Origin of the sequence: Streptomyces sp. NBC_00223 (assembly GCF_036199905.1) — a bacterium.
GTDB lineage: Bacteria > Actinomycetota > Actinomycetes > Streptomycetales > Streptomycetaceae > Actinacidiphila.
The window spans coordinates 2,698,184-2,813,055 of record NZ_CP108109.1 but is presented as its reverse complement, the minus strand read 5'-3'; the positions used below and the strand labels follow the sequence as shown (position 1 = coordinate 2,813,055).

The following is a 114,872-nucleotide window of genomic DNA, read 5'->3' as shown; positions in this document are numbered from 1 at the left end:
TGAGAACAGCCCGACGGGAGGACTACCCGGCCAGGGCCTCGACGCAGAGGCGCTGACGGCGTTTCTCCAGCGTTACTACCTGCACAGCGCACCCGAGGACCTGGTCGACCGCGACCCGGACGACGTCTTCGGCGCGGCGCTCTCCCACTACCGGCTCGCGGAGGTACGCCCCCAGGGCACCGCGAACGTCCGGGTCCACACCCCGACGGTCGAGGAGAACGGGTGGCAGTGCAGCCACACCGTCGTCGAGATCGTCACCGACGACATGCCCTTCCTCGTCGACTCGGTGACCAACGCCCTCACCCAGGCCGACCGGGCGATGCATGTCGTCGTCCACCCGCAGTTCCGGGTCCGCCGTGATGTCACGGGCAAGCTCCTGGAAGTGCTCACCTCCGCCAACGGCTCGGACGACGAGCCGCGCCCGCACGATGTTCTCGTCGAGTCCTGGATCCACGTCGAGATCGACCGCGAGACCAACCGGGCCGACCTCAAGGAGATCACCGCCGATCTCCGCCGGGTGCTCTCCGACGTACGCGAGTCCGTCGAGGACTGGACGAAGATGCGGCAGGCCGCGCTCTCCATCGCCGACGAGCTGGCCGCCACCCCGCCGCCGCTGCCCGAGCAGGAGTCCGGCGAGGCCGTGGAGCTGATGCGCTGGCTCTGCGACGACCACTTCACCTTCCTCGGCTACCGCGAGTACGAGCTGATCAGCGAGACCGGCGCCGACGGCACGCCCGAGGACGTGCTGTCCGCGGTGCCCGGCACGGGTCTGGGCATCCTGCGCTCCGACCCGGTGCACCGGGACGCCGACGGCACCCACCCCGGGCACCCCGGCTCCCTGTCGTTCAGCCGGCTGTCGGCCGACGCCCGGGCCAAGGCCCGCGAGCACAAGCTGCTGATCCTCACCAAGGCCAACAGCCGCTCCACCGTGCACCGCCCCTCGTACCTGGACTACGTCGGCGTCAAGAAGTTCGACGCCGACGGCAATGTGACCGGCGAGCGCCGCTTCCTCGGCCTGTTCTCGTCCGCGGCCTACACCGAGTCCATCCGCCGGGTCCCGGTCATCCGCCGCAAGGTGGACGAGGTGCTGGACGGCGCCGGGTTCACCCCGCTCAGCCACGACGGCCGTGATCTGCTGCAGATCCTGGAGACCTACCCCCGCGACGAGCTGTTCCAGACGCCCGTCGACGAGCTGCGGTCGATCGCCACGAGCGTGCTCTACCTCCAGGAGCGCCGCAAGCTGCGGCTGTTCCTGCGCCAGGACGAGTACGGCCGCTACTTCTCCGCCCTGGTCTACCTGCCGCGCGACCGCTACACCACCGAGGTGCGGATGCGGCTGACCCACATCCTCCAGGAGGAGCTGGGCGGCCGTAACGCGGACTTCACCGCCTGGAACACCGAATCGGTGCTCTCCCGGCTGCACTTCGTGATCCGGGTCGACCCCGGCACCCCGTTGCCCGAGCTGACCGACGCCGATGTCGAGCGGATCGAGAACCGCCTGTCGGACGCCACCCGCTCCTGGGCCGACGGATTCACCGAGGCACTCACCGCCGAGTGCGGCGAGGAGCGCGCGGCCGAACTCGGCCGCCGCTACGCGCAGGCATTCCCCGACGGCTACCGCGCGGACTTCACCCCCCGGGTCGCCGTCGCCGACCTCCAGCACATCGTCGGCCTCGGTGACGACGACTTCACCCTGAGCCTGTACGAGCCGGTCGGCGCCTCCCCCGAGGAGCGCCGCTTCAAGATCTACCGCACCGGCGCGCCCGTCTCGCTGTCCGCGGTGCTGCCGGTGCTCCAGCAGCTGGGCGTCGAGGTCGTCGACGAGCGGCCCTACGCGCTGCGCCGCTCCGACAACTCCCGCGCCTGGGTCTACGACTTCGGGCTGCGTCTCGACCCGGCGCTCGGCGACCTCGGCGACGACGCCCGTGAGCGCTTCCAGGAGGCGTTCTCCGCCACCTGGACCGACCGGGCGGAGAACGACGGCTTCAACTCCCTGGTGCTGCGCGCCGGGCTGGACTGGCGGCAGGCGATGGTGCTGCGGGCCTACGCCAAGTACCTGCGGCAGGCCGGGTCCACCTTCAGCCAGGACTACATGGAGGACACCCTCAGCACCAACGTCCACACCACCCGGCTGCTGGTCAATCTCTTCCAGGCCCGGCTCTCGCCCGACCACCAGCGGGCCGGCAGCGAGCTGACCGACGGCATCCTGGAGGAACTGGACGGCGCCCTCGACCAGGTCGCGAGCCTGGACGAGGACCGTATCCTGCGGGCCTTCCTCACCCTCATCAAGGCCACGCTGCGCACCAACTACTTCCAGCGTGACGCCGAGGGCCGGCCGCACCCCTACCTGTCGATGAAGTTCGACCCGCAGGCGATCCCCGATCTGCCCGCGCCCCGCCCGGCGTTCGAGATCTGGGTGTACTCGCCGCGGGTCGAGGGCGTCCATCTGCGGTTCGGCAAGGTCGCCCGCGGCGGGCTGCGCTGGTCCGACCGCCGGGAGGACTTCCGTACCGAGGTGCTCGGCCTGGTCAAGGCCCAGATGGTGAAGAACACCGTCATCGTGCCGGTCGGCGCCAAGGGCGGCTTCGTCGGCAAGCGGCTGCCCGACCCGGCCGTCGACCGCGACGCCTGGCTCGCCGAGGGCATCTCGTCGTACAAGACGTTCATCTCCGGTCTGCTCGACATCACCGACAACCTGGTCGGCGGCGAGGTCGTGCCCCCGCGTGACGTGGTCAGGCACGACGAGGACGACACCTATCTGGTGGTCGCCGCGGACAAGGGCACCGCGGCCTTCTCCGACATCGCCAACGAGGTCGCCGTCTCCTACGGCTTCTGGCTCGGCGACGCCTTCGCCTCCGGCGGCTCGGTCGGCTACGACCACAAGAAGATGGCCATCACCTCCAGCGGCGCCTGGGAGTCGGTGAAGCGGCACTTCCGCGAGACCGGCCACAACACCCAGGAAGAGGACTTCACGGTCGTCGGCATCGGCGACATGTCCGGCGACGTCTTCGGCAACGGCATGCTGCTGTCCGAGCACATCCGCCTGGTCGCCGCCTTCGACCACCGGCACATCTTCCTCGACCCCAAGCCGGACGCCGCCACCTCCTACGCCGAGCGGCGCCGGCTCTTCGAGCTGCCGCGCTCCTCGTGGGCCGACTACGACACCTCGCTGATCTCCCACGGCGGCGGGGTCTACCCCCGTACGGCCAAGGCGGTCCCGGTCAACGCGCAGGTCCGCGCCGCGCTCGGGATCGAGAGCAGTACCCCCAAGCTCACCCCCGCCGAGCTGATGAAGGCGATCCTGCGGGCCCCGGTCGACCTGCTGTGGAACGGCGGCATCGGCACCTACGTCAAGGCGTCCACCGAGTCGAACGCGGACGTCGGCGACAAGGCCAACGACGCGATCCGCATCGACGGCGCCGACCTGCGGGTCAAGGTGGTCGGCGAGGGCGGCAACCTGGGCTTCACCCAGCTCGGCCGGATCGAGTTCGCCCGCTCCGGCGGCCCCGAGGGAACCGGCGGCCGGATCAACACCGACGCCATCGACAACAGCGCCGGTGTCGACGCCTCGGACCACGAGGTCAACATCAAGGTGCTGCTCAACAGCGTGGTCGCCGAGGGCGACCTCACGGTCAAGCAGCGCAACACCCTGCTCGCCGAGATGACCCACGAGGTGGGCAACCTCGTCCTGCGCAACAACTACGCGCAGAACGTCGCACTCGCCAACAGCATGGCGCAGACGCGGAGTTTGCTCCATGCACACCAACGCTTCATCCGCCGTCTGGTGCGCGACGGCCGTCTCGACCGCGCACTGGAGTTCCTGCCCACCGACCGGCAGATCAGGGAGCGGCTGGTCGCCGGGCAGGGTCTGACCCAGCCGGAGATGGCGGTGGTCCTCGCCTACGCCAAGATCACCGTCGCCGACGAGCTGATCCAGACCGAGCTGCCGGACGACCCCTACCTGCGCTCCCTGCTGCACGCGTACTTCCCGGTGCCGCTGCGCGAGCGGTTCGAGCAGCAGATCGACAACCACGCGCTGCACCGCGAGATCGTCACCACCGTTCTCGTCAACGACACCGTCAACTCCGGCGGCACCACCTTCCTGCACCGGTTCCGCGAGGAGATCGGCGCGACCACCGAGGAGATCGTCAGGGCGCACATCTCGGCCCGCGCGATCTTCGGCCTCGCGCAGATCTGGGACGAGGCCGAGTCGCTGGACAACACCGTCCCGGCCGAAGTGCTCACCCGTATCCGGCTGCACTCGCGGCGGCTGGTCGAGCGCGGCACCCGCTGGCTGCTCAACAACCGCCTCCAGCCGCTCCGGATCGCCGAGACCATCGACTTCTTCAGCCAGGGCGTGACCACGGTCTGGCCGCAGCTGCCGAAGCTGCTGCGCGGCGCCGACCTGGAGTGGTACCAGTCGGTGCACGACGAGATGACCGGCGCCGGGGTGCCGGAGGACCTGGCCACCCGGGTCGCGGGCCTGTCCTCGGCCTTCCCGATCCTGGACATCGTCGACGTGGCCCACCGCGCCGACAAGGAGCCCCTGGACGTCGCCGAGGTCTACTTCGACCTCGCCGACCGGCTGCAGATCACCCAGCTGCTCGACCGGATCGGCCAGTTGCCGCGTGACGACCGCTGGCAGTCCATGGCCCGCGCGGCGATCCGCGAGGACCTTTTCGCGGCGCACGCGGCGCTCACCGCGGATGTGCTGTCCGCAGGGAACGCGGGGGCCTCGCCCGAGCACCGCTTCCAGGCGTGGGAGGAGCAGAACTCCGGGCTGATCAACCGGGCCCGCACCACCCTGGAGGAGATCCAGAGCGCGGAGGAGTTCGACCTGGCCAGCCTGTCGGTGGCGATGCGGACGTTCCGCACGCTGCTGCGCACCCACCACTAGGCGGTCACCGGTGGGACCGTACGCCGCGATCCGGGCGTACGGTCCCACCGCGGCCGCGGGCCGGGACCCCCTGACCGGGCCCCGGCCCGCCGGCCTCGGTCCCGGGGCCAGGGCCGGGGACCCGGCTCTCAGCCGGAGCCTGGCGACTGCGACGTCGAGTCCGGCAGCCTCCAGACCGTCAGCAGCGTGGTGTAGCTCGGCATCGGCGAGGTCAGTCCGCTGTCGTCGGACGGTGTCTCGCCGGTGATCCGCAGCATCGCCAGATTGCCGTCGGAGGTCACCGTGCAGAGCACCGTGCCCTTGGTGAAGTACTTGTCGTCGTCCAGGTCCTTCTTGAAGATCTCGCCCGGCAGCGCGTCCGCGCCGACCCCTGTCCGGCACGCTTCGTACGTGGTCCCTTCCGCCTTGCCGAAGGTGGTGAGGAAACGCATGCTGTCGTCCACCCAGTCCTGGTACTCGATCTCGAAGGCCTTGGTGTCGCCGATCGTGCCGTTCGGGTCGACGGTGGCCCGGTCGAGCTCGACATGCGTACCGCTGTTGAAGGCGGGGGAGCGGATCACGAACTTGCGGTCGCGGATGAGCACCTGCGGCTCTCCGCCGGCCGGCGGTGTGTCCGTCACGGGGGCGTCCGTCGCCGGGGTCGTGGCGGGTTCGTCGTCCGGCGCCGTCGTCGTCGGCCGCGGGGAGTCCGTCGTGGTGGCGACGGGGGCGCCGGTCGGGCCGGCCGTCGAGACGCCGGCATCGTGGTCCGGCCGCGTGAGCACATAGGTCAGCGTCACCGCGAGGACCAGGGCGACCACCCCGCCGCCCACCGCCGTCAGCTTCCGCGCCCGCCCGGACGAGGGCGTTCCGGTGGGCGGGAAGGACGGCGGCCCCTGCGGCGGTACGAGCGGCCCCTGCGCGGGCGGCGCCCCCGTCGCAGACCCGGCCGGAACTCCGGTCCCGGGCCCCGGCGGATACGAGGTCCGCAGCCCGGACGGGTAGCCGCTCGGCGCCCCGGAGGGATAGCCGCTCTGCGCGGCCGCCTGATAGGCCGTCGGGCCCGGCGGATACGGCGGCGCGGGCAGTTCGGGCCCGGGCGGCAACTGCGCCGCGGCCTGCCGCCGTACGATCTGGGTCGCGACCGGCTCCGGCAGCCAGTCGGTGAAGTCGCGCAGCGACCGGCCGGCGGCCTGCTCGCACAGCGCGGCCAGTTCGGCGGGGCTGGGCCGGGCGGCCGGGTCGGCGGACAGACATCGTTCCAGCAGTGGCCGCAGCGCCTCGGGGTAACGGGACAGGTCGGGCGGCTGTATCGCGGTGTTGGCGATCTTCGTGGCGAGGGTGATCGCGCCCGCGTCCCCGTACGGATGACGGCCGGTGGAGGAGAGCGCCGCGATCAGGCCGAGCGAGAAGACATCGGTGGCCGGGCTGAGCGGCTGCCCGTTGGCGTGCTCGGGCGACATGAACTGCGGGGTGCCGATCAGCTTCCCGCTACGGGTGAGCTGGGTGGAGTCGGCGGCGCGGGCGATCCCGAAGTCGATCACCCAGGGGCCGTTGGCGGCGAGCAGGACATTGCTGGGCTTGAGGTCGCGGTGGATCACACCGGCCGCGTGCACCGCGCGCAGCGCCTCGGCCGCGCATCCCGTCAGTTGCAGCACGGCGGCCAGCGGCAGCGCGCCGTACCGGGTCAGCGCCTCGTCGAGCGGCAGCCCGGGTACGTAGTCGGTGGCCAGCCAGGGCAGGTCGCCGGTGGTGTCGTGGTCGACGACGGGCACCACGTGGTAGCCCTGGACCCGCCGGGCGGCCTGCACCTCCTGCTGGAAGCGGCGGCGGAACTCCTCGTCCTGGGCGTATTCACGCCGGATGACCTTCAGCGCGACGGGCTGGCCGCCGCGGGTGTGGCTGAGATAGACGGTGCCCATCCCGCCCTCTCCGATCCGGGCACGCAGCCGGTAACCGGCTTGCTCACGCGGGTCCTGCGGGCCGAGCGGCTGGAGCGGACTGCTGTGGTCGTGACTGGCGATGTCAGGCACCCCCCGGTAGGCGAACGGTCCCCGATGCTACCCGGACGGCCCGTCAGCCGGGCCGTCCGGATCAGCCAACTGGGCGGTCCGGAAAGGCGGTTCGCCCGGGGCCCCGGACCGGGCCGCGCGAAGGCCCAGGTCCGGCCTGCGAAGGCCCAGACCGGGCCCCGCGCGACGGCCGGAGCCCTGCCCGCGAAGCCCCGGAGCCCCGCCCGCGACGGTCGACGCCCTGGGCCGCGCGAAGGCCCGGGCCCCGGCCCGCGAAGGCCCAGGCTCGGCTCACGCGGGGCCCGGAGCACCGCCCGCGACGGTCGACGCGGTGGCCGGACCCGACCACGAAGGGTGGTTCCCGGCCCGCAGCGGCGGCTCACCCGCCCCCCGCGCGCCGGACCGAGCGGACCCGCGCGGACCGCGCGGACGGCCCGGACCCGCGCTCGCGAAGCCCTGCCGCCGAAGCCCTGCCGCCGAAGCCCCGCCGCCGAAGGCCCGCTCCCGGCCCGCGGCGGCGGGGGTCCGGCCACCCCGCCGCAGCCCTCGCCGCCGGGCCCCGAGGGCTACTTCACCGCCCCCGCCATCACCCCGGAGACGAACTGCCGCTGGAAGGCGAAGAAGACCGCCAGCGGGATCACCATCGACACGAAGGCGCCCGGCGCCAGAATGTCGATGTTGTTGCCAAACTGCCGCACCTGCTGCTGGAGTGCCACCGTGATCGGCTGCGAACCGCTGTCCGCGAAGATCAGCGCGACCAGCATGTCGTTCCACACCCACAGGAACTGGAAGATGCCCAGCGACGCGATGGCCGGCCCGCCCAGCGGCATCACCACCCGCAGGAACAGCCGCAGTTCGCCCGCGCCGTCCAGCCGGCCCGCCTCCAGCAGTTCGCGCGGGATCTCCGCGAAGAAGTTCCGCAGCAGGAAGATCGCGAACGGCAGCCCGAAGGCGGTGTGGAAGAGCACCACCCCGGAGATGTCGCCGAAGATGCCGATCTCGCCGAAGAGCCGGGCCACCGGCACCAGCGCCACCTGCACCGGCACGACGAGCATCGCCACCACCGCGAGGAACCACCAGTCCCGGCCGCGGAAGTCCATCCACGCGAAGGCGTACCCGGCCAGCGACCCGATCACCACGACCAGCACGGTGGTCGGGACGGTGATCAGCGCCGTGTTCACCAGCGAGTCGGTGATGGCGTGGTTGCCCAGCAGGGTGCGGTAGTTGCTGACCGTCAGCTGCAAGGGCGAGGTGAAGACCTTCCACCAGCCGCTCGCCGAGATGTCCGCCGGGGTGCGCAGCGAGGACAGCAGCAGGCCGAGCGTCGGCAGCAGCCAGAAGAGCGCCACCAGCAGCAGCGCGATCCGCAGCACACCGCCGCTCGCCCGGGCCGCCAGCCGGGCCGCGATCCCCGGCCGCGGCCGTCCCGCCGCCTTCGTCCTGGGCGCCGCGGGCACCTCCGCGCCCACACCCGGGTTCACCGCGGGCTCCGCGCTCATCGCCGTGCCTCCCTGCGCAGCCGCCGGATGTTGAAGATCATGACGGGCAGCACGAGCAGCAGCAGGATCACACCGATCGCGCTGCCGACGCCCTGGTCGTCGCCGCCGCCGAAGGACGACAGATACAGCTGGAGGGCCAGTACGTTCGCGTCGGACTGGGTGTTGCCCGGCGCGATGATGTAGACGAGGTCGAAGATCTTGAGCACGTTGATCATCAGCGTGACCATCACCACGACGAGCACCGGGGCCAGCAGCGGCACGGTGATCCGGCGGAAGACCTGCCACTCGCCGGCGCCGTCCACCCGGGCCTGTTCCAGCAGTTCGCGCGGCACCCCGGCCAGGCCCGCCGCGATCAGCACCATGGCGAAGCCGGCCCACATCCACACGTACGAGCCGATGATCGAGGGGGTGACCAGGTCCGGGCCCAGCCAGTTGATGCCGTTGTACTTGCCGGTGAAGTTCGACGCGGGGAGCCGCAGTTGGGCGCCGGCCGCCGAGCCCGGCAGCGTATAGGTGCCGTCCTTGCCGGACTTGGCCGACGCCACCACCCTGCCGTCCTTGACGGCCTCCACCTTCACCCCGGACAGCGCCTTCTCGCCCGGGTCGATCACCCCGGGCTTACCGGTGCCGCCCGGCCGGAAGTCCAGCCAGACCGTGCCGGTCACCGCACCGGCCTTCGCCGGCGCCGGTCTGGCGTCCTGGGCCCCGGCGGGCACCTTGTTCTGCGGGATGCCGATCAGCGGGAGGTCGGCCGCGGCGCCCACGCTCGCCGTCGACTTGGAGGTGAAGGAGCCGCCCGCGGTCGGTACGAGGTCGCTGTTCGGCCGCGGCCGGGCCCCCGGATAGGCCGAGTTGTCGGTGAAGGTGTCGTGCACGGCCACCACCACGGCGTTGGCCACCCCGCGCGAGGGGTCCTGCTCGTACACCAGCCGGAAGATGATCCCGGCAGCCAGCATGGAGATCGCCATCGGCATGAAGACGACCAGCTTGAACGCCGTGCCCCAGCTGACCCGTTCGGTGAGCACCGCGAAGACCAGGCCGAGCGCGGTCGCCACGGTCGGCGCGACGACCACCCAGATCGCGTTGTTGCGGACCGCGGTGAGAATGCCGTGGTCGCTGAAGACCGTGCCGAAGTTCCTCAGCCCGACGAAACCGCTGCCGTCCGCGTCGAACAGGCTGCGGTAGACGGTGAATCCGATCGGATACGCCACGAGCGCGCCCAGCAGCACCAGCGCGGGCAGCAGGAAGAGCGCGGCCACCCACGGCCGGGTGCCCATGATGCTGCGGCGGGCGCCGGGCCCCTTGACGGGACCCGGCGCGAGCGGGGCGGGGCCGGCGACGCCGCCCGCCCCTGCGGAGGCGTCAGCCACGGGGGCCATCGTGCCTCAGCCCCCGTACGCCTTGGCGGCGTCCGCTTCGAGCTTGGCCTGCGCTCCCGCGACGTCGGCGGGCTTGGCGAGGAAGTCCTGGAGGTCCTTCCACTCGCCCTGGCCCTTCGTGCCGCCGAACGCGGCCGGCGCCTGGTCCGACATGTCGAACCGGAAGTCGTCGCCCGAGGCGATCAGCGCCTTGGCGATGTTGCGCTGCACGTCGTCGGGGTACGACGACAGGTCGAGCGACTTGTTCGGCGAGAGGTAACCGCCGCCCTGCGCCCAGATCTTGGCCGCGTCCGTCGAGGCGATGAAGGTCAGCAGCGCCTGCGCGCCGGGGCTGTCCTTGAGCGCGACCCCGACGTCACCGCCGCTGACCACCGGGGCCTTGCCGCTGCCCACCGCCGGGAACGGGAACACCTTCGCGTCCGTACCCACCTTCGCCTTGGTGTTCGCGGAGATGAACGCCGAGACGAAGTCGCCCTCGTAGACCATCGCGGCGGCCGGCGGATTGCCGGTGAAGACCTGCGTCACCGACTTCGGGAAGTCGGCGGCCAGCGCGCCGCTGCTCCCGCCCGCGATCAGGTCCTTGTTGCCGAAGAGCTGGCCCAGTGTGGTCAGCGCGGTCTTGACGGAAGGATCGGTCCACTTGATGGTGTGCGCGGCCAGTTGGTCGTACTTCTGCGGACCGGCCTGCGAGAGGTAGATGTTCTCGAACCAGTCGGTGAGCGTCCAGCCGTCGCCGCCGCCGATCGACACCGGCGGGGTGCCCGACTCGAAGACGGTCTCCGCGGTCTTCAGGAAGTCCGCCCAGGTAGTGGGCTCGTTCGCGCCCGCGTTGGCGAACGCGGCGGTGTTGTACCAGATCAGCGACTTGTTGGACACCTTGGCGTAGACGCCGTACTGCTTGCCCTTCCACGCGCCGAGCTGCTGCCAGCCCGGCGAGAAGTTCTTGGTCAGCTGCGCCTGTGCGTCGGTGCCGAGCGGTTTGAGCCAGCCCTTGTCGGCGAACTGGTGCAGTACGCCGTTCTGCGCGAGGAAGGCGACATCCGGCGGCGCGCCGCCCTCGATCTTGGTGCCGAGGAACGTCGACTGGCTGTCCCCGGTCGGTACGAAGGTGGTCTTGGCCCCCGTGCGCTTGTCGAACTCGTCGAGCACCTTCTGGAAGTTCTTCTGCTCGGGGCCGGTCCAGACCGCGGCCACTTCGAGCTTCTGCCCGTGCAGATCGGGCAGTTGGAGGCCGTCGGCCGCGACGGACGGGGAGGCGGTCTTCCCGCCGTCGTCCTTCTTCCCGTCGTCGCCGCCCCCGCCGCAGGCGGCGGTGGCGAACGCGAGCGCGGACGCCGCGACAACGGCGAGCGCTATGCGCGTAGTTCGGTCGATGTGGCTGGTACGTGTGCGCTTCAAGGTACGCATCTGGCCATCCCCTCAGTCCCGTGGCGACTGTCCTACGCCCCCGGCGGCGGCGCTCGCAAGGGCGCGCACGGGGCTGGAGTGATGATCGTGACCATGCCGTGATCTTGCCGCCAACCCCGATTCCCCTTAATCGGAGGGGCCGTTGGCGTTCTGCGACGGTTCGTCAGATCAGCGGGGTGGCCGTGGTCCGCGGCGCCGTACCCTCGGCCGCGGCGTCGTCCGCCGGAGTCTCCGCGGCCCGCTGGAGGGCGCTGGCCAGCAGCGCCAAGTCGGTTGGTCCGTTGCCCAGTTCGCGCACCTGACGGCGGGCGGGCGGGTCGCCCATCCGCTCCCACTCCAGCGGTACGACGGTGGGCCGCAGCGTCGCCGTACGCGGAATCCGGCCACTGACCCGGGCGGCCTGGAAGACCGTCACCGCCCCGCCCGGCCGCCGCAGATAACCGCGGCCCGGCACCGAGTCGTCCAGTCCCGCCGGGTCCTCGACATGGACCACCAGCGTGGCCGATTCCGGGTCGGGCATCCGCAGCGCGATCCGCAGCCTGGCCCGCTCGTCCGCCTCCGTGCCCGCCGTGCGCTCCGGGCGGCCGGTCGAGGCCACCAGATGGACGCCGAGCCTGGCGCCGTCGCGCGCCACCGCCTCCAGCGCCCGTACGACGCTGCCCGCCGCGGGCCGGCCCGTGCTGCCCAGGGCCGGCGCGACCAGCGCGTCGAAGTCGTCGACCACCACGACCAGCCGGGGCAGCGCGGGCCGCGACTCCGGATCGGCCGTCCGGCGGCCGGGGCCGCCCTGGTGCGGAACGGTCGCCGTGACCACCCGCTCGGCGTGCCAGGCGCCGAACTCCTGCCCGCCCAGCACCTCCGCGCGCCGCTTGAGCTCCGCCGTCAGCGCCTGCGCGAACTCCCGCATCCGCACCGGGTCGGAGGCCACCAGGTGGGTGGAGACCTGGGGGAGGTCCGCGCACGTCCGCAGCCCCTCGCCGCGCTCCTGCCCGGCGCCGTCGACCAGCACCAAGGCCAGTCGGCCGGGCCGCTCGGCCGAGGCCAGCGCCGCCACGAGCGTACGCAGCAGCTCCGTCTTGCCCGCGCCCGCCGCCCCGCCGACCAGCGCGTGCGGGCCCTCGGTCACCAGGTCGACGGCCAACCGCCCGCCGCCGCCGACGCCGACCACGGCGGTCGCCGCCGCCACCGCCACCGGCGCGTCCGCCCACCGGGCGGCGATCTTCGCGGGCGTGGCGAGGGCCAGGTCCAGTTCGTCCAGCAGCCGCACGGTGTGCGGAAGGGCGTGCCGGGAGCGGGCGCCGGGCGCGTCGCCCTCCGCCTCCCGCAGCGGGGCCAGCGCCCGGGCGAAGTGCTCCGCCCAGGCGGCGGAGACCGCGTCCAGCACGATCTCGTCCACGACGTCCCGGTCGTCGGCGAGGTCCGCGCCGCCCGGGGCCTCCGCGGGCCCGTCGCCCGCGGGCTCGATCCGCAGCGTCGTCGCCACATCGCCCGACACCCGGGCCACGACCCCGCTGTCCACGGCCGGCCGCTCGCCGCTCTCGGCCAGACACAGCACATGCACACCCGCCGAGGGCCCGGCCACCGCGATCCGCGCCACCGCCTCGCGCAGCCCGGCGGAACCGGGGTCGCCGTCGACCACCAGCAGCGTGTACGGCCCCTCGTACGCCGAAGCCGCCGCGGTCACCGCCGCCGGCGGCGCCGACGCCCACCCGGCGCCCAGCGGCCCTTCCTCCAGCCGCCGTACGACCTCCGCGGCGCGCGCCTCGGCCTGGTCCCGGTCGAAGGCCAGCAGCAGCCGGCAGTCCTGGCCGTGCGCGGGGCGCAGATGCGGCAGCCAGTTCAGCCAGGACCACTCCTCGGCCCGCTGGTCGGCGCCCCGGGTGCGGTCGGCGCTGAGCAGCACGACCTCCAGGGCGGCGGGGGAGTGCAGCGCGCACAGCTGCGCCAGCACGGCCCTGGCCAGCCCGGACAGCCGGGGGCGCGGTCCGGTCAGCGTCAGGGCGGCGGTCCGCGGCGCCCGCAGGTCCACGGTGAAGGGCACGTCGGGCAGCCGCCGGGTGCCGTCCTCGGACGGCAGGTCGGCCGTCCCCAGCCGTACGGTCAGCGCGTCCGGGTGTGTCACCCCGCGCTCCCACAGCCGCCGGCCCGGGCCGAGCGCGGTCAGCAGCACGGCCGCCGGGTCCGGCCAGCGCTCGCGCAGCGCCTCGGCCTCGCCGCCGTCGTCCTCCGGGCCGCCGTGCCCGGCCCCGGCCACGAACCGCCGCCGCGCCCAGGCGCCTATGGCGCCGACGACGCCGCCGCGGGCCGGGTCCTGGGCCTGCGGCGTCCTGGCGCGCTCGCCGGTGTGCCGCCGCCCGCTCGCGTCGAGGTCCGCGTCGAACCCGCGCCCGTAGGTCTCGGCGTCGGAGGGCGTGTGGGCGGCCGGCTCGGGAGCGTCGGCCGGCGGCTGGGCGTACGGGGTGTGAGCGGGGTACGGGCCCGGGTCGCGCGCTTCGCCCGGCGGACTCACGGGCGCGGAGGCCCCCGGCGCCTCGCGCGGCGAGACCCGCAGATGGCCGTCCGTGTCGGAGGCGGCGGCCAGCGGCGGCGGGGTGGGCGTGTGCGCGGGGTCCAGCCGCAGCGTGGACTCGCCGATCCTGAGCAGCGCGCCCGGCGCGAAGGTCTGCGGCCGGGGGCCGACCGGGTGGCCGGAGAGCGTCGTCCCGTTGGTGGACCCGAGGTCGACCACCGTGATCTGCCCGTCCGCGCCGACGGCGACCTCGCAGTGCAGCCGGGACACATCGGGGTCGTCCAGCGGTACGTCCGCGTCCGCGGAGCGCCCGATCCTGGCCTGCCCGCCTTGGAGCAGATGGACCCCGCCCGCGTCCGGGCCGCCCACCACGTGCAGCGTGGCCAGGTCCTCCGGCGGCCGGCCGTACTGCCCGAAGCGGCCGTACTGTCCGTGGTCGCCGTGCGGCTCCGCGGGGGCGTGCAGCGAGATCAGGGCGCCGTCCACCAGCGGCGGCACACCGAGGACCGTGCCGGGGGTGAGCCGGTCGGCGCCCGCGTAGAGCACCACGGAGGCGCCGGAGGACCGGCCGCCGGGCTTGCCGGAACCGGCGGCGGAGGCCAGCGCCCCGGCCACCGCGCCCAGTGTGGTGCCCGCGGGCGCGGTGATGAGCACGTCGCACCCGCGTACTGTCCGGCCGCTGCGCGGCCCGAGGACGGTCAGCCGGATCTGCATCTCGTCCGCGGTCCCTTCTCCCCGGGCCCGGGAGCGCGGTCGAGAGTCCCTCCCCGGCCGCGCACGGGCGCGTCGACGTACAAGCAAGCACTGCGAGCACAACAAGCACGTAACTCAAGCACGGCCGGTGCCACCCCCGTTGCACCTCACCGCACCGTACGGATGCATCCTCCCACTCGCCGGCGACAGCCCGTCGCCGGTACCGCCTTCAGTGATCTTGGCCGACCGGAGGACGATCGGCTTGTAGCGGAATCGGACCGGTGAACGCGGGACAATTCGGCCGGAAACCGATCACCGGCCGCCGGAAATCGCCGTCCGCGCGGAGTCGGGCGCGGAGTCGGGCGCGGGGTTCGGCGGACCGGGCGCCGGTGCCGGTGGGCCACCGGTGGGCCGTGGCGTGGCAACCACCGGCCCGGGTTCCGCGTCCTACCGGGGAATCCGGCGGACGTACGCCGTGGACGCGGCCGTACGGCACTACGCTTGGCCGGAATCAGGCGCGCCCGCCGGGCGGGCCCGCGACGGACGCCGCCACCCGGGTGCGTCCTCGTCGTCATGGTGTCCTTGGCGTCCTCGGTGTCCAGGGCCGCCGTGGCGTTTACAGGCGACAGTCCGTTGATCCACAGATCCCACACCACCCACGAGCCACTACGGAGCAGGGAGCACACGACGTGCGGCCGGTAGGCAGCAAGTACCTTCTGGAGGAGCCGCTCGGGCGCGGCGCCACGGGCACCGTCTGGCGTGGCCAGGTGCGCGGCGAGGAGGGCAGCGCCGTCGCCGTCAAGGTGCTCAAGGAAGAGCTGGCGAGCGACCCGGACGTCGTGATGCGCTTCCTGAGGGAGCGGTCCGCGCTGGTCCGGCTGCGCCATCCGCACATCGTCCAGGTCCGCGACCTGGTGGTCGAGGGCGATCTGCTCGCCCTCGTCATGGACCTGATCGACGGCCCCGATCTGCACCGCTATCTGCGCGAGAACGGCCCCTTCTCCCCGGTCGGCGCCGCCCTGCTGACCGCCGCCGTCGCCGACGCGCTGGCCTGCAGCCACGCCGACGGCGTCGTCCACCGCGACCTCAAGCCCGCCAATGTGCTGATCGCCACCGTCACCGGCGAGGACGGCACCGAGCACATGCACCCGATGCTCACCGACTTCGGCATCGCCCGGCTCGCCGACTCACCCGGCGTCACCCGCACCCACGAGTTCGTCGGCACGCCCGCCTATGTCGCGCCCGAGTCCGCGCAGGGCCGCCCGCAGACCTCGGCGGTCGATGTCTACGGCGCCGGAATCCTGCTGTACGAGCTGGTCACCGGCCGTCCGCCGTTCCGCGGCGACAGCGCGATCGAGGTGCTGCACGCGCACCTCAACGAGCAGCCGCGCCGCCCCACCACCGTCCCCGACCCCCTGTGGACGGTCATCGAGCGCTGCCTGCGCAAGGAGCCCGCCCAGCGGCCCAGCGCGGAGAGCCTCGCCCGCGCGCTGCGGGTGGTCGCCGCGGGCATCGGTGTCCACGCGAGCCCGGCCGCCGCTGAGGCCGCGCTGGGCGTGGCCGCGCTGCTGGCGCCGGATGAGACACCGACCTTGGTCCCGGGCACGGCCCAGGGCGGCGGCGACGCCGACCCGACGCAGGTGCTGCCGTCCGGGAGCAGCGCGTACGACCCCTCCGCGGTGACCAGCGTGCTGCCCTCGGGGCCCGCCGCGCCCGACGGCACCCGGGTGCTGCCGCCCGTGCCCGACGCCGATCCGCAGGGCCCGCCGCAGGCGCAGGGCCCGCACCCCTGGGAGTCGCAGCTGAACGCGGCGCGGCAGCGCGCCGACCAGACCGAGGTACGGCCGCTCGCCCCCGAGATGGACCCCCTCTTCCGGCGCCCGCAGCGCCGCCCCCAGCCGCCCCCGCAGTCGTACGGCCAGCAGCAGCCGTACGGTGGCCCGCCGCAGCCGCAGTACCCGCAGCAGGGCCAGGGGCAGGGCCAGGGCCAGGGATACGGCTACCCGCAGCAGCAGCCTCCGCAGCACCAGCAGCAGCCCGCCCAGCCGCGCTACCAGCAGCCGCCGCAGCCCCCGCAGCAGCAGAGCTACGAGCCGCAGCGCCCCCAGCGGTACGAGCCCCAGCGCCCGCCCGCCCCCACGTCCCCGGAACCGCCCCGAGGGCGCGAGCCGCGCGAGCCGCGCGGCGGCGCGAACCCGATGAAGATCCCCGGCCTCGGCTGCCTCAAGGGCTGTCTGATGGTGATCCTCGTGGTGATCGTCATCTTCGTGATCGTCTGGTACACGACCCCGCTGCCCGACTGGGTCAACAGCACGCGCAACCTCTGGGACGCGGCGTCGGGCTGGGTCCACTCCGCCTGGGACAAGATCTCCGCGATCACCGGGGACTCGGGCGGCGGTTCGGGGAACTGAGCGTGGGCGGCCGAGCCGACGGACGGTTGGGCCGGGACGGCCGAGCCGACGGACGGTTGGGCCGACGGACGGCTGAGCCGGGACGGTTGGGCGCGGCCGCTGAGGGGTGGGACGCGCGCCGGTCGTACCCGCCGGCCGCCGGTCGGGCCGCCTCGCGCCGGCCGCCCGGACGGCCCGCCGACGACCGTTCCACCCGCCGAAAAGGCCCGGCGCGGTGGCCAACTTGGGGATTTGTCGACTTCCCGAGGGTGATTTCTCCGGCAGAACGTCTCCTCACCCCCCACCCGTGCCCCGAACGGCCCCTGATCCGCGTAGCTTTGTCGCCAACGCGACGGACCTTCGGAGGAGTCGGAGCAGTCTTGGCCAGGAAGATCGGCAGCCGGTACACCGCTCACCAGGTACTCGGACGGGGGTCCGCGGGCACCGTCTGGCTCGGCGAGGGCCCCGAGGGCCCGGTCGCCATCAAGCTGCTCCGCGAGGACCTCGCCTCCGACCAGGATCTCGTCGGCCGCTTCGTCCAGGAGCGGACCGCCCTGCTCTCCCTGGACGACCCGCACATCGTCGGCATCCGCGACCTCGTCGTGGACGGCAGCGACCTGGCCCTCGTGATGGACCTGGTCCGCGGCACCGATCTGCGCTCCCGGCTGGAGCGCGAACGCCGCCTCACCCCCGAGGCGGCCGTCGCCGTCGCCGCCGACGTGGCCGACGGCCTCGCGGCCGCGCACGCCGCCGGGGTCGTGCACCGCGACGTCAAGCCCGAGAACGTACTGCTCGACTCCGCCGCCCCGGCCGGCCCCGGCGGCGCCCCGCCCGCGCTGCTCACCGACTTCGGCATCGCCCGCCTCGTCGACTCGCCGCGCCGCACCCGCGCCACCCGGATCATCGGCACACCCGACTACCTCGCCCCCGAGATCATCGAGGGCCTGCCGCCGCGCGCCTCCGTCGACATCTACGCCCTCGCCACGGTCCTGTACGAGCTGCTGGCCGGGTTCACGCCCTTCGGCGGCGGCCACCCCGGCGCCGTACTGCGCCGCCATGTCACCGAGACCGTGCAGCCGCTGCCCGGCCTGTCCGACGAGCTGTGGCAGATCCTCGCCCAGTGCCTGGCCAAGGCGCCCGCCTCCCGGCTCACCGCCGGGGAGCTGGGCGCGCGGCTGCGCGAGCTGCTGCCGGGCCTGGCCGGGGATCCGGTGCTCGACGTGGCAGCGCCCGGCACCGAGGGAGCCGCGGCCGAGGTGCCGTACGGCGAGGGCCCCGACGAGCCGCCGGTCGCGCCCAGCTCCTCGCCGGACCGCAGGCGCGGCGCCGTACCGCTGGTGCGCGGCGCGGCCCCCGACTCCAGCCGGGACACGCACACCAGCATCAAACTGCCCACCGCCGAGGAACTGGCGGGCTACGGCGCCGCCTCCCGGGCCGGGCGCAACGCCGCCAAGGCCCGCGCCTCCGCCCCCGACCGCCCGGCCAGCCCCCGGCACCGGGCGGTGTCCGCCGCGATCAGGCAGCGCCGGATCAAGGTCGCCGCGGCGGCCGCGGCCGCGCTCGCGGTGGCCGGGCTCGGCGGCTGGGGCATCGCCTCGGCCGGGTCCTCGGGCTCCGCCGGGTCGTCCGGCCCGTCGGACTCCTCCGGCGACCACGCGCCGAGCCCGGAGTCCAGCGCGGACACCCCGAACGCGCCCACGGCGGGCGCCCCCTCCCCGCAGGGCCGTACCGGCGCCCCCGTCACGCTTCCGCACTGGTCCGGCTTCGAGGACGTGCCGCCTGCGGGCGTACGGTTCACCGGCGGTCCGCACGCCCTGGTCGTCAGGGGCGCCACGTTCGTCTTCGCGCGCGGCGAGGACAAGAACATCTGGTACGTGGTCCGGGACGGCGCCGGGTACACCGGGTGGCAGAAGCTCACCGGAATAAGCGTGGACGGCGACCCGGCGGTCGTCTCGGCCAAGGCCGGGCGGATCGACCTCTTCGCGCTCGGTACGGACGGCCTGCTCTACCGGCGTACGTTCTCCGGCCGCTACTGGAACGCCTGGTCGCAGGTGGACGAGCGGACCCGTTTCGACGCCGCGCCCGCCGCCGCCTCCTCGCAGCCCGGGCGGATCGACCTGGTCGGCCGGGTCGGCGGCGACCTGGTCACCGCGTCCCTGGTCGGCACCCGGTGGAACGCCTGGGCGCTGGTCCCCACGGCGGGCCGGATCACCTCGGCCCCGGCGCTGGTCTCGCGGGAACGCGGGACGCTGGACGCCTTCGTCGTACGGAAGGCGGACGGCGCGGTGCTGCGGCTGCCGTACTCCGGCGGCGCCTGGCGGCCCTCGGCGGTGGTCCCGGACCTGGAGACCTCGGGGCGCCCGGAGGCACTGGTCGCGGGTGACCGGCTGTACGTGTTCGCGGACGGCGCGCAGTCGGCGGGCGCGGGCGCGCCCTCCCGGCTGCCCGGCGGGAGCGCGGGACCGGTGGGCGCGGTGGCGTACCCGCACACCCTGGAGCTCTACGGCCGCGGCCCCCGGGGCACCCTGGTCCGCGCCTCGGCCCCGGCCTGATCCGGCGCGCCGGACGCGTTCTTCGGGGCCGCGGGCCGTGATTCCGCGGGCCCCGGGGGCGCCGGGCCCGGGGACCGGGGGAAACCGAGGCCCGTCGTCCGCTCGACCAGCCGGTAGGCTGGAGGCGTGGCGATCGTCGATGTATCCGAAGAGCTGAAGTCCCTGTCCTCGACCATGGGGTCGATCGAGGCCGTCCTCGACCTCGACCGGATGCGGGACGACATTGCCGCGCTCGAAGAGCAGGCCGCGGCCCCCTCCCTGTGGGACGACCCGGAGAACGCGCAGAAGATCACCAGCCGTCTCTCCCACCTCCAGGCCGAACTCCGCAAGGTCGAGACGCTGCGCGGCCGTATCGACGACCTCAGCATCATGTTCGAGCTCGCCGAGACCGAGGACGACGCCGACACCCGCGCCGAGGCCGAGGTCGAGCTGGAATCGGTCCAGAAGGCGCTGGACGAGATGGAGGTCCGCACCCTCCTGTCCGGCGAGTACGACGCCCGTGAGGCGCTGGTCAACATCCGCGCGGAGGCCGGCGGTGTGGACGCCGCCGACTTCGCCGAGCAGCTTCAGCGCATGTATCTGCGCTGGGCCGAGCGCCACGGCTACCAGACGGAGGTCTACGAGACCTCGTACGCGGAAGAGGCCGGCATCAAGTCGACCACCTTCGTGGTGAAGGCCCCCTACGCCTACGGCACCCTCTCGGTCGAGCAGGGCACGCACCGGCTGGTCCGTATCTCCCCCTTCGACAACCAGGGGCGCCGCCAGACCTCGTTCGCGGGCGTCGAGGTGCTGCCCGTCGTGGAGCAGTCCGACCACGTGGAGATCGACGAGTCCGAGCTGCGCGTCGACGTCTACCGCGCGTCGGGCCCCGGCGGCCAGGGAGTCAACACCACGGACTCGGCGGTCCGCATCACCCACCTGCCGACCGGCATCGTGGTCTCCTGTCAGAACGAGCGCTCGCAGATCCAGAACAAGGCCAGCGCCATGAACGTCCTCCAGGCCAAGCTGCTCGAACGCCGCCGCCAGGAGGAGCAGGCCCTGATGGACTCCCTCGGCAAGAGCGACGGCGGCAACTCCTGGGGCAACCAGATGCGTTCGTACGTCCTGCACCCGTACCAGATGGTCAAGGACCTGCGCACCGACCACGAGGTCGGCAACCCGCACTCGGTGCTCGACGGTGACATCGACGGCTTCATCGAGGCGGGCATCCGCTGGCGCAAGTCCCGCGAGAAGACCGCCGCTTAGTCCTCTTGGTCCTCCGCTCAGTTCTCCTCCTGGCCCGCCGCGTGGTCCCTCGTGTCACAGTGCTGTGCGGAAGTGCCGGGCAGACAGGGCCAATTGGGCCCATTGTGTCCTTAACGACCTTGACGGTACGGGGGAAAGCCGCGAGGGTGTTGCGCGGCATGCGCATGATTGGGGCGTAAGCGCACGGGGGTGAGCGCATCCGCTCCCACCGGTGGCATGGCACTCCATATGGCTGCGCATCCCCAAGCAGACATCTACTGGGGGTACTTGACTCATGAGCAAGCGCAACACACGGCTACGCGTCACGCGCATAGCCGCAGCCGCGGTCATCGCGGCGGGCGCCTCCCTGACCGCCGTGGGCGCGGCCCAGGCGGTCAGCAAGCCGGCTTCCGTGGTCCACGCCAACGACGAGGGCGACAGCACCAGCGGTGGCGGCACGCTGCCCGGTGACGACGGCGGCGATGACGGTGGCGGCACGCTGCCTGGTGACAACGGTGGTGACAACGGCGGTTCTGTCCCCGGTGACAACGGTGGTGACAACGGCGGTTCTGTCCCGGGCGACAACGGTGGTGACAACGGCGGTTCTGTCCCGGGCGACAACGGTGGTGACAACGGCGGTTCTGTCCCGGGCGACAACGGTGGTGACAACGGCGGTTCTGTCCCGGGCGACAACGGTGGTGACAACGGCGGTTCTGTCCCGGGCGACAACGGTGGTGACAACGGCGGTTCTGTCCCCGGTGACAACGGTGGTGACAACGGCGGTTCTGTCCCGGGCGACAACGGTGGTGACAACGGCGGTTCTGTCCCCGGTGACAACGGTGGTGACGCCACGGGTGGCAACGCCGGTGGTACGAACGGCGGTGGCACGAACGGCGCTGCGACGGGCGGGTCCTCCGCCTCGGGCGGCTCCTCGGCCTCCGGCGGCAACGGCAACACCTGCACCCTGACCGGCGACAGCGTCGACTGCGGGAACAACAATCCCGGCACCGACAACACCCAGCCGGTCGCGCAGGGCGAGACCACCACGCAGCTCGCCGAGACCGGCTCCAGCGGCACCGGCTTCCTGATCGTCGGCGCGGCCACCCTGATCGCGGGCGGCATCGGCTTCCGCTTCACCCCGCGGCTGGCCGGCCGCCGCGACACCGCGTAATCGCGACACCGCAGCACCCGCAACACCAACGGCGGGCCCGGAACGCTCCCAGAGCGTCCCGGGCCCGCCGCCTTTGTCCGCGGTGCGGCGACGCTCCTACGGCGCCGGCGGAACGAGCACGGAAAGATCGTCGGTAGCACCGACCTCTCCCTTTCCGGGCCCACGGCTCCCTCGCCGCCGCAGAAGCTGACGACGACGTGGCACCACCCCTTCTGGGACGCCACCCACCACAAGTGGACCAACGCCGAGGAACTGACCCCGGGCACCCACCTCCGCCGCCCGGACGGCTCCACGGTCACGGTCCTCGCCGTCCGCAACTACCACCGCCACGCCCCCACCTACGACCTGACGGTCGCCGACCTCCACTCGTACTATGTCCTCGCGGGCACCACGCCAGTCTTGGTTCACAATTCCGGCCCGTGCGTGAATATGTCGTCTGTCCTCGGACAGGACTCGTTCTTGACCCGGGCCGCACAGCAAGCTGGCAAGAACGAGCGGGTCCAGAGGGATTTTGATCACATGTTCGATCAGCTTTCCCGTGGCAACATGAATCCGGGTACCTACAACAAGGCACTTACGGGCACGGGCATCACCTACTCGCGCGCTGCCAGCGGTGCCCGACTGTTCTTCAGGAATGTTGATGGGGGAATACAAATCGTAGCAAAGGCCGACAAAGGAAATGAGTCCAAGGTGATTGCGAGGTTGCGGCAGCTCTATGGGTGATGACTGCAACCCCGTGGACGAAGATCTCTTCCATGTCGTCAAGGAGCCGGGGTTCATCGTGCTCTTCATGCTCGGCGCCGATGACCAAGTCGACACGGTAGAGGACGTCGATGCTGAACTGCGGCTTCCTGATGGCAGTCGGTGGAGTGCCACTTGTATGACTCTCGGCGCTATCGAGGTAGTGCTAAATCGCTGGAAGGAAACCGGCGAGTATGGTGGTGGTGTCTTCTTCCAGTGCCCTGATCTCGTGATCATTCCGAAGCCCGGAGTGGCCGCCATGATTGAGGCATTCCGCGCCATCATGACGGAGGGACCGAAGGGTATTCTCAACAAGCTGGAATAGTGAGATCACGCCCCTGCTCGATGAGTCGCTCTATCGGTTCCGGAACCTCCACCGACGTATCGGTCGGCGGAGGTTCCGGGCATTTGAACGGCAGTAGTCGACAGCAAGCGGAGTCGGACATGGGCGTAGACGTCGGCGGTGACGCCAATGTGGGCGTGTCCGAGCAGTTCCTTGATAACGACGAGGCCGATGCCCTGCTCCAGGAGTCGCCTCGCAGGCGTTCACCCGGCGGAGGGCTGTCCGCTCAGCGCGGCTTGAGCCGCTGCACCTCAGTGCCGGTCACGAGCGGGAATAAAGGGGGCCGCGGGGTCAGGCTGTGGCGTGTTCGACTACCAGGACCACGGCGAGGAGGGCGACCAGGAGGGCGATCAAAGCCGCGGGGGATATCGAGGCCCAGGGGTTCTCCTGCTGGAGGCGGGCGCGATTGGCGCGGCAGACCTCGCAGCGTCCCTCGCTCACCGGGCCGGCACAGTTCGCGCACACCAGTCGGTCGACCGTCATGGTGATCTCCTCCTCCGTCCGGTGTACGTCCCCGGTGACTCGTTTCGTTCCCGGGGTGATGCGGTCTCACTCGTCGCAGCCGCGCCTGTCGCCGTCCGTACGCGGTCGCGCACTCTTCGCGCATCCCGCGCGCACTCCTTGTCCGTACACCCTCCACTGTGCCAGGTTCCCCCGGAATCGGCGCCCGGCGCCCCCGCCTCGCGTCCGGCCGCGCACCGCCGCCGCGCCCGTGCTTCGCCCCCGCTTCGCGCCCAATGGACGGTATGCCCCGATGTGCCCTGTGGCCCGGGCCACCAACGCCCCGCGGTGACTGCGCACCCTCCGCCCGTTCGCGTAGTGTCGCCCCCACATCCCCTGTCGGCCGACCCTGCAAACCCTGGTGCCAACGTGATCCGATTCGACAGCGTCACCAAGACCTACCCCAAGCAGAACCGCCCCGCGCTCCGGGACGTCTCGCTGGAGATCGAGAAGGGGGAGTTCGTCTTCCTGGTGGGCTCGTCGGGCTCAGGAAAGTCGACCTTCCTGCGGCTGATCCTCCGCGAGGAGCGCACCGACACCGGCGCGGTGCATGTGCTCGGCAAGGACCTGAACCGGCTGTCGAACTGGAAGGTTCCGCAGATGCGGCGCCAACTCGGCACCGTCTTCCAGGACTTCCGACTGCTCCCCAACAAGACCGTCGGTGAGAACGTCGCCTTCGCCCTCGAAGTGATCGGCAAGCCGCGCGGCACGATCCGCAAGACGGTCCCCGAAGTGCTGGACCTGGTCGGCCTGGCCGGCAAGGAGGACCGCATGCCGGGTGAGCTGTCCGGTGGTGAGCAGCAGCGTGTCGCCATCGCGCGGGCCTTCGTCAACCGCCCGATGCTGCTGATCGCCGACGAGCCGACCGGAAACCTCGACCCGCAGACCTCCGTCGGCATCATGCGGCTGCTCGACCGCATCAACCGGACGGGCACCACCGTGGTGATGGCCACCCACGACCAGAACATCGTCGACCAGATGCGCAAGCGCGTCATCGAACTGGAGAAGGGGCGGCTGGTACGCGACCAGTCGCGCGGTGTCTACGGCTACCAGCACTAGTTACTGGTTCTCACGGCCGTAAGCACCTCTCCCCCTGAAAGGAACCCCTCACCATGCGCGCCCAGTTCGTCCTGTCGGAGATCGGCGTCGGTCTTCGCCGCAATCTCACGATGACCTTCGCCGTCATCATCTCCGTGGCGCTCTCGCTCGCCCTCACCGGCAGTGCCGTGCTCGCCAACAAGCAGGTCGACTCGATGAAGGGCTACTGGTACGGCAAGGTCCAGGTCACGATCTACATGTGCAACAAGGGCGACGCGACCAGCACGCCCAACTGCGCCAAGGGCGCCGTGACCGACGACCAGAAGGCCCAGATCCTGACGGACCTCAAGAAGCTGCCGATCGTGGAGAAGGTCTACTTCGAGTCGGCGGAGGAGGCGTACAAGCGCTACAAGGTGCAGTTCAAGAGCTCGCCCGTGGCCAGCTCCATCACCCCGGACCAGATGCAGCAGAACTACCGGGTCAAGCTCAAGGACCCGAAGAAGTTCACCATCGTGGCCAGCGCCTTCAACGGGCGTCCGGGCGTGCAGTCGGTCGAGGACCAGCGCGCGGTGCTCAAGAACCTGTTCTCGCTGCTCAACGGCATGACCCTGGCCGCGTACGTGCTGCTGGCCTTCATGCTCACCGTCGCCATGCTGCTGATCGTCAACACCGTGCGTGTCTCGGCGTTCAGCCGTCGGCGGGAAACCGGCATCATGCGGCTGGTCGGCGCGTCCAGCTTCTACATCCAGATGCCGTTCATCATGGAGGCCGCGTTCGCGGGACTCGTGGGTGCGGGGCTGGCCTGCGTGATGCTGCTCGGCGGGCGGTACTTCATGATCGACGCGGGGCTCAAGCTCCAGGACAAGATCCCCCTGGTGACCTTCCTGGGCTGGGACTCGGTGATCAAGGTGCTGCCGCTGGTGCTGCTGATCGGCGTCATCATGCCCGCGGTGGCCGCGTTCATCGCCCTGCGCCGGTATCTGAAGGTCTGACGCGGGGCGGGGACCGGCCGGGGCGTCCGGGCCGATCCGGACGCTCTCTCCGGTTGCGGACCGTGGCCGGCCGGGGTATGCGCCTCTTCCGTAGCACGCCCGATTGTGTCCTAGACTTCCGGCCATGTCCGGCCCGTCGTTGTTCGGGACGCCCCGCCGCTTTCGCCGCGGGGCCACCCTGACATTGGTGTTCAGCGCGATGCTGGCCAGCGGCGCGGCCGCGGGCAGCCTCACCGAACCGGCCCAGCGCGAGCCGAACACCCGCATGGCGGCGGCCACCGTACCGGACACGGGCAGCGACGGCGCGGACGGCAGGAGCGCGGGCCGCGCGGGACGGGACGCCGGCGCGCAGCAGCCCCTCGACACCGGCCGGATCGCCGAGGAGATCGCCGACGGCAAGGTCGGCGCGGACACCGTCGAGAAACTGGTCAGCCGCAGCGGCGACCGCTGGTCGTCGTTCTACACCGCCCAGGAGTACGCGGGCCTCCAGCAGGCGCTCGACGGCCGCTACGTGGGCGTGGGCCTGTGGGTGCGGCGGGTCGACGACGGCCGGATCGAGGTCGCCCGGGTGCAGCGGAACAGCCCGGCCGCCCGCGCGGGCCTGCGGGTGGACGACGTACTGGCCCGGATCGACACCACCTCCTGTACGGGGCTGGCCGTCACCGAGGTCGTCGCGGATCTGCGCGGCGACAACGTGCCGGGCAGCCCCGTCACTCTCGGCGTCCGGCGCGGCGGCCACAGCTGGACGGTCGCTCTGCGCCGCGCCACGCTCGCCACCGAGGCGGTCACCGTCACCGGCCCGCGCAAGGGGGACAAGGGCGGTGACGACCCCACGGTCGTCAAGATCGACGCCTTCTCGGTCGGCGTCGGCGGACAGGTCCAGGACGCGGTGCGCGGTGCCCGGCACGGCGTCCTGCTCGATCTTCGCGGCAATTCCGGCGGCCTGGTCACCGAGGCCGTCGCGGTCGCCTCCGCCTTCCTCGACGGCGGCCTGGTCGCCACCTACGACGTGCACGGCCGGCAGCAGGCGCTGTACGCGGACCACGGCGGCGACACCAAGGTCCCGCTGGTGGTGCTGGTCGACGGCGGCACGATGAGCGCCGCGGAACTCCTGGCCGGCGCCCTTCAGGACCGCGGCCGGGCGGTGGTCATCGGCTCGCGCACCTTCGGCAAGGGGTCGGTGCAGATGCCCAGCCCGCTGCCGGACGGCTCCGTCGCCGAGCTCACCGTGGGCCACTACCGGCTGCCGGACGGCCGGGGGGTGGACGGCGTGGGCATCGCGCCCGATGTCGAGGTGCCGGCGGGGCAGGACCCGGTCGCCGACAGCCGCGAGGTATTCGCTGGCCTCGGGGCCCCCTCGTAGTGGGAGAATGGGGCCGCTATGGCTAAAGAGACGGGTCGCAAGATGATCGCGCAGAACAAGAAGGCGCGACACGATTACCACATCCTCGACACCTACGAGGCGGGCCTGGTGCTGACCGGCACCGAGGTCAAGTCACTGCGCCTGGGCCGCGCGTCGCTGGTCGACGGCTTCGCGCAGCTCGACGGCGGCGAGGCGTGGCTGCACAACATCCACATCCCCGAGTACACCCAGGGGACCTGGACCAACCACTCGGCCCGCCGCAAGCGCAAGATGCTGCTGCACCGGGCCGAGATCGAGAAGCTGCTCCAGAAGACACAGGAGAGCGGTCATACGATCGTGCCGCTCGCCCTGTACTTCAAGGAGGGCCGGGTGAAGGTCGAGATCGCGCTCGCGAAGGGCAAGAAGGAGTACGACAAACGGCAGACCCTGCGCGAGAAGCAGGACCGCCGTGAGTCGGAGCGCGTGATGTCGGCGGCGCGCCGCAGGCAGCGTGCCTGAGCGGTACGCGCCGAGTCCGCGCGCCTGGGCCCCGTACGCCTGAGTCCGCGTGTCCGGGCCCGTGCCCCCGGGCCCGCGAGTGCCTGGGCCGTGTTCCCCGGCGCTTCCCGGCGCTCCCCGGCTTCGCGCCGCGCTCCCCGGCGCCGCGCCGCGCCGCGCCCGCCGGGAATACGGTGGCCCGCGCGGGCGCTGATCCCGTACGATGGAGTCAGTCGCCCCTCGCGGGCGGCGCACCTTGAAAACACCACATGGGGATGATCGGTTTCGACTGGGGATGTCGAAGCAGGGGAAGCGAGCCGAGGAAGCGGCAATGATCTCGTTAACCATATGCCGAAACCAATAATCGCCAATTCCAAGAGCGATTCCTCCGCCTTCGCCCTCGCTGCCTAATTAGCAGCTGAGCGAAGACTCCGCGGAGTGTCAGACCGGGAGCTGTTCCCGACCCGGACCCTGGCATCATCAAGGGAACTAAACTTCTTGGGCCGGTCACGGGTCCTTGAAGGAAATCAAACAGTGACTGGGCCCGTCGGCGGCTTGTCCGCGTGACTGCCGGGGCCGAGAAAAGCACAGTGGACTGCGCTCGGAGAAGCCCTGGTTCCGCACCACAGGACGCGGGTTCGATTCCCGCCATCTCCACTCATCCCATGCGACACGGCGCCTTCCTCCAGGAAGGCGCCGTTTGTCGTTTCCGGGCGGCTGCCCGGCGACCCGCCCCGGCCACCACCGGCCGGGGCGGGCGGAACGGCCAGGGCCTACGGTGTGGTCAGGCGGAGGGGCTCCGCGGAGACGACTTCCGCCGTCCACCCCTCGGGCGCGTCCTCGGACGTCACCGTCACCGACGTACCCGCGCGGCTCACCGTGAAGGTCGCGGCCGTGGACCCGTCGGGGGAGGGGACGCGGACGGTCGTCGTGACGCCGTCCGCGGGCTCGTAGACCCGCAGGGTCAGACCGGTGGCGTAGTCGTAGTCCGGGCGGTCGGCGACCGCGCCCCACGGCAGGGCCGTGCCGGGGCGGACCAGCAGCGGCACGCTGTCGAAGCCGTGGGTCTCCTCCACCCAGCGCGGGCCCTCGACGCGCTCGCCGGTCAGCAGGTGGGTCCACACCCCGGCGGGCACGTAGTAGCCGACCCGGCCGTCGTCGGAGAAGACCGGCGCGACCAGCAGGGCGTCGCCGAGCATGTACTGCCGTTCCAGATGCGCGCACGCCGGATCGTCCGGGAACTCCAGCGCCATCGCCCGCATCACCGGCACCCCGGTCCGCGCCTGCCGCGCGGCCTCGAACAGATACGGCATCAGCCGCAGCTTGAGGCGGGTGAACGCCCGCAGTACGTCGACCGATTCCTCGTCGAAGAGCCACGGCACCCGGTAGGAGTGGCTGCCGTGCAGCCGGCTGTGCGAGGAGAGCAGCCCGAAGGCGATCCACCGTTTGAAGACGGCCGCGCTCGGGGTGCCCTCGAAGCCGCCGATGTCGTGCGACCAGAAACCGAAGCCGGACAGCCCCAACGACAGCCCGCCGCGCAGGGATTCGGCCATCGACTCGTAGGTCGCCTCGCAGTCGCCGCCCCAGTGCACGGGGAACTGCTGGCTGCCGGCGGTCGCAGAACGGGCGAAGACCACGGCGTCGTCCTCACCGCGCCGCGCGCGCAGCACGTCGAAGACGGTCCGGTTGTAGAGATACGTGTAGTAGTTGTGCATGCCTTCGGGGTCGGAGCCGTCGAAGTACGTGACATCGGTCGGCACCCGCTCGCCGAAGTCGGTCTTGAAGCAGTCCACCCCCATGGCCAGCAGCGCGTCGAGCTTGGCGGCGTACCAGGCGCGGGCGTCGGGATTGGTGAAGTCGACCAGGGCCATGCCGGGTTGCCACAGGTCCCACTGCCACACGTCGCCGTTCGGCTTCTTCAGCAGATAGCCGGCCGCCTGGCCCTCGGCGAACAGCGGTGAGCGCTGGGCGATATAGGGGTTGATCCAGACGCAGACCCGCAGACCGCGCTCGTGCAGACGGTGCAGCATGCCCTCGGGGTCGGGGAAGACCCGCGGGTCCCAGGTGAAGTCGCACCAGTGGAACTCGCGCATCCAGAAGCAGTCGAAGTGGAAGACGGACAGCGGGAGTTCGCGCTTGGCCATGCCGTCGATGAAGCCGGTGACGGTGGCCTCGTCGTAGGAGGTGGTGAAGGAGGTGGACAGCCACAGGCCGAAGGACCAGGCGGGCGGCAGCGCCGGACGTCCGGTCAGGGCCGCGTACTTGGCGAGGATCTCCTTCGGGGTGGGGCCGTGGATGACCAGGTACTCCAGCGACTGGCCCTCGACGCTGAACTGCACCCGGGAGACGGTCTCCGAGGCGACCTCGAAGGACACATGGCCGGGGTGGTTGACGAAGACCCCGTAGCCCGCGTCCGTGAGGTAGAACGGCACGTTCTTGTACGCCTGTTCGCTGGCCGTGCCGCCGTCGGCGTTCCAGACGTCCACCACCTGGCCGTTCTTGACCAGCGGGCCGAAGCGCTCGCCGAGGCCGTAGACATGCGAGCCGACCCCGAGGCCGAGTTGTTCGCGCAGGTAGTGACGGCCGTCGGCGGTCTCCATGATGCCCATGGACTTCGGTCCGCTGGAGGTGAGCGTACGGCCGCCGGCCCGGAACTCCATCCGCCACGGGCCGGTGCGGGCGAAGCGTACGGACAGCTCGCCGGAGGTCAGGGTCGCGTACTCGGGGTCCTCGGTGACCACCGCGCGCCCGGGGCCCTTGGCGAGGGCGAACCGCGGGCCGCGGTCGAGGCCCCCGGCCAGGTGGGTGAGGCGGACCGCGACGACGCCGGGCATGGGCGCCGTACAGGAGATGCTGACGACCGGGCCCTTGAGCAGGTCGCCGCGGTTGCGGATGGGGGTGGTCGGGGCGTGGACGTCCAGGCCCCCGGGGTGGGCGGCGATGTCGAGTACCTCGACCGGGTGGGCGGCCCTGACGCCGTCGCGCAGCAGCCAGTAGCCATCGGTGAACTTCACGGGCGGGCCCCTCGGATTGTCGAAGCGCTTCGACACAGGAACGTAAGCGGGTCGTTGACGCGTGTCAATGCTCGAACCGAAAGCGGGTACGAGCACGGCGTACGCGACCGCAATCGGTTACGTGAAGCGCTTCCGCCCAAAGCGCCCCGCGCAGCCGCCGGCTCACACCTGCCGGGCGCGCCGGGTGAGTGCCTGGTTGCGCTCGCGTCACCGAACGGCATGGGTCGGAAACCCGTTGCCCCTAGGGTCTGTTCGACAGTGGTCGGCACGGGACGACAACGGGAGACGCGCGATGGGAAGTCGCTGGATCGAGCAGTGGGACCCCGAGGACGAACGGTTCTGGCACGAGGGCGGCGGCAAGCGGATCGCCGCCCGCAATCTGGTCTTCTCGGTGCTCTCCGAACACATCGGCTTCTCCATATGGAGCCTGTGGTCGGTGATGGTGCTGTTCATGGGTCCGGCCTACGGGGTCGACCCGGCGGGCAAGTTCTTCCTCGTGGCCATGCCGACGCTGGTCGGCGGGGTGCTGCGGGTGCCGTACACCTTCGCGGTCGCGAAGTTCGGCGGGCGCAACTGGACGATCGTCAGCGCGCTGCTGCTGCTCGTACCGACGGTTGCCGCGGCCTTCGTCATGAAGCCCGGTGTGTCGTACACCACGCTCCTGGTGGTCGCCGCGCTCACCGGTGTCGGCGGCGGCAACTTCGCCTCCTCGATGACGAACATCAACTCCTTCTACCCGCTGCGGGAGAAGGGCTGGGCGCTCGGGCTGAACGCGGGCGGCGGCAATGTCGGGGTCGCCGCGATCCAGCTGATCGGACTGCTGGTCATCGGCACGGCGGGCGCCGCGCACCCGCGTACGGTCCTCGCGGTCTACATCCCGCTGATCGTGGTGGCCGCCGCCCTGTCCGCGCTGTTCATGGACAACCTCGCGCCCGTGAAGAACGACACCGGGGCCGCGGTGGACGCGGCCCGCGATCCGCACACCTGGATCATGTCCTTCCTGTACGTGGGGACGTTCGGCTCCTTCATCGGCTACAGCTTCGCCTTCGGCCTGGTGCTCCAGAACCAGTTCGGCCGCACCCCCCTCCAGGCGGCCGACCTGACCTTCATCGGGCCGCTGCTCGGCTCGCTGATCCGGCCGGTCGGCGGAAAGCTCGCGGACCGCTTCGGCGGCGCGCGCATCACCTGGTGGAACTTCCTCGCGATGGGCGCGGCGACCGGTGTGGTGATCGCCGCCTCCGTCACCAAGTCGCTGGCCACGTTCCTGATCGGCTTCATCGTGCTCTTCGTGCTCAGCGGCCTCGGCAACGGATCGTCGTACAAGATGATCCCCGGTATCTTCCAGAAGAAGGCCGAGGCCCGGGGGCTCACCGGGGAGGCGGCCGCGGCGCACGGACGACGGCTGTCCGGCGCGGCGATGGGGCTGATCGGCGCGGTCGGCGCGCTCGGCGGCGTCGGCATCAACCTGGCCTTCCGGGAGTCCTTCCTCAACACCTCCTCCGGGACGCCGGCTTTTGTGACTTTTCTCGCCTTCTACGCGGTCTGCTACGTGCTGACCTGGGCCGTATATCTGCGGCGGCCCGCGGCCGCGCCCGGGCGGCCGGGCGGGCAGGGCGAGGGGACGCCCGCGGGCGCCGCGGTGTACGCGGAGGTCTGAGCGGCGAGACATGTCCGTGACACCCGGGTCGTCCGGGTGGAGCGAACCCGGCACCCCGCCTTGGGAGGATGGGACTCCCGGCGGGGTGGCCGGGGACGGCGGCGCCGGGGCCCGGGACGGTCCGGTACCGCCGGGCACGAGCGTTTTGAGCGAAGTGGGGCAGAGCCATGCAAGCGCACTCCGGTACGAACAGCGAGCCCGCGGTGGTGCCGCCGCTGGCGGGGTTCACCGTCGGGGTGACGGCCGCCCGGCGGGCGGACGAGCTGTGCGCGCTGCTCGAACGGCGCGGGGCGAGCGTGCTGCGGGCGCCCTCGCTGCGGATCGTGCCGCTCTCCGACGACGCGGAGCTGTTGGCCACGACCAAGCGGCTGCTCGACGACGCGCCCGACGTGGTGATCGCGACCACCGCGATCGGCTTCCGCGGGTGGGTCGAGGCGGCGGACGGCTGGGGGCTCGGCGAGGCGCTGCTGCGCAGGCTGGGCGAGGTGGAGCTGCTGGCCCGGGGGCCGAAGGTGAAGGGCGCGGTGCGCGCGGCCGGGCTGGTCGAGGCGTGGTCCCCGGCCTCGGAGTCCATGGCCGAGGTGCTGGAACGGCTGCTGGAGGAAGGCGTCGAGGGCCGCTGTGTGGCCGTGCAGCTGCACGGGGAGCCGCTGCCCGGCTTCAGCGAGGCGCTGCGGGCCGCGGGCGCGACGGTGGTGGCGGTGCCGGTCTACCGGTGGATGCCGCCGGAGGACCTGGGGCCGGTGGACCGGCTGCTCGACGCGGTGTTCGCGCGGCAGCTCGACGCGCTGAGCTTCACCTCGGCGCCGGCCGCGGCCTCGCTGCTCGAACGGGCGGAGCAGCGCGGGCAGCGGGAGGAACTGCTCGCGGCGATGCGCGGCGGGGTGCTGGTCGCCTGCGTCGGGCCGGTGACGGCGGTGCCGCTGGAGGCGCACGAGGTGCCCACCGTGCAGCCGGAGCGCTTCCGGCTGGGGCCGCTGGTGCAGCTCATCGCGGCGGAGCTGCCCGGCCGGGTACGGGCGCTGCCCGTCGCCGGGCACCGGATCGAGATCCGGGGGCACGCGGTCGTGGTGGACGGGGAGCTGCGGCCGGTGCCGCCGGCCGGGATGGCGCTGCTGCGGGCGCTGGCCCGCCGGCCGGGCTGGGTGGTGTCGCGCGCCGACCTGCTGCGCGCGCTGCCGGGCGCGGGCCGGGACGAGCACGCGGTGGAGACGGCGATGGCCCGCCTCCGGGTGGCCCTGGGAGCACCGAAGCTGATCCAAACCGTCGTCAAACGCGGCTACCGCCTCTCCTTCGACCCCACGACCTGAGGCCCCTCTGCGAGGCGCGCTGCGGAACCGTGCGCGCGTTGGCCGCGCGGGCGGCCATGAGCCTCCGCGCCGGCGCGACCGGCGTTCGCCCGCCGGCGGCCGGTCGCCACCGTGCCCCGGCGCACGCCTGCGCAGGCCGCGCGCGACGTCCCCGGCTCTGACCGGCCCCTTCGCGCCCCGAACCCGCGCGCGTACCGCCGCCCACACGGCGTGCTGTCCGCGACCGTCATCAGCCGGACCCGGCACCCGCGCGCGTACTGCGGGTGCCCGCACGGGCGGGCACGGCTCGACCCCGGGCCCGACCCCGGTCACGACCGTCAGCCGCCGGCCGGACCCGGCACCCGTGCGCGTACCGCTGGCCCCACGCCGGGCACGACCTCTGCGCCCGGCGTGGTCGGTGCTCGCGTGCCGGCGGCCGGTCGATGCGGTGCACGCGACCGTCGGTCGAGCGCGCCCCGAACTCGCGTGCGTACCGCCGCCCGCACGCCGGGCACGGCCTCCGCCTCCGGCGTGGCTTGTGCTCGCGTGCCGGCGGCGGGCCGGACTCGGGGCCCCGCGCTGCCCGCCCGGGCCCAGGCCCTCGCCCGGCACGGTCGCGCCCCGAACCCACGCGCTTACTGTTGGCCGTACTGCGGGCATGGCCCCCGCGTCCGGCGCGGTCGATGCGGTGCCCGCGACGGTCGGCCGACCGGGCCCCGAACCCGCGCGCGTACCGCCCCGTCGGCCGCATACCGGGCACGACCTCCGCGCCCAGCGCGGTCGGTGCTCGCCTGCCGGCGGTTGGCCGCCCGGGCCCGGGGCCGTCGCGCGCATCGCGCTGCCCGCACGGGCGGGCACGGCTCGACCCCGGGCCCGGGCTCGGCCACGACCGTCGGCCGCCGGCCGGGTGCGGCCGGGCACTGGGGGACCCGCAGAGGGAGACGCACTCGCGGGCGGGAAAGACAGGCCAAAAACCCCGACGGAGTCGACCAGGTAGGAAACGCCCCGCAGGTCGCGTACGGTTGCAGGCTGCCCGACGCACGAAAGAAGGGGGCCCTGCGTGGCCGCGCAGACCGCAACACCGGGGGTCCGGGAGCAGGAGATCGCCGCCGAACAGGCGCATCTCGACCGGGTGTACCACCGCCTTGAGGAGAAGATCCACGAAGCGGAGTTCCTGATGAGCGACGCCGCCAAACGCGGCCAGGTCGGCACGCCGGGCGCGCTGGCCGAACGCGACGCGCAGGTCTTCCGGGCCGGTATCCACCTCAACCGGCTCAACAGCGAGTTCGAGGACTTCCTCTTCGGCCGGATCGATCTGCTGGCGGGCAAGGACGGCAAGAAGGGCGCCGACGGCGCGTACATCTCGGTCGACCCGGCGGACGACGCGGTCCGCGCGGACGCCACCGCCGACATCGCCGAGACCCTGCACATCGGCCGCATCGGCGTCCTCGGCACGGACTACAACCCGCTGGTCATCGACTGGCGGGCGCCGGCCGCCGCACCGTTCTACCGTTCGACCCCCGTCGCCCCCGGCCGGGTGGTGAGGCGGCGGGTGATCAGGTCCAAGGGCCGCCGCGTCCTGGGCGTCGAGGACGACCTGCTGCGCCCCGAGCTGACCACCGGCCTGCCCGTGGTGGGCGACGGCGCCCTGATGGCCGCCCTCGGCCAGGCCCGTACGCACTCCATGCGCGACATCGTCTCCAGCATCCAGGCCGAACAGGACCTGGTGATCCGCGCCCCCGCCGCCTCCGTCACCGAGGTGACCGGCGGCCCCGGCACCGGCAAGACCGCCGTCGCCCTGCACCGGGCCGCGTATCTGCTCTACCAGGACCGGCGGCGCTACTCCGGCGGCATCCTGTGCGTCAGCCCGACCCCGCTGCTGGTCGCGTACACCGAGGGCGTGCTCCCGTCGCTCGGCGAGGAGGGTCAGGTCGCGATCCGCGCGGTCGGCTCGCTGGTCGACGGGGTGGAGGCCGATCTCTACGACGAGCCGGCCGCCGCCCGGATCAAGGGCTCGCTGCGGATGCAGAAGGTGCTGCGCAACGCGGCCCGGGGCTGCCTCGACCTGGTGCCGGGCCGGCCCGCGACGCTGCGGGTGATCGCCTTCGGCCGCCGGGTCGAGCTGTCCGAGCAGGAACTCGCCGGGCTGCGGCAGCAGGCGCTGGGCGGCACCGCGCCGGTCAACCTGCTGCGCCCGAGGGCCCGCAGGCTGCTGCTCGACGCGCTGTGGCGGAAGACCGGCCGCCGCTTCGACGACGCGGAACTGGCCGCCGAGGAGCGCCAGGGCTTCGACGAGGACATCAGCACCGAGCCGGAGTTCCTCGACTTCCTGGACGCCTGGTGGCCGCTGCTCACCCCGCGCGGGGTGCTGTCCGCGCTCGCCGACGAGAAGCGGCTGGCCCGCTGGGCCCGCCGGGTGCTCACCCCGCCCGAGGTCCGCCGGGTGTCCCGCTCGCTGCGCCGCGCGGGGACCTCCGCGCACGACGTGGCGCTGCTGGACGAGCTGGAGACCGTGCTGGGGGCGCCGCCGCGCGAGAAGAAGCGCGAGATCGACCCGATGGACCAGCTCACCGGCCTGGACGAGCTGATGCCGCAGCGCGGGGAGACCCGCCGGGAGCGGGCCGACCGGCTGGCCCGGGAGCGTACCGAGTACGCGCACGTCATCGTGGACGAGGCGCAGGACCTCACCCCGATGCAGTGGCGGATGGTGGGCCGCCGGGGCCGTACCGCGACCTGGACGGTCGTCGGCGACCCGGCGCAGAGCTCCTGGACGGACGTGGACGAGGCCGCCGCCGCGCGTGACGAGGCGCTCGGCACCCGCCCGCGCCGCCGCTTCACGCTGACCGTCAACTACCGCAACCCCGCCGAGATCGCCGAGGTCGCCTCGACCGTGCTGGCCCTGGCCATGCCCGGCAGCCCCTCCCCGCGCGCGGTGCGCTCCACCGGGGTGCTGCCCCGGTACGAGGTCGCGGGCGACGACCTGGGCGCGGCCGCCCGTGCCTGCGCCGAGCGGCTGCTCGCCGAGGTGGACGGCACGGTCGGCGTGGTCGTCGCGATGAACCGCCGTGCCCAGGCCCGCGGCTGGCTCGACGGGCTCGGCGAGCGCGTGGTCGCGCTGGGCAGCCTGGAGGCCAAGGGCCTGGAGTACGACGCCACGGTCGTGGTCTCGCCCGCGGAGATCGCCGAGGAGTCGCCGGCCGGACTGCGGGTGCTCTACGTGGCGCTGACCCGGGCCACCCAGCGGCTGACCGTACTGGCCGGGGAGAAGGACCTGCCGAACGCGGACGGGGTGCCTGACCTGCTCAGAAAGGACTGAGCCCTCTCGGCGTCAGCCGGGTGACCTGCGGAAACGACATCGGGCGCCCCTCCCGTGGGAGGGGCGCCCGATGGACGTCTACGACACCGGCCCGCCATGCTCGCCTCGCGGCAAGTGGGCGCTCGAAGCGCCTAAGGTTGGGCCCGGGGGCTTGGATCGAGCCGGTGCCGTGTCCAGGCTAACAAACCCTCTCCCGAACCTCTTCCCGGCAGGCGGAAATCCCGCTGTCACCGACCCCCGTTTACGGATACCCGGCGGTAGGTGCAACGATCGATCCGCATTACGAACAAAAACCGCACACACCATCGCGAACAAGCGCCGCGGAGCAGGGCACCTCGGCGCGGGGCGGAATCAGCGCCGGCACGCTCGCGAGCAGGAACCGGAAGAAGGTCGTCATGGCAACGGCGCCAAGCGTCTCGTACTCGATCACGGTACGGCTGGAGGTCCCGGCGAGCGGGACCGCGGTCAGCCAGCTCACCACCGCGGTGGAGTCGTCGGGCGGGTCGGTGACCGGCCTCGACGTCACCGCCTCGGGACACGAGAAACTGCGGATCGACGTCACGGTGGCGGCCAGCTCGACCGCGCACGCCGACGGGATCGTCAGCAAGCTGCGCGGCATCGAGGGCGTGGTGATCGACAAGGTCTCCGACCGTACGTTCCTGATGCACCTCGGCGGCAAGATCGAGATGCAGTCCAAGCACCCGATCCGTAACCGTGACGACCTGTCCATGGTCTACACGCCGGGCGTGGCCCGGGTCTGCATGGCGATCGCGGCCAACCCCGAGGACGCCCGCCGGCTGACCATCAAGCGCAACACCGTCGCCGTGGTCACCGACGGCTCGGCCGTGCTGGGCCTGGGCAACATCGGCCCCAAGGCCGCCCTGCCGGTGATGGAGGGCAAGGCCGCGCTCTTCAAGCGGTTCGCGGGCATCGACGCCTGGCCGCTGTGCCTGGACACCCAGGACACCGATGAGATCGTCACCATCGTGAAGGCCATCGCGCCCGGCTTCGCGGGCATCAACCTGGAGGACATCTCCGCGCCGCGCTGCTTCGAGATCGAGGCCCGGCTGCGCGAGGCGCTGGACATCCCGGTCTTCCACGACGACCAGCACGGCACCGCGATCGTGGTGCTGGCCGCGCTGACCAACGCGCTGCGCTGCGTCGGCAAGGAGATCGGCTCGCTGCGGGTGGTGATGTCGGGCGCGGGCGCGGCCGGCACCGCGATCCTCAAGCTGCTGATCGCGGCCGGGGTCAAGCACGCGGTGGTCGCCGACATCCACGGCGTGGTGCACGCCGGACGCGACGACCTGGTCAACGGCGAGCCCGGCTCGGCGCTGCGCTGGATCGCGGACAACACCAACCCGGAGGGCGTCACCGGCACCCTGCGGGAGGCCGTGGTGGGCGCGGACGTCTTCATCGGCGTCTCGGCCCCGAACGTGCTGGAGGGTGAGGACATCGCCCGCATGGCCGAAGGCGCCATCGTTTTCGCGCTGGCCAATCCCGACCCCGAGGTGGACCCGGCCGCGGCCCGCGAGAGCGCCGCGGTGGTCGCCACCGGACGCAGCGACTTCCCCAACCAGATCAACAACGTGCTGGTCTTCCCGGGCGTCTTCCGCGGCCTGCTGGACGCCCAGTCCCGGACGGTCAACACGGAGATGATGCTGGCCGCCGCGCGGGCCCTCGCGGGGGTGGTCGGGGACGACGAGCTGAACCCCAACTACATCGTGCCCAGCGTCTTCAACGACAAGGTCGCCGGTGCGGTCGCGGGCGCCGTACGGGACGCGGCCAGGGCCCAGGGGCCCTCCGTCGCCGCCGCCGGACCCGGGCAGATCTGACCCGTCGCGCCGCGTTCCCCGCGGGCCGCTCCGGCGGCCGCGGGGGAGCCGTCGGGGCCGTCGGGCGGAAACGGAATCCGAGCGTCGACCGGTCCGCGACACTCCGTCATCAGGGCCGTCCCACGTCGCATTTTCCGCGACTCGCGCGGGCAGGCGATTGGCTTTCCCCCCATATATGGGGGCAGGATGCACACCTGGGCAGTGAGGCACACAGCAACAGCTTCGAGCTCGCGCCCCCATGGCAGAAAGAACACGGGAGTACAGATATGAACCGCAGTGAGCTGGTGGCCGCGCTGGCAGACCGCGCAGAGGTGACCCGCAAGGACGCCGACGCCGTTCTGGCCGCGTTCGCCGAGACCGTCGGTGAGATCGTGGCCAAGGGCGACGAGAAGGTCACCATCCCCGGCTTCCTGACCTTCGAGCGCACCCACCGTGCCGCCCGCACCGCCCGCAACCCGCAGACCGGTGAGCCGATCAACATCCCGGCCGGCTACAGCGTGAAGGTGTCCGCGGGTTCCAAGCTCAAGGAAGCCGCCAAGGGCAAGTAAGGCCGAAGGGCGCAGGCCCTGAAGCACCGCAGTCCCTGTCCAGACAGTGACGCTGTGACACGAGGGCGGCCGTCCCCTCCCGCGAGGGGACGGCCGCCCTTGGCGTCTGCCGTGTCGGCGCGCTCAGGCCACCGCCGGCGCGGTGCTGGGCAGCTCGATGTCGGCGCCCAGCTCCTCCAGCTTGGACAGGAAGTTCTCGTAGCCGCGGTTGATCAGGTCGATCCCGTGCACCCGCGAGGTGCCCTGCGCGGCCAGCGCCGCGATCAGGTACGAGAAGCCGCCGCGCAGGTCGGGGATGACCAGATCGGCGCCCTGGAGCTTGGTCGGACCCGAGACGACCGCCGAGTGCAGGAAGTTGCGCTGTCCGAACCGGCAGGCGGAGCCGCCCAGGCACTCCCGGTAGAGCTGGATGTGCGCGCCCATCTGGTTGAGCGCGGAGGTGAAGCCGAGCCGCGACTCGTACACCGTCTCGTGCACGATGGACAGCCCGGCCGCCTGGGTGAGGGCCACCACCAGCGGCTGCTGCCAGTCGGTCTGGAAGCCGGGGTGCACATCGGTCTCCAGCGCGATGGCGTTCAGCGGGCCGCCGGGGTGCCAGAAGCGGATGCCCGCGTCGTCGATCTCGAAGGCGCCGCCGACCCGGCGGAAGGTGTTGAGGAAGGTCATCATCGAGCGCTGCTGGGCGCCGCGGACGTAGATGTCCCCCTCGGTGGCCAGCGCCGCGCTCGCCCAGGACGCCGCCTCCAGCCGGTCCGGCAGCGCCCGGTGGTTGTAGCCGCCGAGCTTGTCGACACCGGTGATCCGGATCGTGCGGTCGGTGTCCATGGAGATGATCGCGCCCATTTTCTGCAGAACGCAGATCAGGTCCTCGATCTCCGGCTCGACCGCCGCGTTGGACAGCTCGGTGACACCCTCGGCGAGCACCGCGGTCAGCAGCACCTGCTCGGTGGAGCCGACCGAGGGGTACGGCAGCTGGATACGGCAGCCGCGCAGCCGCTGCGGCGCCTCCAGATACTGCCCGTCCGCCCGTTTCTCGATGACGGCGCCGAATTTGCGCAGCACGTCGAAGTGGAAGTCGATCGGCCGCCCGCCGATGTCACAGCCGCCCAGGCCCGGGATGAAGGCGTGGCCGAGCCGGTGCAGCAGGGGGCCGCAGAAGAGGATCGGAATCCGGGACGAGCCGGCGTGCGCGTCGATGTCGGCGACATTGGCGCTCTCCACCCGCCGCGGGTCGAGTACGAGCTCGCCGGGCGCGTCGCCGCTCTCGACCGTCACACCGTGCAGCTGGAGCAGCCCCCGCACCACGCGCACATCACGGATCTCGGGGACATTGCGCAGCCGGCTCGGTTCGCTACCGAGAAGGGCGGCGACCATGGCCTTCGGCACGAGGTTCTTCGCACCTCTGACCCTGATCTCGCCTTCCAGAGGGGTTCCGCCATGGACAAGCAGTACATCGGCGATGTCGGTCATGGATCTCGCGATCTTGAGGACGGTGATACGGGCAGGACGTCGCGCGGCCGTGGGGGGAGGGCCGTTCGGGAACCAAGAAGAAATGGTAATGCGCTTGACGACCCTGTCGTTGACCCTCCGCCCGCCCGTCGCATGCGGGATCATGTGGAGCATGACGGAGGTGTCCTCGCTCACCGGGCGGCTGCTGGTCGCCACGCCGAGGCTGGTGGACCCCAACTTCGACCGGGCGGTGGTGCTGCTCCTCGACCACGACCCCGAGGGCTCGCTCGGCGTGGTGCTCAACCGGCCCACCCCGGTCGGGGTCGGCGAGGTGCTGGAGCCCTGGGCCCCGCTCGCGGTGGCGCCGCGGGTGGTCTTCCAGGGCGGCCCGGTCTCGCTGGACTCCGCGCTGGCCCTGGCCGTCGTCCCGGGCGAGCCGCGCGAGGACGAGGACACCGGGCTGCTGGGCTGGCGGCGGGTGCACGGCGCGATCGGCCTGGTCGACCTGGAGGCGCCGCCCGAACTGCTCGCCGCCGAGCTGGGCTCGCTGCGGATCTTCGCCGGGTACGCGGGCTGGTCGCCGGGCCAGCTGGAGAAGGAACTGGTCGACGGCGCCTGGTACGTGGTGGAGTCCGAACCGGGCGACGTGTCCTCGCCCGACCCGGCGAAGCTGTGGCGCTCGGTGCTGCGCAGGCAGCGCGGTGAGCTGGCCATGGTGGCCACGTATCCCGACGATCCGTCTCTCAATTAGGCTTGACTCTTATGAGCACTCTTGAGCCCGAGCGCGGGACGGGCACCGGCACCCTGGTCGAGCCGACTCCGCAGCTCTCCCACGGTGACGGCGACCACGAGCGCTATGCGCACTATGTCCAGAAGGACAAGATCATGGCGAGCGCGCTGGAAGGCACGCCCGTCGTCGCGCTGTGCGGCAAGGTCTGGGTCCCCGGCCGCGACCCGAAGAAGTACCCGGTCTGTCCGATGTGCAAGGAGATCTACGAGGGCATGCCGGTCGGCGGAGGCGGCGACAAGGAGTCGTCCGGAAGGGGCGGCAACGGCTGACAGCGGCGCGTTCGGCGCGGCGGACGCGCCGGACGACGACGCGAGCAGCGGGGAGCGTGTGCATGTGCTGGTCGGCCAGGGCCGATTCGCCGAGGCACACGCTCTGATCAGTGACGCCTTCGTCGAGCGCAACGGCAGCGCGGGCTATCTGCTGCGCGCCTGGGTGCTCACCCAGGAGCGGCGGCCCGCGCAGGCCCGGGAGGCCGTCGACTGGGCGCTGGCGATCGCCGGGCCCGCCGAGGCCGCCGATGTGTTCGTGCTGGCCGGGGTCGTGCTGCTGTCCCTGGACGAGGCGCACGCGGCGCTGACCGTCGCGCTGCGCGCCTCCGGCTCGGACCCCGACGGCTGGGAGCCGTCCGTGCTGCTGTCCGACGTGCACCGAAGGCTCGGCCGGGTGCCGGACGCGGTGGCCGCCGCCCGCAGGGCCGTCGCCGTCGCCCCGGACGAGGCGGAGGCGCAGGTCGCGCTGGCCCGCTCGCTGTCCGCCGGGCGCGGGCCGCTCGGCCGGATACCCCGCCGCCACCGCGCCGAGCACCGGGCCGCCGCCGAGCGGGCCCTGGCTCTCGGCGCCACCCCCGGCCAGCTCACCGCGCCGCGCGGCGGCGCCGTGATCGGCGGGGTCGGCCTCGCGCTCTTCTGGGGCATCCAGCTCTACCGGATCGAGACCGGCGGCACCTGGCAGCTCGTCACGGCGGGCATCGTGCTCGTGGTGACCTTCACGCTGATCGCCTTCCTGGTGAAGTCCGGCACCCGCCGCTCCGGGATCAGCGCCCGCACCCGGCTGCGCGGCATCCGGGCCACCACCCGCACCTCGATGGTCGGCGACGACTGGCTCTGGCGGATCAGCGCGGTGCATCTGTGCGCGGCGCTGCCGGTGCCGGTGCTGCTCACCACCGGCCTGGTCGCCGACCGCGCCTGGCGGGGCGGCGGGTGGCCGCTGTGGGCCGACGGGCTGCTGGCGTGCACCGGCTTCGGCGCGGTCGTGCTGCTCCTGGTGGGCATCCCCTGGTGGTACGGCGGCGTGTTCGCCCGGCGCATCCTGCGGTACGCGGGGCTGCTGCGCTGCCAACTGGCCGTCGCCTCCCTGCTGATCGGCGCCACCCTCGCGCTGGCCGTCCAGGGCGGGGTCTCCCGGGACGTGTGGGCGTACATGGCGGGCGCGCACGTGGTGTGGACGGTCGGCGGCTGGCTGCTCGCGCTGGCCCTGTCCGGGCGGCTCCAGGCGCTGCGGCGGCGGGCGCTGTAGGGCGTACGGCGACGGGTGCCGCGAGGCGTGCGCGGACCGTACGGGGGCTGCCACGTGGGGCGGACCCCCGGCCGCCTCCCCGTGGACGGCGGCCGCCCGAATCCGGCGGCGCCGGAATCAGGACCTCCGATTGGTCTATGCCAATCCCGGATCTGAGGGCAGGATTGGCCCATGGATCTCATCCCCACCCCCAGCCACACCACCACGTACTCGGCCGACGCGAGCTTCACCCTCGGCCCCGGCACCGTACTGGCGGCGGGGCCGGGCACCGAAGGAACCGCGCGCTGGCTGCGGGCGACGCTCGGCGCGGCCACCGGGCTGCCCCTCGCCCCGGGTGAGCGGTCCGCCGAGGGCGTCATACGGCTCGCGGTGGACGAGACGGTGCCCGGCGGCCCCGAGGGCCACCGTGTCACGGTGGACCCGACCTCCGGCGTCCGGATCACCGGCGCGGGCCCGGCCGGCGTCTTCTGGGGCGCCCAGACGCTGCGCCAGCTGCTCGGCCCCGACGCCTTCCGCCGCGCCCCCGTCGGCGACCGCGAGTGGCGGGTGCCGGCCTGCCATCTCACCGACGCCCCCCGCTTCTCCTGGCGCGGCTTCATGCTGGACGTGGCACGGCACTTCATGCCCAAGGACGTGGTGCTGCGCTATCTCGACCTGATGGCCGCCCACAAGCTCAACGTGCTGCATCTGCACCTCACCGACGACCAGGGCTGGCGGGTGCAGATCCGCCGCTACCCGAAGCTCACCGAGGTCGGCGCGTGGCGCGAGCGCACCAAGGTCGGCCTGCGCGAGTCGCCGCTGTGGGACGAGCGACCGCACGGCGGCTACTACACCCAGGACGACATCCGCGAGATCGTCGCCTACGCGGCCGAGCGGCACATCACCGTCGTCCCCGAGGTCGACATCCCCGGCCACTCCCAGGCCGCCATCGCCGCCTACCCCGAACTCGGCAACACCGACGTGGTGGACACCGCCGCCCTGCCGGTGCTGACCGGTTGGGGCGTCAACCCCAATGTGCTGGCCCCCACCGACACCACCCTGCGCTTCTACGAGAACGTCTTCGCCGAACTCCTCGACCTGTTCCCCGGCCGGTTCTTCCACATCGGCGGCGACGAGTGCCCCAAGGAGCAGTGGCGGGCCTCGCCCACCGCGCAGGCCCGGATCGAGGAACTCGGCCTCGCCGACGAGGACGAGCTGCAGAGCTGGATCATCCGGCACTTCGACGGCTGGCTCGCCGCGCGCGGCCGGCGCCTCATCGGCTGGGACGAGATCCTCGAAGGCGGCCTCGCGGCGGGCGCGGCGGTCTCCTCGTGGCAGGGGTACGCGGGCGGGATCGCCGCCGCCAGGGCCGGACATGACGTGGTGATGTGCCCGCAGACGCATGTCTACCTGGACTGGCGGCAGTCGCCCTCGGCCGACGAACCGGTGCCGATCGCCCATGTCCGCACCCTGGAGGACGTCTACCGGTTCGAGCCCGTGCCCGACGAGTTGACGCCCGAGGAGGCCCGCCATGTGATCGGCGCCCAGGCCAACGTCTGGACCGAGGTGCTGGATTCGGTCCGCTCGGTCGACTACATGGTCTTCCCGCGGCTGGCCGCCTTCGCCGAGGTCGCCTGGTCCGCGCTGCCCGCGCCCGCCGACCGCGACTGGCCCGGGTTCGAGGCCCGGATGCGGTCCCACTACGCCCGGTTGGACGCCCTCGGCGTCGAGTACCGCCCGCCCGGCGGCCCGCTGCCCTGGCAGCGCCGCCCCGGCGTCACGGGCCGGCCGAAGGACGGGCCGCCCCCGATCGTGTGACCGGGGCGGCGGATTCCGCGGATTCCGCCCGGGCCGCCCGTCGACCTGGCACCGTGGACTCGTACCGCCACAACAGCCCCGAAGGAGGGCGATTCCGGCACAGGGGACGATGGTGAAGGAGTCGTGGGATCACGCCCGCGGCGGACGGATCGGTACTTCGTGGACCCTCGCATCGGCCACCGGGGAACATGTGCCAGAGTTGCCACGTCCGGGCTGTCAGCACGTACGGTACGGCTACCGCGCGACGGAGGTAGGCCGGGAAGGGGCAGCTGCGTGAGCACGTATGCACAGCAGGCGGCGGAGAACGTCACGCTGCCGTCCTCGCTGGACGAGGCGGTGGACGCGCTCGCCGCCATGCCCAGCGCGGTGCCCGTCGCCGGGGGCACCGACCTCATGGCGGCCGTCAACTCCGGGCTGCTGCGGCCCGCGGCGCTGGTGGGCCTGGGCAGGATCAGCGAGATCCGCGGCTGGCAGTACGCCGACGGCGCGGCCCTGCTCGGCGCGGGTCTGACCCACGCCCGTATGGGACGCCCCGACTTCGCCGCGCTGATCCCCGCGCTGGCCGCCGCCGCGCGTTCGGCCGGACCCCCGCAGATCCGCAACGCCGGCACCCTCGGCGGCAACATCGTCTCGGCCGCGCCCACCGGCGACGCGCTGCCCGTCCTGGCCGCGCTGGAGGCCAGCGTCATCCTCGCCGGGCCCGAGGGCGACCGCGAACTGCCGGTCAGCCACCTGCTCACCGGCATGGACCCGCTGCGCCCCGGCGAACTGCTCGCCTTCGTCCGCATCCCGCTGCTGCACGCCCCGCAGACCTTCCTCAAGGCCACCGGGCGCACCGGACCCGGCCGGGCGGTCGCCTCCGTCGCCCTGGTCGTCGACCCGGCCAGACGCCAGGTGCGCTGCTCGGTCGGCGCGGTCGCCCCCGTACCGCTGCGGCCCCTGGAGGCCGAGCAGTGGGTGGCCGGGCTGATCGACTGGGACGGCGAGCGCAGCCTCGCCCCCGAGGCGTGCACGGCCTTCGGCGAGTACGTGGCGGCCGCGTGCATCCCCGACCAGCCGGGGGTCGAACTGCCGCCCGCCGCCGTCCAGCTGCGCCGTACCGTGGCCGCACTGTCCCGCCGAGCGCTCGGGAGGGCCCTGGCATGACCGACCAGCCGCAGCAGCCGGGCGTCCCCGGCAACTCCGGGGCGTGGCAGCCCGTGCCGGGGGGCGGGGACTACGACCCCGACCAGACCATGCACGTCTCCTTCGCCGCCCAACTGCCGCCCGCGCCGCAGCCGGGCGAGGACCCGCTGGGCGCGCACGGGCCGGCCGGCGACGGGGACGCGGTCACCCAGTGGACGATCCCGGTGATCAGGGACGACATGGAGGCCGAATCGGGCGAGTACGCGGTCGGGTCCTTCGCCTCGCCCTGGGACCAGGCGCCCTCACCCGCGCCCACACAGTCGTTCCCGGCGGGGATGTTCTCGCAGGGCGCGGCCGCCGCGCAGGCCGCCCAGGCGCAGGCGGCCGCCCAGGCGCTGGCTGCCGCCGAGGCGCAGGCCCGGGCGACTCAGGCCCAGGCACACCCCCAGCCGCAGCCCCTTCCCCAGCCCCTCCCTCAGCCGCACGCCGAGGGCGGGCGCGCCGATGAGGTCCACGGCGGCGGGGACACCGGGCAGTTCGCCCTCGGCGGCCACCCGGACGAGCTGGGCGCCCCGGGCCCGCACGACACCCTGGGCGGCACGGACCTCGCCGGCCTTCCCGGTGAGCGGGTCGGCGCCGACGGCCTCGACCCCCTCACCGGCCAGTGGGCGATGCCCTTCAGCGGGCCCGAGAGCGGCGAGGCGGCGCCCTGGCTGCCCGCGCACTCCCCGGCCCCCGACACGGCCTGGGCGTCCGTCGTGGACGACCCGGAGAGCCCGCCCGCCGACCACCCGGTGGCCGCCGAGGAGGCGCCCGCCCCGGCCGAGGACGCGGCGGGCGATCCGTACCCGGCGCCGGACGGTACCGGCCGGGCCGTGGACGAAGGGGCTGAGCCCGCGTCCGCCGACGCCCCCCGCGAGGGGGACGAGGGCGAACCGCCCGCCGTGGCCGTGCTCGACGAGTTCGCCGTCCCGGACGACGAGGCCGAACCCGAGCCCGAGCCCGTCGAGCCGACCCACAGCGAACACCCGCTGGCCTCCTACGCGTTGCGGGTCAACGGCACCGACCGGCCGGTCACCGACGCCTGGCTCGGCGAGTCCCTGCTGTACGTGCTGCGCGAGCGGCTGGGGCTGGCCGGCGCCAAGGACGGCTGCGAACAGGGCGAGTGCGGGGCCTGCTCGGTGCAGGTCGACGGGCGGCTGGTGGCCTCGTGCCTGGTGCCCGCGGCCACCGCGGCGGGCAGCGACGTCCGTACGGTCGAGGGCCTGACGTCCGAGGGCCGGCCCTCGGACGTGCAGCGCGCGCTGGCCGACTGCGGGGCCGTGCAGTGCGGCTTCTGCATCCCCGGCATGGCGATGACCGTCCACGATCTGCTGGAGGGCAACCACGCCCCCACCGACCTCGACGTACGCCAGGCCCTCAGCGGCAACCTCTGCCGCTGTTCCGGCTACCGGGGCGTACTCGACGCCGTCCGTCAGGTGGTCGCCGAGCGCGGCACGACGGAGGACACCGCCGCCGCCGAGGACCAGACCCGGGTGCCCCACCAGGGCGGTCCCAACCCGCCGGGAGCCGCCGTATGAGCATCATCGAGGGCCCGGGAGCCGTCTCCGACAGCCTGGCCGCCGGGCCGTCGCCGCACGGCATCGGGGTGTCCCTGCCGTCGACCGACGCGCTCGCCAAGACCCAGGGCACCTACCCGTACGCCGCCGACCTGTGGGCCGAGGGCCTGCTGTGGGCGGCCGTGCTGCGCTCGCCCTACCCGCACGCCCGGATCACCCGGATCGACACCTCCGAGGCCGTCGCGATGCCCGGGGTGCGGGCCGTCGTCACGCACGAGGACGTGCCCGGGGACGCCATGCACGGCCGGCGGGTCGCCGACCGCCCGGTCTTCGCCGGGGAGCTGGTCCGCCACCACGGCGAGCCGATCGCCGCCGTCGCCGCCGACCACCCCGACACCGCGCGGCTGGCCGCCGCCGCGATCCTGGTCGAGTACGAGGTGCTGGAGCCGGTCACCGACCCCGAGAAGGCGTTCGCCGCCGAGCCGCTGCACCCCGACGGCAATCTCATCCGCCACATCCCGCTGCGCTTCGGCGACCCCGAGGTGGTCGGCGAGGTCATCGTGGAGGGCCTGTACCGGGTCGGCCGCCAGGACCCCGCCCCGATCGGCGCCGAGGCCGGTCTCGCCGTACCGCGCCCCGACGGCGGCGTGGAGCTGTACGTGGCCTCCACCGATCCGCACGCCGACCGGGACATCGCCGCCGCCTGCTTCGGCCTGGAGGCCGACCGGGTCAAGGTCGTCGTCACCGGGGTGCCCGGCGCGATGGGCGACCGCGAGGACTCCGGCATCCAACTGCCGCTGGGAATGCTGGCGTTGAAGACCGGCTGCCCGGTGAAGTTCGTGGCCACCCGCGAGGAGTCCTTCCTCGGCCACGCCCACCGCCACCCCACACTGCTGCGCTACCGCCACCACGCCGACGCCGAGGGCCGGCTGGTCAAGGTCGAGGCGCAGATCCTGCTGGACGCGGGCGCGTACGCCGACGCCTCCTCCGACGCGCTCGCCGCCGCCGTGGCCTTCGCTGCCGGGCCCTATGTCGTGCCGCATGTCTTCGTCGAGGGCTGGGCGGTGCGCACCAACAACCCGCCGTCCGGGCATGTCCGCGGCGAGGGCGCGCTCCAGGTCTGCACGGCCTACGAGGGCCAGATGGACAAGCTCGCGGCCAAGCTCGGTCTGGAGCCGGCCGAGGTCCGGATGCGCAATGTGCTGTCCACCGGCGATCTGCTGCCCACCGGCCAGACCGTCACCTGCCCGGCGCCCGTGGGCGAACTCCTCAAGGCCGTGCGCGACGCCGATCTGCCGCCGCTGCCCGACGGCGAGGACGAGTCGCAGTGGCTGCTGCCGGGCGGTGTCTCCGGCGCGGGCGAGCCGGGCGCGGTCCGCCGCGGGGTCGGCTACGCGCTCGGCATGGTCCATGTGCTGGGCGCGGAGGGCGCCGACGAGGTGTCCACCGCGACCGTGCGCGTCCACGACGGCCGGGCGACCGTCATCTGCGCGGCCGTCGAGACCGGGCAGGGGTTCGCCACGCTGGCCCGGCAGATCGTGCAGGAGGTGCTGGGCGTGGAGGACGTACGGGTCCTGCCGTCCGACACCGACCAGCCGCCCGCCGGGCCGTCCGCGCGGGGGCGCCACACCTGGGTGTCCGGGGGAGCGGTGGAGCGGGCCGCGAAGATGGTCCGCACCCAGCTGCTCCAGCCGCTGGCGGCGAAGTTCGGCATGTCGGTGGAGCTGCTGTCCATCGCGGACGGCAAGATCACGTCGTACGACGGGGTGCTGTCGACCACGGTCGCCGAGACGCTCGACGGCAAGGAGCTGTGGGCGACCGCGCAGTGCCGGCCGCACCCGACCGACCGGCTGGACGAGACCGGGCAGGGCGACGCCTTCGTCGGGCTGACGTTCTGCGCGGTACGCGCGGTGGTCGACGTGGACATCGAGCTGGGCGCGGTGCGGGTGGTCGAGATGGCCGTCGCGCAGGATGTCGGCCGGGTGCTGAATCCGCGTCAGCTGGCCGCGCGGATCGAGGCGGGGGTGACGCAGGGGGTCGGCATGGCGCTGATGGAGGATCTGCGGGCGCCGCGCGGAGTCGTCAAGCGGCCGAGTCTGACGGGGTATTCGCTGCCGACGGCGCTGGACGCGCCGGAGGTGCGGATCGTTCGGCTCGTCGAGGAGCGGGACGTGGTGGCGCCCTTCGGGGCGAAGGCGGTAAGCGCGGTGCCGGTCGTGACGTCTCCGGCCGCTGTGGCAGCGGCCGTTCGGGCGGCTACGGGGAGGCCCGTGACCCGGTTGCCGATTCGGCCGCAGGCCGCGGTGGTGAAGCCGCCGGCGTAGGCCACGCTGCCCTCAGACGCCGGGCGGGCTCGTTCCGGCCTCAAGCGCCGGGCGGGCTGATCTGCCCTCAGACGCCGGGCGGGCTGGGGGTGAACGCGGCGGGTGGGCTGACGCTGCCCTCAAGCGCCGGGCGGGCTGGGGGTGAACGTGCCGGGTGGGCTGACGCTGCCCTCAAGCGCCGGGCGGGCTGGGGGTGAACGTGCCCGGTGGGCTTGTGGTTTGGGTGGCCGGGGGAGTTGTGGCCGGCCACCCGGGTTGTTACTTGGCGATGGCGGGCTGTACGCGGAGGGCCACGTTGAAGCGGTTCCACGCGTTGATCGTCACGATCGTGCTCACCAGCCGGGCCAGTTCGGCCTCGTCGAAGTGCTCGGCGGCGCGCGCGTACACCGCGTCCGGTACGAATCCGTCCGTGAGCAGGGTGATCGACTCGGTCAGCGCCAGCGCGGCCCGCTCCTTGTCCGTGTAGAGGCCGTCGGCCTCCTCCCACGCGTTGAGCAGGAAGATCCGGTCGTCGCTCTCGCCGTCCTTGCGCGCGTCCGTGATGTGCATGTCCAGGCAGTACGCGCAGTGGTTGATCTGGGAGGCGCGGATCTTCACCAGCTTCTCGACGGTGGGGTCGAGCCCTTCGACGGACGCCTGACTGAACGCCAGAAGCGTCCGGAAGACGTCCGGCGCCTGCTCCATGAGGTTGGTACGTGAGGTCATGCGCAGACGCTACGTCGGCACGGGCATCTGACGCCGTACCAGTTGGCAACGGGAATCATGGGCCAATCCGCGGCGGAGCCGCCCACGGCCGGTCGCTCAGTCCGCGACGCGCGCGTCGTCCAGCCGGGCGAGGATCGCGTCGACCGTCTCGTCGGGCGTCTGGTCGCTGGTGTCGAGCCACAGCCCCAGCTTCGGCGTCTGGTGCCGCAGTACGTCGTCGAGCCCGCCGACCGTCCAGGAGGAGCCGTAACCGGTCTTGGCGCGGGCCGCCTCCCGGGACGCCACGGCGTGCTGGGAAGGGGCCAGGACGACCAGATACAGCGGCCGGGCCGCGATGGCGTCGAGATACGGCTCCAGGTGCTCCCCGAGCACCACGTCCTGGACCACGGCGGTCCATCCGGCGCCCGCGTACAGGTCCGCGGTGGACGCCGACACCCGGTAGCGCAGCCGCAGTTGGGCCACGGCCTCCTCGTCGTCGTGCGGCACCGGCTCGCGCCGCCCGGACACCACCATCCGCCGGAAGACGTCCCCGCGTACGTGCACGGCCCGCGGCAATCGCTCCGCGAGCAACTGCGCGACCGTCGACTTGCCCGAGGCCATCACTCCCGTGATGACCACGACGGCACGGTCGAGCGACCCCTCGCCCATTCGTTCGCCCTTCCGGTGGACGGCCCCGATCGGAGTGCGAGCATCCCAGCCCGGAGCCCCGCACTCAACCGTCCGCGCGGTGGTGGCATAGGCCATTCCTCGCGTACGCGCGTAGCACGGCCCACGGGGGTCCCGGCGGGGGTGCGGAGGGGAAGAACGAACGGCCGCCCGGCGGAGGGGCAGCCGGGCGGCGCGGTGGGACATGGAGGCCGTGACCGGAATCGAACCGGCGTAACTCGCTTTGCAGGCGAGTCCCTCAACCACTCGGGCACACGGCCGTGTCGTGCGGTGTGACTAGACCTTGACGGCTGCGGCGGCGCGGGTCAATGGCGCCGGCGGCAGCGCAACGCGACTGCCACACGGCGTTCATGAAAGGTCACGCCGTCTGGCAGGGGTGAAAGGCGGCTTTGCCCCTTACTCTGGGCGGGTGGCTTTTGTGGACGATCGAGATGAGCAGCGGACCGATCCGGGGGATGACCAGCGGATATCCGACGGCACCGGGCATGCCGGGGGCGACGGCCTGCTGGGACGGCGCTATCGCGCGCTGACGTTCGGGGTCGTCTCCGTCGTGCTGCTGATCGCCTTCGAGGCGACGGCGGTCGGCACCGCGATGCCGGTCGCCGCGCGGGAGCTGGACGGGCTCGGGCTGTACGCGTTCGCGTTCTCCGGCTTCTTCACGACCTCGCTGCTGGCGATGGTGGTCAGCGGGCAGTGGTGCGACCGCGGCGGGCCGCTGGCGCCGCTGGCCACCGGTATCGCCGGGTTCGCCGCCGGTCTCGTGGTGAGCGGCACGGCGGCCACGATGGGGGTGTTCGTGCTGGGGCGGGCCGTACAGGGCCTGGGCGGCGGCCTGGTGATCGTCGCGCTGTACGTGATCGTCGGGCGGGCGTATCCGGAGCGGCTGCGGCCCTCGGTGATGGCGGCGTTCTCCGCGTCGTGGGTGGTGCCGTCGATCGTCGGGCCGCTGGTGGCGGGCACGGTCACCGAACAGCTCGGCTGGCGGTGGGTGTTCCTGGCGATCCCCGTGCTCGTGGCGCTGCCGCTGGCGGTGATGCTGCCCGCGCTGCGGCGTACGGCCCAGGAGCCGGAGGGCCGTGAGGGCGGCGGGCGGCGGACGATGGACGGGCGGCGGATCTGGTTCGCGGCCGCGCTGGCGGGCGGGGCGGCGCTGCTCCAGTACGCCGGGCAGGACCTGCGGCCGCTCTCGGCGCTGCCCGCCGTGGCGGGCGCCGCGCTGCTGGTGCCGGCCGCGCTGCGGCTGCTGCCCCGGGGGACCTTCCGCGCGGCCCGGGGGCTGCCCACGGTGATCCTGATGCGGGGGATCGCGGCGGGGTCGTTCATCGCGGCGGAGAGCTTCATCCCGCTGATGCTGGTCACCCAGCGGGGGCTGTCGCCGACCATCGCCGGGCTGTCGCTCGCGGGCGGCGGGCTGACCTGGGCGCTGGGGTCGTACATACAGGCGCGCCCGGGGCTGGAGCCGGTGCGCGAACGGCTGGTGCAGATCGGGTTGCTGCTGTCGGCCACGGCGATCGCGGCGGTGCCGCTGGCGCTCGACCACGCGGTGCCGGTGTGGATCGTGGCGGTGGCGTGGTGCGTCGGCGGGATGGGGATGGGGCTGGCGATCTCCACGCTGGGCGTGCTGCTGCTCAGGCTCTCCCCGCCGCGGGACGCGGGCGCGAACTCCGCGGCGCTCCAGGTCTCCGACGCGCTGTCCAATGTGCTGCTGGTGGCCGCGGTCGGTACGGCGTTCGTGGCGCTCGGCGGCGGCTCGGTGACGCCCTCCGCGTCGACGGTCGCGCACCCGGCGGCGTTCGCCGCGGTCTTCCTCCCGGCGGCGGCCATCGCCCTGGCCGGCGCCGCGATCTCCCCCCGCCTCCGCCCCAAGCGGGCGTCGTAGTCCTCATCGCGGGCCGTCGTAGTACCAGATCGGTACCACGGTCGGTACCCTTCGGTATGGCCATGAACCTGCGTCTTCGTGACGACCAAGCCGAAGCGTTGAAGCGGAGAGCCGAGGAGGAGGGCAGCAGTATGCACGCCCTGGTGCTTCAGGCGATCGACGACTACCTGTCCCGTACGGCCAAGCAGGCCATGGTGCGCAGGCACGGCATCGAGCAGGCGGCCAAGTGGCGTGAGCTGATGGAGCGGCTCAAGTGACGTACGTCTATCTCGACTCCGAGGACGGACTCACCCTCGGGGCGCTGGCCTGCGACGACATGCAGATCGTGGTCAGGGACGTGGGCCTGCTGGAGTCCGCGGTGCACCGGCCGTCCGCGTCGATGTTCGGGCAGGAGGCGTACGTCGACCTGTTCGACAAGGCGGCGGCGCTTTTGCAGTCCCTGGCGGTCAACCACCCCCTCGTGGACGGCAACAAGCGCACGGCCTGGCTGTCCTGCGTGGTCTTCCTCTCGCTGAACGGCGTTCAGTTGCGGCCGGACATCGACGCGGGCGAGCGGCTGGTGACCGATGTGGCCACCGGCGCGGTGGACGAGGTCGAGGTCATCTCCGAGGGGCTGCGCGCGCTGAACGAAGCGCTGTGACCTGAGTCGCACTCCGGGGCGTCCGGGACCTGTCGCGGGGGGTGGGCGCGTTCGCCGCCGGTAGGCTGAGGCGGTTTTCGTACGACCGCGCCGACCCCCTTACGGAGACCGTGACTACCACCGCATCTCACCCGCATCACCTGTCTCCCGCCTTTCCCGGCCGGGCCCCCTGGGGAACGGCCAACAAGCTGCGGGCCTGGCAGCAGGGTGCCATCGACGCGTACGTGGCCAAGCAGCCGCGGGACTTCCTCGCCGTGGCCACCCCCGGCGCCGGCAAGACGACCTTCGCGCTCTCGCTCGCGTCGTATCTGCTCCACAACCACCTCGTGCAGCAGATCACCGTCGTCGCCCCGACCGAACACCTCAAGAAGCAGTGGGCGGACGCGGCCGCGCGGATAGGGATCAAGCTCGACCCGGAGTACAGCGCGGGCCCGGTGAGCCGCGAGTACCACGGCGTCGCGGTCACGTACGCGGGCGTCGGCGTCCGCCCGATGCTGCACCGCAACCGCTGCGAGCAGCGCAAGACCCTGGTCGTCCTGGACGAGATCCACCACGCGGGCGACAGCAAGTCGTGGGGCGAGGCGTGCCTGGAGGCGTTCGACCCGGCGACCCGCCGGCTCGCGCTGACCGGCACCCCGTTCCGCTCGGACACCAATCCGATCCCCTTCGTGACGTACGAGGAGGGCAACGACGGCATCCGCCGCAGCTCCGCCGACTACACGTACGGCTACGGCAACGCCCTCGCGGACGGTGTGGTGCGGCCGGTCATCTTCCTCAGCTACAGCGGCAACATGCGCTGGCGCACCAAGGCCGGCGACGAGCTGTCCGCCCGCCTCGGCGAGCCGATGACCAAGGACGCCACCGGCCAGGCCTGGCGGACCGCCCTCGCGCCGACCGGGGAGTGGATCCCCAACGTCCTGAAGTCCGCCGACCAGCGCCTCACCGAGGTCCGCAAGGGCATCCCCGACGCGGGCGGCCTGGTGATCGCCACCGACCAGGACTCGGCCCGCGCCTACGCCAAGCTGATCAAGAACATCACCGGCCACAAGGCCACCGTCGTGCTCTCGGACGACACCGGCGCCTCCAAGCGCATCGAGGAGTTCAGCCAGTCCGACGACCGCTGGATGGTCGCGGTCCGGATGGTCTCCGAGGGCGTGGACGTCCCCCGGCTGGCCGTCGGGGTGTACGCGACGACCATCTCCACCCCGCTCTTCTTCGCCCAGGCGGTGGGCCGTTTCGTACGGTCCCGGCGGCGCGGCGAGACCGCGTCCGTCTTCGTCCCGACCATCCCGATGCTGCTGGAGTTCGCCAACGAGATGGAGGTCGAGCGCGACCACGTGCTCGACAAGCCCAAGAAGCAGGGCGAGGAGGACCCCTTCGCGGAGGAGGACAAGCTCCTCGCCGACGCCGAGCGGGCCGAGGACGAGGCCACCGAGGACGACGCGCTGCCCTTCGAGGCCCTGGAGTCCGACGCGGTCTTCGACCGGGTGCTCTACGACGGCGCCGAGTTCGGTATGCAGGCCCACCCGGGCAGCGAGGAGGAGCAGGACTACCTCGGCATCCCCGGGCTGCTGGAACCCGACCAGGTGCAGATGCTGCTCCAGAAGCGGCAGGCCCGGCAGATCGCCCACAGTCGGCGCAAGCCGGACGAAGAGGCCGATCTGCTCGAAATGCCCGCGGAGCGGCGGCCCGTCGTGACCCACCGGCAATTGCTCGAACTGCGCAAGCAGCTCAACACCCTGGTGGCCGCGTACAACCACCAAAGCGGCAAACCGCACGGGGTGATTCACAATGAATTGCGCAGAGTGTGCGGTGGTCCGCCGAGCGCCGAGGCGACCGCGGGACAGCTCGGCGAGCGCATCAAGAAGGTTCAGGAATGGGCGACCCGAATGAGGTGAAGTGGGCCGTATTGTACGACCTTGAACCTCAAGGGTGGGTAAAGTGACGCCCGGATTGTGGACGACCCCTTCCGCTGAGCGGTACTCGCTCGCTACCGTGCCGGTCACGCACGCGCCGTGGCAGTGCAGCCGCGGAGCGCAGCCGGTATGCCGACCACCGGCGGCCTCTCCGCGTACTGCCGCGGGACCGGCAGTGCGCTTTCATCGTGGGATGCGCCGCCGATTTCACGAGGGAGGGGGCGTCGTGACCGCGGAGACGTCTCAAACGCTCGACCGGGGCCTGCGGGTCCTGAAGTTGCTTGCCGACACCGATCACGGGCTGACCGTGACCGAGCTGGCCGCCAAACTCGGTGTGAACCGCACGGTGGTCTACCGGCTGCTGGCCACGCTGGAACAGCATTCGCTGGTCCGCCGCGACCTGGGGGGCAGAGCCCGAGTCGGGCTCGGGGTGCTGGGCCTGGCGCATCAGGTGCATCCGCTGCTGCGGGAGGCCGCGCTGCCCGCGCTGCGCTCGCTGGCCGAGGACATCGGGGCCACCGCCCATCTCACCCTGGTCGACGGCACGGAGGCACTGGCCGTCGCCGTGGTCGAGCCGACCTGGACCGACTATCACGTCGCCTACCGCACCGGCTTCCGGCACCCGCTGGACCGGGGCGCGGCGGGCCGGGCGATCCTGGCCGGCCGGGGGATGCAGCCGACACCGGACGGCAGCAGTTGGGAGCGATGTAAGGACTCCGAGTATCCCGACTACAGCGAGTACGCCGAGTATCCGGCGCGGGTACCGGCCCGGGCCGACGGCACGGACCGTACCCTCGGCGCCGGCGGCGCCACCAACCTGATCCGGTACGTGATCACCTCCGGAGAGCTGGAGGCGGGTGCGAGCGGCGCCGCCGCGCCGCTGCTGGGCGTCCCGGGCATCGAGGGCAGCGTCGGTGTGGTGATGCTCTCCGAGTCGGTGCCGGAACGGGTCGGCCGACGCGTCGTGGAGGCGGCGACCGAGGTCTCCGACGCCCTGCGCTAGGGCGCCGGACCCAGGGGGAGGCGGGCCGTCGCGGGGGAAGGTGCCCGCGGGCGGTCCGCGGCTCCCGGCGGACGCGGGACGCGCGGGGTGAATTAGGGTCGGCGCATGCCTACGCTCTCCCGCCGGTCCGTGACCCTCGCCGTGTGCGCGGCGGTCGTGGCCGCCCTCCTGGCCGTGGCCGCGTTCGCGCCGCTGCCGGTGTCGATCGTCGTACCGGGTCCGACCACGAACGTGCTCGGCGCGGACAAGGGCACCGAGATCATCACGGTCGACGGCGTGCCGGTGCGTCCCACCAGCGGGCAGCTGCGAATGGTCACCATCAGCGCGACCTCCCCGGACACGGCGGTGCACTTCACGGACGTACTGCGGGCCTGGTTCAAGAAGAACCAGGCCGCGATGCCGCGCGACTCCGTCTACCCCAGCGGCGGTTCGGTGCAGGACATCCAGAAGGCCAACGAGAAGGAGATGACCGACTCGCAGGAGGCGGCCACCTCGGCCGCGCTCAAGCACCTGGGCCTGTCGCCGTCCAAGGTCAAGGTCACCCTCCGGCTCGCCGACGTCGGCGGCCCGAGCGCGGGTCTGCTCTTCACCCTCGGCATCATCGACAAGATCGACGGCGACGGCCACGGCGGCGACCTCACGGGCGGCCGGACGATCGCGGGCACCGGCACGATAGACGCCTCCGGCAAGGTCGGCGCGGTCGGCGGGGTGCCGCTCAAGGAGCAGGCGGCCCGGCGCGACGGCGCCACCGTCTTCCTCGTCCCGCGCGGCGAGTGCCGGGACGCCGAGGCCGAACTGCCCAAGGGGCTGAAGCTGATCCCGGTGCAGACCCTGGACGGCGCCCTGTCGGCCCTGTCCGCCGTGCGCGAGGGCCGCCCGACCCCGACCTGCTGAGCGCCGGGGCCGTACCGGCTCCTTTACGCCTCCACGGCCGCCTCCGTACGCGCCGCGGGCGCCTCCGCGGGCACCTCCGGCCAGTGCCGGAACGCGGGCAGCACCAGCGGGCTGAGCGTCGTCAGCAGATACAGCGCGCTGACCGTGACCATCCCGGCGGTCAGTCCCGCGTACTGGACCAGGTAGCCCGCGAACAGCCCGCCCATCGGCACCGCCACCAGCACCCCCGAGGTGACCGCGCCGAACACCCGGCTGCGCAGCCGCTCCGGGACCAGCCGCACCATCTCCGTGCCGATGATCGGATTGAGGACGCCCGCGGCCAGCCCGCACACCGCGCAGGTGACGATCAGCGGCGTCAGCCCGGGTACCAGGGCGGCGACCGCCGTACGGGGGAATCCGCAGACGAGGAAGGCGCCGATGTACAGGCCGCGGCGCGGCAGCCGGTGGCCGGCGATCCCGTACAGCAGCGAGCCGGCCAGCGCCGCGCCCGCCATGGTGCCGGAGACCAGGCCGAGGCCCACCGAACCGCCCAGGTGCTCACGGGCGTCCACCGGCAGCAGCACCGCCGACCACGCCTGGTCCAGCGCGTTGGTCACCATCACCATCACGACCACCGCGAACAGCAGCCGGGCGCCGACCAGATAGGCGTACCCCTCGCGGAGCTGGGCGACATAGCCGTCCGGCGACGCGTCCTTCGGCGCGGGCGCCGGCCGTACCCCGTCCCGCACCCCGAGGCCGATCAGCAGCGCCGAGACCGCGAAGGTCGCCGCGTCCAGCAGCAGGACGTTCGTGGCGCCGATCGTCGCGATCAGCACACCGGCCAGCGGCGCCCCGAGCATCCTGGCGCCGCGCGAGGCGCTTTCGTAGGCGCTCGACGCCCGTGTGATCGTGGTCCCGGCCCGTTCCGCGAGACGGGGCATCAGCACCTCGCGGGCGGTCTCCCCGGGCGCGTGGAAGAGCCCGGCGACGGCGACGAGCCCGAGCAGCGCGCCGTACGGCAGACCCACCGTCAGATGCAGCACCGGTACGGCCGCGACGGCGAGCGCGCAGACGGCGTCGGACGCGACGCTGCTCACCGCGTAGCCGAGCCGGTCGATCAGCGGGCCGCCGAGCAGCGCGGAGAGCACCACCGGCAGGGTCGAGGCGAAGGCGACCAGACCCGCGCGGGCCGGGCTGCCGGTGGTCTGGAGGACGAACCACGGGACGGCGACGACCGTGAGCATGCTGCCCGCGACGGAGACGACGTTCGCGGTGAGCAGCACGCCCAGCGGGCGCCGGTCCCGGGCGGGCGGCGGTGGTATCGCGGCCGGTGCGGTGCGCATAGGGCGGTTTCCCCCGTCGGAAAGGCGTGCGGGTGTGCACGCGGGTGTGCGCGGATGTGCGCGGCAAGATGTAGGGACGTACGGGTGTACGGGTAGGTAGGTCGGCCGGTCAGTCGGCGCGGCGCGGAAAGGCCTGGAACTGGAAGCGGACCATGGCGGTGTCCGTGTCTGTGGCCGCGGCCGTGCTCCCGTCCGTGCCGGTGCTCGCGTCCGCGTCCGTGCCCGGCTCCGGGGACGTGGACGGTTCCCGGCCGGCCGGCCCGGCGTCCCGGTAGGACTCGATCAGCTCGTGCACCCGCTCGATCAGCTCGCCGGCCACCTCGGGGGACAGTCGGAGGGCGAAGTCGCTGAGGTCCCACGTCTTCTGCCATGCCTCCGGCCATTCGCGCATGGTGCCGAGCCAGGTGCTCACCTGCTCGGCGTTCACGGCGGCGCGCTCGTACATGAAGGTGTTCATCGCGCCGCGGACCGCCGGGTCCGGGTGGTGCAGGAACTCCTCGACGCTGTCGAAGCGGGTGCCGCGGTGGGCGGCCTTCCACCACCGCTCGCGGGCGGTGCCGCGGCCCGGGTCGTCCTCGACGAAGCCGTGGGCGGCGAGCTGCCGCAGGTGGTAGCTGGTGGCGCCGCTGGACTCGCCCAGCCGGTCGGCGAGTCCGGAGGCGGTGGCGGGTCCGTACTCGCGCAGCGCCGAGAGCAGTCGCATGCGCAGCGGGTGGGCGAGTCCGCGCAGCGAACGCGGATCGAGGGGGCGGACGTCGTCCGCGGGATTCTCGGGCACGGGAGGCAGCGTATGAATGCAAAGACCTCATTGCAAGGGTTTGTTTGCAACTGGTTCTTTGCACTGTCGGCGGGCGCCCGGCGGCCGGCCCGGACCGAGCCGACCGACAGTCAACCCGCGCGGATGAAGCCCTCCTTGACCAACCAGTCCTTGGCCACGTCACGCGGGTCCCGGCCGCCGACGTCGACCTCGGCGTTCAGCTTCCGGGCCACCGCCGTGGTGAGCCTCGCGCTGATCGGGTCCAGCAGGGCGGCGATGGCCGGGTACTTCTCGGCCGTCTTCGCGTAGACGACCGGCGCCGCGTTGTAGTGGGGGAAGAAGCCCCGGTCGTCCTTCATGACGGTCAGCCGCATCGACGAGATCCGGCCGTCGGTGGTGTACACCTCGCCCAGCAGACAGGAGTTGTTCTTGCCGACCTGGGTGTAGATGATCCCGGCGTCCATCTTCTGGATACGGCCGGCCGGGATCTTCATGCCGTACGCCTTGAGCATCCCGGGCAGGCCGTCCTGGCGGGAGGCGAACTCGTTCTCGACGCACAGAGTGACGGCCTTGGGGTCCTTTTCGGCCAGGGCGGCGACGTCGGAGAGCGTTCTGAGGTGGTAACGGGCCTCGTTGGGCGCGCTGATCGCCAGCGAGTAGGTGTTGTCGAGCGTGGACGGCGGCAGCCAGGTCAGTCCGTTCCGCACGTCCTCGTCCCGGACGGCCCGCCACTGGGCACGCGGGCTCTGGATCGGGGTGGTGCGGCCGAGGTAGGTGATCCACGCGGTGCCGGTGTACTCGTACATCACGTCCGCCTGCCCGGACTTGACGGCTTCGCGGGCGCCGATCGAGCCGGTGATGTTGGTGCGGTCCAGGACGGAGGCGCCCGCGGCCTTGAAGACGAGCCCGATCATCTCGCCCAGGACGATGTTCTCGCTGAAGTTCTTCGAGGTGATCACCAGTGAGGCGCCCTTGAGCGGCTTGCCCCGGCCGATCGAGCCCGGCCGTACCTCGTCCGCCAGGGGGCTGCCGCTGGTCAGTCCGCAGGCCGCGGGCGACACCAGCAGGGCCACCCCGGCGAGCAGCGCGGCGGCCGTACGGAGCCGTCGCCGCCTGAACGCGCCCCCACGCGGAGCGATCGCGCCCCCGCGCCGCCCGCCCGCGCCCCCGCGTGGGCCGCTCACGCCGTCGCCGCCAGGCCGCGCGGCCGCATCAGCGCCTCCGCGAGCGAGGCCAGCCAGTCCACGAACAGCGCCAGCGCCACCGTCAGGACCGAGCCGAGCACCAGTACGGGCATGCGCTGGGTGACGATCCCCGAGGTGATCAGATCGCCGAGCCCGCCGCCGCCCCCGAAGGTGGCCAGCGTCGCGGTGCCGACGTTCAGCACCAGCGCGGTCCGCACCCCGGCCAGGATCAGCGGTACGGCCAGCGGCAGTTCGACCTTCCCCAGCACCCCGCGCCCGGACATGCCGATACCGCGCGCGGCCTCCACCAGGTCCGGGTCGATCGCCCGCAGCCCGGCCACCGTGTTCGACAGCACCGGCAGCACCGCGTACGCCACCATGCCGACGATCGCCGTCCGCGCGCCGATGCCCAGCCAGATCACCAGCAGCGCCAGCAGACCGATCGCCGGGGCGGCCTGGCCGATGTTGGCGAGCCCGGTCACCAGCGGCGAGGCCGCGCGCAGCCGCCGCCGGGTCAGCGCGATGCCCAGCGGGATCGCGATCAGCAGCACCCAGAAGGTGGAGATCGCGGTGAGCCTGACGTGCTGCCAGAGCCGCAGTCGGACATTGCCGTTGTCGAGCGCGTTGTGCTCGATGGCGTCGAGGGGGATGTGGGTGATCCACAGGTACGTGGCCAGCAGGGCGGCGGCCAGCACGGCCGGGGTGCACACCAGCTTCTGCCAGGTGATCCCGCGCTCGGGCCGCTCGTCCCGGTCCCGGCCCCGGTCCTGCCGCTCCCGGCCCTGATCGCCGCCGAGTCCGATGCCGAGGTCGGAGCCGAGTCCGGTGACGAGATCGGCGTCGAGGCCGCCGTCCCGTACGACTCCCAGATCGCCCGGCGGCGGGTCCGCGCTCATGAGCCGGACTCCCCGTCCGCCGCGCCCTCCCGCTCGGTGGGCGCGGGACGCCCCTCGATCGCGTTCAGCTCCTGCCGGTGCTCCCGCGCGATCAGCCGGTCGGCCTCCAGCATCTCCCGTACGGAACGCATCAGCGTCTCCATGTCCACCACGCCGACGAACTCCCCGCTCGGACCGGTCACCGCGACCCTTCCCCGGCCCTCGGCGGCGGGACCGCCGACCCCGGAGGTCAGCACCGCCTCCAGCGCGTCGCGCAGCGTCGCGTCCCCGGTCACCGTGCCGGCCACCGGGGTGCCGGCCCGGTCCGGCGACCCCTTGGACCGCATCAGGTCGCCGCGCCGCAGCCACTTGTACGGGCGCCGCAGCCGGTCGAGCAGCAGCAGTTCGTTGTACTGGAGGCTGCGCAGCCGGTCCAGGACGGACTGCGCCGGCTCGTCCATGGTCACCGAGGGGAAGTCGGCGATCTCCACCTCCCGTACCAGCGTGAGGTTCAGCCGTTTCAGGGCCGCGCCCGCGCCGACGAAGCCGGCGACGAAATCGTCGGCGGGGTCGGTGAGGATGGCCTCCGGGGTGTCGAACTGCGCGATGTGCGACTGCTCGCGCAGCACCGCGATACGGTCGCCGAGCTTGATCGCCTCGTCGAAGTGGTGCGTGACGAAGACGACGGTCTTGTGCAACTCGCGCTGGAGACGGATGAGTTCGTCCTGGAGGTGGTCGCGGGTGATCGGGTCGACCGCGCCGAAGGGCTCGTCCATCAGCAGCACCGGCGGGTCCGCGGCCAGCGCCCGCGCCACCCCGACGCGCTGCTGCTGACCGCCGGACAGCTGCCGGGGGTAGCGGTCGTGGAACTCCCCTGCGTCCAGACCCACGAGGTCGAGCATCTCCTCCACCCGGGCCTTGACCCGGGATCTGCCCCAGCCGGTCATCCTCGGCACCAGGGCGATGTTCTCGGCGACCGTCATGTGCGGGAAGAGCCCGGAGGACTGGATCGCGTAGCCGATCTTGCGGCGCAGCCGCACCGGGTCGATACGGGTCACGTCCTCGCCGTCGATCATGATCCGCCCGGACGTGGGCTCGATCAGCCGGTTGATCATCTTCAGGGTGGTGGACTTGCCGCAGCCCGAGGGCCCGACGAGGACCACCGTCTCACCGGCCCCGATCTCCATCGTGACGCCGTCCACGGCGGGCTCCGCGCTGCCCGGGTAGCGCTTGGTCAGGGCCTCGAGCGAGATGGTCGCGCCCGTCCGCGGACCGGCCGCGTGGGAACCGCCGGCCCCACCGGACCGCCCGGGTCCCGGGGCTCCCTCTCGTGGGAACGGTTCCTCAGCCACGGCTCCCCCTCGGGATCGTCAGCCGGCCGATCAGCACATAGGCCGCGTCGAAGAGCAGCGCGAGCACGATGATCCCGAGCGTGCCCGCCAGCACCTCGTTGAGCGCGTTGGCGCTGCCCAGCGAGGCGATCCCGCGGAAGATCTCATTGCCCAGCCCGGGGCCCGAGGCGTACGCCGCCACCGCCGCGATGCCCATCAGCATCTGCGTGGAGACCCGGATGCCGGCCAGGATCGGCGGCCAGGCCAGCGGCAGTTCCACCCGCAGCAGCCGGGCCGCCCGTGACATGCCGAGCCCCTTGGCGGTCTCGACCAGTGAGGCGTCCACCCCGCGCAGTCCGACGATCGCGTTGCGGACGACCGGCAGCAGCCCGTACAGCGTCAGGGCCGTCACGGTCGGCGGCACCCCCAGGCCGAGCACCGGGATCAGCAGACCGATCAGGGCGAGGGAGGGGATCGTGAGGATCGAGACGGTCGAGGTGACGGCGAGATTCCCGGCCCAGTCGCTGCGGTAGGTGACCACGCCGATCACCACGCCGATGAGGGTGGCCAGCACCATGCACTGGAAGACGGCGCTGGCGTGCTGATACGTGTCGGCCAGCAGCTGCTGGTGCCGGCTGGAGAGGTACTGCCAGAAACTCACCGCCGGCCGCCTCCTCCTCCGTACCGCGCACGCCTCGTGCCGCGCGTGCTCCGGACCGCCCGTGCTCCGTACCGCCCATGCTCCGTACCGCGCGGGGCTCCCGCCGTCGTCCGGCGGTCTAGGTGTCCCGCGCCGCCTGCTCCACCAGCGGGATCATCCGCAGCGGCACCGGGTTCTCCATGACGATCGCCGTGGAGGCCCGGACAATGCCATCAAAGCCGACAACCCGGTCGATCACCCGCTGGAGATCGGCGTTGGAGCGGGCGACCAGCCGGCACAGCATGTCGCCCTGCCCGGTCGTGGTGTGCAGCTCCAGCACCTCCGGCACGGTGGTCAAGTGCGCCCGTACGTCCGCGCCTTGGCCCTGCTTGATCTCCAGGGTGGCGAACGCGGTCACCGGGTAGCCGAGCGCCGCCGGGTCCACCTGGGGGCCGAAGCCGCGGATCACCCCGTTGGCCCTCAGCCGGTCGAGTCGCGCCTGCACGGTGCCGCGGGCCACACCCAGCCGCCGGGACGCCTCCAGCACCCCGATCCTCGGCTCCCGGTCCAGCAGCGTGATCAGCCGGCCGTCCAACCCGTCTATTCCGCCCGTTCCCATGCCCCGCCCGCCTTCCATGGTCATCCTGCACAGATTGACCTGTCGATCGTGGCGTGTGCTGGGCAGGGTGTCCAGTGAAATCGGGAACTATTGCGCACTCTGGGCGGCGGCGGGACGCTTTTGCCATGACTGAGACCAAGGACGCCTTCCCGGTGAAGGGCATGGACGCCGTCGTCTTCGCGGTGGGCAACGCGAAGCAGGCGGCGCACTACTACTCGACCGCGTTCGGAATGCGCCGCGTCGCGTACTCCGGGCCGGAGAACGGCAGCCGAGAGACCGCCTCCTACGTCCTGGAGTCGGGCGGCGCGCGCTTCGTCTTCACCTCCGTCATCAAACCCGCCACCGACCGGGGCCGCCTGCTGGCCGAGCACGTGGCCGCGCACGGCGACGGCGTGGTCGACCTGGCCATCGAGGTCCCCGACGCGCGCGCCGCCTACGCGTACGCGGTCGAGCACGGCGCCACCGGCCTGGAGGAGCCGTACGAGCTCAAGGACGAGCACGGCACGGTCGTGCTCGCGGCCATCGCCACCTACGGCGAGACCCGGCACACCCTGGTCGACCGCACCGGCTACGACGGGCCCTACCTGCCCGGTTACACGGCCGTCGAGCCGGTCGTCGAGCCGCCCGCCCGCCGGTTCTTCCAGGCGATCGACCACTGCGTCGGCAATGTCGAACTCGGCCGGATGGACGAGTGGGTGACCTTCTACAACCAGGTCATGGGCTTCACCAACATGAAGGAATTCGTGGGCGACGACATCGCCACCGAGTACTCCGCGCTGATGTCCAAGGTCGTCGCCGACGGCACCCTCAAGGTCAAGTTCCCGCTCAACGAGCCGGCCGCGGGCAAGAAGAAGTCCCAGATCGACGAGTATCTGGAGTTCTACGGCGGCCCCGGGGTGCAGCACATCGCGCTCGCCACGAACGACATCGTGGCCTCCGTCAAGGCGATGCGGGCGGCGGGCGTGGAGTTCCTCGACACCCCCGACTCGTACTACGACACGCTGGGGGAGTGGGTCGGCGACACGAGGGTGCCGCTGGAGGAACTGCGCGAGCTGAAGATCCTCGCGGATCGGGACGAGGACGGGTATCTGCTGCAGATCTTCACGAAGCCGGTGCAGGACCGGCCGACGGTCTTCTTCGAGATGATCGAGCGTCATGGGTCGCTCGGGTTCGGCAAGGGGAATTTCAAGGCGCTCTTCGAGGCGATCGAGCGTGAGCAGGAACGCCGGGGCAATCTCTGAGGGTCCCTCCGGGCTGCCCCTGGACGCCGGTTCCGGGACCACCCGCCGCTGGTGGGCTTGTCGCGCAGTTCCTCGCGCCCCTAATGGGGCGCGAGGACTCGCCGTTGGGGCGTCCCCGTGTGCAAAAGTATCCGCATGCGTGAGGATGTGAGGGCTGAGCTGCTCGCGGGCCTGCCCGCCGAGGCCATCGTGACCGATCCGGACGTCGTGGCGTCCTACGCCCGGGACATGGCGAGCTTCTCGGAAGCGGGCACCGCGGCCGTGGTGGTACGGCCGCGCACCGTGGAAGAGGTCCAGCACGTGATGCGGACGGCCACGAAGTTCCGCGTGCCGGTCGTCCCGCAGGGCGCCCTCACGGGACTGTCGGGCGCCGCCAACGCCGTCGACGGCTGTGTCGTGCTGTCCCTGACGGCCATGGACCGCATTCTGGAGATCGACCCGGTGGACCGGATCGCGGTCGTCGAACCCGGCGTCGTCAACGCCGTGCTCTCCCGCGCGGTGGCCGAGCAGGGGCTCTCCTACCCGCCGGATCCGTCCAGTTGGGAGCAGTGCACGATCGGCGGCAACATCGGTACGGGCGCGGGCGGCCTGTGCTGTGTGAAGTACGGCGTCACGGCCGAGTACGTCCTCGGCCTTGAGGTCGTGCTCGCCGACGGGCGTCTGCTGACCACCGGGCGGCGTACCGCCAAGGGTGTGGCGGGCTACGACCTGACGCGGCTGTTCGTCGGCTCCGAGGGCACGCTCGGCGTCGTGGTGAAGGCCGTGCTCGCGCTGCGGCCGGCGCCTCCCCGTCAGCTGGCGCTGGTCGCGGAGTTCCCCTCGACGGCGGCGGCCGGGGCGGCCGTGTCCGCGATCATGGCGAGCGGGCATGTGCCCTCGCTGCTGGAGCTGATGGACGGCACCACGGTCCGCGCGGTCAACGCGATGGCCAACATGGGGCTGCCCGAGACCACCGAGGCGCTGCTGCTCGCCGCCTTCGACACCCCGGACCCGGCGGCCGACCTGGCCGCGCTCGGGAAGCTGTGCACGGCGTCCGGCGCCACCGAGGTGGTGCCCGCGGAGGACGAGGCCGAGTCCGAACTGCTGCTCCAGGCACGGCGGATGGCCCTCACCGCGCTGGAGCGGGTGTCCACCGCCATGATGATCGACGACGTGTGCGTCCCGCGTACCCGGCTCAGCGACATGCTCGACGGCGTGGCGGCCGTCGCGCGCAAGTACGACCTGACGATCGGGGTGTGCGCGCACGCGGGCGACGGCAACACCCACCCCGTGGTGTGCTTCGACGCGCGCGACCCGGACGAGACCCGGAGGGCCCGGGAGTCCTTCGACGAGATCATGGCCCTCGGCCTCGCGCTCGGCGGCACCATCACCGGTGAGCACGGCGTGGGCCTGCTCAAGAAGGAGTGGCTGGCCCGCGAACTGGGCCCGGTCGGTGTGGAGTTGCAGCGCGGGCTGAAGGCGGTCTTCGACCCGCTGGGGCTGCTCAATCCGGGCAAGGTGTTCTGACCCGCCGGTCCGGTACGGCACGCGGGTCCGCCCACGGGCGGGCGTAAGGCGCCGGCGTGGGCCGCGGGAGGGCGTACCGGTCCGGCCGCGCTACGCACCGGTGTCCGGCGTGTCGTCCTTGCCCGACCAGTGGTCGCGCAGCCACAGCTCGTCCCCGGCGGCGGGGGCGAGCAGCCGGCTGAGCCCGTCGTCCATGCCGAGCTGCTCGTGCTCGGTGCCGGGCGGGACGACCCGCAGGGTGCGTTCCAGCCAGGCGGCGACCGGCGAGGACGCCGCTTCGAGCAGCGCGTCGCCGTCGGGGGAGCTGAGCGCCAGACAGATCACACCGCGGCCGTTGACCTTGGTCGGCCAGATCCGCACATCACCGTGGCCGCACGGCCTGAACACCCCCTCGACGATGAGTTCACGGGCGAACGTCCAGTTCACGGGCGCGTCCGAGCCCACATGGAAGGTGACGTGCACGGCGTACGGGTCGTCCGTGCGGTAGGCCAGCCTGGCCGGTACCGGAATGCTCCGTTCCGGCGACAGGACGAGCTGCATTTCGAGTTCACGTTCCACCACGGTCTGCATGTGTCGACGTCCTTTCCTTGGCGCGGTGTCCCCTGTCGGCGGGTTGCGCGATCGGGACCTGCACCTGGAAGAGAGCGCGTGCCACCCCAACCATTACGCGGATTCCCGGGATTGGGTTCAAATTTTCCGAACCTTGGGCAAGCGGCGGCGCAGGGGGGTAAAGACGAGTCAACGAGGGTGGTGCGGACCACGACGGACCCGAGGGGTCCGCCGTTCTGGTAGATGTGGACGTCATACACCCCCCGGCCGAGCAGATACGGAACCTGTGAACCATGAGCGCACCCACTTCTGGCTCCTCCGGTTCTTCGTCCTCCGCGTCCCCGGTCCCGGGCTATTACCCGGACCCGTCGATCCCGAACTACATCCGCTACTGGAACGGCTCGTCCTGGGTACCGGGTACGAGTCGGCCCGCGCCCGGGGTGGACGCCGCGGCGCAGGGCGCACCCGTGCCCGCGCAGGGCGGCCCCGCGCGGGAGCGGGCGGTGGACGAGTCGGGGCCGATGTTCATGGACGAGGACCCGGCCGCGCCGGTGGCCGAACTCGGGCCCGCCGCACCCCCGGTGGCCCCCGTCTGGCCGGCCCCGGCCGAGCCCGCGGCCGGTCTGCCGCGTATCTCCTGGGGCACTCCGGCCGCGCGGGAGCCCGCCGCGCCGGGACCGGGAGCGCCGGGCGGGCCGTTCACCGCGCAGCCGCAGCCGCAGCCGCAGCCGGACCCGCGGGCCGTACCGCCGCAGGCGGGCCCGTACGGTGAGCCCGCCCCGCCCGTGCGGCCCGCCTCTCCGGTGCGGCCGGCGGCGCCCGTACAGCCGACCCCGCCGGCGCGGTCCGGGGGATGGGCGGGGCGGGTGCAGGAGCTGGCGCGGGACGAGCCGGTCGTGCCGTGGCGGCCCCCCGTCGCCGACCCCTTCGCCGGCGCGCGGCAGCAGGAGCGGCCGGGCGGGCTGGTACGGCGGTTCGCCGCGCGGGTGATCGACACCGTCGTGGCGGCCGCGGTGGTCGGCGCCGCCGCCGTACCGCTGGGCACGGCCGCCTACCACCACGCCAAGGACAAGGTGGACCGGGCCAGGCTGACCGGTGAGACGGTCAAGGTGTGGCTGATCGACGGCACCACGGGCGCCCAGCTCGGCGCGGTGCTCGTCGTCGCGGTCCTCGTCGGGCTGCTGCTCGAAGTGCTGCCCACCGTCAAGTGGGGCCGCACGCTGGGCAAGAAGCTGGTCGGGCTGCGGGTGCTGGACATCGAGGCGCAGCTGCCGCCGGCCTTCGGCGCGAGCCTGCGCCGCTGGCTGACGCGCTCCGTGCTGGATGTGCTGGCGGTCGGTGTGGTCGGGGTGGCCTGGTGTCTGTTCGACCGGCCGTGGAAGCAGTGCTGGCACGACAAGGCGGCCCGTACGTTCGTCGCGGGCGACTGAGCGGACCCGTGCCCGGCCGCGCGGACCGGCACCCGGGCGTACTCCGAACGGATCGCGCGGCGGGCGGGGGCCGGCACCCCGGGGTTGACTCGGCGTATGAGTACCGATCAGCCGACGCCCGGATCGCCTGACGATCCGTTCGCCAAGCGGCCCCACGACGGCTCCGGTGCGCCCGGAGGCTCACCGTACGACCCGCCTCCGAACCAGCCCCCGCCCGACCGGCCGCCGCCCGGCGACCCCTACGCGAGCGGCCCGTACGGCCCCGGCGGCGGCCAGGGTGGCCAGGGCGGTCCCGGTGGCCAGGGCGGTCCGGGCGGGCCCTACGGTGAGAACCCTTACGCCGGCGGGCCCTACGGCGGCGCCCCCGACCCGCTCGCCGGGATGCCGCCGCTGGCGCCGTCGGGCAAGCGCCTGCTCGCCCGGATCATCGACATCGTCATCGTGCTGATCCCCGCCTTCCTGCTGGACTGGGCCGCGCTCGGCGTGCACAGCAACAACTTCACCTCGGGCCGCTCGGCGGTCGGCGGCGTCTTCACCGCGGGCATCGGCTTCCTCTACGAGTTCTTCATGACGAAGTCCACCGGCCAGACCATCGGCAAGAGGGCGATGGGCCTGCGGGCCGCGATGCTCGACCACGGCGGGGTGCCGACCCCCACGGCCTCCGCGCTGCGCGCGCTCGTGCTGTGGCTGCCGGCCTTCTGCTGCAGTTGCGTCTGGTTCCTGGTGATCGGGCTGACCGTGCTCGTCGACCGGCCGTACAAGCAGGGCCTGGAGGACAAGGTGGCCAGGACCGTGGTGGTCCAGGCGGTCTGAGGGACCGTCCGCGGGCCCGCTCTGTACCGTCACTCCGATGGCTGATTTACTGACCAGCCATGAGCGCAGAGCAACCGTCCGGCATGGCCCCCCTCGCCACCTTCGGGCAGCGCTTCGCGGCCCGGGCGATCGACACCGTGATCCTCGTCGCCGTCGGCATGGCGGTGACCTTCGCCGCGCTCGGCGGTCAGGTCTTCCACGCGGAGGACGCCTCGTACGGCAAACAGGTGCTCGTCGGCACGCTCGGCTATGTGCTCTACTTCGCGCTCGAAGGCGCGATGACGGCCGTGCGGGGCCAGACCGTGGGCAAGATGGTGCTGCGCATCCGGGCCGCCCGGCTGTCCGACGGCGGGGTGCCGGGGGCCGCGGGCTGGGCCCGGGCGGCGGTCTACGCGCTGCCCGGTGTGCTGAGCGCGATCCTGATAGGGCCGCTGTTCTGGCTGATCAACTCGCTGTGGTGCACCTGGGACCGGCCGTTCCGGCAGTGCCTGCACGACAAGGCGGCCCGTACGGTGGTCGTGGCCGCCGTCTGAGCCCCGGTCGGCCGGGGACGGGCCGGGCTCAGCCGCGCAGCGAGTGCTGGCGCGCCTCGGCCGCCGCGGCGCGCACCCTGGCCCGCGGCACCCGCGCGGAGGTCAGCACGGCGCTCACCGCGCGCACCGGCGGCGCCACGACGACGGCGATCCGGCGGCCGCGGACGGTCAGCGCGGTGGCGACACCGACGCCCAGCACCAGCCCGGCCGCGGCGACCGCGACGACCCCGGCACCGGAGCGCACATCCGCCGCCAGCAGCACCGCGACGGTGAACAGAACGACGGTCAGCAGACCGTAGGCGATATGCGCGGGACGCGGCATGGGGGATCCGTCCTCGGATACGTCGATGCGGGAGCACGCTGACGGGAAGCTCAAGGCTGACGGGGAACCACTCTACGATTCGGCATGCCCGAAGCTGACGCCGGGTAAGCATCGCCTTACCAGCTGTGCGGTGCACAGGGGGCGCACGGGGTCGCACACGTGAGCGGGTGTCCAACGCAAGTGCAGCGAGGGAGTGTTGTGCCGGTGTCCGTCCGCTCAGCGGTGCGTGGAATCCGGAAACCGGCAAACCTAGTAGCCTGCCATGCACAAGTCAAGATCTGTTTTTTCTTCTGTCACTCCGGTGCAATGGCCTTTCCCAAGGGGAGGTCAAGGATCTTGAAAACTCAGCGGAGGATCACCCGTCCCGCCGCCCTGGCCCTCGCGATAGCCGTGCTGGGCGTACCCGCGGTCACCACCGCCGGGGTCGCCCACGCGGCGGCCCCGGACCAGGCAACGAGCCCCGCAGCGGCGGCGGCCACGCACGACCCGGCAGCGAACGAACCGCACGACCTGCCGGGCCCGTTCAGCAAACAGCAGGCGGCCGAGCACTCGGCCGCCCTTCAGCAGGTCGTCTCCGGCAATGCCACCGTGGAGCAGCGCGGTGCCTCGAAGGTCGTCCAACTCGGCTCCGGCAAGGGCAAGAAGAGCAAGTACGTCGAGCTCGGCCGGGAGAAGACGGACAAGATCTTCACCATTCTGGTCGAGTTCGGCGACACCGTGGACAACACCACCGCCTACGACCCCGACGGCCCGGACGGTCCGAAGCCGCCGGTCCCGAAGTACGGCGGCACCCCCGGCCCGGCGCACAACACCATCGCCAAGCCGGACCCGAAGGTCGACAACAGCACCGCCTGGCAGGCCGACTACAACCGGGCCCACTTCCAGGACCTGTACTTCTCGCACGCCTCGAACAAGGAGTCGCTGGCGAAGTACTACGAGACCCAGTCCTCGGGCCGCTACTCGGTCGACGGCGAGGTCTCCGACTGGGTCAAGGTGCCCTACAACGAGGCCCGTTACGGCTCCAACTGGTGCGGCTCCACGATCTGCTCCAGCGCCTGGGACCTGATCCGCGACGCCACCACCGCCTATGTCGCCGACCAGAAGGCCCAGGGCCGTACCGACGCCCAGGTCAAGGCCGACCTGGCGCAGTACGACCAGTGGGACCGTTACGACTACGACGGTGACGGGAACTTCAACGAGCCCGACGGCTACATCGACCACTTCCAGATCGTCCACGCGGGCGAGGACGAGTCCGGTGGCGGCGGCGCGCAGGGCACCGACGCGCTGTGGGCGCACCGCTGGTACGCGTACGGCTCGGACGTCGGCCGGACCGGCCCGGCCGGCAACCGCGCGGGCGGCACCCAGATCGGGAACACCGGCATCTGGGTCGGCGACTACACCCTCCAGCCGGAGAACGGCGGACTGGGCGTCTACGCCCACGAGTACGGCCACGACCTGGGTCTGCCCGACGAGTACGACACCACGTACGTCGGCGAGTCCAATGTCGCCTTCTGGTCGCTGATGTCCTCCGGATCGTGGCTGGGCACGGGCAAGAACGCCATCGGCGACCTGCCCGACGACCTGAGCGCCTGGGACAAGCTCCAGCTGGGCTGGCTCAACTACAGCACGGCCAAGGCGGCGAAGAACTCCACCACCAGGCTGGGCGTCGCCGAGTACAACACCAAGGACAAACAGGCCGTCGTGGTCCAGCTGCCCGACAAGCCGGTCACCACCACCGTCACCACGCCCGCCGAGGGCAGCAGCCAGTGGTGGAGCGGTTCGGGTGACAACCTGTCCAACACGCTGACCCGTGACGTCGACCTGACCGGCAAGTCCTCGGCCGCGCTGAGCCTCAAGGGCTGGTGGGACATCGAGGAGAACTACGACTTCCTCTACACCGAGGTCTCCACGAACGGCGGCGCCGACTGGACCGCGCTCGACGGCACGGCCAACGGCAAGACCCTCCCGCGCGACGGCAGCGACGCCCCCGCCCTGACCGGCACCTCGGGCGCGTACGAGAACCTGTCCTTCCCGCTGGACGCCTACGCCGGGCAGAAGATCCAGCTGCGCTTCCGCTACCTGACCGACGGCGGTGTCGCCCAGATGGGCTTCGCGGCCGACGCGATCACCGTCACCGCCGACGGGCAGACCGTCCTCAGCGACGGCGCCGAGAGCGGCGACAACGGCTGGACCGCCGTGGGCTTCTCCCGGATCGGCGCGTCCTTCAGCAAGGACTACCCCGAGTACTACATCGCCGAGAACCGGCAGTACGTGTCGTACGACCAGACGCTCAAGACCGGTCCGTACAACTTCGGCTGGCTCAACACCACGCCCAAGAAGGTCGAGCACTTCCCGTACCAGAACGGTCTGCTGATCTGGCTGTGGGACACCTCGCAGGCGGACAACAGCGTCGGCGTCCACCCCGGACAGGGCGAGATCCTGCCGGTGGACGCGCACGCCAAGCCCGAGAAGTGGTCCAACGGCAGCCTGATCCGCAACCGGGTGCAGGCCTACGACTCGCCGTTCAGCTGGTACCCGACCGACGGGTTCACGCTGCACGACAACGGCTCGGCCGCCCGGATCTCCCCGAAGCTCGGCACGCCGATCTTCGACGACCACTACGGGACGTACTGGTACGCGAGCAACCCGACCGGCAGCGTCAAGGTGCCGGACACCAACACCAGGATCTCCATCCTGAGCGAGGCGCTGGACGGCAGCACGATGACCGTCCAGGTCGGTCCCGCGCACAGGTGATCACCGTTTTACCGCTGTGACCTGCACTGATGTGACGTTCGGCCGCTGCCCCCTGGTGGGCGGCGGCCGGACGCCCGAAGATGTGGGCATGGCGGTCGGCGGTTTCACCAGGCTCCCGGGCGGCACGGTCGTCGTGGCGCTCAGGCTGCCCGATCCGGCCCGCGCGGAGCATGTCGTGCGGGTGGTCGTGCACGCCCTGAACCGGCAGCGGGCGCTGACCCGGCTCAGCAATCTGGGCTTCCGGGGCGCCCGGCTCAGCGGCAACGCGGAGCCGCCGACGCCCGACGAGATCACCGCGGTGCTGCATCACCCGGACGGGGTGATCTGGCGCGACTACCACGCGCGTACGGGTGATCCCTGGCACCCCATCTCGGCGCTGAGCCGCGCGGTGCGGTAGGGAAGCCCGGGGCCGTACGGCTCAGCTTGAGACGACCGGCTTGCCGGTCAGCTCCACGCCCGCCTCACGCATCTCGGTCAGCGCGCGCTCGGTGGTGTCCGGGGCCACGCCCGCGGTCAGGTCGAGCAGCACCCGGGTGGTGAAGCCCTCGCGGGCCGCGTCCAGCGCGGTGGCGCGTACGCAGTGGTCGGTGGCGATGCCCACGACGTCCAGCTCGGTGACCCCGCGGCCGCGCAGCCACGCGGCGAGCCCTTCGCCGTTCTCGTCGGTGCCCTCGAAACCGCTGTACGCGGCCGCGTGGGCGCCCTTCTCGAAGACGGCGTCCACCGCGCCCGAGGCGACGGCGGGGGCGAAGTTCGGATGGAAGCCGACGCCCTCCGTGCCGGCCACGCAGTGCGCGGGCCAGGACGCGACGTAGTCCGGGTGGGCGGAGAAGTGGTCACCGGGGTCGATGTGGTTGTCCCGGGTGGCCACGACATGGCGGTACGAGCCGGCGGTCTCGCCGATCAGATCGGTGATCGCGGCGGCGACGTCGCCCCCGCCCGGCACCGCGAGGCTGCCGCCCTCGCAGAAGTCGTTCTGCACGTCGACGACGATCAGTGCGCGGTGCATGGTGCCCTTCCGGCGGATGAGTGGGGGACGGCTGTACGCGTACGAGCCTAGACACGTGGCCTCCGGCCCGGAAGGGCTGGGTGAGCGCGGCCCGCGGGCCGCTTGCCGCGGGGGCGAGCGTACGCCTTCGGCCTCCGGCCCGGGCCCGTCGCTCCGGGGGTGCGCGTTGCGCCCGGTGGGCGCGGTTGGCCGCCGCGGTGGCTTGTCGCGCGGTTCCGCCCCCAGGCTTCGCCCGGGGGTGCCCCCAGCGCCCCTGGGGGGGTGCCCCCCGTGCCCGGTTGGCGGGGTGGTCCGCCGTCGTGGCTGGTCGCGCAGTTCCTCGCGCCCCTGAGGGGGTGCCCCTCGTGCCCGGTGGGGCGGTGGCCCGGGGTTGTGGCTTGTCGCGCAGTTCCGCCCCCAGGCTTCGCCCGGGGGTGCCCCCAGCGCCCCTGGGGGGGTGCCCCCCGTGCCCGGTTGGCGGGGTGGTCCGCCGTTGTGGCTGGTCGCGCAGTTCCTCGCGCCCCTTGCGGGGCGCACCCCCCCGGGGGGCGGGGTCCGGGGCGGAGCTCCGGTTTCGGGGAGGGGCGGGTCAGGGGAGAGAGCCCCGCAGGGAAGCCCCCGCTCGCCCCCCGGGGGTGCCCCCCGTGCCCGGTTGGCGGGGTGGTCCGCCGTTGTGGCTGGTCGCGCAGTTCCTCGCGCCCCTTGCGGGGCGCACCCCCCCGGGGCCGGGGTCCTGGGTACTCCCCGTCAGGGGGTCAGCGTGGGGAGGACCGGCTCGCCGCGGGAGAGCTGGGTGGCGGACAGCGGCAGCCCCGCGCGAGCGGCGATGTGCCGGGCCCGCGCCGCGTCGAGCGGCTCGCGCCCCACGACCTCACCACCCCGCACCAGCGGCACCAGCAACTGCCGCCCCGCCAGCTCGGGCGGCACCGGCCCACTGCTCACGACCTCCGCGTCCGCCACCCCCTCCTCGTCCAGCCGCCGCGCGACCCACTTGCGGCCGCCGACACTCGTCTTCCCGCCCATCGACTTCTTCGCCACGGCCGTCAGCTCCGCGCCCGGCGCGTCCGACGAAGCCCGCGCGACCAGCTTGTAGACCATCGCGCACGTCGGCTGACCGCTGCCGGTCACCAGCGACGTCCCCACCCCGTAGGAGTCCACCGGAGCCGCGGCCAGCGACGCGATCGCGTACTCGTCCAGGTCCGAGGTGACCACGATCCTCGTGTCCCGGGCGCCGAGGTCATCCAGCTGCTGCCGCACCCGGTGCGCGAGCAGCAGCAGATCGCCGGAGTCGATCCGGACCGCGCCCAGCTCGGGCCCGGCCACCTCCACGGCCGTGCGGACCGCCTCGGTCAGGTCGTAGGTGTCCACCAGAAGAGTGGTGCCCCGGCCGAGTGATTCCACCTGGGCGGTGAAGGCGTCCCGCTCGGTGTCGTGCAGCAGGGTGAACGCGTGCGCGGCCGTACCGACCGTGGGGATGCCGTAGCGGAAGCCCGCCGCCAGGTTCGAGGTGGTGCCGAAACCGCCGATGTACGCGGCCCGGGACGCGGCCACCGCGGCCAGCTCGTGGGTGCGCCGGGCGCCCATCTCCATCAGCGGCCGGCCGCCCGCGGCGACGGCCATCCGGGAGGCCGCGGCGGCGATCGCCGAGTCGTGGTTGAGGATCGAGAGGATCACCGTCTCCAGCACCACGGCCTCGGCGAAGCTGCCCTCGACCCGCAGGATCGGTGAGCCGGGGAAGTACACCTCGCCCTCGGGGTAGCCCCAGATGTCGCCGGTGAAGCGGTAGTCCGCCAGCCAGTCCAGGGTCGCGGCGTCCACCACGTCCGCGCGCCGCAGGAAGTCCAGGACGGGCGCGTCGAAGCGGAAGTTCTCCACCGCGTCCAGCACCCGGCCGGTGCCCGCCACCACCCCGTAGCGCCGCCCCTCGGGCAGCCGGCGGGTGAACGCCTCGAAGACCGAGTGACGGTGGGCCGCGCCGCTGCGCAGGGCCGCTTGCAGCATCGTCAATTCGTACCGGTCGGTGAACAGTGCGGTGGAGGGCACGTCCACCGGCAGTCCCAGGTCCGCTGTGGTCATGGTGAGGATGCTACCCCCTATCTCGTCACTTTGACGATTTCTCGTTCGCGACCGCGGCTGTTCAGGACCATTTGTGCGACACGCCACACGCGCGGCAGCATGGAGGGGTGAGTGTCGCCGCGCCTGTCGAGATCGAACGCCCGGAATCGAGCGAAGCGCCCTTCGCGCTCCCCGAGCCGGACGTTCCCTGGGTGACCATCGTCCACAACGACCCTGTCAACCTCATGAGCTACGTGACGTATGTCTTCCAGACCTACTTCGGCTACTCGAAGAGCAAGGCCACCGAACTGATGAAGGACGTCCACCACAAGGGCAGGGCCGTGGTCTCCAGCGGCACCCGCGAGGAGATGGAGCGCGACGTGCAGGCCATGCACGGCTACGGCCTGTGGGCGACCCTCTCGCAGGACCGCTGATGGGCCGCCGCGCCCGGGCCGGATACTTCGAGCCCGTCGACGGCGGTGGTGCCGCCATCGCGCTCGACGACGTGGAGATCTCCATCCTGCGCAGCCTCGCCGTCCAGCTGCTCGAACTGATCGGCCCCGGAGAGCAGCCCGCGGACGCCGACGAGGACCCCCTGGCCGCGCTCTTCACCGACGGCCCGACCAAGCCGCCCTCCGACCCCGCGCTCGCCCGGCTCTTCCCGGACGCGTACGAGGAGAGCGCCGACGCCTCGGAGTTCCGCCGCTTCACCGAGAACGACCTGCGGACCCGCAAGCGCGAGGACGCGCTGGCCATGGTCCGGGTGCTGGACGGGGGCGGCCCGGTGCTCCAGCTGACCGCCGAGCAGGCCGGTCGGTGGCTCGGCGGTCTCAACGACCTGCGGCTGACCATCGGCACCCGGCTGGAGGTCAGCGAGGACGAGAGCGACGAGCTGTACCACCTGCCGGAGGGCGACCCCCGTAAACCCCTGGTCATGGCGTATCTGTGGCTCGGCGGCCTCCAGGAGTCACTGGTCGACGCCCTGATGGGCTGAGCCCTTCCGGGTGAACCGCCGCCGTGCCGGGCCCGCGTACCCATGGTACGAATCCGGTTATGACGGATGTGACCGACATAGGTGACAAGGGGACCGACGAGGCCCCCGGAACCGGCCCCCGCGACGAGGGCTACGCCCGGGGCCTCGGCAGCCGCCAGATCCAGATGATCGCCATCGGCGGCGCCATCGGCACCGGTCTCTTCCTCGGCGCCGGCCGCGCGATACACCAGGCCGGACCCGCCCTGATCCTCATGTACGCCGTCGCCGGCGCCGCCATCTTCTGCATCATGCGGGCGCTCGGCGAACTGCTCACCTACCGCCCGGTCTCCGGCTCCTTCGCCGACTACGCCCGGGAGTTCCTGGGCCCCTTCGCGGGCTATGTCACCGGCTGGACGTACTGGCTGATGTGGGTCGTCACCGGCATGGCCGAGGTCACCGCCGCCGCCACCTACCTCGCCTACTGGTGGCCGGCCGTCCCGCAGTGGATCGCCGCGCTCGGCTTCCTGGTCGTGCTCTTCGGCGCCAACCTGATCTCGGTACGGCTCTTCGGCGAGGTCGAGTTCTGGCTGTCGATGATCAAGGTCACCGCGATCATCGGCATGATCCTCATCGGCGTCGGCGTGGTCGTCCTCGGGGTGTCCGCCGCGGGCCCCACCGCGTCCGTCACCCATCTGTGGGCCGACGGCGGCTTCTTCCCGCACGGGGTCCTGCGGTCACTGCTCACCTTGCAGATCGTGATGTTCGCCTATGTGGCCGTCGAGCTGGTCGGCGTCACCGCGGGCGAGGCGAAGAACCCCCGCGAGACCCTGCCCAAGGCCATCAACACCCTGCCGTGGCGGATCGTGCTCTTCTACGTCGGCGCGCTCGCGGTCATCCTGTGCGTGGTGTCCTGGACCGAATTCCAGCCGGGCGTCAGCCCGTTCGTGGCCGCCTTCGCCCGGATCGGCATCCCCTTCGGCGCCGGGATCGTCAACTTCGTGGTGCTCTCGGCCGCGCTGTCGTCCTGCAACTCCGGGATGTACTCCACCGGCCGGATGCTCCGCGACCTCGCCGTCAACGGCCAGGGCCCGCGCGCCTTCACCCGGCTCACCGCCCGCCGCACCCCCGCGCTGGGCACCGTCGCCTCGGCGGGTGTGATGGGCATCGGCGTGTGGCTCAACTGGGCCGACCCGGCGGGGGCGTTCACCTACATCACCGCCTTCGCCACGGTCGCCGGGGTGTGGACCTGGGGGGTCATCCTCGCCGCGCACATCCGCTACCGGGCCGCCGTACGCGCCGGGCGGGCCGCCCCCGCCTGGTTCACCGCGCCCGGCGGCGCCGCCACCAGCTGGTGCGCGCTGGCCTTCCTCGGACTGGTCGTGGTGCTCATCGCCGCCGACGCCGACGCCCGGGTCTCGCTCTACGGCGCCCCCCTGTGGTTCGGCTCGCTCGCCGTCGGCTACCGCGTGCTCAAGCGCCGCAACCCCGCGGCCTTCGCCCGCCGCCCGCACCTGGCCCCCGATCCGGTGGCCGACGCCGCCTCCCTGTGAGCGGGACGCCCCTGTTACGTTGCCCGCATGCTCACCATCACCCAGGACCTGTACGACGCGATCGTGGCCCACGCCCGCGCCGACCACCCCGACGAGGCGTGCGGAATCGTGGCGGGCCCGGAGGGCAGTGACCGCCCCGAGCGGTTCGTCCCGATGCTGAACGCGGCCCGCTCGCCCACGTTCTACGAGTTCGACTCCACTGATTTGCTCAAGCTCTACCGCGACCTCGACGCCCGTGACGAGGAGCCGGTGATCGTCTACCACTCGCACACCGCGACCGAGGCGTACCCCTCCCGTACCGACATCAATTACGCCAACGAGCCGGGCGCCCACTATGTGCTGGTGTCCACCGCGGAGGAGTTCCAGTTCCGCTCGTTCCGCATCGTGGACGCCCAGGTGACCGAAGAAGAGGTCAAAGTGGTGGCTTCGTACTCCTGACGTCTTGGATCGTGGGACGCGCCACTCGGACGGCCGAGGGGAATCGTTACGATGACCCCATGGTTCTCTTCGACGTGAGCGACAAGACGCCGGGCACACCGCTGCTCGTGGCGCGGCTGCACGTCGACCTGTGCCGCCGCACCAGTGCGGCGTGTCCGCGCGTCTGAACGCCCGCCGCACCGCCCCGCCGCCCCACCCCTGCCCCGCCCCGCCTTCGTACGCACTCATCAGGAGCGCAGCCATGGCCATCGAGGTCCGCATCCCGACCATCCTCCGCACCTACACCGACGGCCAGAAGGCCGTCGAGGGGGCGGGCAGCACGCTCGACGAGCTCTTCGCGGACCTCGACACCCGGCACGCGGGCCTGCGCGACCGCGTGGTCGAGAACGGCGGACTGCGCCGTTTCGTGAACGTCTACCTCAACGACGAGGACGTCCGCTTCCTGGACGGCATCGCCACCAAGGTCTCCGACGGCGACAGCGTCACCATCCTGCCGGCCGTGGCCGGGGGCATGCGCTGATGCGCTACGACAGTCCGCTGGCGGCGGTCGGCAACACCCCGCTGGTCCGCCTGCCGCGTCTGTCGCCGTCCGACGCGGTGAGCGTCTGGGCGAAGCTGGAGGACCGCAACCCCACGGGGTCGGTCAAGGACCGCCCGGCCCTGCACATGATCGAGAAGGCCGAGCAGGACGGCGTCCTCACCCCCGGCTGCACCATCCTGGAGCCGACCTCCGGCAACACCGGCATCTCGCTGGCGATGGCGGCCCGCCTCAAGGGCTACCGCATCGTCTGCGTCATGCCCGAGAACACCTCCTCGGAGCGGCGCGAACTGCTCGGCATGTGGGGCGCCGAGATCATCTCCTCGCCCGCGGCCGGCGGCTCCAACACCGCGGTCCGCATGGCCAAGGAGCTGGCCGCCGAGCACCCCGACTGGGTGATGCTCTACCAGTACGGCAACGCGGCCAACCCCGGCGCGCACTACGCGACCACCGGCCCGGAGATCCTGGCCGACCTCCCCACGATCACCCACTTCGTCGCGGGCCTCGGCACCACCGGCACGCTCATGGGCGTCGGCCGCTATCTGCGCGAGAAGGTCCCCGGCGTCGCGATCGTCGCCGCCGAGCCGCGGTACGACGACGTGGTCTACGGGCTGCGCAACCTCGACGAGGGCTTCGTGCCCGAGCTGTACGACGAGACCGTCCTCACCACCCGGTTCTCCGTCGGCTCGCAGGACGCGGTCCGGCGCACCCGTGAACTCCTCAGCGAGGAGGGCATCTTCGCGGGCGTCTCCACCGGCGCGGCGCTGCACGCGGCGCTCGGGGTCGCCAGGAAGGCCGACCAGGCGGGCGAGCGCGCCGACATCGTGTTCGTCGTGGCCGACGGCGGGTGGAAGTACCTGTCCACCGGGATATACACCGCGCCCTCCACCGAGGCCGCGGTCGCCGCGCTGCAAGGACAGCTCTGGGCCTGAGGCGCCCGCCGCGACTCCCGTACCGGACCCGGCCGCCGGGTCCGTCCCGACCGGTCCGGACGGGCCGGCGGCGCCGGTCCTGACGGGAGTCTGCGGCCCCGCTCTCCCGGGCCGCGGGGCTCTGCTCTCCCGGGCCGCGGGGCTCTGCTCTCCCGGGCCGCGGGGCCCCGCCGTCCGGGCCCGTGGTCCCCGGCCAGAACGGCGTTCGAGAGGCCACACCCGTCCTGGTGAGTTCGCCCACAACGGGGCGCCGCACAGGCGCGTCGGCGACCCCCGCGCCTTACCCTCTCAGGACATGCGGACCGCTCCCGCCCTTCACCCCACCCCCGGCGGAATGGGGTGATGTGGCGCGCCCACGGAGGTGTTTCCCGGAATGAAGCTCACCGTCGTCGGCTGCTCGGGGTCGTTCCCCTCCGCGGATTCGGCCTGTTCGAGCTATCTCGTCGAGGCCGACGGATTCCGGCTGCTGATCGACATGGGCAATGGAGCCCTCGGTGAACTGCAGCGCCACTGCGGGCTCTACGACCTGGACGCCGTACTGCTCAGCCATCTCCACGCCGACCACTGCATCGACATGTGCGGCTACTTCGTGGCCCGCTACTACCGCCACGACGGCGGACCGGCCGCCGCGATCCCCGTCTACGGCCCGGCCGGCACCGAGCGGCGGCTGAGCATCGCCTACGGCGACGTACCGGACGAGAAGTGCATGAGCGAGGTCTTCGACTTCCGCACCCTGGAGCCCGGCTCCTTCCGGATCGGCCCCTTCGCCATCACCACGGACCTGGTCAGCCACCCCGTCGAGGCGTACGGCTTCCGCGTCGAGCACGAGGGCGCCACCCTCGCGTACTCCGGTGACACCGGCCCGTGCGAGTCCCTGCGGGAGCTGGCCACCGCCGCCGACCTCTTCCTGTGCGAGGCGTCCTTCACCTACGGCAAGGAGGACATCCCCGATCTGCACCTCAACGGGCACGAGGCCGGGGAGATCGCGGCCGCCGCGGGTGTCTCCCGGCTGCTGCTCACCCACATCCCGCCGTGGACCAACCCGACCGTCAATCTCCGCGACGCGCGGGAGACCTTCCGCGGCCCGGTCGAGCTGGCGAAGGCGGGCGCGACCTACGAGGTGTGAGCCCCCTTCCCCATGACCTCGCACAAGAGGGGTGAACGTTGGGTTACCGTGACATATCGGATGTTTCGTACGCGTCGCACCCGTCGCACCCATCGGCCGGTCAGGGGAACAGGAGACTTCAGATGACCAGCAAGGCGGAGAAGATCGTCGCCGGTCTCGGCGGACTCGACAACATCGAAGAGGTCGAGGGCTGCATCACCCGGCTGCGCACCGAGGTACGGGACCCCGGGCTCGTCGACGAGGGCGCGCTCAAGGCCGCAGGGGCGCACGGCGTGGTCAAGATGGGGACGGCGATCCAGGTCGTCATCGGGACGGACGCAGATCCGATCGCGGCGGACATCGAAGACATGAGGTAGACGCGGGGACCGGCGACCGCCGGGACCGCCGTCCCGGCCCCGCCGCTCACCCGGATAGGCTCGTCCGCATGTCACGATTCGACGGCCGCACCCCCGATCAGCTCCGCCCGGTCACCATCGAGCGCAGCTGGAGCAAGCACGCGGAAGGCTCCGTACTGGTCTCCTTCGGCGACACCCGTGTGCTGTGCACCGCCAGCGCCACCCAGGGCGTACCGCGCTGGCGCAAGGGCAGCGGCGAAGGGTGGGTCACCGCCGAGTACTCGATGCTGCCCCGCGCCACCAACACCCGCGGCGACCGCGAATCCGTGCGCGGCAAGATCGGCGGCCGCACCCATGAGATCTCCCGCCTGATCGGCCGCTCGCTGCGGGCCGTCATCGACTACAAGGCGCTCGGCGAGAACACCGTCGTCCTCGACTGCGACGTGCTCCAGGCCGACGGCGGCACCCGTACCGCCGCGATCACCGGCGCCTACGTCGCCCTCGCCGACGCGGTCGCCTGGATGCAGACCCACCACTTCATCAAGCTCAAGTCCCGCCCGCTGACCGGCACGGTCGCCGCCGTCAGCGTCGGCATCGTCGACGGGCAGCCGCTGCTCGACCTCGCCTACGAGGAGGACGTCAAGGCCGAGACCGACATGAACGTCGTCTGCACCGGCGACGGCCGCTTCGTCGAGGTCCAGGGCACCGCCGAGGGCCAGCCCTTCGACCGCGCGGAACTCGACGCGCTGCTCTCCCTCGCGGTCGCCGGCTGCGCCGACCTCACCGCCGCCCAGCAGGCCGCCCTGGCGGCGACCGCGACCGTCGCCGGCTGACCGCCGCGGCCCCGGCGGCGCCCGCCGCGCGCGTACGGACACGCGCTCGGCGCCGCCGGGGCCGTACCGCCGCCACCCCACCGTTTTCCGCACCCCCGGGATGACCACGCCATGACCCGCCGCCTCGTACTCGCCACCCGCAACGCCCACAAGGTCAGCGAGCTCCGCGCGATCCTCGCCGACACCGGGCTCGACGTCGAACTCGTCGGCGCCGACGCCTACCCCGAGATCCCCGACGTCAAGGAGACCGGCGTCACCTTCGCCGAGAACGCGCTGCTCAAGGCGCGGGCGCTGGCCGAGGCGACCGGGCTGCCCTCGGTCGCCGACGACTCCGGGCTCTGCGTCGACGTGCTCGGCGGCGCGCCCGGGATCTTCTCCGCCCGCTGGGCCGGCCGGCACGGCGACGACGCGGGGAACCTCGCGCTGCTGCTCGCGCAGCTCGGTGACATCGGGGAGGAGCACCGGGCCGCGCACTTCGCCTGCGCGGCGGCGCTCGCGCTGCCGGACGGCATCGCGCGGGTCGCCGAGGGGCGGCTGACCGGGACACTGCGGTACACCCCGGTGGGGGACGGCGGCTTCGGGTACGACCCGATTCTCCAGCCGGACGGTGACACACGGACCTGCGCCGAGCTGACGGCGGCGGAGAAGAACGCGATCTCCCACCGCGGCAAGGCCTTCCGCGCCCTGGCCCCCCAGATCGCCGCCCTCCTCGCCTGACCGGCGAAAAGGCGAGACACTCTTTGAGTGCCTCGCCTGTGCGGTGGGCCCGGTGGGACTCGAACCCACGACACACCGGATCTAAACCGGCGCCCTCTGGCCAGCTGGGGTACGGGCCCGCAACGCTACTGTACCCAGTTGTGAACCCGGTTCAGAGCCGGGCTTCCGTAGTCGCGGTACGACGGGACCGGTTCGAGAAGGTGCTCGTCTGGCTGTGGCAGGAGGGACACAGATACCGGAGGTTCTCGCGGCGGTTGTCCAACCGATCTCCGCTGATGTGGTCGATCTCCAGGACCAGCTGCTTGCCCTGCCAGTTGTCGCCTGTCCCGCACGCGGTGCAGACGTGGGCCACTCCGAGTTCGTCAAGAGCCCGCCTCAACATGGGGATTCTGACGCGGTTCGAGCCGGGGTCCTGACGACGCAGAACCTCCTCGGCGGATTTTCGGTGGGGCGAGACGCTGCCCCGGAAGTGTCTCTGTCCGGTGAAGTGGGCTGTCGTGATGCCGTGCGTTTCCAGGCTGTGCTTCACCCGCGTGCGTGCCGCCGCGTTGTCGCTCATGCGAAGAACTCTGAGTGCACCCGCCAGGCTCGTAGACGCGGCTACCGCTGCCGCGAGCGTCTCTCTCGGGACGATGAGTGGACCGTACCCACGGCCACTTGTGAAGTGGGTGGTGTCGATGCCGAATTGGTGGAGCTTCTTTCTGACGTAGCTGTACGAACTGTCACCCGGATGGCGGCCCAGATACTCAAGCACACCCCGGATGCTGTGCGCATGTGCGGCCGCCGCTTGGAGTTGCTCCTTTGTATAGGTCTGTCTCCGGCGGGGTGGAAGAGGTTCCGCCACGAAGTGCGACGTGTCGATGGCGTGATGCGCCAGTCTGCGGCGCAGGTAGTTCAGGGGGCCACTGCCAATGGGCGATTCCAGGCATCGCAGCATCTCCACCAGGCTGGTCGCCTCGGCAGCCGTCTGTGACAGCAGATCACGGGTGTATCTGGTCCCGGCCATCAGGACACCGCCTTTCGACCACGGTAGGTGTCGGTGACCGCATGACAGTTGGGGCAGAGGAGCCGCAGATTGTGCGGACGGTTGTCCCACCACTCGCCACTGATATGGTCGACTTCGAGTTTGAGCGGCTTACCGTTCCATTCCGATCCGGTACCACACAGCGCGCACCGCTCGTCCCCCCCGATACCAAGCAGCGCCCGGCGTAGCCGCTGACCGGGGATCCGGCCCTGCTCAGGGTCGAGCAGACGGAGAGGACTCTTCACCGCCGGCCGCGGGCGTGCTGTGCGGACACGTGCGAAGTGGGAGATGTCGATGCCCAGGGCAGCGATCCGGCGGCTGATGTGGGCCTGATTGCCACCCACCTGGCTGATGCCCAGGTAACGCACGACATCCATGATGCTGGTGGAAGCGGCTACGGCCTCACGCAGTCGGCTCTCAGTGTGCCGGACCCGATGCGTGGCAAGGTGCGAGATGTCTATGCCCGCTTCTGCCATTTTCTGACGTAGATAGCGCCTGCTGCCGGGCGTCGGATGCCCTCCGCAACAGCGCACCGCGTCGTCGATGTGCCGGAATTCGCGAGCTGCCTCTTCCAGCCGTTCGCGTGTATACCTGGCCGCCACGTTCCCTCTCCTCCGATCCGGGCGCTCGTTCGGGCCCTCGTACGGAGTAACGAAGGAGGCGGGGCGGAGTCACGTCGGGGGCGGGAACGGCCCGGCCGGGCGGAGGGCGGGCGGGCCGTTCGTGAGGCAGGGTCAGATTTTGAGGTCGCGGAGGAGTTTGGCGACGTGGCCCGTGGCCTTGACGTTGTAGAAGGCGTGGGCGATCTTTCCGGCCTCGTCCACGACGAAGGTGGAGCGGATCACACCCATCACCGTCCGGCCGTAGTTCACCTTCTCCCCGTACGCGCCGTAGGCGGTCAGCGTGGCCTTGTCCGGGTCGGCGAGCAGCGTGACCTTCAGGGACTCCTGCTCGCGGAACTTCGCCAGCTTCTCCGGCTTGTCCGGCGAGACGCCCAGCACGTCGTACCCGGCGGTGGCCAGCACGTCGAGGTTGTCGGTGAAGTCGCACGCCTGCTTGGTGCAGCCGGGGGTCAGGGCGGCCGGGTAGAAGTAGACGATCACCTTGCGGCCGAGGTGGTCGGCGAGGGAGACGGGCTTGCCGTCCGCGTCCGGGAGGGTGAAGGCGGGTGCGGTGTCGCCGGGGGCGAGACGGTCGGACATGGGGAAAAGCTCCTCAGGCAAACGGGGGTGCCGACGAGGCGCGCGCCGCGTCGTACTGACAGACTGTCCGAACGCTACCGAATCAGGCGATGGAGGCAGTGCGGTGTCGGAAGGTGCCAGGACGCCCGCTCAGATCGAGGCGGAGATTTCCCGCAGACGGCAGGACCTCGCGGACACGCTCGACGAGATCGCGGTACGGGTGCACCCCGTCACGATCGCGCGGGACACCAAGGCGAAGGCCGTCTCCGCGCTCGACCGCAGCGTCGGCCAGGCGTATGTCGCGGCGAACCGCGCGATCGGCCGGGCCAGGGCGCACTTCGTGACGGACGACGGCGCGCCGCGCCCCGAGCGGATCGTGCCGGCCGCGGTGGCCGGTGCGGCGCTCGTGGCGTTGGCGGCCGGTCTGACGGTACGGCGCCGCCGCCGGTAACGTCGTGGCCGTGAGTTCGAACAGTGAGCACGACAAGCTGCCCATCCGTATGCTGCACGACCGTGTCCTCGTACGGCAGGACACCGCGGAGGGCGAGCGCCGCAGCGGCGGCGGCATCCTGATCCCGGCGACCGCGGCCGTCGGCCGCAGGCTGGCCTGGGCGGAGGTCGTCGCGGCGGGCCAGAACGTACGGACCGTGGAGGTCGGCGACCGGGTGCTCTACGACCCGGAGGACCGGGCCGAGGTCGAGGTGCGGGGCGTGGCGTACGTGCTGATGCGCGAGCGCGATCTGCACGCCGTGGCCGCCGAGCGGCTCCAGGGCACGGACGACTCCACGGGGCTGTATCTGTAGGCCCCCGGCTCCCCGAGGGCGTAGGGGCGGCCCGCGGCCGAACCGCCCCCGCGCTCACCCTGTGTCCGGACGGACCTGCCCGCCGCGCCCCTCATGGGAGTGCGTGTCGTCCTGGTCTTCCGCGTCCGGCGCCCCCGTCGGCCCGCCGATCGGCCCCGCCCCACCGGTCGGCGGCGGCTGCTGTTCCCCGCCGCCCGGCGCGGTCTCGGTCGGCGGCGGCGGTGGCGGCGCGGTGGTGGTGGCCGGGGGCGGGGTCGTCGCCGGCGTCGTGCCGGTGGACGGCGGCGCGGTGGTGGTGGACGGCTCGTCGGTCGCCGGCTGTGAGCTCGGCGTGTCGGTCGGCTCGTCGCCCGCCGACGAGGTGGTGTCGGCCCCGTCCTGGAGGTTCAGATGGAAGCCGGTCACCGGCGTGTCGGCGAGCGCGGCCGAGGTGTACGCGGACCAGATGTCGCCGGGCGCGCCGCCGCCGTTGATCCGCGGCAGGCCCATGGAGCCGCTGAGCGACTTCTGCGCCCCGGTGTCCGGGTCCATGCCGAGCACCGCGACGACGGTGGCCAGCTTGGGCGTGTAACCGGCGAACCACGCGGCCTTGTCGTCCTCGGCCGTGCCGGTCTTGGCCGCCGACGGCCAGCCGGAGTTCTGGGCGACGGCCGCGGTCCCGCCGGGGCTGTCGACCACGCTGCGCAGCACGGAGGTCGTGGTGTCGGCGGCCGACCGCGGCACGGACTGCGTCGCGTGGCGGGCCGGCAGCCCCAGGTCGTGGCCGTCCTTGCTGACGCCGAGCACCAGCGAGTACGGGATCTCCTTGCCGTGGTTGGCGAGCGTCGCGTACACCTGGGCCATGTCCAGCGGGCTGGCGCTGGGCCGGCCGAAGGCGCCGAGCGCCATCGCCGGGGTCTTGGGGATGTCGACCGAGGCGGGCATGCCCAGGTCGTGCGCGGTGTCTATGACCCTGGACGTGCCGACGTCCTGTGCCATCTGCGCGAAGACCGCGTTGACCGACTTGTCCATCGCGCGGGTGACGGTGATCGGGCCGTACGAGACGTCGTCCTCGTTCGAGGGCGCGTAGCCGACCGGGCCGTCGGAGCCCTGCACCGGGCGCTTGTTGGTGCCGTCGTAGACGGTGTTCGGGGTGATCGGCTCGCCGTCCTCGGTCTGCGAGCCGTGCTGCACTGCCGCCGTGAACAGCACGGGCTTGAAGGTCGACCCGGGCTGGTAGGTGCCGTTGGTGGCGCTGCTCACGTACTGCTTGGTGTAGTCGACGCCGCCGTAGAGCGCGACGACGTCGCCGGTCGCCGGGTCGATGGAGACGCCGCCGGCCCGGACGTAGCTGTCGGCCTTGGTGTGCCCGAGCTTGTCGTACACGTTCTTCTGCGCGGCCTGGACGAAGGCGTCCTCCTTGGGCTTCTGGATCGTGGTGACGATCCGGAAGCCGCCGCGGCGCAGGGTGTCGGCGTCGACGATGTGATGATCGGCGAGATAGCGGTTGACGGCCTCGACGATGTAGCCGCGCTGGCCCGCCTTGCTGGCGGAGGGCTTGGGCTTGTCGATCTTCGGGAAGGCCGTGGCCTTGCGCTCGGAGGCGCTGAGCCAGCCCTCCTTGACCATGCCGTCCAGGACGTAGTTCCAGCGGGCCTCGGCGGCGTGCGCGTTCTCCGGGTGGGCGGACAGGTCGTACTCGCTGGGGGCGTTGAGCAGCGTGGCGAGGTAGGCGCCCTGCGCGGTGTTCAGGTCGGCGGCGTCCGTGCCGAAGTACGCCTGGGCGGCGGCCTGGATGCCGTACGCGTTGCGGCCGTAGTAGCTGGTGTTGAGGTAGCCCTCGAGGATGTCGTCCTTGGACTGGTTGCGGTCCAGCTTGATCGAGATGAAGAACTCCTTGACCTTCCGCGTCGCGGTCTGGTTCTGGTTCAGGTAGTAGTTCTTCACGTACTGCTGGGTGATCGTCGAGCCGGACTGGCGGCCCTTGCCGGTGGCGGTGTTCCAGGCGGCGCGGACCATCGCCTTCGGGCTGACCGCGGACTCGTGGTAGAAGTTGCGGTCCTCCGCGGAGAGCACCGCGTACCTGGCCTTCTCCGAGACCTCGCTCAGCGGCACGTTCTGCCGGTTGACGGCGCCGTCGCGGGCGATCTCGGTCTTGCCGTCGGCGTAGAGGTAGACATTGTTCTGGGCGACGGCGGCCGCGTTCGCGTCGGGGATGGAGACCATGGCGTAGCCGACGAAGAAGGCGCCGATCACCAGCAGGAGGAAGCCGAGGATGCCACCGGTCGCCATCCGCCAGGTGGGCAGCAGCCGCCGCAGGCCGGTCCGGTGGGGGCGGCCGCGACGGTCGGTGAGCATCGGGCGTGGGCCCCAGGTGGCGTAGCCGCCGTTCGCACTCGTCCGGTTCGCGTGGTCACTCATGTCTCTGGGGACTCCTCGGCCGCCGCCGGGGTTGGTCCGCGGCGGAACATGGTGGACCAATCGTTACGTACGCTCCCGTACACCCACGTAGCCCTCCTCCTTCCACACTGTCGCATCATCTGCCCATCGCGGATCGGCGGCACGCATCCGTGACAGGGCTGTGACAGGCCGTACGGCGGACCCGCTCACCCGATCGGGCCAGGAAATCCGTTGGCGGGCGGGGCCGGTGGGGGTTTAGGCTCTGCGGCTCGTGTGCCGGGCGATGTGAGGGGGTTCACAGGGATGAGCGGGGTCCTGGACGACTCGCCTGGAGGTGAGGCCGGCGAGGGGCCGGGCGCGGTGCCGGTGGCCCGGCCCGACAAGAGATTCGGCGGGTCCGACGGGTCAGACGGGTGGTCCGGGGGCTTCTACGCGGCTGTCGTGGTGCGCGGCTTCCGCCGGTACGCGACCTACCGCACGGCGACCGCCGCGGGGGTCGTCACCAACACCGTCTTCGGCTTCATCATCACGTACAGCTACATCGCCCTGTGGGACCAGCGCCCGCACCTCGGCGGCTACACGGAGCCGCAGGCGCTGACGTACGTCTGGATCGGGCAGGCGCTGCTGGCGCCGCTGGCACTGATGGGCGGCGGCTTCGAGGACGAGCTGATGGAACGGATCAGGTCCGGCGACATCGCGGTGGACCTCTACCGGCCGGCCGACCTCCAGGGCTGGTGGCTGTCGTCGGACCTGGGCCGGGCCGGCTTCCATCTGCTCGGGCGCGGGGTGGCGCCGATGGTCTTCGGGGCGCTGGTCTTCACCATCGCCCTGCCGTCGGACGCGCTGACCTGGGCGCTGTTCCTGGTGTCGGTGGCGCTGGGGGTGATGGTGAGCTTCGCGGTCCGCTTCCTGGTGGCGCTCAGCGCCTTCTGGCTGCTGGACGGCGCCGGGGTGAGCCAGGTGGTCTGGCTGGCCGGGCTGTTCTTCTCCGGGATGCTGCTGCCGCTGACCGTCTTCCCCGGCTGGCTGGGCGAACTGGCGCGGGCGCTGCCGTGGGCGGCGATGCTCCAGGTGCCCGCCGACGTGATGCTCGGTCGGCACCGGGGGAGCGACGCGCTGCTGGCGCTGGCGTTCCAGGCGGGCTGGGCGGCGCTGCTGCTCGGCGCGGGCCGGGCGCTCCAGGCGATGGCGACCCGCAGGGTGGTGGTCCAGGGTGGCTGAGGCAGGGCTCGAAGTCCCGGACGTGACGGTCACCGTCACGGACCGGGCGCCGGAGCGGTCCCGCGCGGCCGAGGCGGTACGGACGTATCTGCTGATCACCGGCATGTGGGTGCGGTCCACGATGGCCTACCGCACGTCCTTCCTGCTCACCGCGCTCGGCAACTTCGCGGCGACCGGGCTGGACTTCGTCACGATCGTGCTGATGTTCTCGCACATCACGGTGCTGGGCGGCTTCACACTGCCCGAGGTGGCGTTCCTCTACGGCTCGACCAGCACGGCCTTCGGGGTCGCCGATCTGCTGATGGGGTCGATGGACCGGCTCGGGCGGCGGGTGCGCGACGGCACGCTCGACGTCCTGCTGCTGCGGCCGGTGCCGGTGCTCGCGCAGGTGGCCGCGGACCGGTTCGCGCTGCGCCGGCTCGGCCGGATCACCCAGGGGCTGCTGGTGTTCGGCTGGGCGCTGACGCGGGTGGACGTGGACTGGACACCGGTCAAGGTGCTGATGGTGCCGATGATGCTGGGGTCGGGCGCGGCGCTGTTCTGCGCGGTCTTCGTGTGCGGGGCGGCCTTCCAGTTCCTGGCCGGTGACGCCTCCGAGGTGCAGAACTCGGTGACGTACGGCGGCAACACGATGCTCCAGTACCCGCCGGGCATCTTCTCCCGCGAGCTGGTCCGGGGGGTGACCTTCATGGTGCCGCTCGCCTTCGTCAACTGGCTGCCGGCCCTGCGCATCCTCGGCGAGCCCGACCCGCTGGGCCTGCCCGGGTGGGTGGACTTCGCCTCCCCGCTGGTTGCCGCGCTCTGCTGCGCCCTCGCCGGCCTGGCCTGGCGCGCGGGCCTCCGCACCTACCGCAGCACCGGCAGCTGACCCCCTTTCCCGGCTTTCCCGGCTTTCCCGGCTTTCTCGGCCCGGCGCCGGCGGCCGCCCGGCCATCGCGGCGGGAGGACTTGAGCAGGCGGACTCATGACGGCTGTCGGAGGGGCGGGGAAGGATCGGGGGATGACGACGATCAAGGCGATACGCCTGGCGGCGGTGGCGGCGGTGACCGTGCTCGCGGCGGGGTGCGGAACCGAGCGGCCGGGGGACGACACCGGGGCCGTCAGGCCCTCGCGGGCCGCGGCGGTGACGCCGACCACGCCGCTGGACTTCCCGTGCCCCGGCGAGACCGCCACTCCGGCGCCACCGGCGAGCGCGGACACCGGGGACCCGTCCGTACCGCCCACCGACCACTACGCCGAGAACCACGGCTTCATGGTCCCCTTCCCGCCGCACGGCCAGGTCCGCTGCGACGGGATCGCGGCCGTCGGGCGGATCGAGGACGCGCTCGAACCCCTGCGTGAGCGCGGCGACTTCGACCCGGAGAACACCCGCGGCGCCCTCATCGGCCTCGGCTACCCCGAGGGGGTGGTGCGCGCGTACCAGAACGGTCCCACCGGGGTCGGCTTCGCCATCGACACCTATCCGCTGTGCCTGGAGGGCACGTTGGACCGCGCCACCACCAAGGCGGACGCCTTCTCCGGCTACCCCGACCACGCCGCGTGCGACCGTCCCAGCGGCGGCCACTGAGGCCGGTCTCCCCGCCGTCACCCGCGCGGGCGGAACTCCGTGCGGGCCGGTGGAAAAGCGGGTGTGCCGTACGGGCATCGGTGCGATCCTCGTACGCGGCGCGGTCCCGTTTCCGGGGCGGGGACGCCCACAGCACGCAACCGGGGCCGGGAGGGCCGACGTGGAGCCGATCATCGCACTCGACGGTGTCGAGAAGGTCTTCGACGTCCGCCGCAAGGCCGGGGTGCTGCGCCGCGAGCGCCACCAGGTGCGGGCGGTGGACGGCATCTCCTTCACCGTGCCGCGCGGCGAGATCGTCGGCTACATCGGGCCGAACGGCGCGGGCAAGTCCACCACGATCAAGATGCTCACCGGCATCCTCAACCCCAGCGGCGGCCGGATCCGGGTCTGCGGCATCGACCCGACCCGGGAGCGGGCCCGGCTGGCCCGCAGAATCGGCGTCGTCTTCGGCCAGCGCACGACTCTCTGGTGGGACCTGCCGCTGCGCGACTCGTACCAGCTCGTCCGCCGCATGTACCGGATCGAGGAGGCCCGTTACGCCCGCAACCTCGACGAGTGCGTCGAACTGCTCGACCTCGGGCCGCTGTTGGACGTCCCGGTACGGCAACTCTCGCTCGGCCAGCGGATGCGCGGCGACATCGCGGCCGCGCTGCTGCACGACCCCGAGGTGCTGTACCTGGACGAGCCGACCATCGGTCTCGACGTGATCAGCAAGACCCGGGTCCGGGACTTCCTGCGCGACTACAACGCCGAGCGCGGCACCACCGTGCTGCTCACCACGCACGACCTCACGGACATCGAGACGCTGTGCCGCCGGGTCATGGTCATCGACCACGGCAGGCTGATGTACGACGGCGATCTGGCGGGTCTGCACGAGGTGGGCGAGAGCGAACGCACGCTGGTCGTCGACTTCGCGCACGAACTCCCGTCGGTGGAGGTCCCGGGCGCCAGGACCGTACGTGTCGAGGGCCCCCGGCAGTGGCTGGCCTTCCCCTCGGCCGCGAGCGCCGCGCCCCTGGTCGCCTCGGTCGCCGCCCGCTACCCGCTGGTCGACCTCTCGGTGCGCGAGCCCGCGATCGAGGACGTGATCGCGCGGATGTACGGCGCGAAGTAGCGGTCGCCGCCGCGGGATTGTCGCCCGGACGGGACCGTTGCCTCGACGGGCCCGGGGCCGTTGGGCAGGGTGCCCCTCCAACCCCGCACCTGTTCAGAGGAGTTCACGCGTGAGTTTCCTGAGTCAACCTCTATGCCGCCAGGGGCGTGTCGGTGGCCGTGTTGATCTTGTAGTTGGCTTGGTGGGTGGCGGGGTCGTAGCAGGTGCCGGTGCGCCAGCAGGCCCATATCACCCGGAGCCAGGATCGGGCGAGGATGCGGACGGCGTGGGGGTGTCGCTTCTTGCGGTTCCGGGCGTCGGTGTAGATCTTGGCGGCCCACTGGCTGCCATGCCGGCTGTTGTCGGCGAAGGTCGTGAGTGCGACGCGGGCTCTGCGGTTGGTCGCGAAGCGGAAGGCGACCGTGCGGGACTTGCCCGAGGCACGGGTGACGGGGACGACACCGGCCTCGGCGATGAGCTGCTCGCAGGTCTGGGCGCGTTCGAGGATCGGGCCGATCTCGCCGATGATCTGGCCGAGGTTGACTTTGCCGATGCGCGGCATGGTGGCGAACAGCGGCGCGTAGGGGTGGGTTTCGACCGCCTCGGCGATGGCCTTGTCCAGGGCACGGATGGTCATGCGTATGCCCTGCACGAGCTGGGCCTGGACGCGCACGAGCTGCCTGACGACGGCTTCGCTGAGGCGGGAGGCCGCCTTCGGGGCCGAACGCAGCCGTTCGATCAGCACCGTGCCGGGCTTGCGGCCGGAGTAGTGGTGGCGCTTGCACCAGGCTTCGAGTCGTCCGGCAGTGAGGTTGGCCGCTGCGGCCGGGGTGGGGTATCGCTCCAGGAACGCGATGGCAATGTCGCTGTCCAGCTCGGCGAAGACGGCCTTGCCGCCGGGCCAGTGCTCGTCCAGCAGCGCGGCGAGCTGGTTGACAGCGGCGACCTTGGCCTCGATGTGGTCGGCACGGGTCCGGGTGAGGGCCTGGAGGTCGAGGGTGGCCTGCTCGGTGGGTTCCAGGCGGGGCAGCAGGTGGCCGTCGGTGCGCAGGTAGTCGGCGAGTTTCATGCTGTCGCCCGCGTCGGTCTTGGCCTTGGAAGCACCCCAGCGCGCTCGCATGGCGTGGAAGGCGTTCGGGTGCACCGGCACGATCGGGTGGCCCGCGGCCAGCAGCCGGTCGACGGCCAGGCCGCGGGTGGTCTCGATCGCGACCGGCAGATTCTGCGGGGCGCCGTGCTGACGCAGCCGTGCCAGGGTCTTGGCGAAGCCCTCCTCGGTGTGGGCCAGTTCCCACCGGTCGATGCGTTTGCCGGACTCGTCCATGACCGTCACGTCATGGGTTTCGCTCGCCCAGTCCCATCCGATGAACACGTGCGTCGTACTCCTGTACTGCTGACGGAGCACCTGCCCGGTGGTGAGGTCGTCTGCCGGGAGCTCATTAATCGGCCCTCTGCGGGGCGTGTCCCTGAAGCCGATCAGACGGCCTCGGCCCGGCAGGGCTGGCAGAACTCACGCTGGCCGTCGAACGGCTCGCGACGATGGCCATGCACCCGCCGGGACCGAGAGGTCACAACCCTACCGAAGAGGGCTGCAGAAGGGATGGTCCTCTAATGAGCGACGACCTGACCGTCACCGAGGCGACCGCGGCGGACTGGGACACGATCGCGGCCTGGACCGCCAGGGAAGGCTGGAACCCCGGCCACGGGGACGCGTCCCGCTTCCTGCCCACCGACCCGGCCGGCTTCTTCGTCGGCCGGATCGACGGCCGGATCGTCTCGGCGGTCTCCGTCGTGGTGTACTCGCCCGCCTACGCCTTCCTCGGCCACTACCTGGTCGACGAGGCGTACCGCGGGCGCGGACTCGGCCTCGCGACCTGGAAGGCGGCCCTGCCGCACGCCGACGGCCGGGTCATCGGCCTCGACGCGGTCCCGGCCCAGCAGGCCGCCTACGCCCGCTCCGGATTCCGCCCGGCGTACGGCAACGTCCGCCACGTCGGCCGCCCGGCGGCGGTCGGTACGGCGGCACACGGGTCGTCCGCCGCCGTACCGGTGGCCCCGCACCACCACGAGGCCATCGCCGCCTACGACCTCGGCTGCTTCCCCGCCGACCGCGCCGACTTCGTCCGCCGCTGGCTCACCGCGGACGGTCACACCGCCCGCGTCCTGCTCGATCCCGAGGACCCGGCCCGGGTCCTCGGCTACGGCGTCATCCGCCCCGCCCACGAGAGCCACCGCGTCGGGCCCCTGTTCGCCGACACCCCCGAAGCGGCCGCCACCGTCTTCGACGCCCTCACCGCGACCCTCCCCGCGGACGCGGAGGTCGCCATCGACATCCCCGACCTCCACCCGGCCGCGTCCGCCCTGGCCACGTCGCGGGGCCTCGCCCCGACCTGGGAGTGCCTGCGGATGTACACGGGGGACGCGCCGGACCCGCGTACGGAAGCGGTCTACGGCACGACCACCCTCGAACTCGGCTGACGGCTCCGAGACTTCACGCGTCCCGCCGCCGCCCCCACCAGCACGACCGCCGCGCTTCCCCGCTCCTCACGGCGGACGCGCCAAGCCGCCGACGCGGCGGTTGTGGTTCCGTCCCCGGGCCTCGGCCCGACTCGCCACGCGGGCCGAGCCGCCGACGCGGCGGCTGTGGTCCGACACGTCCGCCGCATGTCGCCCCACGTCGGCGGCCGCGCGCTCGGGGCCGCGCGGCGGGCCGTGCCGGCGGCCCCCGTCGGCTGCCCGCCGACTCCGCGCACCCGGGCGGGGCACCCGGCGACGGTCCGGCCCGCAGACCGGCCCCGGGGCCGCACCTGCCGTTCGGCGGTGAGTGGGGTGGCCCGGGGGCCTCGGTGACCGCCGGGTCAGCGGGTCGGTCGTGCTCCCGGGCGGGCGGCTGCCGCCGAGGTCACCAACCGGCGGTGATGGTCCGGGCCGCCCCCGGCCCCGGAGGCCGCACCTGCCGTCGGGCGGCCCCGGGGCCGCGGTCCGCGGGCGTCGGGTCAGTGGGCGGGGTGGGGGTATTTCGGGGACCTGTGCTGGAAGGCGAGGATCTTCGGGTTCTGCACCTCGCCGCCGCGGATCTCGATCGCGCGGCGGATCGTGTCGTCGGCGTCCCAGCCGTCCGGCCCGCTCAGCACGGGACGCAGATACGGCAGCAGCGCCTCGCTGTTCTCCCAGGTCGCGGAGTTCCACAGATAGGACGGGCTGTGGTCCACGCCGTAGTAGTTGACGTGGTCGCCGACCGTGAACATCGGCTCGGTGAAGGTGGTGGGCCGGGCCCACTCGAAGCCCATGCCCTCGTCGCAGGACACGTCGACGACCAGCGTGCCGGGCGCCAGCTTGGCCAGGTCGTCCTTTATCAGGAACATCAGCGGCGCGTCGGTGTCCTGGAGGACACAGTTGACGATGATGTCGTGCCCGGCGAGGAACCCGGCCAGCGGCACGGGGCCGTCCTCGGTCAGCGCGTGGCTGCGGCGCGGGTCGAGCGTGTCGTCGGCCTCGTCGTGGTCGAAGTGCACGATCCGCGCGGAGTGGATGGGCGAGCTGACGGCCGTGACCCCACGGGCGGTGAGGATGTCGACGTCGTGCACCCCCAGCGCGCTGAGCGCGGTCACCGCGCCACGGGCGGTCGCGCCGAAGCCGATCACGACCGCGCGCTGCCGCCGCCCGTAGTCCCCGGTGACACCGGTCAGCTGCATGGCGTGCAGGACGGAGGAGTAGCCGGCCAGCTCGTTGTTCTTGTGGAAGACATGCAGATTGAACGAGCCACTGCGCGTCCAGTGGTTCATCGCCTCGAAGGCGATCAGGGTCAGCCTGCGGTCGATGGCGGTCTGGGTGACCTTCTCGTCCTGCACACAGTGCGGCCAGCCCCACAGGATCTGGCCGTCGCGGAGCTCGGCCAGGTCCTCGTGGAGCGGCTTGGCCAGCAGGATGACCTCGCACTCGGCGATGAGTTCCTCGCGGCTGCGGAAACCGGCGACGTAGGGCGCCAGCTGGGCGTCGGGGACGCCGAAGAACTCTCCGTAGCCGTTCTGGAGATACACGCTCTCGCGGAGATCCGCGTCGATGCGTTCGAAATGCGCGGGGTGGACGGGCAGACGGTGCTCGTTCTCCTTGCGCGTCTGCGACATGATTCCGAGCTTGAGCTGCTGCAAAATGCCCCTTTGGTTAATCCCTGTGTAACACACCCGCGGCTGGGGCCGTGCCGCTCGCGGGTACGGGGGAGGGGTTCCGCGCGCCTGGAAGCGGGGGCGCGGACCCGCGCGCCGCCGCCGGTTCAGCGCAGGGCCGCCAGGGCCGCCCGTACCCGGTCGACGGCGGCCTCGGAGGTCGACGCGTGCGCGGACAGCCGTACGGAGTCGTCCCGGACCGTCGGGGTCACCTCGTGGACGTGCAGGGCCTTCGCCACCTCGGCGACCGGCCGGTCCGGGACGCGGAAGGCGACGATGCCCGCCCGCTCGGCCGGGTCGACGGGCGAGAGGATCTCGCCGCCGCAGCCGCGTACCGCCTCGATGATCCCGTCCACCCGCGTGGCGATGTGCGCCTCGATCGCGCGTACGGTGACCCGCTCGACCAGGCCGAGCGCCGCCTCGAAGGCCGCCGCCGTGACCGGGCTGAGGTTGGTGAGGCTCCAGCGCTGTGCCCCGGCGGCGGGCGGGTGCGCGCGGTCGTCGAAGGCGGCCACGTCCTCGACGCCGGTCCAGCCGGTCAGGGTGGGCTCAAGACGCTCCAGGGCCCGGTCGGAGAGGGTGGCGAAACCGGTCCCCCAGCTCGCCCGCAGCCACTTCTGGCCGCCCGCGACCACCACGTCGGCCGCCTGCCAGGGCAGCTCGGCCACCCCGAAGCCCTGGATCGCGTCCACGATCAGCAGCCGGTCAGGTCCGATCGCCTCCCGCAGCGCGGCCAGGTCCGCCCGCTGTCCGGTACGGAAGTCCACCGCGCTGACCGAGACCGCCACCACGTCGCCGGTCAGCGCGGCCCGTACGGTGTCGGCGGTGATCCGGCCGCGCGGGTCGGGCGCCAGCCAGCGCGGGACGGCCCGGCCCAGCTCGGCGGAACGGCGCCACGGGTAGTGGTTGGCGGGGAAGTCGGTCCCCGGCACCAGAACCGTGCCCGCGCGCAGGCCGAAGGCGGCGTGGAACATCCCGGTGGAGGCGTTCGGCAGCAGCACCGTACGGTCCTCGTCCGTGCCCGCGAGCCGGGCCGCCGCCTGCCTCGCGCGCTGCTCGGCGCCCATCAGCTCGTCGACGGTGTCCCGGCCGGCCCGCGCGGACCTGCCCAGCGCGTCGGCGGTCGCGGCGAGCACATCGCGGGAGGGCGGGCCGTAGCGTGCGAAGTCGAGATAGCCCTCGGGCTCCTCGAAGTGCTCGGCGTAACCGGGCAGCCCTCCGGTGGTGTGCCGCGCTGTCATTCGGGTGCTCCTCGGGGGGACGGGACGGCGGTTCCCCGGCGCCACCGGGAGGCGCCGGGAACCCGTTGTACGTTCACAGACTGTCAGTGGCGGTGAGAATACGCGGGTGGAGCCGATGGACACGGGGACAGCGAACGGGCCAGGGCACGAGCCGGGGCCCAGGTCAGGGCCTGACACCGGCCCGACGGCGGCGTCAGGGCCGAGCCCGGCGGCGTCAGGGCCGGGCGCGGGGCCGGGGCCGCGACTTTCGACGTCGCCGCCCGTGGGAGCGCGGTCCGGGCCGGGTGAGGGACTGAGCCCCCGGTCCGCGCTCCCGCCCGGTGGGGGACAGGGCCCCGGGGCCGCTCCGGCGCCCGGGAAGGGGCCGGCCCCCGGATCCGCGCCCCTGCCCCCGCCCGGGTCCGTCGCGCCCGTGACCGTCCCCGACCCGGACGCCGGGCGGCGCCGAGGGGTGCGCCGGATGAAGCTGATCGCGACCGGCTTCCTGCTGGCCGCGACCGTGATCTACGCGCTGGCCAAATGGGCCGACTCACGCGGCGCGGGCTCGTGGGCGGGGTACGTGGCCGCCGCCGCGGAGGCGGGGATGGTCGGCGCGCTCGCCGACTGGTTCGCGGTGACCGCGCTCTTCCGCCGCCCGCTCGGCCTGCCCATCCCGCACACCGCGATCATCCCGACGAAGAAGGACGCGCTGGGCGCGAGCCTGGGCGAGTTCGTCGGCGAGAACTTCCTGTCGGCCGATGTCGTACGGGCTCGGCTGCGGTCGGTCGGCGTCGGCGGGCGGCTCGGCCACTGGCTCGCCGAGCCCGCGAACGCCGACCGGGTCACCGAACAGGCGTCGGCCGCGCTGCGCGGCATGCTCACCGTGCTGCGCGACTCCGACGTGCAGGCCGTGGTCGGCGAGGCGATCACCCGGCGGGCGGACGCCCAGGAGGTCGCGCCGGGCCTGGGCAAGCTGCTGGAACGGGTCGTCGCCGACGGCGGCCACCGCCGGATGGTCGACCTGATGTGCGTACGGGCCCACGACTGGCTGGTCGAGCACGGCGACTCGGTGATGGGCGCGGTGCAGGGCGGGGCGCCGGGCTGGACCCCGCGGTTCGTGGACCGCAAGGTCGGCGAGCGGGTCTACAAGGAACTGCTGCGGTTCGTCACCGAGATGCGCGATTCGCCGGAGCACCCGGCGCGTGGCGCGGTGGACCGCTTCCTGGGCGACTTCGCGGGGGAGTTGCAGTCCGACCCGGACACCCGGGCGCGGGTCGAGCGGCTGAAGAAGGATCTGCTGGCGCGCGGCGAGGTGCAGGAGCTGATCGCGTCGGCGTGGGGCTCGGTCCGCGGCATGATGGTCGCCGCGGCCGAGGACGAGCGCAGCGAACTGCGGCTGCGCGCCCGCGCCTCGCTGCTCTCGCTGGGCGGCCGGATGTCCGCCGACGCCCGGCTCCAGACGAAGGTCGACAGCTGGCTGGAGGACGCGGCGACGTATCTGGTGACGACCTACCGGGACGAGATCACCTCGCTGATCAGCGAGACCGTCGCGGGCTGGGACGCGGACCAGACCTCGCGGAAGATCGAGGCGCATGTGGGACGCGATCTGCAGTTCATCCGGATCAACGGCACGGTGGTGGGCGCGCTGGCCGGACTGCTGATCTTCGCGATCTCCCGGGTGGCGGGCGGCTGAGGCGCGCGGAAGCCGTGGGGCGGTTGAGGCGTGCGGTGGGGGCCGGTTGCTCGGATCTCTGCGGGGGTTTCGCCGTCCACGGGATGAACCGGGGCTTGCGTGAGCGGGGATCAAGATCGGAGGATCGGACCAGACATCGGATGACCTCGCCGACCTCGAACGTACGGAGTGCCACTGTGAAACTGCTGCGAGTCGGACCCGCCGGGGCGGAGCGCCCGGCCCTGCTGGACCACGAGGGCGTACTGCGGGACCTCAGCGGCCTCGTGCCCGACATCGACGGCACGCTGCTCGCCGACGGGGCCGCGCTGGAGCGGGTGGCCGCCGCCGGGGCCGACGGCTCGCTGCCCGCCCTCGACCCGGCGCTGCGGGTCGGCCCGCCGTTGGCCCGGATCGGCAAGATCGTCTGCATCGGCCTCAACTACCACGCGCACGCCGCCGAGACCGGGGCGCAGCCGCCCGCGGAGCCGGTCGTCTTCATGAAAGCCCCCGACACGGTGGTCGGCCCCGACGACACGGTGCTGGTGCCGCGCGGCAGCGAGAAGACCGACTGGGAGGTCGAACTGGCCGTCGTCATCGGCCGGGAGCTGCGGTACGCGGCCTCGCACGAGGAGGCGATGGCCGCCGTCGCGGGTTACGCGATCGCGCACGACGTCTCCGAGCGGGCCTTCCAGATCGAGCGCGGCGGCCAGTGGGACAAGGGCAAGAACTGCGAGACGTTCAACCCGCTGGGCCCCTGGCTGGTGACCGCCGACGAGATCGCCGACCCGCAGCGGCTGCCGCTGCGGCTGTGGGTCAACGGGGAGCTGAAGCAGGACGGTTCGACCGCCGACCAGATCTTCCCGGTGGCCGAGGTGGTCCGCTACCTCAGCCACTTCATGACGCTCTACCCGGGCGACGTGATCAACACGGGGACCCCGGCGGGGGTGGCGCTCGGGCAGCCGGACCCGAAGCCGTATCTGCGGGGCGGCGACGTGGTCGAGCTGAGCATCGAAGGTCTGGGCCGCCAGCGCCAGCAGTTCGCCCCGGCCTGACCGCGCGCCGTCGCGGGCCTGGCCCCCGTCCCGGGCACGGGTCGGGGGCCAGGCGCGGGCGGCGGCCGGCCGGGGTCAGGCCGACCAGGAGGTGCGGATCTCCTCGACGAAGCGGCTCATGGCCGTGACCACCAGGGCGTGGTCCTCGGCCTGGGGAAGGCCGGAGACGCCGACGACGCCCACCACGCCCACCCCGGTGACCCGCAGGGGGAACGCGCCGCCGTGCGCGGCGTAGCGGTCCGGGTCCAGCCGGGAGGACGCCTCGAAAGTCGTCCCCCGGGCCCGGAAACGCTCGCCGACCAGCAGCGAGCTGGCCCCGTAGCGCTCCACCACCCGGGCCTTGCGCTCCAGCCACGCGTCGTTGTCCGGGCTGGTGCCGTACAGCGCGTAGTGGAAGAGCTGATGGGTGCCGCGTCTGATGTCCACGGTCACGGCGGCGCCGCGCTCCTTGGCCAGCCCCACCAGCAGGCATCCCAGCCGCCAGGCGTCTTCGTGGGTGAAGCGGGGGAGGATCAACGCCTCCTCCTGCTCGGTCAGTTCGGCCAGCAGATCCTCGCTCACAGCTCCACCGTCCTTCCGGTGCGGGCGGATCGACGGGCGGCCTCGATGACTTCGAGCGCGGCCGCGGCCTCCAGGGCGGTGACCGGCGGCGGCGTACCGTCGCGCAGGGCGGTCTCGACCGCGGCGTAGAAGGCGGGGTAGTCGCCGGGCAGCGACGGCACCGGCCGTACGGCCTCGTCCGTGCCGGCCGTGCCCCACGCGGATTCCGGTTCCGCGCCCCACGCGGCGCCGCGCCCCGGCCGCCGCCCGGCCCGCAGATCGGCCTCCTGGGGGTCGAGCCCGTGGGTGACGAAGCCGCCGGTGCTGCCCAGTACCCGGAAGCGCGGCCCGAGCCGGGCGGTCGTGGCGCTCATCCACAGATGTGAGCGGACCCCGTTGACATGGGTGATCGCGAGGAAGTCGTCGTCGTCGGCCGCGGCGCCCGGCCGCCGTACATCGCTCTCGGCGTAGACCAGCCGGGCCGGGCCGAAGAGGGTCAGCGCCTGGTCGACGAGGTGGCTGCCGAGGTCGTAGAGCAGCCCGCCGATCTCCGCCGGGTCGCCGGACTCCCGCCAGCCGCCCTTGAGCTGCGGGCGCCAGCGCTCGAAACGGGACTCGAAGCGCCGCACCTCGCCCAGCTCACGGCGCTCCAGCAGCGCCCGCAGGGTCAGGAAGTCGCTGTCCCAGCGGCGGTTCTGGAAGACGGTGAGCAGCAGTCCGTGCTCCTCGGCGAGCGCGGCGAGCCGACGGGCCTCCGCCGCGGTCCCGGCGACCGGCTTGTCCACGACGACCGGCAGCCCGGCCGCCAGCGCGGCCGAGGCCAGCGGGACGTGGGTGCGGTTGGGGGAGGCCAGCACCACCAGGTCCAGTTCGTCCGCGCGCGCCCACAGCTCGTCCGCGGTGTCGGCGAACCGTATGCCCGGGTGCTCGGCGAGCGCCCGTTCCCGGCGCTCGGGGCTGCCGGTGACGACGGTGTCCAGGACCAGCCCTGGGGTGGCGGCGATCAGCGGCGCGTGGAAGAAGGAACCGGCCGGGCCGTAGCCGACCAGACCGACGCGCAGGGCGGTGGTGCCGGGAATGCTCATGCGTCCACTCTCGCAACATCTGCGACCGGTGTGCCACCCCGGCCGCGTCCGGCGACCGTCGGGCCCCGGCCGGGACGCGGGACGGCCGGGTCGGCCGCCGCGGACCCCGGCTACGCTGGGAAGCCGTACGCAGGAGCGGTACGAGACGCAGTGCCCAGGACAGGAGAGCTGATCCGTGTCGACACGCAGGCCCATCGAGTCGTGGCTCACCGACATGGACGGGGTGCTGATCCACGAAGGCACGCCCATCCCCGGCGCCGAGGACTTCCTCAAGCGGCTCAAGGACTCCGGCAAGCCCTTCCTGGTGCTGACCAACAACTCGATCTACACCCCGCGCGACCTGCACGCCCGGCTCTCCCGGATGGGCCTCGACGTGCCCGTCACCAATATCTGGACCTCGGCGCTGGCCACCGCGAAGTTCCTGGACGACCAGCGGCCCGGCGGCACCGCGTACGTCATCGGCGAGGCCGGGCTGACCACCGCGCTGCACGACGTGGGCTATGTGCTGACCGACCACGACCCGGACTACGTGGTGCTCGGCGAGACCCGTACGTACAGCTTCGAGGCGCTGACCAAGGCGATCCGGCTGATCAACGGCGGCGCGCGGTTCATCTGCACCAACCCCGACGAGACCGGGCCGTCGCCGGAGGGCGTGCTGCCCGCCGCGGGCTCGGTGGCCGCGCTGATCACCAAGGCGACCGGCAAGGCGCCGTACTTCGTCGGCAAGCCCAACCCGCTGATGATGCGGGCCGGGCTCAACGCGATCGGCGCGCACTCCGAGTCCAGCGCGATGATCGGCGACCGGATGGACACGGATGTGCTGGCCGGCCTGGAGTCGGGCATGGAGACGTTCCTGGTGCTCACCGGGCTGACCACGGTCAAGGACATCGACCGTTATCCGTTCCGGCCCTCGCGGGTCGTGGACTCGATCGCGGACCTGGTCGCGGAGATCTGAGAGCCGAGGCCGGAGCCCGGAGCCCCGGCCTTGGGCCTTGGCGTCACCTTCTGTGGAGGATCGCTCATCCTGATGGGTCAGTGAGGGGCCGCCCGGAGTGCGGGCGGGGGCCGACGGCGGAATCTTCGTAAGCACCGGGCGCGAGCCCCGCTCCCGGCTGAGCGGAGGTCCCCATGCCCGGCCTGAGAATGCCCGTCGTCGTCGCCGCGAGCGCCCTGGTCGTCCTGACCGTCGGCGGAGTGTCAGGAAACCCCGGCCAGGCACTCGCCGACGAGGGCGGAGGAGGGCCGGGCGGCGGCTCGTCGCTGAGCGGCGCGTCCGCGGGAGCGGGGGCCGGGACGGACTTCGCGGCCGGGTCGGGCGGGTCGGCCGGGTCGGTCGGGTCGGCCGGGGACTTCGGGGGAGCGTCGGGCTCCGACTTCGGGGGAGTGTCCGGCGCGGACTTCGGGGGAGGGACGGGCGCCGGGTCGGGCGCCTTTTCCGGTGCCGCCTCGGGGGCGGCGTCCGGATCCGTCGCCGGCTCGGCTTCCGGCTCCGGCTCGGGTGGCGGCTCCGGGTCCGGGTCCGGTGGTGTTTCCGGGTCGGTCTCCGGCTCCGTTTCCGGTTCGGTTTCCGGTTCGGTTTCCGGTTCCGTTTCGGGCAGCGCGAGCGGGTCCGGCGCCATGGACGTCTCGCCGCGGACCGTGGCCCCCGGCGGCGTGGTGAGCCTGCACCTGGCGACCTCCTGCACGGCCGGCGGCAAGGCCAAGGCGAGCGCCGCGGTCTTCGTGGACACCGTCACCCTCGCGCCCTCCGCCGACGACGGCGGCCTCAAGGGCAGCGCCTTCATCAGGTCCGACGCGGTCGAGGGCTCCTACGCGATCTCCGTGAAGTGCGACGGCGGGACCGGTTCCGCGTCCGCCTCCATCACCGTCAGCGGCGCCGCGTCGGCCTCACCGACCAAGCCGGGGCGGCCGGTCAACCCCGTCCCGGCGGGCGGTGGCGGTACCGCGCAGCTCGCGGCCGGGCCCGCGGCCGCCGGTACGAGCACCGGTCCGCTGCTGGCCACCGGCGGTTTCGCGGCGGCCGGTCTGGCCGGTCTTGTCGTCCGGCACCGCCGTCGCCGCGTCGCTGCCCGCGGCTGAGCTCCGTGTCCGACGGGGCCGGTGGTGAGGACGACGCCGAACCGGGCGCGGGGTCACCCGGACGGACCTGGGCGACCGCCGGGGTCGTACTGCTTCTGCTGGCCGCGTGGCTGTTCGGGCACGGGCACGGGGGCGCCCCCGTCGACACCGCGGGGCTCGGGCGCGCGCCGACCGCTGTCGCCGCGGACCACCCGGCGCGGGTGTACGCCGCTCGCCATCCGCTGCCCGCGTCGCCGCCCGTACGTATCGACGTCGGGTCGATCGGGCTGCACGCGAAGGTCGTGCCGCGCGGACTTGTCGACGGCGCGGTCGACCCGCCGCCGTACTCCACGCCCGAGGTCGCCGGCTGGTACCGGGACGGGCCGACGCCGGGGGAGAACGGCGCCGCGCTGATCGTCGGCCATGTGGACACGGAGACGCGCGCGGCGGTCTTCTACGCGCTCAGCACCGTGCGCAAGGGTGCGCTGGTGGCGGTGACGCGGGCGGACGGGACGGTCGCGGAGTTCTCCGTGGAGGCGGTCGAGGTGGTCGAGAAGGACCACTTCGACGCGGAGCGGGTGTACGGGACGGGCGATACGGATCGCCCTGAGTTGCGGTTGATCACGTGCGGGGGGACGTTCGACCGGGCGAAGCAGGCGTACTCCGCGAACGTCGTCGTCTACGCGGCGCTCACCGGCTCGCGCCGCCCCTGAACACCGGCCTGCGGCCGGCTTGATCCACGACTCGCGCGTCCCGCGGGGTTTCGCCGTTGCGGCGGGTTTGCGTACGGCGTCGCGGCGCCTGTGGGCCCGCCTGCGCCTGGCTGCGCCCGCCCGGCCCCTTCGCGGGGCTCGCGTTGCCTGTCGGCGGGTTGGGGGCGGGTTCGGCACCGCCGGTCCGGTTCGTCCCGCGTCCCGCCGCCGCGGCGGGCTTGGTGGGTGGGGCTGCGGCGTCTGCGCTCGACCTGTGGATGCTGGTCCGGCCGCCCGGCCGGAGACGGCGGCGGTCCACCGGCGGACCGGGCCGGGGCCACACCGTCCTCCGCGTCCCTCCGGGCCCGCCAACACGGGCGGGTTTCGGGTTGCCTGTTGGCGGGTTGGGGGCGGGTTCGGCACCGCCGGGCCGGTCCCTCCCGCGTCTCGCCGTTGCGGCGGTTTTGCGTACGGCGTCGCGGCGCCTGTGGGCCCGCCTGCGCCTGGCTGCGCCCGCCCGGCCCCTTCGCGGGGCTCGCGTTGCCTGTCGGCGGGTCGGGGCCGGTTGGGCACCGCCGGGTCGGTTCGTTTCGCGTCCCGCCGTTGCGGCGGGTCTGGGTGGGGCTGCGGCGTCTGCGCTCGACCTGTGGATGCTGGTCCGGCCGCCCGGCCGCCCGGCCGCCCGTATGGCCGCGCCCTCGCGGGGCTCGCGTTGCCCGTTGGTGGGCTGGGGTGGGGGCGTTTAGTGGCCCCGCCGGCGAGGCGTCAGTGGTTGTGGACGGGCCAGGCGCTGGCGCCGCTGACGCCTCCGCCGCCGCCCACGCCGCCGACGTTCCGGTCCGGGCCGGAGGCCCCCTCGGCGGGGTCCGCCGGCCGGGACTGGGGGTGCGGGACCGGCGCGAGCAGCAGGAGGACCACGTCGTCCGCGAGCACCCCGCCCGCGTGCCGCAGCAGATCCGCGTAGACCCGCTCGACCGCCGCGTCCAGATTCGGCCCGGACCCCGCGACCAGCGGCCCCACCCGATCGATCAGCGGATAGAACGTACTGTCCACCGGGCTGCGCGCCTCGATCACCCCGTCCGTGCACAGCACCAGCACCTCGCCCGGCAGCAGCCGTACCCGCCAGGGCCTGGGGCTGCCGGTCACCAGGTCGGACAGCCCGAGCGGCACCCACGGCTCGGCCGGCTCCAGCGTGTCCACCGTGCCGTCGAGCGTGACCCGCAGCGGCGCCACATGGCCGTAGTGCAGCAGCTCCACGCTGTCCGGCCGGTCGAACTGCGCGAACATCGCGGTGATGAACTCGCCCGTCGACACATGGCGGCTCACGCTCTTGTCCACCCGCGCGGCCACCCGGTCGAGACCGCCCTCGTCGTACGCGGCCTCGCGGAACGCGCCGAGCACCACCGCCGAGGTCTGCACGGCGGGCAGCCCCTTGCCGCGCACATCGCCGATCAGGGCCCTTACGCCGTGCGGGGTATCCAGCACGGCGTAGAGATCCCCGCCGATCTGCGCCGCGTCGGCGGCCGAGACATAGCGGACCGCGAGCATGATGCCGCCGACCCGCGGGGCCGGCGGGTGCATCAGGGCGTGCTGCGCCGCCTCGGCCACCGAGGAGATCGCGGTGTACGCCTTGGTGTCGGTCTCCCGTCTCCAGGCGACGTAGATGCTGAACGCGCTGACCGCCAGATAGGAGATCAGCTGCCCGAGCAGCACGTTGTTGTTGAGGATGTCGGTGACCCCGTCGTACGGGGACAGCGCCGCCTGGGTGGCCGCGCCGAGCAGACTCATGATGATCGTGCGCTGCCAGTTCACGGTCAGGGAGGCGAAGGCGGGCACCATGACGACGCCGGGCGCGAGGTAGTGTCCGGGGCCCGCGATCAGGTCCGCGGCGATCACCGCGGCGAGAGCGGCCAGCGGCAGCGAGATACCCAGGCGGGAGAGGTATTCGCTCTCCACCCGCTGAATGGTCCTGGTGAACCAAACACTCTTCACATAAGGAACTTATCCGTCCTTTCCTGTCGCGTCACCCGCTCACCGGGCTCATTCGGCCGGTACTTTCCGGCCAGAGTGTTGCGCAGGGTGAAGTTTGCGCGACAGGAGGGGGAGTTGGGGTGTCTGGGGCGGGCGTGACTTTTATGGTCGGCGTGTACCTGCCACTTGTTGCCATCGCGCTGGAGGACCCCTGTGCGCAAGCGAGTGATCGCGTCCACCGTCACCGCCCTCGGACTGCTGCTGGCGATCCCGGCGTCCGCGGCCGGCTCGGGACCGGGCGCGCCCGGTATCGGCGACCCGTACTACCCCACCTACGGGAACGGCGGCTACGACGTCTCCCACTACGACCTCGACCTGACCTACCAGCCGGCCACCGACACGCTGTCCGGCACCACCACCGTCACCGCGACCGCCACCCAGGGCCTGACCTCCTTCGACCTGGACTTCGCGCTGGACGTCAGCCGGGTGACCGTCGACGGCCGGCCCGCGCGCTTCGCCAGCAGCGGTGAGCAGGAGCTGGTCGTCACCCCCGACCGCCCGATCGCCGCGGGCCGGCGGATCACCGTCGCCGTCACCTATTCCGGTGTGCCCTCGACCGTCGAGCGCTACGGCTTCACGTCCTGGCAGCGCACCGCGGACGGCGCGGTCGCCGCCAACGAACCCGAGTCGGCCTGGTGGTGGTTCCCCAGCAACGACCACCCGGCGGACAAGGCGACCTACGACGTGCGGATCCGCGTCCCCAGCGGTGAGCAGGCGATCAGCAACGGCCTGCTGATCTCGCAGCGCACCAAGGACGGCTGGACCGGCTACCACTGGCGGGAGTCCGAGCCGCAGGCCACCTATCTGGCCACCCTCGCGGTCGGCCACTTCGACATCACCCACGGCACCACCCGTACGGGCGTACCGGTCGTCAACGCCTACAGCACGGACCTCGACGCCGCCACTGCGGCCAACGCGCGGGCCAGTGTGGGGCGCACCGGCGAGATCGTGGACTTCCTCAGCGGCTGGTTCGGCCCCTACCCCTTCGACGCGGCCGGCGGCTACGTCCCCGATGTGACCTCGCACTTCTCCCTCGAAGCGCAGACCCGGGTCTTCTACAGCCCGGCCTTCTTCGCCACCAAGGTCAACACCGATGTCGTCGCGCACGAGCTGGCCCACCAGTGGTGGGGCGACGACGTGTCGCTGGAGCGCTGGTCCGACATCTGGCTCAACGAGGGCTTCGCCTCCTACGCCGAACTGCTGTGGTCCGAGCACGAGCACCTGGGCACCCCGCAGCAGCTCGCCCGGCAGATCTACGACGCACACCCCGCCGACGACCCGTTCTGGACGGTGAAGCCCGGCGACCCCGGACCGGAGAACCAGTTCGACGACGCCGTCTACGACCGGGGCGCCGTCGCCATCCAGGCGCTGCGCGACACCATCGGCGACCACGCCTTCCGCACGCTGCTCAAGGCGTGGCCCGCTCAGCACCGGTACGGCAACGGCACCACCGCCGAGTTCCGGCAGCTGGCCGAGCGGCTGTCCGGGCGGGACCTGGGCACGTTCTTCCGCACCTGGCTCTACACCGCCGCCAAGCCCGCCTCCTTCCCGGGCGCGTAGGCGCCTGCCCCCGCCGGTGGCCTGGTCGAGGAGCACCCCGGCGATACGGCACGATGGACCGCGGGCGGGCCGCATCTCGGCCCGCCCGTGGGGAGCGACGGGGGTACGGACGTGGATGTGGCCGAGCTGCGGGCCGACTGCGGCAACTGCTTCGGGCTGTGCTGTGTGGCCCTGACCTTCACCAGGTCCGCGGACTTCGCCGCCGACAAGAAGGCCGGCGACCCCTGCGCGCACCTCGACGGCGACCACCGCTGCGGCATCCACGACGCCCTGCGCGACCGCGGCTACCCCGGCTGCACGGTCTACGACTGCTTCGGCGCCGGACAGAAGCTCTCCCGGGTGACCTTCGGTGGCCGGGACTGGCGGACGGCCGACGACGGCGGGCGGTCGATGTTCGCCGCGCTGCCCGTGCTGCGGCAGCTGCACGAACTGCTCTGGTACCTCACCGAGGCCCGCGCCCTGCCGGCCGCCGCCGGGCTGCGGCCGGAGATCGCACGCGCGACCGAGCGGGTCGAGACGCTGACCGGCCTGGACGCCACCGGCCTCCAGGCCCTGGACGTCGCCGCCGAGCGGGCCGCCGTCAACGGGCTGCTGCTGCGGATCGGCGCGCTCGTACGGGCCCAGGCACCCGGAAAGCCGAGGAGCCGCCGGGGCGCCGATCTGATCGGGGCCCGGCTCAAGGGCGCCGATCTGCGGGGGAGCGATCTGCGCGGCGCTTGTCTGATCGGCGCGGACCTCCGGGACGCCGATCTGCGGTTCGCCGACCTGATCGGCGCGGACCTGCGCGACACCGATCTGCGGGGCGCGGATCTGACCGGCAGCGTCTTCCTCACCCAGGCCCAGGTGAACGCGGCCCGCGGCGACGCCCGTACGAAGATCCCACCGGTCCTGCGGCGCCCGGCCCACTGGGGCTGAGCGCCCGGGGCTTCCACCGAACCGAACCGAACCGAGCCGAGTCCGGCCGCCGGGCGGGTGAAAAGCCCGGGCCCCGGACACGCCGAAGGCCCCCCGCTCGCGCGAGGGGCCTTCGTTTCAGGTGCGCCGCCAGGGACTCGAACCCCGGACCCGCTGATTAAGAGTCAGCTGCTCTAACCAACTGAGCTAGCGGCGCCTGCTGACATGGAAAATCGTACCCCATGCTCAGGGGTGCCCCAAACGCGCGCGCGTTCGGACGGTCCGCTCAGAGGGACATGGTCAGCAGCACCGGCGCGGCCCGCTCGTGCAGGGTGTCCACGGCCGGGCGCAGCCGGTGCGCCTGGGCGTACGGCATGGACAGCGCGAGGCAGGCGACGGTCTTGCCGATGGTGACCGGGATCGCCGCGCAGACCGTGCCGACCGCGTACTCCTGGAGATCCAGCGTGGGCACGCTGGCCGGCTGCCGCTCCAGCTTGGTGAGCAGCACCCGGTCGTCGACCTCGGTACGGGAGGTCAGCCGGGCCGGGCGGTGGCGCGAGAGGTGTTCGAGGCGGCCGTTGTGGTCGAGCTGGGAGAGCAGGCACTTGCCGACCGCGCTGGCGTGGGCGGCCGAGCGGAAGTCCACCCACTCGTTGACCTTGGGGGTGCCGGGGCCGTCGGCGAAGTCGATGATCCGCACCTCGCCGTCGTCGTACCGGCTGAAGTAGACCGCGGCGCCGACCTCGTCGCGCAGCTCGACCAGGATCGTCTTGAGCTTCTCGGCGAGCGCGAGATCGCGGTTGGCGGTGCCGAGCACCACCATCGACTCGCCGATCACATATCCGCCGCCGGGCAGGAAACCGAGATAGCGCTCACGCCGCAGCATGGACAGCAGCTGGGTGAGATAGCTCAGCGGCACGTCTATTTCCCGGGCGAGCTGCTCGGCGGTGACGCCGTGCCGGTGTGTGTCGACGGTTTCGAGCACGCGCAGGGCGTACTGGACCGCGTACACCGGTCCGAGCTGTCGGTGTTCCAGCGCCACGGTGGCCCCCTGGAGGTAAGACCGTCTGCGTGCCCGGTTCCGCTGCTGGTCGGGGATCAGGGGCAAGGGCCTGACCCGGCAGCCGGACCGGACTCCACGATAGCCCCAATGGCCTTTTCCGGAGGGGCGGTTGGCCAGGTATTCCGGGCCCCGCAGGCGTATACGCAGGAAGGGGCCACTGTGGCATATGCCCTGGGCATTGGCCTTTTTGCCGCTGGCCGGTTTTGCGCTCCCCGCGGGCGGAATGTCCGCCGGGAATAACCGGACGTGGGCTCCGGTTGCCGCCGTCGCGGGCCAGGCGCCCGTGCTCGGGCCAGCGAAACGATCAAGGAGGCGCCCGCCGTGGGAGACGTACGACAAGGCAGCGGCGGCAGCGCGGGGCACGGTATCCACGGCACGGTCCGCGGCACCGCCCCGGTACCGCTGTCCGTACTCGACCTCGCCACCGTCGGCAGCGGTCTGACCGCCACCGACGCGCTGCGCACCAGCGTGGAGATCGCCAAGGTCGCCGAGACCCGCGGCTTCCACCGGATGTGGGTGGCCGAGCACCACTCGATGCCCGGCGTCGCCAGCTCCTCGCCCGCGGTGATCCTCGCCCACCTCGCCGCGTACACCTCCACCCTGCGGCTCGGCTCCGGCGGGGTGATGCTGCCCAACCACGCGCCGCTGGTGATCGCCGAGCAGTTCGGCACCCTGGAGGCGCTGGCCCCCGGACGGATCGACCTCGGCCTCGGGCGCGCGCCCGGCACCGACGGCGCGACCGCCGCGGCGCTGCGCCGGACCGACACCCTGCGCGAAGGGGCCGACGACTTCCCGCAGCAGCTCGCCGAGCTGACCCGGTTCCTGGACGACGACTTCCCCGGCGGCCACCCGTACGCCCGTATCCACGCCATCCCCGGCCCGATCCAGGGGACTTCGCCCGGCGGGGTGCAGTCCACCGCCCGGCCGAGCATCTGGCTGCTGGGCTCCTCCGGGTTCAGCGCCCGGCTGGCCGGGACGCTCGGCCTGCCCTTCTCCTTCGCGCACCACTTCTCGGCCGCCAACACCGTGCCCGCGCTGGCCCTTTACCGCGAGTCGTTCCGCCCCTCGGAGATCCTGGAGCGCCCCTACGCCTCCATCGGGGTGTCCGCGCTGGCCGCCGAGGACCCCGAGCAGGCCCGCCGTCAGGTGCTCAGCGGCGCGCTGAGCATGCTCAGGCTGCGCACCGGCCGGCCCGGTCTCGTACCGACCCCCGAGGAGGCCGCGGCCTATGAATTCAGCCCGGTGGAGCGGGAGTTCGTCGACTCCTGGCTGGTGAACATCATCCACGGCGACCCGCGGACCGTGACGGCCGGACTGGACGCGCTGGTCGGCCGCACCGGGGCCGACGAGTTGGTGATCACCGCCAACGCGCACACCCCCGCGGCCCGGCTGCGCTCGTACGAACTGATCGCGGACGCCTACGGCTTCCCGAAGGACATCACCACGGCCGCCGACGGCGGTTGAACGCCGAATTTTTACGCCGGGCGGTTCGCAACGGGACCGCCCGGCGGCTCAGCCTTAACCCAGGATTAAAGCCGCTCGTCACCCCGCTGACGAGCGGCTTTGTCGTCGGCGCGGAACGGGAGCGGCCGCCGCGTGATGGCCGAATTGGTCTAGTCCTAAGTCTGGTTCAGACCATTGACGTGCTCTTGACCAGAGGTGACGATGCTCACGCCCCCTGTTGTTCCTCCCACTCCCCCCGGAGGTTCTGTTGCAGTCCAGAAAAAGAGCGTTCGTGGCCGCCGCCACCAGCGCCGCCGTCGGCCTCGGCGTGTTCACCGCGCTGGTCGGCGGAGTCGGCACCGCCCAGGCGGACAGCAAGCCCGCCGCTGCCGCTGCCGCCGCCGCGACCAGTGGCGGGGTGAAGATCGCCTACTACGACCAGTGGAGCATCTACGGCAACGCCTTCTACCCCAAGAACCTCGACACGGAGGGCATCGCGGGCAAGCTCGACATTCTCAACTACTCGTTCGAGAACATCGACCCGACGAACCTGACGTGTTTCGAGGCGACCAAGGCGTCCGACTCCACCAACGAGTCCAACCCCAACGCCGGTGACGGCGCTGGTGACTCCTTCGCGGACTACCAGAAGTCCTTCGGCGCGGACATCAGCGTGGACGGTGTCGGCGACACCTGGAACCAGCCGATCGTCGGCAACTTCAACCAGCTCAAGAAGCTCAAGGCGAAGTACCCCAAGCTGAAGATCGTCGCGTCGATCGGCGGCTGGACGTACTCCAAGTACTTCTCCGACGCCGCCAAGACCGACGCCAGCCGCAAGAAGCTGGTCAGCTCCTGCATCGACATGTTCATCAAGGGCAACCTGCCGGTCCAGGGCGGTTACGGCGGCACGGGCACCGGCGCCGGCATCTTCGACGGCTTCGACCTCGACTGGGAGTACCCCGGCTCGCCCAACGGGCACACCGGCAACCACTACAGCGCGGACGACAAGGTCAACTTCACCAAGCTGGCCGCCGAGTTCCGCACCGAGCTGGACGCGTACGGCGCCGCCAACGGCGGCAAGAAGATGCTGCTGACCGCGGCGCTGCCGGCCGGTCAGGACAAGATCGCGCAGGTCGAGACCGACAAGCTCGGCCAGTACCTCGACTACGCGAACATCATGACGTACGACATGCACGGTGCCTGGGACGCCACCGGTCCGACGAACAACCAGGACCCGACGTACCAGTCGGCGGCGGACCCGTCGAACCCGATCGCGCCCGGAACCGAGAAGTACAGCACGGACAACGCCATCAAGGCGTGGACCAAGGGCGATCCCGCCTACGGCATCCCCGGCGGCTTCCCGGCCAACAAGATCACCATGGGCTACCCGATGTACTACCGCGGGTGGACGGGTGTGTCGGCGGGCAGCAACCACGGTCTGTACCAGCCGGCCACCGGCCCGGCCCAGGCGCGCGGCATCAGCCAGGTCGCGGGCACCGCGTACTACAAGGAACTGACCGGCATCGTCGACAACGCGTCGACCACGTTCTACGACGCGGCCAGCCAGTCCAACTACTTCTACAACGGCAATGAGTTCTGGACCGGCCTGGGCAGCCAGGGCATCCAGGCCAAGGCCGACTACGCGCACTGCAACGGGCTCGCGGGTTCGATGATGTACTCGCTGCTCGACCTGGACCCGGCCGCGACGCTCTTCAACAAGATCGTCAACGCGACGAACGGTTCGGCCACCGGCTGCTCGACGCCGACCAACCCGCCGACCACGCCGCCCACGACTCCGCCGACCACGCCTCCCACGACGAAGCCGCCGACGACGCCTCCCACGACGCCGCCGACCACCCCGCCCACCACGCCTCCGGGCGGCGCCTGCACCCTGCCGTCCTGGTCCGCCTCCGCGATCTACGTCGGCGGCAACCAGGTGTCCTGGAAGGGCCACAAGTGGAACGCGAAGTGGTGGACGACCAACGAGGAGCCCGGTACGACCGGTGAATGGGGAGTCTGGCAGGACCTCGGCGCCTGCTAGCTCTTCGCCTCGATCGCCGGCGGGGCTGGATTCTCAGCCCCGCCGGCGATCGAGGCGTACACGAAGACCCGCCGGCGATCGAGGCGCCTCAGGCGGGGCGGGCGGTGAGCCGCGCGGTGATGGCGGCCGCCCCCACGGGACGTGAGTAGTGCCACCCCTGCCCGGTGTCGCAGCCGATCCGCCGCAGCCGCTCCGCCTGCTCCGCGTTCTCCACGCACTCCGCGGTCACCGTCAGACCCAGCCGGTGCGCGAGGTCCACCAGCGCCTCGACGATCGTCTCGTCGGCCGGATTGGGGTGCTCCGCCGAACGGAAGCCCTGGACGAAGGACCCGTCCAACTTGAGCGCGGACACCGGCAGCCGGCTCATGTACGCGAGGTTGGAGTACCCGGTCCCGAAGTCGTCGATGGCGATCCGCACGCCCATCTCGTGCAGTTCCTGGAGCGCCTGGAGCGGCCGTCCCGCCGAGCCCATGATCGAGGACTCGGTCAGCTCCAGTTGCAGCAGCCGGGCCGGCAGTTCCGTCTCGCGCAGGATCGTCGCCACGTCGGCGACCAGGTCGGAGTCCCACATCTGCCGTACGGCGACATTCACACTGACCACCAGCGGATCGCCGGGGTTCTGCCGCTGCCAGGCGCGGGCC

At 72.2% G+C, this 114,872-nt stretch carries 95 protein-coding genes, 3 tRNA genes, 1 other RNA gene and 3 pseudogenes (2 of these 102 running past the window's edge); 65 read left to right on the top strand and 37 right to left on the bottom strand.

The features are described from left to right. Positions 1-4,897: the 3' portion of an NAD-glutamate dehydrogenase gene (locus OHA30_RS11735; protein ID WP_328913762.1), read on the top strand. It extends 59 nt beyond the left edge of the window; 4,897 of the gene's 4,956 nt are visible here — the last part of the coding sequence; its start codon lies beyond the left edge, outside the window; it ends in the stop codon at positions 4,895-4,897. A 128-nt stretch (positions 4,898-5,025) separates the two neighbouring features. Here the strand turns inward: OHA30_RS11735 and OHA30_RS11730 are convergent, their stop codons facing one another. From OHA30_RS11730 to OHA30_RS11710, 5 genes are all read right to left on the bottom strand, one after another. After that, complete coding sequence (locus OHA30_RS11730; RefSeq protein ID WP_328913761.1) at positions 5,026-6,909, bottom strand: serine/threonine-protein kinase; 1,884 nt, start codon at positions 6,907-6,909, stop codon at positions 5,026-5,028. Between the two features lie 545 nt (positions 6,910-7,454). Continuing rightward, a complete protein-coding gene (locus OHA30_RS11725; RefSeq protein ID WP_328913760.1) occupies positions 7,455-8,387 on the bottom strand; it encodes a carbohydrate ABC transporter permease in 933 nt (310 codons plus the stop codon). After that, positions 8,384-9,766, bottom strand: coding sequence for a carbohydrate ABC transporter permease (locus OHA30_RS11720; RefSeq protein WP_328913759.1), 1,383 nt, complete (start codon positions 9,764-9,766; stop codon positions 8,384-8,386). The genes OHA30_RS11725 and OHA30_RS11720 overlap by 4 nt, the downstream gene beginning before the upstream one ends. 6 nt (positions 9,767-9,772) lie before the next feature. Beyond that, the gene (locus tag OHA30_RS11715) at positions 9,773-11,173 is read right to left on the bottom strand and encodes an ABC transporter substrate-binding protein (protein ID WP_328913758.1); all 1,401 of its coding nucleotides are present in this window, start codon (positions 11,171-11,173) and stop codon (positions 9,773-9,775) included. Positions 11,174-11,336: 163 nt separating this feature from the next. Further along, positions 11,337-14,396, bottom strand: coding sequence for an FtsK/SpoIIIE domain-containing protein (locus OHA30_RS11710; RefSeq protein ID WP_328913757.1), 3,060 nt, complete (start codon positions 14,394-14,396; stop codon positions 11,337-11,339). A gap of 668 nt (positions 14,397-15,064) precedes the next feature. Between OHA30_RS11710 and OHA30_RS11705 the strand changes: the two genes are divergently transcribed. From OHA30_RS11705 to OHA30_RS11675, 7 genes and pseudogenes are all read left to right on the top strand, one after another. Then, on the top strand, positions 15,065-16,786 hold the full coding sequence (locus tag OHA30_RS11705; RefSeq protein ID WP_328913756.1) for a serine/threonine-protein kinase: 1,722 nt from the start codon (positions 15,065-15,067) through the stop codon (positions 16,784-16,786). 359 nt (positions 16,787-17,145) lie between these two features. Then, a pseudogene (locus OHA30_RS11700) lies at positions 17,146-18,432 on the top strand (serine/threonine-protein kinase); the annotation flags it as partial. A gap of 1,011 nt (positions 18,433-19,443) precedes the next feature. After that, positions 19,444-20,562 (top strand): peptide chain release factor 2, encoded by a 1,119-nt coding sequence (gene prfB, locus OHA30_RS11695; RefSeq protein WP_328913755.1) that lies wholly within the window; start codon positions 19,444-19,446, stop codon positions 20,560-20,562. A 274-nt stretch (positions 20,563-20,836) separates the two neighbouring features. Then, entirely contained in the window at positions 20,837-21,712 is an 876-nt protein-coding gene (locus OHA30_RS11690) for a collagen-like protein (RefSeq protein WP_328913754.1), read from the top strand. Between the two features lie 126 nt (positions 21,713-21,838). Continuing rightward, positions 21,839-22,120: pseudogene (locus OHA30_RS11685) on the top strand (polymorphic toxin-type HINT domain-containing protein); the annotation flags it as partial. A gap of 111 nt (positions 22,121-22,231) precedes the next feature. Next, positions 22,232-22,435, top strand: coding sequence for a hypothetical protein (locus OHA30_RS11680; protein WP_328913753.1), 204 nt, complete (start codon positions 22,232-22,234; stop codon positions 22,433-22,435). Positions 22,436-22,448: 13 nt separating this feature from the next. Next, a complete protein-coding gene (locus OHA30_RS11675) occupies positions 22,449-22,778 on the top strand; it encodes a hypothetical protein (RefSeq protein WP_328913752.1) in 330 nt (109 codons plus the stop codon). A gap of 5 nt (positions 22,779-22,783) precedes the next feature. On the opposite strand, the pseudogene OHA30_RS11670 reads toward OHA30_RS11675, so the two are convergent. Together OHA30_RS11670 and OHA30_RS11665 are read right to left on the bottom strand one after the other, a co-directional pair. Further along, a pseudogene (locus OHA30_RS11670) lies at positions 22,784-22,993 on the bottom strand (hypothetical protein); the annotation flags it as partial. Between the two features lie 94 nt (positions 22,994-23,087). Then, positions 23,088-23,279 (bottom strand): hypothetical protein, encoded by a 192-nt coding sequence (locus tag OHA30_RS11665; RefSeq protein WP_328913751.1) that lies wholly within the window; start codon positions 23,277-23,279, stop codon positions 23,088-23,090. Between the two features lie 387 nt (positions 23,280-23,666). Between OHA30_RS11665 and ftsE the strand changes: the two genes are divergently transcribed. The 5 genes from ftsE to ssrA all read left to right on the top strand — a co-directional run bounded on the left by ftsE (position 23,667) and on the right by ssrA (position 27,827). Further along, positions 23,667-24,356, top strand: coding sequence for a cell division ATP-binding protein FtsE (gene ftsE, locus OHA30_RS11660; protein ID WP_328913750.1), 690 nt, complete (start codon positions 23,667-23,669; stop codon positions 24,354-24,356). Between the two features lie 53 nt (positions 24,357-24,409). Beyond that, positions 24,410-25,327 carry a permease-like cell division protein FtsX gene (ftsX, locus tag OHA30_RS11655; RefSeq protein WP_328913749.1) on the top strand — a complete coding sequence of 306 codons (918 nt, stop codon included), beginning with the start codon at positions 24,410-24,412 and terminating at the stop codon, positions 25,325-25,327. Between the two features lie 124 nt (positions 25,328-25,451). Beyond that, positions 25,452-26,690: a S41 family peptidase gene (locus OHA30_RS11650; RefSeq protein WP_328913748.1), complete on the top strand. Its 1,239-nt coding sequence runs from the start codon at positions 25,452-25,454 to the stop codon at positions 26,688-26,690. Positions 26,691-26,708: 18 nt separating this feature from the next. After that, the gene (smpB, locus tag OHA30_RS11645) at positions 26,709-27,188 is read left to right on the top strand and encodes an SsrA-binding protein SmpB (RefSeq protein ID WP_328913747.1); all 480 of its coding nucleotides are present in this window, start codon (positions 26,709-26,711) and stop codon (positions 27,186-27,188) included. 250 nt (positions 27,189-27,438) lie between these two features. Then, positions 27,439-27,827, top strand: a transfer-messenger RNA (tmRNA) gene (ssrA, locus tag OHA30_RS11640). A gap of 113 nt (positions 27,828-27,940) precedes the next feature. On the opposite strand, the gene yicI is transcribed toward ssrA, so the two are convergent. Beyond that, positions 27,941-30,181 (bottom strand): alpha-xylosidase, encoded by a 2,241-nt coding sequence (gene yicI / locus OHA30_RS11635; protein WP_328913746.1) that lies wholly within the window; start codon positions 30,179-30,181, stop codon positions 27,941-27,943. A 292-nt stretch (positions 30,182-30,473) separates the two neighbouring features. Between yicI and OHA30_RS11630 the strand changes: the two genes are divergently transcribed. The 5 genes from OHA30_RS11630 (at position 30,474) to OHA30_RS11610 (ending at position 38,826) form a co-directional block, all read left to right on the top strand. Next, a complete protein-coding gene (locus tag OHA30_RS11630) occupies positions 30,474-31,838 on the top strand; it encodes a nitrate/nitrite transporter (RefSeq protein WP_328913745.1) in 1,365 nt (454 codons plus the stop codon). 167 nt (positions 31,839-32,005) lie between these two features. After that, positions 32,006-33,148 carry a uroporphyrinogen-III synthase gene (locus tag OHA30_RS11625; RefSeq protein WP_328913744.1) on the top strand — a complete coding sequence of 381 codons (1,143 nt, stop codon included), beginning with the start codon at positions 32,006-32,008 and terminating at the stop codon, positions 33,146-33,148. Between the two features lie 1,039 nt (positions 33,149-34,187). Then, positions 34,188-36,443 (top strand): HelD family protein, encoded by a 2,256-nt coding sequence (locus OHA30_RS11620; RefSeq protein ID WP_328913743.1) that lies wholly within the window; start codon positions 34,188-34,190, stop codon positions 36,441-36,443. 395 nt (positions 36,444-36,838) lie between these two features. After that, a complete protein-coding gene (locus OHA30_RS11615; protein WP_328913742.1) occupies positions 36,839-38,278 on the top strand; it encodes an NAD-dependent malic enzyme in 1,440 nt (479 codons plus the stop codon). A gap of 266 nt (positions 38,279-38,544) precedes the next feature. After that, on the top strand, positions 38,545-38,826 hold the full coding sequence (locus OHA30_RS11610) for an HU family DNA-binding protein (protein WP_016645140.1): 282 nt from the start codon (positions 38,545-38,547) through the stop codon (positions 38,824-38,826). Positions 38,827-38,949: 123 nt separating this feature from the next. Here OHA30_RS11610 and murA read toward each other — a convergent pair whose 3' ends face one another. Continuing rightward, positions 38,950-40,296, bottom strand: coding sequence for a UDP-N-acetylglucosamine 1-carboxyvinyltransferase (gene murA, locus OHA30_RS11605; RefSeq protein ID WP_328913741.1), 1,347 nt, complete (start codon positions 40,294-40,296; stop codon positions 38,950-38,952). Positions 40,297-40,447: 151 nt separating this feature from the next. Here murA and OHA30_RS11600 point away from each other — a divergent pair, with 151 nt between their 5' ends. From OHA30_RS11600 to OHA30_RS11570, 7 genes are all read left to right on the top strand, one after another. Then, positions 40,448-41,026 (top strand): YqgE/AlgH family protein, encoded by a 579-nt coding sequence (locus OHA30_RS11600; RefSeq protein ID WP_328913740.1) that lies wholly within the window; start codon positions 40,448-40,450, stop codon positions 41,024-41,026. A gap of 11 nt (positions 41,027-41,037) precedes the next feature. Beyond that, positions 41,038-41,334: a DUF3039 domain-containing protein gene (locus OHA30_RS11595; RefSeq protein WP_328913739.1), complete on the top strand. Its 297-nt coding sequence runs from the start codon at positions 41,038-41,040 to the stop codon at positions 41,332-41,334. A 58-nt stretch (positions 41,335-41,392) separates the two neighbouring features. After that, positions 41,393-42,580 carry a tetratricopeptide repeat protein gene (locus OHA30_RS11590; protein ID WP_328913738.1) on the top strand — a complete coding sequence of 396 codons (1,188 nt, stop codon included), beginning with the start codon at positions 41,393-41,395 and terminating at the stop codon, positions 42,578-42,580. Positions 42,581-42,751: 171 nt separating this feature from the next. Continuing rightward, on the top strand, positions 42,752-44,377 hold the full coding sequence (locus OHA30_RS11585; RefSeq protein WP_328913737.1) for a beta-N-acetylhexosaminidase: 1,626 nt from the start codon (positions 42,752-42,754) through the stop codon (positions 44,375-44,377). A 273-nt stretch (positions 44,378-44,650) separates the two neighbouring features. Further along, on the top strand, positions 44,651-45,523 hold the full coding sequence (locus tag OHA30_RS11580) for an FAD binding domain-containing protein (protein ID WP_328913736.1): 873 nt from the start codon (positions 44,651-44,653) through the stop codon (positions 45,521-45,523). After that, positions 45,520-47,082: a (2Fe-2S)-binding protein gene (locus OHA30_RS11575; RefSeq protein WP_328913735.1), complete on the top strand. Its 1,563-nt coding sequence runs from the start codon at positions 45,520-45,522 to the stop codon at positions 47,080-47,082. Before OHA30_RS11580 ends, OHA30_RS11575 begins: the two co-directional genes overlap by 4 nt. Beyond that, entirely contained in the window at positions 47,079-49,385 is a 2,307-nt protein-coding gene (locus OHA30_RS11570; RefSeq protein WP_328913734.1) for a xanthine dehydrogenase family protein molybdopterin-binding subunit, read from the top strand. The genes OHA30_RS11575 and OHA30_RS11570 overlap by 4 nt, the downstream gene beginning before the upstream one ends. A 258-nt stretch (positions 49,386-49,643) precedes the next feature. Here the strand turns inward: OHA30_RS11570 and OHA30_RS11565 are convergent, their stop codons facing one another. The 3 genes from OHA30_RS11565 to OHA30_RS11555 form a co-directional block, all read right to left on the bottom strand. Next, entirely contained in the window at positions 49,644-50,090 is a 447-nt protein-coding gene (locus tag OHA30_RS11565; RefSeq protein WP_328913733.1) for a carboxymuconolactone decarboxylase family protein, read from the bottom strand. A gap of 96 nt (positions 50,091-50,186) precedes the next feature. Further along, positions 50,187-50,738, bottom strand: coding sequence for an AAA family ATPase (locus OHA30_RS11560; protein ID WP_328913732.1), 552 nt, complete (start codon positions 50,736-50,738; stop codon positions 50,187-50,189). A gap of 203 nt (positions 50,739-50,941) precedes the next feature. Continuing rightward, positions 50,942-51,016, bottom strand: a tRNA-Cys gene (locus OHA30_RS11555). A gap of 149 nt (positions 51,017-51,165) precedes the next feature. Between OHA30_RS11555 and OHA30_RS11550 the strand changes: the two genes are divergently transcribed. The 6 genes from OHA30_RS11550 to OHA30_RS11525 all read left to right on the top strand — a co-directional run bounded on the left by OHA30_RS11550 (position 51,166) and on the right by OHA30_RS11525 (position 57,088). Continuing rightward, a complete protein-coding gene (locus OHA30_RS11550; RefSeq protein WP_405785611.1) occupies positions 51,166-52,635 on the top strand; it encodes an MFS transporter in 1,470 nt (489 codons plus the stop codon). A 56-nt stretch (positions 52,636-52,691) separates the two neighbouring features. After that, positions 52,692-52,892, top strand: a complete 201-nt coding sequence (locus OHA30_RS11545; protein WP_328913731.1) for a ribbon-helix-helix protein, CopG family — start codon at positions 52,692-52,694, stop codon at positions 52,890-52,892. Continuing rightward, positions 52,889-53,275: a type II toxin-antitoxin system death-on-curing family toxin gene (locus OHA30_RS11540; protein WP_328913730.1), complete on the top strand. Its 387-nt coding sequence runs from the start codon at positions 52,889-52,891 to the stop codon at positions 53,273-53,275. The genes OHA30_RS11545 and OHA30_RS11540 overlap by 4 nt, the downstream gene beginning before the upstream one ends. Positions 53,276-53,385: 110 nt before the next feature. After that, entirely contained in the window at positions 53,386-55,173 is a 1,788-nt protein-coding gene (locus OHA30_RS11535) for a DEAD/DEAH box helicase (protein WP_328913729.1), read from the top strand. Positions 55,174-55,417: 244 nt separating this feature from the next. Further along, positions 55,418-56,194: an IclR family transcriptional regulator gene (locus OHA30_RS11530; protein ID WP_328913728.1), complete on the top strand. Its 777-nt coding sequence runs from the start codon at positions 55,418-55,420 to the stop codon at positions 56,192-56,194. A gap of 105 nt (positions 56,195-56,299) precedes the next feature. Then, entirely contained in the window at positions 56,300-57,088 is a 789-nt protein-coding gene (locus OHA30_RS11525) for a S16 family serine protease (protein ID WP_328913727.1), read from the top strand. 23 nt (positions 57,089-57,111) lie between these two features. On the opposite strand, the gene OHA30_RS11520 is transcribed toward OHA30_RS11525, so the two are convergent. From OHA30_RS11520 to OHA30_RS11490, 7 genes are all read right to left on the bottom strand, one after another. Continuing rightward, positions 57,112-58,410, bottom strand: a complete 1,299-nt coding sequence (locus OHA30_RS11520) for an MFS transporter (protein ID WP_328913726.1) — start codon at positions 58,408-58,410, stop codon at positions 57,112-57,114. 109 nt (positions 58,411-58,519) lie between these two features. Then, the gene (locus OHA30_RS11515; RefSeq protein ID WP_328913725.1) at positions 58,520-59,188 is read right to left on the bottom strand and encodes a winged helix-turn-helix domain-containing protein; all 669 of its coding nucleotides are present in this window, start codon (positions 59,186-59,188) and stop codon (positions 58,520-58,522) included. A gap of 110 nt (positions 59,189-59,298) precedes the next feature. Continuing rightward, positions 59,299-60,306, bottom strand: coding sequence for a glycine betaine ABC transporter substrate-binding protein (locus OHA30_RS11510; protein WP_405786119.1), 1,008 nt, complete (start codon positions 60,304-60,306; stop codon positions 59,299-59,301). 41 nt (positions 60,307-60,347) lie between these two features. Next, the gene (locus OHA30_RS11505) at positions 60,348-61,247 is read right to left on the bottom strand and encodes an ABC transporter permease (protein ID WP_328913724.1); all 900 of its coding nucleotides are present in this window, start codon (positions 61,245-61,247) and stop codon (positions 60,348-60,350) included. Beyond that, complete coding sequence (locus OHA30_RS11500) at positions 61,244-62,578, bottom strand: ABC transporter ATP-binding protein (RefSeq protein WP_405785612.1); 1,335 nt, start codon at positions 62,576-62,578, stop codon at positions 61,244-61,246. The genes OHA30_RS11505 and OHA30_RS11500 overlap by 4 nt, the downstream gene beginning before the upstream one ends. Then, positions 62,571-63,218: an ABC transporter permease gene (locus tag OHA30_RS11495; protein WP_328913723.1), complete on the bottom strand. Its 648-nt coding sequence runs from the start codon at positions 63,216-63,218 to the stop codon at positions 62,571-62,573. The genes OHA30_RS11500 and OHA30_RS11495 overlap by 8 nt, the downstream gene beginning before the upstream one ends. A gap of 118 nt (positions 63,219-63,336) precedes the next feature. Then, positions 63,337-63,840: an Lrp/AsnC family transcriptional regulator gene (locus tag OHA30_RS11490; protein ID WP_328913722.1), complete on the bottom strand. Its 504-nt coding sequence runs from the start codon at positions 63,838-63,840 to the stop codon at positions 63,337-63,339. A gap of 101 nt (positions 63,841-63,941) precedes the next feature. Here OHA30_RS11490 and hppD point away from each other — a divergent pair, with 101 nt between their 5' ends. Continuing rightward, on the top strand, positions 63,942-65,057 hold the full coding sequence (gene hppD / locus OHA30_RS11485; protein WP_328913721.1) for a 4-hydroxyphenylpyruvate dioxygenase: 1,116 nt from the start codon (positions 63,942-63,944) through the stop codon (positions 65,055-65,057). 135 nt (positions 65,058-65,192) lie between these two features. After that, positions 65,193-66,563, top strand: coding sequence for an FAD-binding oxidoreductase (locus OHA30_RS11480; RefSeq protein ID WP_328913720.1), 1,371 nt, complete (start codon positions 65,193-65,195; stop codon positions 66,561-66,563). Between the two features lie 90 nt (positions 66,564-66,653). Here the strand turns inward: OHA30_RS11480 and OHA30_RS11475 are convergent, their stop codons facing one another. Next, complete coding sequence (locus tag OHA30_RS11475) at positions 66,654-67,133, bottom strand: SsgA family sporulation/cell division regulator (protein ID WP_328913719.1); 480 nt, start codon at positions 67,131-67,133, stop codon at positions 66,654-66,656. A 272-nt stretch (positions 67,134-67,405) separates the two neighbouring features. Here OHA30_RS11475 and OHA30_RS11470 point away from each other — a divergent pair, with 272 nt between their 5' ends. From OHA30_RS11470 to OHA30_RS11460, 3 genes are all read left to right on the top strand, one after another. Next, positions 67,406-68,542 carry an RDD family protein gene (locus tag OHA30_RS11470; RefSeq protein WP_328913718.1) on the top strand — a complete coding sequence of 379 codons (1,137 nt, stop codon included), beginning with the start codon at positions 67,406-67,408 and terminating at the stop codon, positions 68,540-68,542. Positions 68,543-68,638: 96 nt separating this feature from the next. Beyond that, positions 68,639-69,355, top strand: a complete 717-nt coding sequence (locus OHA30_RS11465; protein WP_328913717.1) for an RDD family protein — start codon at positions 68,639-68,641, stop codon at positions 69,353-69,355. Positions 69,356-69,414: 59 nt separating this feature from the next. After that, positions 69,415-69,888 (top strand): RDD family protein, encoded by a 474-nt coding sequence (locus OHA30_RS11460; RefSeq protein ID WP_328913716.1) that lies wholly within the window; start codon positions 69,415-69,417, stop codon positions 69,886-69,888. Positions 69,889-69,916: 28 nt separating this feature from the next. Here the strand turns inward: OHA30_RS11460 and OHA30_RS11455 are convergent, their stop codons facing one another. Beyond that, the gene (locus tag OHA30_RS11455) at positions 69,917-70,210 is read right to left on the bottom strand and encodes a hypothetical protein (protein ID WP_328913715.1); all 294 of its coding nucleotides are present in this window, start codon (positions 70,208-70,210) and stop codon (positions 69,917-69,919) included. 336 nt (positions 70,211-70,546) lie between these two features. Here OHA30_RS11455 and OHA30_RS11450 point away from each other — a divergent pair, with 336 nt between their 5' ends. Next, complete coding sequence (locus OHA30_RS11450) at positions 70,547-72,964, top strand: immune inhibitor A domain-containing protein (RefSeq protein ID WP_328913714.1); 2,418 nt, start codon at positions 70,547-70,549, stop codon at positions 72,962-72,964. An 88-nt stretch (positions 72,965-73,052) separates the two neighbouring features. Further along, entirely contained in the window at positions 73,053-73,361 is a 309-nt protein-coding gene (locus tag OHA30_RS11445) for a hypothetical protein (RefSeq protein WP_328917827.1), read from the top strand. Positions 73,362-73,382: 21 nt separating this feature from the next. On the opposite strand, the gene OHA30_RS11440 is transcribed toward OHA30_RS11445, so the two are convergent. Together OHA30_RS11440 and OHA30_RS11435 are read right to left on the bottom strand one after the other, a co-directional pair. After that, positions 73,383-73,973, bottom strand: a complete 591-nt coding sequence (locus OHA30_RS11440; RefSeq protein WP_328913713.1) for a nicotinamidase — start codon at positions 73,971-73,973, stop codon at positions 73,383-73,385. Between the two features lie 726 nt (positions 73,974-74,699). Further along, positions 74,700-76,028, bottom strand: a complete 1,329-nt coding sequence (locus OHA30_RS11435; RefSeq protein WP_328913712.1) for a nicotinate phosphoribosyltransferase — start codon at positions 76,026-76,028, stop codon at positions 74,700-74,702. A 107-nt stretch (positions 76,029-76,135) separates the two neighbouring features. On the opposite strand from OHA30_RS11435, the gene clpS reads away from it, so the two are divergent. The 11 genes from clpS (at position 76,136) to rdgB (ending at position 83,449) form a co-directional block, all read left to right on the top strand. Then, on the top strand, positions 76,136-76,441 hold the full coding sequence (gene clpS, locus OHA30_RS11430) for an ATP-dependent Clp protease adapter ClpS (protein ID WP_328913711.1): 306 nt from the start codon (positions 76,136-76,138) through the stop codon (positions 76,439-76,441). Further along, positions 76,441-77,001 (top strand): DUF2017 domain-containing protein, encoded by a 561-nt coding sequence (locus OHA30_RS11425; RefSeq protein ID WP_328913710.1) that lies wholly within the window; start codon positions 76,441-76,443, stop codon positions 76,999-77,001. Before clpS ends, OHA30_RS11425 begins: the two co-directional genes overlap by 1 nt. Before the next feature lie 59 nt (positions 77,002-77,060). Then, positions 77,061-78,530 (top strand): amino acid permease, encoded by a 1,470-nt coding sequence (locus OHA30_RS11420; protein WP_405785613.1) that lies wholly within the window; start codon positions 77,061-77,063, stop codon positions 78,528-78,530. Between the two features lie 27 nt (positions 78,531-78,557). Continuing rightward, positions 78,558-78,968 (top strand): M67 family metallopeptidase, encoded by a 411-nt coding sequence (locus tag OHA30_RS11415; protein WP_328913709.1) that lies wholly within the window; start codon positions 78,558-78,560, stop codon positions 78,966-78,968. Between the two features lie 59 nt (positions 78,969-79,027). Next, complete coding sequence (locus tag OHA30_RS11410) at positions 79,028-79,135, top strand: putative leader peptide (RefSeq protein WP_328913708.1); 108 nt, start codon at positions 79,028-79,030, stop codon at positions 79,133-79,135. A gap of 74 nt (positions 79,136-79,209) precedes the next feature. Then, complete coding sequence (locus tag OHA30_RS11405; RefSeq protein WP_328913707.1) at positions 79,210-79,488, top strand: MoaD/ThiS family protein; 279 nt, start codon at positions 79,210-79,212, stop codon at positions 79,486-79,488. Then, on the top strand, positions 79,488-80,438 hold the full coding sequence (locus tag OHA30_RS11400) for a PLP-dependent cysteine synthase family protein (RefSeq protein ID WP_328913706.1): 951 nt from the start codon (positions 79,488-79,490) through the stop codon (positions 80,436-80,438). Before OHA30_RS11405 ends, OHA30_RS11400 begins: the two co-directional genes overlap by 1 nt. A gap of 373 nt (positions 80,439-80,811) precedes the next feature. Then, positions 80,812-81,564: an MBL fold metallo-hydrolase gene (locus tag OHA30_RS11395; RefSeq protein WP_328913705.1), complete on the top strand. Its 753-nt coding sequence runs from the start codon at positions 80,812-80,814 to the stop codon at positions 81,562-81,564. Between the two features lie 122 nt (positions 81,565-81,686). Continuing rightward, positions 81,687-81,920, top strand: coding sequence for a PTS glucose/sucrose transporter subunit IIB (locus tag OHA30_RS11390; RefSeq protein ID WP_328913704.1), 234 nt, complete (start codon positions 81,687-81,689; stop codon positions 81,918-81,920). Positions 81,921-81,988: 68 nt separating this feature from the next. Further along, the gene (gene rph, locus OHA30_RS11385; protein WP_328913703.1) at positions 81,989-82,732 is read left to right on the top strand and encodes a ribonuclease PH; all 744 of its coding nucleotides are present in this window, start codon (positions 81,989-81,991) and stop codon (positions 82,730-82,732) included. Positions 82,733-82,843: 111 nt separating this feature from the next. Beyond that, entirely contained in the window at positions 82,844-83,449 is a 606-nt protein-coding gene (gene rdgB, locus OHA30_RS11380; protein WP_328913702.1) for an RdgB/HAM1 family non-canonical purine NTP pyrophosphatase, read from the top strand. Between the two features lie 44 nt (positions 83,450-83,493). Here rdgB and OHA30_RS11375 read toward each other — a convergent pair. From OHA30_RS11375 to bcp, 4 genes are all read right to left on the bottom strand, one after another. Further along, positions 83,494-83,568, bottom strand: a tRNA-Leu gene (locus tag OHA30_RS11375). A 32-nt stretch (positions 83,569-83,600) separates the two neighbouring features. Continuing rightward, positions 83,601-84,455: an HNH endonuclease signature motif containing protein gene (locus tag OHA30_RS11370; protein WP_328913701.1), complete on the bottom strand. Its 855-nt coding sequence runs from the start codon at positions 84,453-84,455 to the stop codon at positions 83,601-83,603. After that, the gene (locus tag OHA30_RS11365) at positions 84,455-85,075 is read right to left on the bottom strand and encodes an HNH endonuclease signature motif containing protein (protein ID WP_328913700.1); all 621 of its coding nucleotides are present in this window, start codon (positions 85,073-85,075) and stop codon (positions 84,455-84,457) included. Before OHA30_RS11365 ends, OHA30_RS11370 begins: the two co-directional genes overlap by 1 nt. Positions 85,076-85,207: 132 nt before the next feature. Then, positions 85,208-85,675, bottom strand: a complete 468-nt coding sequence (gene bcp, locus OHA30_RS11360) for a thioredoxin-dependent thiol peroxidase (protein ID WP_328913699.1) — start codon at positions 85,673-85,675, stop codon at positions 85,208-85,210. Between the two features lie 103 nt (positions 85,676-85,778). Here bcp and OHA30_RS11355 point away from each other — a divergent pair, with 103 nt between their 5' ends. Continuing rightward, the gene (locus OHA30_RS11355; protein WP_328913698.1) at positions 85,779-86,105 is read left to right on the top strand and encodes a DUF3618 domain-containing protein; all 327 of its coding nucleotides are present in this window, start codon (positions 85,779-85,781) and stop codon (positions 86,103-86,105) included. Positions 86,106-86,154: 49 nt separating this feature from the next. Beyond that, the gene (locus tag OHA30_RS11350; RefSeq protein WP_328917825.1) at positions 86,155-86,457 is read left to right on the top strand and encodes a GroES family chaperonin; all 303 of its coding nucleotides are present in this window, start codon (positions 86,155-86,157) and stop codon (positions 86,455-86,457) included. Positions 86,458-86,511: 54 nt separating this feature from the next. Here OHA30_RS11350 and OHA30_RS11345 read toward each other — a convergent pair whose 3' ends face one another. Further along, on the bottom strand, positions 86,512-88,857 hold the full coding sequence (locus OHA30_RS11345) for a transglycosylase domain-containing protein (protein WP_405785614.1): 2,346 nt from the start codon (positions 88,855-88,857) through the stop codon (positions 86,512-86,514). A gap of 282 nt (positions 88,858-89,139) precedes the next feature. Here OHA30_RS11345 and OHA30_RS11340 point away from each other — a divergent pair, with 282 nt between their 5' ends. The 4 genes from OHA30_RS11340 to OHA30_RS11325 all read left to right on the top strand — a co-directional run bounded on the left by OHA30_RS11340 (position 89,140) and on the right by OHA30_RS11325 (position 92,738). Continuing rightward, entirely contained in the window at positions 89,140-90,057 is a 918-nt protein-coding gene (locus OHA30_RS11340; protein ID WP_328913697.1) for an ABC transporter permease, read from the top strand. Then, complete coding sequence (locus OHA30_RS11335) at positions 90,050-90,925, top strand: ABC transporter permease (RefSeq protein ID WP_405785615.1); 876 nt, start codon at positions 90,050-90,052, stop codon at positions 90,923-90,925. Before OHA30_RS11340 ends, OHA30_RS11335 begins: the two co-directional genes overlap by 8 nt. A gap of 132 nt (positions 90,926-91,057) precedes the next feature. Continuing rightward, a complete protein-coding gene (locus tag OHA30_RS11330) occupies positions 91,058-91,624 on the top strand; it encodes a hypothetical protein (protein WP_328913696.1) in 567 nt (188 codons plus the stop codon). A gap of 160 nt (positions 91,625-91,784) precedes the next feature. After that, on the top strand, positions 91,785-92,738 hold the full coding sequence (locus tag OHA30_RS11325) for an ABC transporter ATP-binding protein (RefSeq protein ID WP_328913695.1): 954 nt from the start codon (positions 91,785-91,787) through the stop codon (positions 92,736-92,738). Positions 92,739-92,868: 130 nt separating this feature from the next. Here the strand turns inward: OHA30_RS11325 and OHA30_RS11320 are convergent, their stop codons facing one another. Continuing rightward, on the bottom strand, positions 92,869-94,089 hold the full coding sequence (locus OHA30_RS11320) for an IS110 family transposase (RefSeq protein ID WP_328911799.1): 1,221 nt from the start codon (positions 94,087-94,089) through the stop codon (positions 92,869-92,871). A gap of 239 nt (positions 94,090-94,328) precedes the next feature. On the opposite strand from OHA30_RS11320, the gene OHA30_RS11315 reads away from it, so the two are divergent. Next, entirely contained in the window at positions 94,329-95,195 is an 867-nt protein-coding gene (locus OHA30_RS11315) for a GNAT family N-acetyltransferase (RefSeq protein ID WP_328913694.1), read from the top strand. Between the two features lie 518 nt (positions 95,196-95,713). Here the strand turns inward: OHA30_RS11315 and OHA30_RS11310 are convergent. Further along, positions 95,714-96,868, bottom strand: a complete 1,155-nt coding sequence (locus OHA30_RS11310) for a N(5)-(carboxyethyl)ornithine synthase (RefSeq protein WP_328913693.1) — start codon at positions 96,866-96,868, stop codon at positions 95,714-95,716. Positions 96,869-96,990: 122 nt separating this feature from the next. Then, positions 96,991-98,124 carry an aminotransferase class V-fold PLP-dependent enzyme gene (locus tag OHA30_RS11305; RefSeq protein WP_328913692.1) on the bottom strand — a complete coding sequence of 378 codons (1,134 nt, stop codon included), beginning with the start codon at positions 98,122-98,124 and terminating at the stop codon, positions 96,991-96,993. Between the two features lie 115 nt (positions 98,125-98,239). Between OHA30_RS11305 and OHA30_RS11300 the strand changes: the two genes are divergently transcribed. Then, positions 98,240-99,796, top strand: a complete 1,557-nt coding sequence (locus OHA30_RS11300; RefSeq protein ID WP_328913691.1) for a DUF445 domain-containing protein — start codon at positions 98,240-98,242, stop codon at positions 99,794-99,796. Between the two features lie 176 nt (positions 99,797-99,972). Beyond that, positions 99,973-100,827: a fumarylacetoacetate hydrolase family protein gene (locus tag OHA30_RS11295; RefSeq protein WP_328913690.1), complete on the top strand. Its 855-nt coding sequence runs from the start codon at positions 99,973-99,975 to the stop codon at positions 100,825-100,827. Between the two features lie 75 nt (positions 100,828-100,902). Here the strand turns inward: OHA30_RS11295 and OHA30_RS11290 are convergent, their stop codons facing one another. Together OHA30_RS11290 and OHA30_RS11285 are read right to left on the bottom strand one after the other, a co-directional pair. Beyond that, positions 100,903-101,388 (bottom strand): heme-degrading domain-containing protein, encoded by a 486-nt coding sequence (locus tag OHA30_RS11290; protein WP_328913689.1) that lies wholly within the window; start codon positions 101,386-101,388, stop codon positions 100,903-100,905. Then, the gene (locus tag OHA30_RS11285; protein WP_328913688.1) at positions 101,385-102,452 is read right to left on the bottom strand and encodes a Gfo/Idh/MocA family oxidoreductase; all 1,068 of its coding nucleotides are present in this window, start codon (positions 102,450-102,452) and stop codon (positions 101,385-101,387) included. The genes OHA30_RS11290 and OHA30_RS11285 overlap by 4 nt, the downstream gene beginning before the upstream one ends. A 175-nt stretch (positions 102,453-102,627) precedes the next feature. On the opposite strand from OHA30_RS11285, the gene OHA30_RS11280 reads away from it, so the two are divergent. The 3 genes from OHA30_RS11280 to OHA30_RS11270 all read left to right on the top strand — a co-directional run bounded on the left by OHA30_RS11280 (position 102,628) and on the right by OHA30_RS11270 (position 105,223). Next, positions 102,628-103,407 carry an HAD-IIA family hydrolase gene (locus OHA30_RS11280; RefSeq protein ID WP_328913687.1) on the top strand — a complete coding sequence of 260 codons (780 nt, stop codon included), beginning with the start codon at positions 102,628-102,630 and terminating at the stop codon, positions 103,405-103,407. Between the two features lie 173 nt (positions 103,408-103,580). Further along, entirely contained in the window at positions 103,581-104,531 is a 951-nt protein-coding gene (locus OHA30_RS11275) for a hypothetical protein (RefSeq protein WP_328913686.1), read from the top strand. 5 nt (positions 104,532-104,536) lie between these two features. Continuing rightward, positions 104,537-105,223: a class F sortase gene (locus OHA30_RS11270; protein WP_328913685.1), complete on the top strand. Its 687-nt coding sequence runs from the start codon at positions 104,537-104,539 to the stop codon at positions 105,221-105,223. Positions 105,224-105,967: 744 nt separating this feature from the next. Here the strand turns inward: OHA30_RS11270 and OHA30_RS11265 are convergent. Next, a complete protein-coding gene (locus OHA30_RS11265) occupies positions 105,968-107,194 on the bottom strand; it encodes a PP2C family protein-serine/threonine phosphatase (RefSeq protein ID WP_328913684.1) in 1,227 nt (408 codons plus the stop codon). Positions 107,195-107,386: 192 nt separating this feature from the next. On the opposite strand from OHA30_RS11265, the gene OHA30_RS11260 reads away from it, so the two are divergent. Both OHA30_RS11260 and OHA30_RS11255 read left to right on the top strand, forming a co-directional pair. After that, positions 107,387-108,793: a M1 family metallopeptidase gene (locus OHA30_RS11260; protein WP_328913683.1), complete on the top strand. Its 1,407-nt coding sequence runs from the start codon at positions 107,387-107,389 to the stop codon at positions 108,791-108,793. Between the two features lie 117 nt (positions 108,794-108,910). After that, entirely contained in the window at positions 108,911-109,708 is a 798-nt protein-coding gene (locus OHA30_RS11255; protein WP_328913682.1) for a pentapeptide repeat-containing protein, read from the top strand. A gap of 122 nt (positions 109,709-109,830) precedes the next feature. Here the strand turns inward: OHA30_RS11255 and OHA30_RS11250 are convergent. After that, positions 109,831-109,904 (bottom strand) — tRNA-Lys (locus OHA30_RS11250). Positions 109,905-109,973: 69 nt separating this feature from the next. Then, positions 109,974-110,729 carry an IclR family transcriptional regulator gene (locus OHA30_RS11245; RefSeq protein ID WP_328913681.1) on the bottom strand — a complete coding sequence of 252 codons (756 nt, stop codon included), beginning with the start codon at positions 110,727-110,729 and terminating at the stop codon, positions 109,974-109,976. A 342-nt stretch (positions 110,730-111,071) separates the two neighbouring features. Between OHA30_RS11245 and OHA30_RS11240 the strand changes: the two genes are divergently transcribed. Together OHA30_RS11240 and OHA30_RS11235 are read left to right on the top strand one after the other, a co-directional pair. Beyond that, the gene (locus OHA30_RS11240; protein WP_328913680.1) at positions 111,072-112,214 is read left to right on the top strand and encodes an LLM class flavin-dependent oxidoreductase; all 1,143 of its coding nucleotides are present in this window, start codon (positions 111,072-111,074) and stop codon (positions 112,212-112,214) included. Positions 112,215-112,485: 271 nt separating this feature from the next. Further along, a complete protein-coding gene (locus OHA30_RS11235) occupies positions 112,486-114,231 on the top strand; it encodes a glycosyl hydrolase family 18 protein (protein ID WP_328913679.1) in 1,746 nt (581 codons plus the stop codon). Positions 114,232-114,319: 88 nt separating this feature from the next. Here the strand turns inward: OHA30_RS11235 and OHA30_RS11230 are convergent, their stop codons facing one another. After that, positions 114,320-114,872 carry the end of a putative bifunctional diguanylate cyclase/phosphodiesterase gene (locus OHA30_RS11230; protein ID WP_328913678.1) on the bottom strand. 1,220 nt of this gene lie beyond the right edge of the window, so only the last 553 of its 1,773 coding nucleotides appear in the window; its start codon lies beyond the right edge, outside the window; its stop codon occupies positions 114,320-114,322.

Excerpts from the sequence above, each read along its gene's own strand:
- OHA30_RS11480 (WP_328913720.1), top strand. The coding sequence starts at position 65,193 with ATGCGTGAGGATGTGAGGGCTGAGCTGCTCGCGGGCCTGCCCGCCGAG.
- OHA30_RS11305 (WP_328913692.1), bottom strand. The coding sequence starts at position 98,124 with ATGACAGCGCGGCACACCACCGGAGGGCTGCCCGGTTACGCCGAGCAC.
- OHA30_RS11350 (WP_328917825.1), top strand. The coding sequence starts at position 86,155 with ATGCTGCACGACCGTGTCCTCGTACGGCAGGACACCGCGGAGGGCGAG.
- OHA30_RS11345 (WP_405785614.1), bottom strand. The coding sequence starts at position 88,857 with ATGAGTGACCACGCGAACCGGACGAGTGCGAACGGCGGCTACGCCACC.
- OHA30_RS11650 (WP_328913748.1), top strand. The coding sequence starts at position 25,452 with ATGTCCGGCCCGTCGTTGTTCGGGACGCCCCGCCGCTTTCGCCGCGGG.
- OHA30_RS11445 (WP_328917827.1), top strand. The coding sequence starts at position 73,053 with ATGGCGGTCGGCGGTTTCACCAGGCTCCCGGGCGGCACGGTCGTCGTG.
- OHA30_RS11615 (WP_328913742.1), top strand. The coding sequence starts at position 36,839 with ATGGCAACGGCGCCAAGCGTCTCGTACTCGATCACGGTACGGCTGGAG.
- rph (WP_328913703.1), top strand. The coding sequence starts at position 81,989 with ATGTCACGATTCGACGGCCGCACCCCCGATCAGCTCCGCCCGGTCACC.
- OHA30_RS11455 (WP_328913715.1), bottom strand. The coding sequence starts at position 70,210 with ATGCCGCGTCCCGCGCATATCGCCTACGGTCTGCTGACCGTCGTTCTG.
- OHA30_RS11570 (WP_328913734.1), top strand. The coding sequence starts at position 47,079 with ATGAGCATCATCGAGGGCCCGGGAGCCGTCTCCGACAGCCTGGCCGCC.
- OHA30_RS11505 (WP_328913724.1), bottom strand. The coding sequence starts at position 61,247 with ATGAGCGCGGACCCGCCGCCGGGCGATCTGGGAGTCGTACGGGACGGC.
- OHA30_RS11340 (WP_328913697.1), top strand. The coding sequence starts at position 89,140 with ATGAGCGGGGTCCTGGACGACTCGCCTGGAGGTGAGGCCGGCGAGGGG.
- OHA30_RS11490 (WP_328913722.1), bottom strand. The coding sequence starts at position 63,840 with ATGACCATGGAAGGCGGGCGGGGCATGGGAACGGGCGGAATAGACGGG.
- OHA30_RS11690 (WP_328913754.1), top strand. The coding sequence starts at position 20,837 with ATGAGCAAGCGCAACACACGGCTACGCGTCACGCGCATAGCCGCAGCC.
- hppD (WP_328913721.1), top strand. The coding sequence starts at position 63,942 with ATGACTGAGACCAAGGACGCCTTCCCGGTGAAGGGCATGGACGCCGTC.
- OHA30_RS11420 (WP_405785613.1), top strand. The coding sequence starts at position 77,061 with ATGACGGATGTGACCGACATAGGTGACAAGGGGACCGACGAGGCCCCC.
- OHA30_RS11435 (WP_328913712.1), bottom strand. The coding sequence starts at position 76,028 with ATGACCACAGCGGACCTGGGACTGCCGGTGGACGTGCCCTCCACCGCA.
- OHA30_RS11425 (WP_328913710.1), top strand. The coding sequence starts at position 76,441 with ATGGGCCGCCGCGCCCGGGCCGGATACTTCGAGCCCGTCGACGGCGGT.
- OHA30_RS11370 (WP_328913701.1), bottom strand. The coding sequence starts at position 84,455 with ATGGCCGGGACCAGATACACCCGTGATCTGCTGTCACAGACGGCTGCC.
- OHA30_RS11440 (WP_328913713.1), bottom strand. The coding sequence starts at position 73,973 with ATGCACCGCGCACTGATCGTCGTCGACGTGCAGAACGACTTCTGCGAG.
- OHA30_RS11715 (WP_328913758.1), bottom strand. The coding sequence starts at position 11,173 with ATGCGTACCTTGAAGCGCACACGTACCAGCCACATCGACCGAACTACG.
- OHA30_RS11680 (WP_328913753.1), top strand. The coding sequence starts at position 22,232 with ATGTTCGATCAGCTTTCCCGTGGCAACATGAATCCGGGTACCTACAAC.
- OHA30_RS11475 (WP_328913719.1), bottom strand. The coding sequence starts at position 67,133 with ATGCAGACCGTGGTGGAACGTGAACTCGAAATGCAGCTCGTCCTGTCG.
- OHA30_RS11400 (WP_328913706.1), top strand. The coding sequence starts at position 79,488 with ATGCGCTACGACAGTCCGCTGGCGGCGGTCGGCAACACCCCGCTGGTC.
- OHA30_RS11565 (WP_328913733.1), bottom strand. The coding sequence starts at position 50,090 with ATGACCTCACGTACCAACCTCATGGAGCAGGCGCCGGACGTCTTCCGG.
- OHA30_RS11520 (WP_328913726.1), bottom strand. The coding sequence starts at position 58,410 with ATGCGCACCGCACCGGCCGCGATACCACCGCCGCCCGCCCGGGACCGG.
- OHA30_RS11575 (WP_328913735.1), top strand. The coding sequence starts at position 45,520 with ATGACCGACCAGCCGCAGCAGCCGGGCGTCCCCGGCAACTCCGGGGCG.
- OHA30_RS11300 (WP_328913691.1), top strand. The coding sequence starts at position 98,240 with ATGGACACGGGGACAGCGAACGGGCCAGGGCACGAGCCGGGGCCCAGG.
- ftsX (WP_328913749.1), top strand. The coding sequence starts at position 24,410 with ATGCGCGCCCAGTTCGTCCTGTCGGAGATCGGCGTCGGTCTTCGCCGC.
- OHA30_RS11285 (WP_328913688.1), bottom strand. The coding sequence starts at position 102,452 with ATGAGCATTCCCGGCACCACCGCCCTGCGCGTCGGTCTGGTCGGCTAC.
- OHA30_RS11315 (WP_328913694.1), top strand. The coding sequence starts at position 94,329 with ATGAGCGACGACCTGACCGTCACCGAGGCGACCGCGGCGGACTGGGAC.
- OHA30_RS11545 (WP_328913731.1), top strand. The coding sequence starts at position 52,692 with ATGGCCATGAACCTGCGTCTTCGTGACGACCAAGCCGAAGCGTTGAAG.
- bcp (WP_328913699.1), bottom strand. The coding sequence starts at position 85,675 with ATGTCCGACCGTCTCGCCCCCGGCGACACCGCACCCGCCTTCACCCTC.
- OHA30_RS11610 (WP_016645140.1), top strand. The coding sequence starts at position 38,545 with ATGAACCGCAGTGAGCTGGTGGCCGCGCTGGCAGACCGCGCAGAGGTG.
- OHA30_RS11415 (WP_328913709.1), top strand. The coding sequence starts at position 78,558 with ATGCTCACCATCACCCAGGACCTGTACGACGCGATCGTGGCCCACGCC.
- OHA30_RS11390 (WP_328913704.1), top strand. The coding sequence starts at position 81,687 with ATGACCAGCAAGGCGGAGAAGATCGTCGCCGGTCTCGGCGGACTCGAC.
- OHA30_RS11630 (WP_328913745.1), top strand. The coding sequence starts at position 30,474 with ATGGGAAGTCGCTGGATCGAGCAGTGGGACCCCGAGGACGAACGGTTC.
- OHA30_RS11330 (WP_328913696.1), top strand. The coding sequence starts at position 91,058 with ATGACGACGATCAAGGCGATACGCCTGGCGGCGGTGGCGGCGGTGACC.
- OHA30_RS11665 (WP_328913751.1), bottom strand. The coding sequence starts at position 23,279 with ATGACGGTCGACCGACTGGTGTGCGCGAACTGTGCCGGCCCGGTGAGC.
- OHA30_RS11525 (WP_328913727.1), top strand. The coding sequence starts at position 56,300 with ATGCCTACGCTCTCCCGCCGGTCCGTGACCCTCGCCGTGTGCGCGGCG.
- OHA30_RS11465 (WP_328913717.1), top strand. The coding sequence starts at position 68,639 with ATGAGTACCGATCAGCCGACGCCCGGATCGCCTGACGATCCGTTCGCC.
- OHA30_RS11595 (WP_328913739.1), top strand. The coding sequence starts at position 41,038 with ATGAGCACTCTTGAGCCCGAGCGCGGGACGGGCACCGGCACCCTGGTC.
- OHA30_RS11460 (WP_328913716.1), top strand. The coding sequence starts at position 69,415 with ATGAGCGCAGAGCAACCGTCCGGCATGGCCCCCCTCGCCACCTTCGGG.
- smpB (WP_328913747.1), top strand. The coding sequence starts at position 26,709 with ATGGCTAAAGAGACGGGTCGCAAGATGATCGCGCAGAACAAGAAGGCG.
- OHA30_RS11275 (WP_328913686.1), top strand. The coding sequence starts at position 103,581 with ATGCCCGGCCTGAGAATGCCCGTCGTCGTCGCCGCGAGCGCCCTGGTC.
- OHA30_RS11395 (WP_328913705.1), top strand. The coding sequence starts at position 80,812 with ATGAAGCTCACCGTCGTCGGCTGCTCGGGGTCGTTCCCCTCCGCGGAT.
- OHA30_RS11710 (WP_328913757.1), bottom strand. The coding sequence starts at position 14,396 with ATGCAGATCCGGCTGACCGTCCTCGGGCCGCGCAGCGGCCGGACAGTA.
- rdgB (WP_328913702.1), top strand. The coding sequence starts at position 82,844 with ATGACCCGCCGCCTCGTACTCGCCACCCGCAACGCCCACAAGGTCAGC.
- OHA30_RS11560 (WP_328913732.1), bottom strand. The coding sequence starts at position 50,738 with ATGGGCGAGGGGTCGCTCGACCGTGCCGTCGTGGTCATCACGGGAGTG.
- OHA30_RS11585 (WP_328913737.1), top strand. The coding sequence starts at position 42,752 with ATGGATCTCATCCCCACCCCCAGCCACACCACCACGTACTCGGCCGAC.
- OHA30_RS11600 (WP_328913740.1), top strand. The coding sequence starts at position 40,448 with ATGACGGAGGTGTCCTCGCTCACCGGGCGGCTGCTGGTCGCCACGCCG.
- OHA30_RS11725 (WP_328913760.1), bottom strand. The coding sequence starts at position 8,387 with ATGAGCGCGGAGCCCGCGGTGAACCCGGGTGTGGGCGCGGAGGTGCCC.
- OHA30_RS11405 (WP_328913707.1), top strand. The coding sequence starts at position 79,210 with ATGGCCATCGAGGTCCGCATCCCGACCATCCTCCGCACCTACACCGAC.
- OHA30_RS11625 (WP_328913744.1), top strand. The coding sequence starts at position 32,006 with ATGCAAGCGCACTCCGGTACGAACAGCGAGCCCGCGGTGGTGCCGCCG.
- OHA30_RS11720 (WP_328913759.1), bottom strand. The coding sequence starts at position 9,766 with ATGGCCCCCGTGGCTGACGCCTCCGCAGGGGCGGGCGGCGTCGCCGGC.
- OHA30_RS11470 (WP_328913718.1), top strand. The coding sequence starts at position 67,406 with ATGAGCGCACCCACTTCTGGCTCCTCCGGTTCTTCGTCCTCCGCGTCC.
- murA (WP_328913741.1), bottom strand. The coding sequence starts at position 40,296 with ATGACCGACATCGCCGATGTACTGCTTGTCCATGGCGGAACCCCTCTG.
- OHA30_RS11410 (WP_328913708.1), top strand. The coding sequence starts at position 79,028 with ATGGTTCTCTTCGACGTGAGCGACAAGACGCCGGGCACACCGCTGCTC.